Below are 112,275 nucleotides of genomic sequence, written 5' to 3'. Positions count from 1 at the left end.
GCCGAAGACCAGGGACAGGCCGGAGGCGACCAGGAAGTACAGCGCCGCCAGACCCAGGCCGGTCAACGCCAACAGGATCACGGTGCCCATCAGCGTTGGTCCTTCCTCGCGACTGCGGGGCTCGCAAGCTCACTCCTCGCGCTCGGCGAGGCCACCTCCGCCGAGCCGACACCGAGCAGCGACTTGGTCAGCGCCGTCTCCAGCAGCAGCTCACGGGCGTCGCCGGTCCAGGCCACCTTGCCGGCGGCCAGCACCACCGCGTCGCGGGCCAGTCGGCGTACGACCGCCAGGTTCTGCTCCACGAGCAGCACCGGCACCGACTCCGCGACCCGTTCCACCACCTCGGCCACCTCGGTCACCACCTTCGGCGCCAACCCCTTGGTCGGCTCGTCGACCAGCAGCAGCCGGTTGTCGTTGAGCAGCACCCGCCCGATCGCGAGCATCTGCTGCTGCCCACCGGAGAGCGAACCGGCCCGTTGCCGTCCGCGCCGGTCCAGCTCCGGGAAGAGCGCGAAGACCTTGTCGTACGCCGGGCTGGTGCCGCGCCGCTCGGCGAGCCGCAGGTTCTCGGCGACGGTGAGGCCGGCGAACACGCACCGGTCCTCCGGCACGTAGCCGAGCCCGCCGCGGACCAGCCGGTGGGTGGGCCGGGCCAGCAGGCTCTGCGCGCCCATCCGGATGGTGCCGCGGACCTCCCCGGCGGGCGGGGTGAGGCCGACGATCGCGCGCAGCGTGGTGGTCTTGCCGACGCCGTTGCGACCGAGCAGGACGGTCACTCCGGTCGGGGCGACCGTGAAGGACACCCCCTGGAGGATGTGCAGCCCGGAGATCCGGACCGACAGGTCCTCCACACTGAGGATCGGTTCGCTCACAGCGACTCCCCCAGGTAGGCCTCTTGCACCGTGGGGTTGGCCATCACCGTCTCCGGGGTGTCGCAGGCCAGCAGCGCGCCGTGGTGCATGACGGCGATCCGGTCGGCCAGTTCGAGGATGACGTCCATGTGGTGCTCGACCATCAGCACCGCCCGGCCGCTGTCACCGGTCAACGACTTGATGACGGCGACCAGCTCCGGTACGTCCTCGGCGCTGACCCCGGCCATCGGCTCGTCCAGCAGCATCACCCGCGGTTCACCGGCGAGCAGCAGGGCGATCTCCAGCTTGCGCTTCTCGCCGTGCGCCAGGGTGCCGGCGAGCGCCGTACCCCGGTGGGCGAGGCCGACCCGGTCGAGCGCCGTGTCGGCCGCGGCGGCGACCTCCCGGTCGGCCGCCGCCCGCCGCCACAGTGCCATCGAGCCCCCGCGGTGCGCCTGCACGGCGAGCCGGACGTTCTCCCGCACGCTCAGCGAGCCGAAGACCGAGGACGCCTGGAAGCTACGGCCCAACCCGAGGCGGGCCCGCCGGTGCGGCGGAAGCGCCCCGATGTCCTGCCCGTCCAGGGTGATCCGACCCTCGGTGGCCCGGCGCAGGCCGGTGATCAGGTTGAACAGTGAGGTCTTGCCGGCGCCGTTCGGCCCGATCACGCCGAGGAACTCCCCGGGCGCCAGGTCGAGGTAGACGCTGTCGACGATGGCGACCTCACCGATCCGCCAGGTCAGACCGCGGGTGGCGAGCATTTCTCAGCCCTTCATGGCCACGGCCGGTGGCGCGGTCTCGTCACCGGTGAGGCTCTTCTGCGCGGTCGCCGTGAAGGCGGTGCCGCTGCCGGTCAGCTTGGCCTGGAACATCGGCTGGAGCAGCGCGTGGTCCGCAGCCCGGATGGTCATCTTGCCCTTGACCCCGTCGAAGCTCCAGCCCTCCAGGGCGGTGACCATCTTGTCGACGTCGTCCCCACCCTCCTGCACCGCGCGGACCACCATCTGGGCGGCGGCGAAGCCGTCCGGGTGGAACAGGTCGATGGTGCTGACCTTGGCCTTCAACGCCTTGCTGGCCTCGGTGTCGCTGGCACCGTCGAAGTAGTGCGACAGGAACGAGATCTTCGCGCCGGCGGCGCCGAAGGTCGGCCACGAGGCACGGATGTCCAGACCGGTGACGACCGTGGTGGACGAGAGAACACCCTGCTGGTCGAGGGTCTGCCACATCGCCGGGGCGGTCGTGCCGGCCCAGGCCACGAACAGCAGGTCCGGCTTGGCCGACTTGATCTGGCTGGCGAACGGCGTGAACTCGGTGGCGCTGGCCGGGGCCCGCACGCTGCTCACGGTGGCGCCCGCACCACCGATGACGGCCTTGACGGCGGCCTCGTTGGCGTCGCCGAATGCGCCGTCCTGAGCGAAGACCACGACCTTCTTGCCGGCCGGGTCGCCGATGAACGACTTGGCGGTCACCACGTCCTGGTAGGACTGTCGCCCGGAGCGGAACGTGTACTTGTTCGCGCCGGTCACCGCGTCCGTGGCGGCCGGGCCGGAGATGAACAGAACCTTGTTCTGTGCCGCGATCGGCGCGACCTGGAGCGCCACACCCGAGGCGGTGGAACCGGCGATGATCTTGGTGCCCTTGCCGATCAGGTCCTTCGCCGCGGAGACCGCCTTGGCCGGGTCACCCGCGTCGTCGACCTCGGTCAGCTCGATCTTCCGGTCACCGACCTTGCCGGTGCCCTGGGTGGCGAAGTCCAACCCCGCCTTGAACCCCTCGATGTACTGCTTTCCGTAGCTGGCCAGGGCTCCCGACTCGGAGTACACCAGGCCGACCTTGACCGGCGCGGCGCTGTCGCCGCCGCCGGTGGCGGTGTCCTGCGGGCTACCACAGGCCGTGGCGGCCAGTGCCGCCGCCATCATCGTGGCGGCGGAGAGGAACGCCCGCCGCGTGTGCCGGACCGTCATCGCGACTCCAGGTGAGGACAGGATGCTGTGTTGTCGGCTCACGCTAGAAGTGACGTCACCCACGAGCTATGTGGCAGAAACACACAAGTAACAGGAATGAGGTGGCCGGGGTTACAGCGCACCGCGTTACCACCGGAGGGTCCGCGCTCTCGATGGCCCCGAACCCCACGGACCAGCCAAGGCGTGTGTCGCCTCGCGCCATCCGCCCCACTCGCTCGGTCGCAGGGCCCGTCGTGGTCGGCCGGGCGCGGACACCGCCAACGACCGCCGAACAGACGGTCACCGATAACCCGATGCCGTACGCACTGAGCGAAGATCACCACAACATCACTGATGTTGCTGTCTGGTCCCGCCTGCGGCGTGGTCTCGATCGTGCTCGATCGTGGATGTAGTGGTCTCGGACTCGCGGGGATACCACTCGATCCGGGATCGAGCGTGACCTTGGACAGGCACGCGTCGGCGGGCGTGGGTTGGCGGGCGTGGGCAGGCTCGGAGGTGGTGCCCACTCCCGCGAGGCCACCTGGCCGGGCACCTCGGCGGGCACCTCGGCGGACCGGACGTGTCGCTGGCCCGCCGTCCGGGTGGCGGACGACGGGCCAGCGTGTGGGCCGGGCGTGATCGGCCCGGCGCTCGGCCCGGAGCGGATCAGCTCCGGACCGCGGTCAACTCGGCGGGGACACCCGCCGAGGCGCGGAGCGGGTCAGCGCGTGGCGAGGCCGGCGCGGGCGGCGACGGCGGTGTCGGGGTGGTCGCTGAACACGCCGTCCAGTCCCAGGCCGAGGAAGAGTTCGTATTCGGCCGTGATGTCGCCGCGCGCGTTCGGGTCGGTGCCGATCCGGAAGTCCACGGGGAGGAACTGGTTCTCCGCACGGAACGTCCAGGAGTGCACGAGCAGCCGCTCGCGGTGTGCGTCACGCACCACGTTCGTCGGGGCGAGCAGCTTGCCGGCGGCGTCGCGGGGCACGATCAGGTTCTTGTTCGCGCCGATCCCGTCGGCGTAACCCGCGATCCACTTCAGGCCGGCAGCCGTGGCGAGGTCCTGGTAGGTGCGGGTGTCGCCGGCGGCGGTGAAGTCGTACGGGCGGCCGGTGGCGTCGAGGAGCTGGACCAGCTTCACGTCGGTGAGCCGGCTCAGCCGACGCAGGTTGGCGGTCTCGAACGACTGGATGAAGACCGGCGAGTTCTTGTGGTCCAGCTTGTTCTGCCGCAGCACCTTCAGCAGCGGCTCCTCCAACGGCAGGCCGATCGACGTGAAGTAGCTCGGGTGCTTGGTCTCCGGGTAGATGCCGATGGTGCGGCCCCGTGCCCGCCCCTCGGTCCGAGCCAGATCGATCACCTCCTGGAGGGTGGGCACCTCGAAGCGGCCGTCGAAGGCGGTGTTCGCGACGCGGACCTGCGGAAGTCGCTCCTTGGCCCGCAGCGTCTTCAACTCGGCCAGGGTGAAGTCCTCGGTGAACCAGCCGGTCACGGCGACACCGTCGATGGTCTTCGTCGCCCTGCGGGCGGCGAACTCCGGGTGCGTCGACACGTCGGTGGTGCCGGAGATCTCGTTCTCGTGCCGGGCGACGAGGACGCCGTCGGAGGTGGACACCAGGTCCGGCTCGATGTAGTCCGCGCCCATCCGGATCGCCAACCGGTACGCCTCCAGCGTGTGCTCCGGCCGGTAGCCGCTGGCACCTCGGTGACCGATCACGATCGGGCGGTCGTCCGCCCGGGTGCGGTTCGCCTCGGCCGAGGGGCCGGCGGCGGCCATGGTGGGCACGGCCACGGCGGCGGCGAGCAGCGCGCCGGCCACGCCGAAGGTCGAGAGGGTACGTCGCAACGCCGTCTCCTGTCATCGGGGAATGCCGCGGATAGCAGACCGCCCGCGATTGGCCGGGAGTTGGTCGATGTCTGGACGGCAGGTGAATCTCCGGAATGGGCGTTCCCACTCCGACGCCTGCGCGGAAAAGGAAGATTGTCTGGTGCGCCGGTTTTTCCGCAACCCCGTGCGGCTGGTGCCGCTGGGGTTCCTGGTGCCGATACTGCTCGGCACCGCGCTGCTGATGGCGCGCTGGGCCACCGTCCAACATCAGCGACCGCCCCTGGTCACCGCCCTGTTCACCGCCACCTCGGCGGTGTCGGTGACCGGTATGGCCATGACCGACACCCCCAACTACTGGTCCGGCGGGGGTCTCCTGGTGATCACCCTGCTCACCCAGCTCGGCGGTCTCGGCATCCTCACCGCCGCGGCCCTGGTCATCCTCGTGGTCTCGCGCCAGCTCGGCCTGCGCGACCGGCTGCTGGTGCAGGCCGAGACGGCCGAGTTCGGCATCGGGGACGTGGCCCGGCTGCTGCGCCGCATCGCGGTGACCGTCTTCGCCTGCGAGGCGGTGATGACCGCGCTGGTCACCGGCCGGCTGTGGTGGGCGTACGACTACACGTTCGGTGACGCGCTCTGGTCGGGCGTGTTCCACGCCGTCCAGGCGTTCAACAACGGCGGCTTCGCGCTCTACAGCGACGGTCTGCTGGCCTTCGACCGCGATCCGTGGGTGTCGCTGCCGCTGGCATTCGGTGCCATCGTCGGCGGGCTCGGGTTCCCCGCCCTGTTCGAGGCGGTCCGTGAGTGGCGCAAGCCGACCGGCTGGGCGGTGGCCACCAAGCTGACCATCTGGGGCAGCGTCGCCCTGGTGCTGCTCGGCTTCGTCGGCCTGCTCGCCGCCGAGTGGACCAACGCCAGCACCATCGGCTCGTACGACGCCGAAGGCAAGGTGCTCGCGTCGTTCACCCAGATCGCGTTGAGCCGTACCGGTGGCTTCAGCGTCCTGGACATCGCCGAGCTGCAGGAGGAGAGCTACCCGCTGCTGATCGTGCTGATGTTCATCGGCGGTGGCAGCGCCAGCACCGCCGGGGGCATCAAGGTGTCCACGTTCTTCCTGCTGGCGTTCACCATCTGGGCGGAGCTGCGCGGCGAGCCCGACGTCACGGTCGGACACCGCCGGGTGGCCACCGCCAGCCAGCGGCAGGCCGTCACCGTCGCCCTGCTCAGCGTCGCGCTGGTCGCGGCCGGGACCATGCTCCTGCTGCTGCTCACCGAGGGGGTGCGCTTCGTCGCGGCCCTGTTCGAGGTCACCTCCGCGTTCAGCACCACCGGGCTGACCATCGGCCTGGCCGGTGAGCTGCCGGCCAGCGGCCAGGTGGTGCTGACCGTGCTGATGTTCATCGGCCGGGTCGGGCCGCTCACCCTCGGATCGGCGATCGCCCTGAACACCCGGCGCAGGCTCTACCGCTACCCCCAGGAACAACCCATTGTCGGCTAGCTGCGAGGAGGGTCGAGGTGTCGGCGAGACGATCGGACGGCGGCGGCATCGTGGTGATCGGGTTGGGTCGGTTCGGCTGCCACCTGGCCGGGTCACTCACCCGGATGGACCGCGAGGTGCTGGCCATCGACCGCAATCCGGACCAGGTGCAGCGCTGGTCGGCCCAGCTCGACCGGGTGGTGCAGGCCGACGCGACCGAGGAGGGGGCGTTACGGCAGCTCGGCGTCACCGGGTTCGGCCAGGCGGTGGTGGCCATCGGGGCCTCGGTCGAGGCGAGCGTGCTCACCGTGCTGGCGTTGGCCGAGCTGGGTGTGCCGCAGATCTGGGCCCGCGCGACATCGCAGAAGCACGCCAAGATCTTGTCGTCGGTGGGCGCGCACCACGTGATCTTCCCGGAGGCGGAGACCGGCGACCGGGTGGCCCATCTGATCGTCAGTCGGCTGCTCGACTTCATCGAGTTCGACGACGACTTCGCGATCGCCACCGTCCGGGTGCCGGAGTCGCTGGTCGGTCGTACGCTGCTCGACCTGCGCCCGGACGAGCGCTACGGGGTCCGGGTGATCGGCGCGAAGGCGCCGGGTGAGCGTTTCCGGTACGCCTCGGACAACACGGCGCTGGCCCAGGGTGGGGTGCTGGTCGTGGAGGGCGGGATCGACCAGGTGCAGCGGTTCGCGGGACGACGCTGACCGTCAACGCCGACGAGGTCCGTGCCCCTCGGGATGTCTCATCCTTTTCCCGGACCACCCGGCCCCTTGGCATCGTTGGGCTTCGGGGCAGCCTTGGCCGGCTTCGGCGGCTTCGCCTTCGGCGCGCCGCCGCCCGAGCCGCTGCGTACCGTCGTCTTCTTCGGCGGGGCCGGCACGGTCGCCGCCTTGCTCGGCGGGGCGGTGGACGGCGTGCTGCCGGCCACCCCGGAGACGCGTACCCCGCAGGTGGAGTCGCCCACCCGGAACTCCACCGGTAGCGGGTTCGCGCCGCTGTACGTGCCGGCGAGGGTGAGCTTCTCGGCCGCGCCGGGCGCCAGGGTGGTGCGCTGGGCCGCCGGCCGGATCAGCACCGTGCTCCCCTGCTGCTGCACAGCCGCCGGCTCCGCCTTCGTCACCGTCTGCTGACCGGGGAAGGTGAAGCTCATCGTCCAGTCCCGCAGTTCCTGCTCACCGCTGTTGGTCAGGGTCAGTTCGGCGGCGAATTCCTTGCCGGAGTCGGTGCGCAGCGCGTACGCCACCTCGCAGGGCGCCGCCTTCGGCAGGCTCATCCGGGCCTCGGTGGTCGGCCGGTCGTCGCCGCTGGCCGGGCTGCGCGAGGTGAAACCCCACATCGCGCCGGTGACCGCGATCAGGCCGACGGCGGCCACCCCGGCCTCCACCCGCCGGCGGCGTCGGTGCTCCCGACGGGTCCGGTTACGGGTACGCGACAACGGCAACGCGTCGGTCGCCGCGGACCACGGCAGGATCGTGGTGCCCGCGCTGGCCAGTGCCGCGGGGTCCACCGGGCCGGCGGCCGGCGAGACCGGCACCGCCGCCAGCATCCCGGCCGCCTCGGCGAGGGTCCGAGCCAGTTCGGCCGTCGCCGGACGGTCGGCGGGCTGCTTGGCCAGGCAGCGCCGCACCAGGTCGGTCACCTCGTCCGGCAGGCCGGGCACCGGGGGCATCGGGTCCGGGTCGTTGTACATGTGCGCCCGCAGCATCTGCGTGGTCGTGCTGGCCTGCCACGGCAGCCGGCCGGTGAGCATCCGGTAGAGCAGCAGCCCGACGGCGTACACGTCGGTGGCCGGGGAGACCTGGCCGTTGTCCAGCCGCTCCGGGGCGAGGTACGCGGGTGTGCCGAGCAGCGCGCCGTCCGGCCCCTTCTCGCTCTCCCCCACCAGCGCGGAGATACCGAAGTCGACGACCTTGACGCCGGTCGAGGTGAGCATCACGTTGCCCGGGGTGACGTCGCGGTGCACCACACCGCGGGCGTGCGCGGTGGCCAGCGCGGAGCTGACCTCGGCGGCGATCGTCACCGCCTCCCGCCACGGCAGGCGGCCCTCCCGGCCGAGCCGGTTGGCGAGCGAGGCGCCGTCGACCAGCTCCATCACCACGTACGGCACGGTCAGGCCGACCTGCTCGGACTCGCCGTAGTCGTACACGTTGGTGATGTTGGGGTGGCAGAGCCGCGCGGCGGCCTGCGCCTCCACCCGGATCCGGTGCCGGAAGGCCCGGTCGCTGGCCAGCCGGGACGCCAGCACCTTCACCGCGACCTGGCGACCGAGCACCTCGTCGTAGCCTCGCCAGACCACCGACATACCGCCCGCGCCGAGCTGCTCGACGAGCCGGTACCGCTCATCGAGGAGTTGCGCGCCGTTCCGGTCCCCACCACCCATGGTGGCCGTTGTTGCCCGCGATGAGCCGACCTACACCTTGAGGATCGAAATCGGTCAGGGATGTCACCCGATCAGGCGGTCGCCAAGAGTTGGTCCACCGGGGCGTAGTCGTCGGTCAGCACCAGCGCCGAACCGATGAAGTCGGTGAGTTCCGTGCCGGACAGCAGGCTGACCTTCGGGTCGACCTCTCCCAGCCGGGCGCGGATGGCGTCCAGCGGCAGCGGAGCGTCGGAGCCGACGATGAGGAGGTTGGCGCCCTGCTTCTCGGCGAGCGCCTCCGGTGGGGCGATCACCGCGACGTACGTGAACTCGGCGGCCACGGTGGCCAGCTCGGCGCGGATGAACCGCAGCGGCGGGTAGTCGATGACGTTCTGCACGTACACCCCGCCAGGGCGGGTCACCCGCCGGATCTCGGCGGCCATCTCCCGGGTGGACAGGTGCCACGGCACCACCAGGTGGCCGAACGCGTCGCCGACGACCAGGTCGCGGCTGTCCGCCGGCTCGCCGGCGACCAGCATCCGGGCGTCACCCACCACCACCCGCAGGTCCGGTCCGGTGCGTACGCCCAGCTCCTGCTCGCCCAGCTCGACCAGCCCGCCGTCGATCTCGAAGACGACGTTGTCGGTGCCCGGCCGGGTGGCGGTCAGGTAGCGCGGTACGGTGAAACCGCCGCCGCCCAGGTGCAGGGCGTCCAACCGCTGCCCGGCCGGAGCCGCGACGTCGGCGATCGCGCCGATCCACTTGGTGTACGCGTACTCCAGGTGCTTCGGGTCGGCCAGGTCCACGTACGAGTGCTGGGCCGAGTTGAGCAGCAGCATCCGGCCGCTGGGCCGGCCGGGGTCGGTGGTCACCCGGGCGCAGTGGTACGCGGTCTCGATGTCGCAGGGGTTCGGGGCGATGGTGGTCAGTCCCGCGCCGATCAGGCCGAGCACGGCCAGCGCGGCCCGGGTCCGGGCCGGACCGGGCAGGTCGGTGCGCGCCTGCCGCCGCAGATAGACCCCGAGGCCGATGCCGGCCAGCCCGAGGGCCACCGCCAACGCCAGCAGGATCACCGTGCTGGGCAGGGCGGCGACCAGCACGAAGCCGGTGAGCAGGGTCGCCGTGATGCCGCCCAGGGTGCCGATCCCGGACAGCCGGCCGACGACCTGACCGGTACGCCGCAGGTCGGCGAGTTGCAGCTTCACCACCAGCGGGGTGACCGCGGCGAGCAGCGCGGCCGGCACGAACACGGCCAGGGCGACGAGCAGCAGGATGGCGCTGGCCGCACTGCCACGCAGCACCTCGCCGGCGTACCGGACGACGGGCAGGGTGATCGCGGTGGCGATGCCGGCCAGCACCAGCGCCGGCGCCAGCAGACCACGCGGGTCACGCCGGTCGGCCAGCCAGCCGCCGGACCAGGCGCCGTAGGCGATCGCGGCCAGCGCGATGCCGATCACCGAGCTGGTCACCTGGAGGGTCACCCCGACGTACGGGCCGACCAGGCGCAGGGCGACGGTCTCCAGCACCAGCACGGCGCCGCTGGAGAAGAAGACCAGGAACGCGGCGAGACCGTTGGGCAGCGCCCGGCCGGTCACCGGCACGGGTGCGGCCGCGGAGGTGGGCGGTGCCGCTACGTCGGATGGTGGGGTGCTCATCGTCGCGATGGTACGCAGTGAAGCTGGCGCTTCGGGTCAGTACATCGAGAGATGAACGTGGTTCGTGTGGCTGGCGGCCGGACTGCCGCTGCCGCTGTACGCGCGCCAGCCGGTGCCGGGATGCCAGATCTGCTGATACCAGATCACGTAGAGCACACCCAGCCGGTCGGCGTTGCGCACGTGCCAGGCGGCCAGGCTGTCGCCGTACGCCCTGTCGCCGCCGGTCGCGTTGCGGTCCTCGAAGCCGTTCGTGGCGGCCGCGAAGTCGCAGGCACGTCCCTTCGGGTGCTCACCACCACCGCCCGAACGTTGGCAGGAGACGTGCCGCTTGTAGCCGGCCGCCTGGGTCTGCTTGAGGGCGTTGAGCGTGCGGGGGGTGATGCAGCCGGACGTCGTCGGGTCCTTCACCGAGCAGGACTCCGACGGCCACGACCCGTCCGGGTTGCGTGGCGCCGGCTTGGCCGAGGCGGAGCTGCCGCCGCTGAAACCGCTGCTGCTGCCGGAGCTGACCTCGGCGAGGGCCGCCTCGGCCTCCTTCTTCTTCTTCGCCATCACGGCGAGCTGCTTCTGCTGCTCACGCACCTCGGCGTCGATGGCGATCTTGGCCTGCTGCGCCTGCTGCTGGGCGTCGACGAGATCGCGCAGCCGCTTGCTGTCCCGCTGGGCCATCAGGTCGAGGTCGGCGGCGCGTTGCAGGAACGCCTGCGGCGTGGCGGTGTTGAGCAGCATCGACGCCGGCGTGAGCCGACCGGCCCGGTACGACTGCGCGGCCACCTCACCGACCTGGGCGGTCAGCCCGACCAACCGGCCCTCGACCGTCTTCAACTCGCCGATCAGCGCCGTCTGCCGACGCTTGGAGTTGTCGAGTCTGGCCTTGGCCTCGATGTGGCCCTTGGCGGTCAACTCCAACGCGTCCTGGAGCTTCTTCGTGCCACCCTCGTCGGGCTCCGCGTACGCGGGAACGGCTCCACCGACGAGCACCAGCGCGACGGCGGCGAGCACGGCGAGCAGAGCGCGGCGAGCGCGCCGCTGGCTGAGCCTGGTCCTGGGCACGAAAGCGTCCTTCCGTCGACCGCCGGCCTGCTGGCGAAGACCGCCGGTCACGATACCGGAACGCCCGCCGGTGACCAGCCCTGTGACCGTCCTGCCGCCCGGGTGTCGACGCAGCGTGCCACCACGATCGCGCGGTGCGCGGATCAGGAGCTGAGGAGGGCCTCGTGCACCTCGGCCCAGACCTGTTCGTTGGCCGCGACGAGCAGACCACGACCCTCGTCGGCGGGGTGGTAGTCGACGCCGTCGAAGCGGCGGGCCACACCACCGGCGGCACGCACGAGCAGCGCGCCCGGGGCGTGATCCCACGGCAGGGTGCGCCAGAAGATGGTGAACTGCTGCTCACCGGTGAGGATGTCCAGGTACTCCCGGCCGGCGCAGTGCTGGCCGGGCAGCAGCTCGCCGAGTCGCCGGCCGCCGGCGCGGACCCGGTCGCGGGTCTCCGGGGGCAGGAACCGGGTCATCGCCGCGCCGCGCAGCTCGCCCAGCGGCGGCACCCCGGCGCCGCCGTCCACCGGTTGGCCGTTGAGCAGTGCCCCGTCGTCGGCCCAACCCGAGGCCAGGGTCTCGGCCAGCGGGTCGAGGATCCAGCCGGCGGTCGGCCGACCGTCGGTCAGCAGCGCCACCATCAGGGCGAACGGGCGGCGGCCGGCAGCGAAGTTGGCGGTGCCGTCGACCGGGTCGACCAGCCAGACGTCCCCGCCGTCGCGCACGTGCCGCAGCAGCTCGGGATCGTCGGCGACGCCCTCCTCGCCGACCACCATCGAGCCGGGGCGCAGGCGACGCAGCCTCGCGGAGATCAGCTCCTCGGCCCGGCGGTCGGCGACGGTGACCACCTCGCCCGGGGCCTTCTCCGACACGTCGGCGTCGTCGAGCTTGCGGAACAGCGGCAGCACGACCTGCTCGGCGGCCTCCCAGAGGAGATCGCCGACGTCGTCGAGCAGGGTGTCAGCCACGCGGCGGCAGCTTGACCACGCTGACGAAGAACTCGTCGATCTGGCGGACCACCGAGATGAAGCGCTCGAAGTCCACCGGCTTGGTCACGTAGGCGTTGGCGTGCAGCTGGTAGCTGCGCAGGATGTCCTCGTCGGCCTGGGACGTGGTGAGCACCACCACGGGGATGCGGCGCAGATCCTCGTCCTTCTTGATCTCCTCCAGCACCTCCCGGCCGTCGCGGCGGGGCAGGTTGAGGTCGAGCAGGATCAGGTCGGGTGCCACCGCGTCGGCGTACGGGCCCTCCCGCCGCAGGTAGGCGAGCGCCTCGGCGCCGTCGGACACGACGGTCAGCCGGTTGCGGAGCTTGTGCTCCTCGAACGCCTCCTGGGTCATCAACACGTCACCCGGATCGTCCTCCACGAGCAGGACCTCGATCGCGCTCTTGCCGTCCGCTGGCGCGGTCATCCCACCGTCTCCCTCATGTCACCCGTTCTACCGCTTTCCGGGGCTCCGTCGGCCCGGTCCGGCCGGTCCGGGTCGGTGGACTGCTCCGGCGCCTCGGTCGAGACCGACGCGTCGCCCGTCGCGGGAGGCTGCGGCTGCTCCGGCGAGTCGACGGCGGCGGCCGCGGCGGCAGCCGCCTCGACGTCCTCGGGGAGCGCCGGCAGAGTGAACCGGATCGCGGTGCCCTCCGCCACGTCGGTGTCCACCCAGACCCGGCCACCGTGGTATTCCACGATCTTCTTGACGATGGCCAACCCGATGCCGGTGCCCGGGTACGCGTCCTTCGAGTGCAGCCGCTGGAAGATCACGAAGATCTTGTCAGCGAACTCCGGTTCGATCCCGATGCCGTTGTCCTGGCAGGTGATCTCCCACTCGGTGCCGACCAGCCGGGCCGACACGTGCACCTTCGGCGGCACGTCCGCACGGCGGAACTTGATCGAGTTGCTGACCAGGTTCGCCAGCAGGTTCGTGAGCAGCGGCTCCTCGCCGCGGATCACCGGCATCTCGGTCCAGGTCAGCTCCGCGTCGGCGTACTGCCGGGCGGCCTCGGTCTGGCCGGCCACGTCACCCAGCACCTTGTTCAGGTCGACCTCGGTGAAACCGGTGGTGAGGCGGCCGATGCGGGAGAACGCGAGCAGGTCGTTGATCAGGCGCTGCATCCGCTGCGCGCCGTCGACGGCGAACGCGATGTACTGGTCGGCCCGCTCGTCGAGCTGCCCGGCGTAGCGACGCTGGAGCAGCTGGCAGAAGCTGGCCACCTTGCGCAGCGGCTCCTGGAGGTCGTGCGAGGCCACGTACGCGAACTGCTCCAGGTCACGGTTGGACCGGGTCAACTCCTCGGCCTGCTTCTGCAGCTGGCTGTTGACCCACTCGATGCGTTCCCGGGCCTCCCGGACCTCGGCCAGGTCGGAGGCGATCTTCTGGCGCATCGCGTCCACGTCGTCGCCGAGCTGGATGAACTCGGGTGGGCCGACGGTCGCGATGCGGTGCTGGTAGTCGCCCTCGGCGACCTCGCGGACCTGGGTGGCCAGCCCGGTCAGCGGCCGGATCACCATCCGGTCCAGCGAGAGCAGCAGCACCGCGCCGGCCACGACCACCACCAGGGCGGCGACGATCAACAGGACGACCAGGATGTTGCTGCTGCTGCGGACCGCGGCGGCGGCCTTCTCCCGGGCGACCAGGATCTCCTGCTGGAGGTCCCCCACCGCGGAGCGGACCTGGTCGAACTGCTGCCGGGCCTGGTCGGTGACCAGCGCCTGACCCGCCCTGGTGCCGCTGCGCTCGGTGATAGCGATCACCGGCTCGGCCACCGACTGCCGCCACTGGCCGGCACGTTCCTCGACGATCCGCAGCTCCTGGCCGATCTGCGGATAGTCGTCGAGCAGCGCCCGCATCGCGCCGACGACGTTCTGTTCCTGCGCGAGCCCCTCCCGGTACGGACGCAGGTCGGCCGGCTTACCGCTGACCGCGTACCCGCGAACCGCCGTCTCCTGGTCGAGCAGCGCGTTGAGCAGCTCCTGCGACTGCACCCGCAGCGGGCCCGTCTGGTTGAGGATGGCGTCGATCTGGGTGCGGTTGCGGGCGGCCATCGCCGCCTCCGCGGTGGCCAGACCGATCAGCAGCACACCCACAACGGTGAGCAGGGTGATCACCCGGCGGCGCAGACTCCAGCCGCCGACCACCGGCTTCACCGGCCACCACCCCGGCTGACCAGCAGCATGGCCACATCGTCGGCGAGCGGACCGCCGTTGATCTGCTCGGCCCGGCCGACCAGCCACGCCGGCAGCTCGGGCAGCGACACCTCGCGGTTGGCCGGCTCGTCGAGCAGCCCGCTCAGACCCGGCACGTCGAGGCGCTCGTTGCCGTCGCCGACCCGCCCCTCGATCAGGCCGTCGGTGTACATCAGCAGGGACCAGTCATCGGTGTCGAACTCCAGGTCGTAGGCGATCGGCCGGCGGGGTCGTACGCCCAGCAGGAGGCCGCCGGGCGCGGGTACCGGGGCGACCTGGCCGCCGGAGAGCAGCAGCGGCGGCGGATGCCCGGCGAGTCGGACGGTGGCCCGGTTGGCGTCCAGGTCCAGGCGGGTGGTGGCCACCGTCGCGAAGATCTCCTGGAGTCGGCGCTCGCTCATCAGCACCTGCTCCAGCGCGGGCAGCACCTCGTCGTCCGGTACGCCGGCGAGCACCAGCGCCCGCCAGGCCACCCGCAGTTCGACGCCGAGCGCCGCCTCGTCCACCCCGTGCCCGCAGACGTCCCCGACGATCAGGTACAGACGGTCCGGGCGGGTCTGCACCACGTCGAAGAAGTCGCCGCCGATCAGCGCGGCGTGCCGGCCCGGCCGGTAGAAGGTGTGCACCGCCACCTGGTCGGTCGTCATCAGCGGCTGGGGCAGCAGACCGCGTTCGAGGCGGGCCGACTCGGCCTGGCGCAGCTCGACCTCGCGCAGCCGGCGGGCGTTCTCGTCGGCCCGCTTGCGCTCCACCGCGTAGCGCAGCGCCCGGGTCAGCAGCACCCCGTCCACCTGGCCCTTGACCAGGTAGTCCTGTGCGCCCTCGGCGACCGCCACGATGCCCAGGTGCTCGTCGGTCCGGCCGGTCAGCACGCAGACGGCCGCGCCGCTGGACATCTCCAGCACCTGACGCAGCCCGTCCAGCCCCTGCGCGTCGGGCAGGCCAAGATCGAGCAGGACGCAGTCGACGCCGGTGATCCGCTGCCGCGCCTCACTGAGGCTGGTGGCGACCAGCAGGTCGATCATCGAGTTGGTCTCGGCGAGCAGCTCACCAACCAGGAAGGCGTCGCCCTCGTCGTCCTCCACCAGCAGCACCCGCAACCGCTCGCCCGGCGGCAGGTTCGCGTGCCGCGCCAGGCCGCCGTGCGGGTACGGCACGACGGCAGAACCGGCCAGGCCGGCCCCCCGGTGCGGCCGGGTCACCGCCGCGAGACGCGGGAGTTCGCTGGTGATGTCGGGCTCCTTCCGAGTGCCCCGCTGATCCTGTATTAGACAACGGTCGCACACAACACGGTGACCGAGGCGCGGGCGGGGATGGGGCGCGTCACTGCCCGCCGACGAACATACGGGGCGATCGGTGGCCGACCGGCCATCCCGCCCGGGGTCGCCGGACGGCAGGATGGTGCCACCCCAGGCCCCACCACCCCCGAGGAGTCCCCGTGGGCGCACCCCCCACCCAGGCCGCGACGGGCAGGCCCGCCCGCCCAGGTCCGGGCGTACCCCCTGCCAACCGTGCGCTGGCCCGACCCCGCCGGCGGCTCCTGGCCGCCGCGGCGGCGCTGGCCGCGCTGTCCGCCGTGAGCGCCGGCAGCCTGCTCGACCTGCGCACCCCGGCGCCCAGGCCGGCGAGCGCGCCGACGGGCGAGTTCAGCGCCGGCCGGGCGTACGAGGACGTTCAGGTGATCGCGGCCCGGTCGCACGTCGCCGGCAGCCCGGCCAACGAGCAGGTCCGCGCGCACATCGAGCAACGGCTGCGCGGGCTTGGCCTGGAGACCGAGGTGCAGGACACCGTGGCGCCGGAGGCCGGTCAGCTCAGCGGGGCGGCCGGCGGGGCGACGCTGGCCCGGGTCCGCAACGTGGTGGCCCGGCTGCCCGGCACCGACTCGACGGGCCGGGTGTTCCTGGTCGCCCACTACGACTCGGTGCAGACCGGGCCGGGCGGCAACGACGACGCGGCCGGCACCTCCGCGATCCTGGAGGTGGCGCGGGCGCTGACGGTCGGCCCCCGGCCGCGCAACGACATCGTCTTCGTGCTGACCGACGCCGAGGAGGCGTGCCTCTGCGGAGCGTCCGCGTTCGCCGCGAGCCATCCGCTGGCCGCCGACGGCGGGGTGGTGCTCAACCTGGAGGCCCGCGGCTCCACCGGCCCGCTGATTATGTTCGAGACGTCGGTGAACAACGCGAAGCTGGTGGACGTCTTCGGCCGGGCCGCCCCGCATCCGGTCGGCACCTCGTTCGCGGTGGAGATCTACCGGGCGCTGCCGAACGACACCGACTTCACCGCGTTCCTGGACCAGAAGTTCGTCGGGTTGAACTCGGCGTACATCGACGGCGGCGCGATCTACCACACTCCGCTGGACACCCCGGCAGCGATGGACCGGGGCAGCCTCCAGCAGCACGGGGACAACGCGCTGGGCCTCGCCGGGAGTTCGGCCGCACCGACCTGACCGACCTGCGCTCCGGGCACGACGCCACCTACTTCCCCGTCCCCGGTCTGCTGGTCCGCTATCCCGGCTGGCTCACCCTGCCGCTGGCCCTGCTCGCCGTGGCCGCGGTGGCCGCGCTGGCGTGGCTGACCCGCCGCAGTGGCCGGGCCGGCGCCGGCCGGCTGGCCGCCGGCTTCGCGCTGGCCCTGGTGCCGATCCTGGCCGCGCCGGTCGCCGCCCAGCTGCTCTGGTTGGCGATCACCATGATCCGCCCGGGGTACGCGGAGCTGCTCGACCCGTACCGGCCGATCTGGTACCGGCTGGCCGTGTTGGCGCTCGCCGCCGCCATCGTGGTCACCTGGTACGCGCTGCTGCGCCGCCGGATCGGCCCGGCCGCTCTGGCCGTCGGCGGGCTGGCCTGGCTGGCCCTGCTCGGGGTGCTGCTCGCCGTGGCGGTGCCCGGTGGGGCGTACCTCACCACCCTGCCGGCCCTGGCCGGCGCCTTCGGCGGGCTGGTCGCGCTGCGGACCCGGCAGACCGGGCCGTGGCCGGTGGTGGCGGTGACCGCCGCCGCCGCGGTCGGTGTGGTCATCCTGCTGCCCACCGTGGTACTGCTCTTCCCCGCGCTGGGGATGGCGATGGGCGGAGTGGCCGCGCTCGTCGCGGTGCTGCTCGGCCTGACCGCACTCCCAGTGGTCGACCTGCTGCACCCGCAGGCCGGCGGCCAGCGCGGGCTGCTGACGCTGCGGGCCCGCCGGCTCGCGGTGGTGCCGGCCGGGGCCGCCGCCGCGGCGGTGGTGCTCGCCGGGGTCGGGCTGGCGGTCGACCGCTTCGACGCCGCCCATCCCGCGCCCACCCACCTGATGTACGCCCTGGACACCGACACGGGCGAGGCGCAATGGGTCAGCCACGAGGAGGAACTCCAGCCGTGGACGGCCGAACACGTCAGCCCGGTCGAGCGGGCGTCGCTTCGGTGGTGGTTCCCCGCCCTGGGCGACAAGTCGCTGCGGGTCGGCACGGCGCAGAACGCCAACCTGCCGGCCCCGGCCGTGCAGCTCGTTTCGGACAGCACCGTCGGTGGTGAGCGCACACTGCGGGTCCGGGTCGTGCCGCAGCGGACCGTACGCCTCGTCTCGCTGCACGTGGACGCGGAGACCGCCGAGGTGAAGCGGGCGGAGGTCGCCGGTCGGGCCGTTCCGGTCCAGCGGCAGCCCACCATCGAGGAGGCCTCGCTTGACCGGTGGGGGTTCGGGTTGGTCTTCCATGCCCCGCCGCCCGAAGAGGCCGATGCGGTCACGCCCGTACGCCTCGGCCAGGCGCACCCGCGCGGGATGGCACGGCCAGGGTGTGTCAGCCGCGCATATCTGACAGTGCCACTGCGGCCGGCGCGGCAGATGTTCTCCGTCCATCCGGCGGGCCAGCGCTGACACCGACCGTTCAGCCTGGCTAGTCCGTGCCGTCTCCCGCACTCCGGCCATCACACGCCCGCCCGCGCTGAACGCCGTTCGGTAGCTACTTCCAGCGGTATTGGTCTAGGCCGGGTCCGTAGTAGATCAATTCGGACGAGTGCGCCCCTGAGCTGCTGCAACACCTGGCACGGTCGGTCAACAATAGTCAGCCGTGGTTCTCGTTGGACGGCCTGAGCACGGCATGATCTTGATGGTTCGCCGTCAGTTCAGCGAGCCTTGACGAACGTGCCCTTCCCGGGCACCACGTAGACCAGGCCCTCATCGACCAGCACCCGGACCGTGTGCAGGATGGTGCCGCGCGCAAGGCCGTACTCGTACCCCCTGCCCGGCCGGGCTCCTTCGACTCGGCCGGGCAGGGCAACCTTCGAGCGGGAAGGGACCTTCATGCCTACCGAGCAGGAGGGCCGCGCGTGGGCCAGGCCGCAGCCCCGCTCGCCCAAACCCGGCGAGGAACTATGGATCGACCGCGAAGCCTCGGTGCAGTTCCTGAGGCAGCGGTTCCGGTTGCGGGTGATCTCGGTGTGCCCAAAGCCGACCTATCGGGGCTGGGCCTGGGTGACGGGCTACCAACTCGATGACCGGGGCAACGCCGTCGAAAAGCGGGAGATCTTCGTTCAGCTCGCCGGCCTGCGCCCCGTCGGGCGATCGACGTAGCACGCTGTGCGGATGACTGGCGCGGAAAACGCCAGTGCGGCGACCGATGCGTGGGGGAGGTGGTGGCCCTGAACTACGGACGTGTCTATCGATGGCTCCACGCCTGTTTTCACCACCCCGCCCGACTCGCCGCCTTCGTCCGTGTCGCTCCAATAAAACCCTTATGCGTTGCTGAGATTACCTCGGTCCCCGGCCCTGGCCACCTGGCCGATGGCCAGCGAAATTCGTCGCAGCGGTCGACGCTGGAAGAATGGCATTCGGCGAAATCACGTAAGCCCTGCTGAGCCTAAGTTTGACACTGTCAGGCAAAGAGTTAAAAATTCGTGGCCTGCTTCTCGCAATTACTGTTTCCCTCATCTCATGGTACTCAACACCGACACCTGCCGCGAAGGTACGAATGCTCATATCTGAATGTGCGAATTTGATCAGCTGCGTTCTCCACCAGGCGTCACTTCCGCGCTCCTCCGACGCCTGGGGTGTGACCTCCCGCTGCTGCCCGTCGTACTGACTCGAACTACTACTGGCTATCTGTGCCATCTGTGCGGGCGCTTGTGGCAAGTGGCCTGGTGGGGAGTAAACGGCTGCTCGGCGGGCCTCAAGAAATTCATTAAACCGCGAAGGGCGATCGTTTCGAGTGTTGTAGATATAGTCAATCAACATTGCTACATTTACATTGTTTTGCCACTCCGGGCAGGGCTTCTCCAGTTCCTCGGTCTGCTCCCGGTAGGCGGAGTACTTTGGGTCAGTCGCAGTCATTCTCACCAAATTTACCCATGCGGCCATATGTGAGTCTTTGGTCGCGAGAAGGCCCCTCGCGGTGGTTTTGGCGGCCGCTTCAAGTTGAGTGATGTTAAAACGCATGCCGTGCCCTGACGAACCAGTGTGGGCGGGATCCACTTCAAACCGTCCAATCATCTAGGATACTTTGCCACTCATAGAGGTAACGTAGGGCGACTGCCCGCTGGTTCATGGAGTGCCTGAATCCCTTACACCACAACGGTTTCCGTGATTGTGGGTGGTCAGGTTGACCGCCATGCCGGGCGGCGAGACCGACCGGGGACACGGTCAGGTCGGCGGCCAGGGCGAGCAGCCCGAGCGCTACCAGCTGGGTCGCGCCGTAGGTGGCCACGTGCCGAACGCAGGCCAACCGGCCCCGCCACCCGGGCTGCCCCTTGGTGTCGGCCTGGTGCTAGGTCTGGATCCAGTGGTCTGCGAACAGGGCGGCGTACACCGCGGCGACGGTGCCGGGGTCGGTCATCGGGTGTTCAGGGGCCGGCCCTTCAGTCTGTGTCGGCCTACGGCAAGGAGAGATCTTCGCGGTCAGCCCCGGGGATCTCGACCCGACCCGTCCGGTCCTGCACATCACTCGGCAGATCAAACTCGTTCGCGGCTCGCTGATCTTCGCGCCGCCAAAGGGCGGCAAGTCCCGCGAGGTTCCGTTACCGGACTCGGTAGCCCGCAGGCTGAGACAACACGCGAAGGACTGCCCACCCCTCGCGGTCACCCTGCCGTGGGAAACGCTGACCGGTGAACCACGAACCGTAGAGCTGTACCTAACGACGCCTGCCGGCCTGGCGCTGTCCCGCTCGATGTTCAACTCCGGCGTCTGGAAGCCGGCGATCCGGGCGACTGGCGTTCCCGATGACCGACACAACGGAATGCACGTTCTGCGGCACACCTATGCCTCGGTCCTCCTGGACGCCGGGGAGAGCATCAAGGCCCTGTCGGCCTACCTGGGCCACGCGGACCCGGGCTTCACCCTCCGGACCTACACCCACCTACTGCCGGCCAGCGAGGATCGCACCCGCCGGGCCATCGACAAGGCACTCGGTGAGGACCAGGGCGGCGATGTTGCTCCGGAAGCCCTTGACGGCCTGGACACGGCATGATCATGGTTCATCGGCCCTGGCAGCGGACTGCTATGCAGGTCAGAGGCCATGCCGCTTCTACTTCCAGCGGAAGTGGACGAAGAGGCGGCCGAAGTTCTTCGAGTCCTTCTCCACGCGGTGGTAGAGCTGCTTGACGTCCTTCTGGTCGAGGAACCGCAGCACCCGCTTCTTGAGCTGCCCCGACCCCTTGCCGGGGATGATCTCGACGAGGGTGGCCTTCTTCGCCACCGCCTCATCCATGATCCCGCGCAACGCGCGGTCGATGTCCTGCCCCTTGTTGAAGATGTCGTGCAGGTCCAGCTTGAGCTTCATGCCGCAGCCCCCGGCCGGTCAGGTCCCATGTCCGCCATCCTAGGCACGCCCGGCGGCCCGCCTGCCGGACGACGAAGGGGCGGCCCCGAAGGACCGCCCCTGCTCGTCACCGGATGCGCGTCAGCGCGTGCCGCCCACCCGGGCTTCAACCCGCTCCAACGCCGCCCGGTAGTCGTCGTTGGCCGCGTACATGGCGGCGGCGATCCGCAGGTGCCGCAGCGCGTCGGAGTGCCGGTTCAGCCGCTCCAGCGTCCGACCGAGCACGTGGTGCGCGTAGTGGTCGCTCGGGTCGCGGTCGACCAGCTCCCGCAGATGCTGCTCGGCCCGGTTGAGCTGAGCCGACTGGAAGTACGCCCGGGCCAGCAGCTGCCGGACCGCCGCGTTGCCGGGTTCGGCGTCGACGATCGGCTCCAGCAGTCGGGCCGCTCCGCTCGGGTCTCCGGTCTCGAAGAACATGGTCGCCCGCCGGTAGTCCGCCAGAAGATCCATCTGCCCACCTCCTCGGGTCGCACCGTCACCTGTTCCGACGCTGGCACAACAATGGGCGTTTGGCGACTGTTCCCGGGGTCGGGATCGGGTCGCGATCGGGTCAGGTTCGGGCGTCCCGGCGGCCGGCGGCCAGCTCCCAGGCACGGACACCGCCGACGATTCCGGCCGTGTTGGGCACCACCACCACGTCGTCGCCCATCCGGGCCAGTTGCTCCGGCCGGATCAGCCGCGAGTTGCCCCCGCCCAGGTAGAGCCGGTCCCAACGGAACACCGGGCGGAGACCGTCCACCACCTGCCGGATGCGTCGGGACCAGAAGGCGTCGCCGAGCCGGCGGCGCTCCGGCTCACCCACGTACGTGTCGTAGGTGGTGCCCCAGCGCACCGGCGCGTGCGACAGCTCCAGGTGCGGTGCGAGCACCCCGCCGTCGAAGAGCGCGCTGCCCAGCCCGGTCCCCAGGGTCAGCACCAGCTCGCAGCCGGTGCCGGCGACGACACCCGCCCCGTGCACCTCGGCGTCGTTGAGCACCAGCGCCGGCACCCCGAACGCGTCGGCCAACGCTCCCCGCGCGTCCCATCCGGACCACTCGGCGAGCAGCTCCGGGTCGACCCGGCTGCGGGGGCCGCTGCGGGTCACGTAGTGCGGGGTGGCCACCACCACGCCGTGCCGGATCATCCCGGGTACGCCGACCGTCAGCCGGTCCGCCGTCGGCAGACGGCCGCCCAGATCCCGCAGGGTCCGGACGAACAGCGCGGGCGGCAGGGGGTACGGGGTGGGCACCCGGAGCGGCCGGGCCCGCATCGTGCCAGCCTCGTCGAGCACCGACGCCTTGATGCCGCCGCCACCGCAGTCGATCGCCAGTGTGGTCACCACGCCGTTGAGTCTGCCCGCTGCCGTCGGCTCGTATGCGGGCAGCCGGATAGGCTGCCGTCCTGATGAGCGCCACGATGATCGTCAAGGACCTGGCCGCCGGGCACGGCGACCGCCCGCTGTTCGCCGGATTGGACCTGGTGGTGGCCCCCGGCGACGTGGTCGGGCTGGTCGGGCCGAACGGAGCCGGCAAGTCGACGCTGCTGCGTACCCTCGCCGGGTTGCTGCCGGTCGAGGCCGGCAGCGTGCGGCTCAGCCCACCCACGGCGAGCGTCGGGCACCTGCCGCAGGAGCCGGAACGGCGACCGGGCGAGACGGTCCGCGACTTCCTGGCCCGCCGGACCGGGGTGACCGCCGCGCAGGCGGCGCTGGACGCGGCGACCGAGGCGCTGACCGAGGGGAAGGCCGGCGCGGACGACGCGTACGCGGACGCGCTGGAGCGCTGGCTCGCCCTCGGCGGCGCGGACCTGGACGAACGCGCCGAGCAGGTGAGCGCCGACCTGGGTCTCGCGGTCGACCTGGACCACCCGACGACCGGGCTCTCCGGCGGCCAGGCGGCGCGGGCGGGGCTCGCGTCGCTGCTGCTCAGCCGGTACGACGTGTTCCTGCTCGACGAGCCGACCAACGACCTGGACCTGGCCGGGCTGGAGCGGCTGGAGGAGTTCGTCACCGGGTTGCGGGCCGGCACGGTGCTGGTCAGCCACGACCGGGAGTTCCTCACCCGCACGGTGACCCGGGTGCTGGAGCTGGACCTGCCGCAGCAGCAGGTCAACCACTACGGCGGCGGCTACGCGGCCTACCTGGAGGAGCGCGAGGTGGCCCGCCGGCACGCCCGCGCGGACTTCGAGGAGTACGCCGACACGAAGGCCGGCCTGGAGGCGCGGGCGCGCACCCAACGTGGCTGGATGGACAAGGGCGTGAAGAACGCCCGACGCAAGGCCACCGACAACGACAAGATCGGCCGCAAGTTCCGCAGCGAGGCGAGCGAGAAGCAGGCCGCCAAGGCCAAGCAGACCGAGCGGCTGATCGAACGGCTGGACGTGGTGGAGGAGCCCCGCAAGGAGTGGGAGCTGCGGATGGAGATCGCCGCCGCGCCCCGCGCCGGCGCCGTCGTGGCCACGCTCCGCTCCGCGGTGGTACGCCGGGGCGGCTTCACCCTCGGCCCGGTCGACCTCCAGATCGACTGGGCGGACCGGGTCGCGGTGACCGGGGCGAACGGCTCGGGCAAGTCCACGCTGCTGGCCGCGCTGCTGGGGCGGCTGCCGCTGGACGAGGGCACCGCCTCGCTCGGGCCCGGCGTGGTGGTCGGCGAGGTGGACCAGGCCCGCGGCCTGTTCCTCGGCGACGCGCCGCTGATCGACGCGTTCCAGACGGCTGTACCCCACCTGTCGCCGGCCGACGCACGGACCCTGCTGGCCAAGTTCGGCCTGCGTGCGGCGCACGTGCCGCGGCCGGCGGCCACCCTCTCCCCGGGCGAGCGGACCCGCGCGGCGCTGGCCCTGCTCCAGGGGCGCGGGGTCAACCTGCTGGTGCTCGACGAGCCCACCAACCACCTGGACCTGCCCGCCATCGAGCAGCTCGAGTCGGCGCTGGCCAGCTACCCGGGCACGCTGCTGCTGGTGACTCACGACCGGCGGATGCTGGCCGCGATCGAGACGAACCGACGGCTGCGGGTCGACGCCGGGCGGATCGCCGAGGATTGATCCGTGCCGGCGGGCCGCCGGGGGGTGAGAATGACGCCATGCTCAAGTGGGAGTACGCCCTGCTGGTCCGCCGCCGTCAGGCCGCGACCAACGACCTGGGCTGGGAGGTCGTCTTCGTCTGGTATGGCCCGGACGGCTCGATGGTCGACGTGACGCCGTACGGCGACACCGCACTGGCCCACCTGAACCGGGCCGGCGACCAGGGCTGGGAGTTGGTCGCGATGAGCGAGGACCCGTCCCTGCCCGGCAACAACGAGCTGCACCGCTATCACCTCAAGCGGCCGAAGCCAGCCGCCCCGCCGCCCCGGCAGCGGATGCGCGGTGGCCGCCGCACCCTGTCCGGCTGACCCGACCGCGCCGGGCCGACCGCGCCGGGTTGACTGCGGTGGCATGGGAGGAGTTGGTCGTTCGCGACTCGCCTCATGCCCGAGCGGAGCCGATGTCTCCGTTGAACGTGATGCCGGAGAGTCATCTTGATGCCTGTGTGGCATCACGCTGATTCCGGTCCTGCCTCGCATCCTGCGACACCCTCAACGGCGGGCCGCACCCGAGTCGGCATCGAGGCGGACGAGCGGGGCATAACGGGCGCGTATGCGGGTATCGCGCGGCGGGAGGTGGCCCGAATGGTCGCTTTGGCACAGACTCCGCCCTCGGCCGACCGGCTGCGGGCGATCGACGATTTCCTCGCGCAGGCGTGGGCGGACCAGGTCCGGCACGACGAACGGCTGCGTGGTCTGGCCGTGGAGGTGCGGTTCGACCGGGGTGTGGCCCATCTGAGCGGCGAGGTGCCCGAGCCCGCCGACCTGCGGCTGGTCCGTGAGCTGGTGGGGCGACTGGCCGGGGTGTACGGCGTCTGGTGCCGCGTGGGTGTCGGTGGCCGGGAGCCGGTGGTGGTGGACCTCGGTTGCGGGCCGACCAAGCAGTGGCCGAGCAACCTGGGGTTGGACATCTATCCGGCGCCGGGGGTGGACGCCGTGGCGGACCTGTCTGGCTCGCTGCCGCTGGCCGACAACTCGGTGGACGTCCTCTTCGCGGTGCACATCCTGGAGCACCTGATCGATTTCCTGCCGCTGGTCGACGAGTGCCACCGGGTGCTCCGCCCGGGCGGCGTACTGCACGTCATGAGCCCCTGGTGGGGGCATGTGAACGCGGTGGCGGACCCGACCCACGTCCGGCTGATGGACGTGCAGACGTTCAAGGGGATCTGTCAGCTCCGGCCACCGGGCACACCGCGCTGGTATCCCCTGCACGCGGGCTGCGACGGCGCCTCGATCTTCGCCGACCTGACTCCCCTTCCCCCGGACGCCGAACCGGCGTCCAAGTCCCACCTGGCCCGCTTCTTCGACTAGGGGGTCTGCGTGGATTCGCGCAGCTCCAGGCGGTAGGGGGCGGACAGCTCCCGGGCCGGGGCGGTGCGGTCGCCGTCCAGGCGGTTGGCCAGGAGTTCCACGGCCAGGCGGGCGATCTGTGCCTTGTCCGGGGCGACGGTGCTCAGGGTCGGGATCGAGAACCGGCCGTCCTCGATGTCGTCGAAGCCGACCACCGCCACGTCCTCGGGCACCCGCAGGCCGGCCTCGTGCAGGGCCCGCAGGGCGCCGAGGGCGAGCGTGTCGTTGAAGCAGAAGACGGCGTCGGGGCGTACCCCGGAAGTGAGCAGGCCGCGCATCGCGGCCGCGCCGTCGGCGCGGTGCCAGGCCGGCGCGGGCGCCACGAGGGCTTCGTCGTAGTCCAGGCCGGCGGCGCGCAGCGCGTCGGCGTAGCCGGCCAGGCGCAGTCGGGCGCTGGCGCCCTCGTCGGTGCGCTGCGAGCCGATGGCCGCGATCCGACGTCGACCGAGGCCGACGAGGTGGGCGGTGATCTCCCGGGCCGCGCCCACGTTGTCGATCACCACGCGGTCGGCCGGGCCGTGGTCGACCCGTTCGCCGAGCAGCACCATCGGCGTGCCGTCGAGGCCGGCCAGGTCTTCCGCGGTGAGGGCCAGCGGGCTGAAGATCAACCCGTCGATCAGGTGGTCGGTGATGCCGGAGGCGACCACCCGTTCCTGCTCGCGTCCGCCGCCGGTCTGGTCGATCAGCACCGTCCAGCCGAAGTCGGCGGCAGCGGTCACCACGTAGCGGGCCAGCTCGGCGAAGTACGGGATGTCCAGTTCCGGTACGGCCAGGGCGATCACACCGGTGCGGCCCTTACGCAGGTGTCGGGCGGAGAGGTTAGGCCGGTAGTTGAGTTCGGCGATGGCCTCCTCGACACGGGCGCGGGTGTCCGGCCGGACGTGCACGTAGCCGTTCACCACGTTGGAGACCGTCTTCACCGAGACGCCCGCCCGTTCGGCGACGTCCTTGAGCCTGTGCCGCACTCCGCAACCTCCCCGATGTAACCCAGCGCACCATACCTCGTCATCAGCCCTTTACAACGTTGCCTACAACGTTGTAGAAACGAGGGACACCGGGCGGACCGTGACAGCGGTCAACCGGCTCCGGCACTGAGGAAAGGTGGCACCCCTTGCGGACCGGCTACTGCTCTTCTTCGCCGCCAACGCGTACGACAGGGCGGAGTACGCCGAGGGTTACGCGGTCTGCGAGAGCCCGAGCCGCCAGGTGTGGCTCGACGAGGTGACGTGGGTCGACGGCAAGCCGGTCGTCAAGGGCCCGACCGGTACGTCGCAGTCGCGTCCCTGAGCCGATCGTGCGGAGGGGCGCTCGGCCCCTCCGCACGCGTCGACTCAGGCGGTGGGCTCGCGCGGGGCCGGGGCGACGGCCGGTTCGTGGCGGGCCAGCCGGTTGCGGCGGTAGCCGTAGCCGAAGTAGATGATCGCGCCGAGCAGCATCCAGGCCAGGAACCGCAGCCAGGTCTCCACCGACAGGTTCAGCATCAGATAGAGGCAGGCCAGCGCGGAGAAGATCGGCAGCACCGGGGAGAACGGCACCCGGAACGGCCGCTCCAGGTCCGGGCGCTTGCGGCGCAGGATCGGCACCGCGATCGACACGAGCACGAACGCGCAGAGCGCGCCGATGCTGACCAGGTCGGCCAGGGCCGAGAGCGGCAGGAAGCCGGCCAGCAGCGCGACAGCCACCGTCATGATCGCCGAGATCCGGTACGGGGTGCCCCAGCGCGGGTGCACGGCCGCGATCGACGGCGGGATCAGCCCGTCGCGGGCGATGGCGAAGCCGATCCGGCCCATGGCCACCAGGTCGACGAGGATGACGCTGGTCAGACCGGCGACGGCGGCGATGGAGACCAGTACGGCCGCCCAGCCGGCGCCGACCGCCTCGAACGCCGACGCGATCGGGGCGCCCCGGTCGATCTCGGTGTACGGCACCATGCCGACGACCACCAGCGAGACACCGATGTAGAGCACGGTGGAGATCAGCAGCGTGCCGAGCAGGCCCAGGGTGAGGTCCCGCCTGGGCTTGCGCGTCTCCTCGCCCAGGTTGGCGACGGCCTCGAAGCCGGTGTACGCGAAGAACACCACGGCGGCGGCGCTGAGCACCCCGACGAAGCCGAAAACCGACGGTTCCAGCCCGAACAGCGCCTGGGTGACCGGCTGCTTGATGCCGTCGTCGCCGCTACCGGCGGGCTCGGCCGGCGGGATGAACGGGGTGAGGTTGGCGGCCTTGACGAAGAACAGCCCGGCGACCACCACGAACACGCAGATGGCCACCTTGACCAGCACCAGCAGGTTGGTGATCCGGGCGGATTCCCGGATGCCGACGATCGCGACGATGCCGAGGATCAGCACGATGGCGATGGCGCCGATGTTGACCGTGCTGCCCTCCTCGCCGAACCACCGGGTCGGCAGGTCGAGCAGTTCGGCCAGGTAGCCGGACCAGCCGCGGGCGACCACGGCGGCGCCGAGTGCGAATTCCAGCAGCAGGTCCCAGCCGATGATCCACGCGACGATCTCACCCATGGTGGCGTACGCGTAGGTGTAGGCGCTGCCTGCGGTCGGCACACTGGAGGCCAGCTCGGCGTAGCAGAGGGCGGCGAGCAGGGCGACCACGCCGGCGATGGCGAAGGAGATCACGACGCCCGGTCCGGCGCTGTCGCGGGCCTCGATCCCGGTGAGCGTGAAGATGCCGGTGCCGATCACGATCCCAATACCGAAGCCGGTGAGGTCGATCGCACCGAGGCGCCTCTTCAGGCCGAGTTGGCCGTCGGAGCCGTCCGCCTCACCTTGAGCTATCACGTCCTTGATCGGTTTTGTTCGCAGCACGGACATGCGCTCAGCCCTCCCACCGTGCGACCACCACCGTGGCGGCCGGTAGCCGGCGTTGCTACCCAGCGGCGGGAATGGTCAACCACGAACCCTTGCGTCGATGGCCAGACTGTGAAAATTTCCTTCCAGCAACGCGGACATCGACGGCGAATCTTGCCGGACGGTGCCGCGCGGAACATCCGGTAGCCCCAACGAAGGGACACACCGCATGAAGGCCACACGACTCGGAGCCGCCGGGCTGGCCGTAGCCCTGCTCGGCACGCTCGTCACCACCACCCCCGCGAGCGCCGCACCCGGCACCACCAGCACCACCACCGCCACCTGCACCACCGACCCGGCCACCCTCAAGCGGCAGTTCCGGGCCATGTGGATCTCGTCGGTCGTCAACATCGACTGGCCCAGCAAGGCGTCCCAGACCAGCCCGGACCGGATCGCCGCCCAGCAGGCCGAGTATCGCGAGCTGCTCGACCTCGCCGAACGGCTGCACCACAACGCCGTCGTGGTGCAGGTCCGCCCGACCGCCGACGCGCTCTGGCCCTCGCCGTACGAGCCCTGGTCGGAGTACCTGACCGGCGTCCGCGGCCAGGACCCGGGCTGGGATCCGCTGGCCTTCCTGGTCGACGAGTCGCACAAGCGCAACCTGGAATTCCACGCCTGGTTCAACCCGTACCGCGTCTCCATGCCGACCCCCGGCGGCGCCGGCGCCGACCTCACCCAACTCGCCCCCGGCCACCCGGCCCGGCAACACCCCGACTGGACCTTCGCCTACCCGCCAGCCGGCGTCGCCGGCAGCCGGCTCTACTACAACCCCGGCATCCCCGAGGTCCGCGAGTTCGTGCAGACCGCGATGATGGACGCGGTCAAGCGGTACGACATCGACGGCGTCCACTTCGACGACTACTTCTACCCCTACCCCAGCGGCAGCTACCAGGTGCCCGACGACGCCACGTTCGCCGCCCACAACCGGGGCTTCACCGACCGGGCGGACTGGCGGCGGGACAACATCAACCTGCTGATCCAGGAGATGAACGGCAAGATCAAGGCGGCGAAGCCGTGGGTGAAGTTCGGCGTCAGCCCGTTCGGCATCTGGCGCAACCAGACCGCCGACCCGCTTGGCTCGGACACCACCGGCAGCCAGTCGTACGACATCATCTCCGCCGACACCCGCAAGTGGGTCAAGCAGGAGTGGATCGACTACGTGGTGCCACAACTGTACTGGTACATCGGCCAGTACCCGGCCGCCGACTACGCGCGCCTGGTGCCGTGGTGGGCCGAGACGGTGCGCGGCACCCGCGTGCAGCTCTACATCGGCCAGGCCGACTACAAGAGCGGCGATCCGGCGTACGGGCCGTTCTGGCAGAACCCGCGTGAGCTGTCCGACCACCTGACGCTCAACCGGTCGTACCCGGAGGTGCAGGGCAACCTGCACTTCTCCGCCGTGCAGGTGCGGGCCAACCGGCTCGGCGCCACCGACATCTACGCCGCCGAGCACTACTCGCGCCCGGCACTGGTGCCGGCCATGCCGCACCTGCCGGCCAAGCCGCTGCTCTTCCCGGTGGTCACCGGGACCAGCCGACAGGCCGACGGGGTACGCCTCACCTGGCGTCAGCCGGCCGACGGCGTCGGCCCGCTGGGCACCGCCACCTCGTACGCGATCTACCGCTTCGACGGCACCTCGCTGCCCGGTCGGTGCGCCACCGCGGACGCCGCGCACCTGATCGACACCGTCCGGGCCGTACCGGGCGGGTCGCAGTCCTGGGTGGACACGTCGGCCGAGCCCGGCCGGCGCTACACCTACCAGGTGACCTCGCTGGACCGACTGGCCAACGAGAGCCCGGCCAGTCCGCCGGCATTTGCCCTGCGCTGACCCGCTTTTCCGAATGCCCCGGGCGTCTCGCGCGCCCGGGGCATTCGTCTGTTTCGGCGCATGTCACCAATAGTTGGCGAGGCGCATACCGCCTAGTTGATCAGCTGATTGACACTCATCGACATCCGGTAACCCGCCGGTAACTTCCGGCCCACCCGCTCACCCCCGCGGAGGTAACCCGTGCCCCGACGTCTCGCCACCCTGCTCGCCTCGGGCGCGCTCGCGCTGCTCGCCACCCTCGCCATCGCCTCCCCCGCCGCCGCCGCCGTCACCCCCGCACAGAAGCTGTCCGTGCTGTCCAGTTGGACGCAGACCAGCGTGTCCAGCTACAACTCCTGGAACAGCGCCCGGGTCAACCGGGCACCCTGGGCCGAGTACAACTTCGACTGGTCCACCGACTACTGCTCGTCCAGCCCGGACAACCCGCTCGGCTTCACCTTCAACCTGGGCTGCTACCGGCACGACTTCGGCTACCGCAACTACAAGGCGGCCGGCCAGTTCTCCGCCAACAAGTCCCGCCTCGACAGCGCGTTCTACGAGGACCTGAAGCGGGTCTGCGCGACCTACAACTCGGTCGTCCGCCCGGCCTGCTACAGCCTGGCCTGGACCTACTACCAGGCAGTCAAGGTCTTCGGCTCGGTAGCGGCCGTCCAGCAGGCCGACATCGACCGCGCCGCCCGAATGAAGGCCGAAGCCGAAGCCAAGGCCGCAACCCGCTAACCCCCACCCCACCCCAACCCACCCTGACCCACGTCGATCATGGACTTGTGGTGGGGGCTTTGGCCGCGGAAGAGCGGAATGTCTCCCACCACAACTCCATGATCGACCCGAGCTAGGCGCGTTCGGTTCTTGTTGCTGGGTGGCGGTCGGGGTCGGCGGGCTGGCGGGGGGTCGGTTGGGACAGGCCCGTGCTGAAGCGGGTCGAATCCGCCGCCAGATCCGGGTGTTCCACGTCCAGGGCCAGCGCGGCGGCCTCGTCCAGCCCCAACTCCGCACCCTCGCCGTACGCGTCGTCGAAGGCCGCGTCGCCCAGCGCCGCACGCAGCTCCGCCTGCTGATCGGCCCAGTAGCCGCCGTAGATGCCGGGCGTCGACCGCATGCTGGCCCGGGTGGCCTGCGCCGCTCCGAACAGTCGAGCGGCGGTCAGCCGTTCCCCGCCGGCCGCGCAACGCACCGCGATCGCGTTCAACGTGTCGCACGCCCGGCCGTGATAACCGTGGCCCATCCGGGAACGCAACGCCACCAGCAGATGCTCGTGCGCCGCGATCACGTCACCCCGGGCCAGCGCGACCATCCCGAGCAGCATGTCCACCGACCGTCGACCCCGCTCCACCGGCCGGGCCGCCTCCACCGGACGCACCGCCCCCAACAGGTCCGCGGCCTCCTCCAACGCGCCCCGCCGCCACAGCAGCTCGGCCAGGCTGAACACCGCGAACAACGCCTCGCCGACCACGTCCTGCCCGTGCGCCCAGTCGATGACCTCCCGGCACACCCGCTCGGCCTCGGCGAACTGGCCCATGTCGACCAGCGGCGCCGCGCGACCGGCGAGCACCCGTGCCAGCAGCCCGGCGTCGCCGGCCTGCCGGGCGGCGGCCTCCGCCCGCTGGGAGAAGCGCAGCTCCTCGGCGAACTCGCCGTCCGCGCCGGCGTGCAGCGAGTGCATGTGGTACGCCGCCGCCAGCTCCGCCTCCGGAATCCGCTCACCCGTCTCGGCGATCCGCCCGTACAGCCGGAACAGCCACAGCCGCCCCTCCCGGGCCAGCCCGCGCTCCCGCCACCACTGGTCCAGCCCTCCGGCCAGACCCAGGCCGGCGCGGGCACTGCCACCAGTGGCACACCAGCGCAACGCGGCCCGCAGCTCACCGGCGAGCGGGTCGAGGGCGTACAGCGACAGCGTCACCGGCCGCCCGTCGGTGCCCAGATGCGCCCGCTCCAGCGCGTGCGCAGACCAGGCCACGTGCCGGTCCCGGGCAGCCTGCTCCTCGCCGGCCTCGGCCAGCCGCCGTGCCGCGTACGCCCGGATCGGATCGAGCATCCGGTACGTGCTGCCGGCGGCGCGCGGCTCGGCCAGCACCATCGACTTGTCCACCAGCACCGACAGTGGATCCAGCGGGTCGTCACCCAGCAGCCACTCCACCGTCGCCAGATCCACCGGGCCGGCGAAGACCGCCAACCACCGCAGCAGTCGGGCGGCTCGCGGCCCCAACGTCCGGTACGACCAGGTGACGGTGGCCTGCATGGTCAGGTGCCGCTCGGTGGCCGAACGCTGCACCGCCCTGCTCGCCGGCGTCGGCGGCGACGCCCCGGCCGCCGCCGCCACGAGGTCCACCGTGTCCTGCTGGTTGCCGGACCAACCCCGCTCCACCGGCGGCGGATCCGGATCCTCCCGACCGGCGTCCAACGTGCCGAGCACGTCGTCCAGCCGCTCGGCGAGCTGACCGACGGAGAGCACCCGCAGCCGGGCCGCCGCCAGCTCGATGGCGAGCGGCAACCCGTCGAGCCGCTGCACCACCCGGCGCAGGTCGGCCGACTCGGCCGCCTCCGGTCGCCGGCCGCCACGCGCCGCCGTCGTACGGTCCAGCAGAAGCGCCACCGCGTCGCTCTCCGCGCCGTCGGTCTGCGGGTCCACCGAGAGCGGCGGAATCCGCCACACCACCTCACCGGGCAGGCTGAACGACTCTCGGCTCGTCGCCAGCACCCGCACGCCCCCGCCACCGGAGAGCAGCCGCGCGATGACCTCCGCGCACGCCGCCGGCTGCGTGTCGCAGGTATCGAGCACGACCAGCATCCGACGGCTGGCCGCGTACTCGACAAGCGTGTCCAGCATCGGACGGCCCGGCTCGGGTCTCAGCCCGAGCACGGCGGCGATGGCGAACGCCACCAACCCCGGGTCGGTCACCGAGGCGATGTCGACGAACCACACCCCGTCCGGGTACGCCTCGACCACGCCGCAGGCCAGCTCCACCGCGAGTCGGGTCTTGCCCGCGCCACCGGCGCCCAGCACCGTGACGAGGCGGTGCTGCTCCACCAGCAGGCCGAGCTCGACGCGCTCGGTCTGCCGTCCGACGAACGAGGTCACCTGCGTGGGCAGGTTGTGCGCCACCGCGTCGGCCGTGCGCGGTCGGGGGAACTGCCGCTCCAGGCCGGGCGCGAGGAGTTGGAACAGCCGTTCCCGGTCGTCGAAGCCGCGCAGCCGGTGCAGGCCCAGGTCGAGCAGCGTGGCACCGGAGGGCAGCGGGTCGGCCCGCCGCGCCGTGGACGCCGAACAGAGCACCTGCCCGCCGTGCGCCGCGGCGGCCACCCGGGCCGCCCGGTGCACCTCGGGGCTGGCGTACTCCCCGTCGCGCGGCTCGGCGTAGCCGGTGTGCAGGCCCATCCGCACCCGGGGCGCCGCCTCCGGGGTGGGCCAGTCGTGGCTCGCCAACGCCCGCTGGGCGATCAGGCAGGCGGTCATCGCCGCCGTCGCGTCGTCGAAGGCCAGGAAGAACGAGTCGCCCTCGGTCAACAGTTCGGCGCCACCGGTGCCGGCGAGCGTCCGGCGCAGCAGGCGACGGTGCTCGGCGAGCACCGGGCGGTAGTCCGAGCCGAGCAGTTGGGCCAGCCGGGTCGAGCCCTCGATGTCGGTGAACACGAAGGTCACCCAACCGCTCGGGAGCTGGATCCGTGGCGACATGCGTGGAACCTCCGCCCGTGACGTCGGGTTCATGCTGCCTGAGTCCGAGCGGTCACGCATCGTGAGAACGGCCGGGCAGGTGCCGCCTCAAAGTGCCACTCGGACCCGCTCCCGGCAAGGGCAGCCCGCCAGGCGGCAGCGAATCAAACGGATCAGCAACCGCAGGCGCCGCCGCAGCAGCCGCCCCCGGCCGGGGCCGCACCACCGAACGGGCCGCCCGCGCCCCGACCGGTGACCGCGACCGCGGAAAGAAGCTTGACCGTGTCGGCGTGTCCCTGCGGGCAGGTCGCCGGCTCGCCGGCCGCCGCCATCGGACGGTTGACCTCGAAGGTGTCACCGCAGGCGCGGCAACGGAACTCGTACCGGGGCATGGCATCCAGGGTACGTGGACCTGACGCTCGGCGGGGCATGGGTAATACTCGACGGGTGGTGGACGGCGAGGACAAGATGCGTGTGCGACCGCTCCGACCGTCCGCACCATTGGACGGTCCGCTGGACGACTCGGGGGCCGCGCCGGATCCGGCGCCCCGGGCAGTGCCCCGCCCCCGCCGCCCCTGGCTGAGCGACAGCACCCCCGACGCGACAGCCGACGCCCCGACAGCCGACGCGAGCAGCGGTGACGCGAAGGCGGCCGACGCGCCGCAGAGCAAGGACGCGCCGCAGAGCGAGACCGCCACGGTCGACGTCACGAAGGCCGAGACCCCGAAGGCCGCGGCCGACGCCACGGTGGCCGACCTCGCGGTGGCCACTGTGGACGGAAAGCCGGTCCCGCTGGTCGCCGACGCGGGGCGGCGGCGCCGGGTGCCGTTCGCGCACGCCCACGCCGTACGACTGCCGCCGCCCCGCCAGGCGGCGACGACCGCCGCCCGGGCCACCCGGGCCTGGGCCCGCCGGCCCAGTGGTCGACTCACCCTGCCCGGCGTGTTCCTGCTGGCCCTGGTGGCCGCGACCGCCGCGGCGGGCGCGCTGCTCGTGCCGGCGACCATCCGCGCGTCCCGATCGGTCGCCGCCGATTCGTCCGCGACGCCGCCACCGGCCGTTCCGCCGGCCGGTCTGCCCACCGCCGCCCTGCCCAGTGGCGGGGTGCCGACCGGTGGGCTGCCGACGGGCGGGGTTCCGACCGGCGGGTTCCCGACCGGGCCGGCCCTTCCGCCGGCGATCGGTGGCCGACCGTCGGACGCCCTGGCCGGCTGGGCACAGCAGGTCGGCGCCAAGGTCGGTGTACCGCCGGCCGCCATGCAGGCGTACGGCTACGCCGAGCTGGTACTCGCCCAGACCAACCGCAGCTGCGCGTTGAGCTGGACGACCCTCGCCGCGATCGGCCAGGTCGAATCCGGGCACGGCTCGGCCAACGGCGCCCGCCTGGGGCAGGACGGCAAGGCCCTACCGAAGATCATCGGGCTGCCGCTGGACGGCAAGGACAGCCGGATGCGGATCATCGACACCGACCGTGGGCTGCTCGACGGGGACGCCACCCTCGACCGCGCCATCGGGCCGATGCAATTCATCCCGACCACGTGGCAGGAGATCGGCGCGGACGCGGACAACGACGGCGTCAAGGACCCGCACGACCTGGACGACGCCGCCCTGGCGGCCGGGAACTACCTGTGCAAGGGCGGCCGCAACCTGAGCATCCCGGGCGACTGGTGGAACGCGATCCTGTCGTACAACGACGTGCGCCGGTACGCCCAGGACGTCTACGACACCGCAAATCGGTACGGACGGGCCAGCCGCCCGTGAAGTGATCGTCTGCATACATCAGAGAATTGGACACTTCCCCCGGGCAGCTGTTAGCGGCAAGCTAGACGGGTGATGGTGCGCGAGTGGGACCCCAGGACCGCGTCGTCCGCCGAGATCGCGTCGCTGCTGGACACGCTGAACGCGGTTCTTGCGGCCGATCTGCCGCAGGACCCTTCGTGGCGGGAGAACTCCCTGCGGGAGTACCTCGCCGAGGTGATGCCCGGCGAGCGGCGGATCTCCTGGGTCGCCCAGGCCGACCCGAGCGCCGCCGGTGACCCGGGCGCGATCCTCGGCCAGGTCCATGTGCTGCTCCTCGGCGACATCGGCGTGCTCGAGGTGCTGGTGCACCCCTCGGTGCGACGTTCCGGGCTCGGCCGTGACCTGGTGCTACGTGCCGCCCGCCGGGTCTACCAGGAGGGCTTCCGGTCGATCGGGGTCGAGGTCGTCGGCGACACGCCGGCGATGGGCTTCTACGAGTCACTCGGCTTCACCCGGGAGTACGTGGAGACGCGCAGCGTCCTTGACCTGTCCGGGGTCGACTGGGCCGAGCTGGCCGAGATGTCCACCGGCGTCGGGGCGGGTTACCACCTGGAGTTCTTCCCCGGCGGGCCACCGGACGACCTGATCGAGGCGTACGCGCGGGCCAAGGCCGAGGTGCGTGACGTCGACGACGGCGAGTTGCGTCCCAGCTCGTACGACCCGCAGCGGCTGCGGGACAGCCTGGACACCCTGCACCGGCGGGGCATGAAGCCGTACATCGTGCTGGCCCGGCACGAGCAGAGCGGTGAGGTCGCCGGCCTGACCGAGGTGGTGGTGCCGGCGCAGCACCCGACCCGCGCCGACCAGTACGACACGATCGTCGCGCAGGACCACCGAGGCTACGGCATCGACCGGGCGATCAAGGCCCGGATGCTGTTGGAGCTGCGGTCGTCCGAGCCGGAGCTGGTCGAGGTGCAGACCTGGAACGCGCAGGCCAACGAGGCGATGTTGAAGGTCAACGCCGAGCTGGGTTACCGGCCCGACCGGGACTGGTGCGAATACAGCGTCGACGTCGCCGAGTTGGTGCACCGCCTCGATCCGCCGCGCTGAGGGAATTCACGAAACTGTCCGATGGGGGATGGACGATGGACAGTCGGGCACCTTAACGTGCGTTGACCCCCGTCCACCCATCGTGGAGGCCCTATGCGCCCGCGCCGCTCAACAGCCGCGCTCGCGACCGCCACCGTCGCCGTGACCCTCACGGCGCTCGCCGTCGCACCCACCGCGGCCAGCGCCGCGCCCACCGATCTGTTCATCTCGGAGTACGTCGAGGGTTCGTCGAACAACAAGGCGATCGAGCTGTTCAACGGCACCGGCGCCGCCGTCGACCTGACCGGCGGCGGTTACCAGTTGCAGCTCTACTTCAACGGTTCCACCACGGCCACCACGATCGCGTTGACCGGGAGCGTGGCCGCCGGCGACGTGTTCGTGTTCGCCAGCGCGTCGGCCGGTGCCGCCGTCCTCGCCCAGGCCGACCAGACCACCGGCGCGAGCCTGTTCAACGGTGACGACGCGATCGTGCTGCGCCGGGGCACCACCGTGCTCGACTCGATCGGCCAGGTGGGTGTCGACCCGGGCACCGAGTGGGGTGCCGGCGAGACCAGCACCGCGGACAACACCCTGCGCCGGCTGCCGAGCGTGACCACCGGTGACACCGACCCGTCGGACGCGTTCGACCCCGCCCCGCAGTGGGCCGGCTTCCCCGTCGACACCTTCGACGGGCTGGGCGCGCACACCGTGGACGGTGGCGGCCCGGTCGACGTACCGGCCACGCTCACCTGTGGCGGCCCGCTGGTCACCGCGGCGGGCACGGCCGCGTCCCGAGAGGTCACCGCCACCGATCCGGACGACACTATCGCCGACCTGGCGGTGACCGCGGTCAGCCCGACCCCGGCCGCCGGCTCGATCACCCGTACCGCGGTCACTCCCGCCGACGGGGTGGGCGGCACCGCCCGCGCCACGGTCGGCGCGAGCGCCGACCTCGCCGCCGGCGCGTACACCGTGACGGTGACCGCGACCGATGCCGACGGCGGCACCGCGAGCTGCGCGCTGGCCGTGCAGGTGACCCGGGAGCTGACCGTCGGCGAGGTGCAGGGCCCGACCACCGACGCCGAGTCCGGCGCCGCCGACCGGTCGCCGCTCGCACCGGCGAGCGGCAACGGCACGAGCAGCACGCTGTACGACGTTCGTGGCGTGATCACCCAGCTGACGCTGGCCCGTACGGCGGCCGGGGCGGAGCAGAACGGGTTCTTCCTGCAGAGCCGCAGCGGCGACACCGACGAAGACCCGACCAGCTCCGACGGCATCTTCGTCTTCATGGGCGCGTTCACCTCGTTGATCGGCGGCTACGTGCCGACGGTCGGCGACGAGGTCGTGCTGCGGGCCCGGGTGTCGGAGTACTACAACCTCACCCAGCTCTCCGGTGCCTCGCTGGTCCGTCGGATCGCCACCGGCCTGGCCGTGGACACGACCGTCGCGGTGATCGACGCGGTGCCGCCGGTCGAGCTGACCGACGCGCAGCGCTGGTGGGAGCGGCACGAGGGCACCCGCCTGCGGGTTCGCTCGGGTAGCGGCGCGGTGAGCGGCCGGGACGTGTTCTCGTCCACCGCCGACGCGGAGCTGTGGGTCGTCGACCGGGACGACCCGCTGCTGGACCGCGCCGACCCGTACGCCCGGCGGGTCTTCCGGGACTCGCACCCGCTGGACAACGACCCGACCCGGCGCTTCGACGACGGCAACGGGCAGCGCGTGCTGCTCGGCAGCATGGGCGTGAAGGCCACCGCCGGGGACAGCACCGCGCTTCTCCCGCCGGCGCACACCTTCGACACGCTGCGCGCCGACGCGGTGGGCGGCGTCTACTACTCGTTCGAAAAGTACGGCGTGCAGGTCGAGCGGGCCGAGTTCGACGCCGGGGCCGACCCGTCGAAGAACAACCCGCCGAAGCCGGCCGACCGCTCGCAGGAGGTCGCGGTCGCGACGTACAACGTGGAGAACCTGTACGACTACCGCGACGATCCATTCGACGGCTGCGACTTCACCGGCAACGCCGGCTGCCCGGGTGTCGACCCGCCGTTCGACTACGTGCCGTCCAGCGAGGCGGACTACCGCGAGCACCTCACGTCGCTCGCCGACCAGATCGCCAAGGACCTGCACGCTCCGGATCTGATCCTGGTGCAGGAGGCGGAGGACCAGGACATCTGCACGGTCTCCGGTGCGGCGCTGGCCTGCGGCGACACCAACAACGCCGACGGCGCTCCGGACAGCATCCAGGAGTTGGCTCTCGCGGTGGCGGCGGCCGGCGGGCCGGCGTACGCCGCGGCCTATGACCGGACCGGCGCGGACGCCCGCGGGATCACCGCCGCGTTCCTGTACCGCACCGACCGGTTGTCGTTGGCGGCCGCGACGGCGGACGACCCGCTGCTGGGCTCGACGCCGACCGTGCAGTACCGCGCTGCGGGGCTGCCGGGCAACGCCGATGTGCAGAACCCGAAGGCCCTCAACGCGGTGCTGCCATCGGATGTGGACACCTCGACGGGCCGGGACGGCAACAACGTCTTCACCCGCGCTCCGCAGCTGGGCAAGTTCACCGTGGCCGCGGCACCCGGCTCGGCCGAGCGGCTCACCCTGTACGCGCTGAGCAACCACTACTCCTCCGGCCCGGACAGCCGGATCGGGCAGCGACGGGAGCAGGCGGCGTACGGCGCGGCGATCGTCACCGCGATCGAGGCGGCCGACCAGAACGCCCGGGTGGTGTACGGCGGCGACCTGAACGTGTTCCCCCGCCCGGACGATCCGATCGCGACGGGCAGCGCGCCCACTCCGTCGGATCAGCTCGCCCCGCTCTACGAGGCGGGCCTGCACAACCTGTGGGACAACCTGGTGGCGGACGTGCCGGCGTCGGCCTATTCGTACAGCTTCGAGGGGCAGGCGCAGACGCTCGACCACCTGTTCGTCAACGACGCGCTCTACGGCGACCTGGTGCAGGTGCGGGCGGCCCACATCAACGCGGACTGGCCGGCGGAGTTCACCGGTGACGGGTCGCGCGGGTCCAGCGACCACGATCCGCAGGTGGCTCGCTTCCGGTCGCGGGCGTCGTTGACCGTCGCCGACGCGACGGTGGTCGAGGGCGACCAGGGCAACCGGCAGCTCACGTTCACCGCAACCGTGTCCCGGCCGCTGTCCCAGCCGGTGCTGCTGTGCGCCACCACCGTTGGTATCACCGCGCAGGCGGGTTCGGACTTCGAGCCGTACGCCGGTTGCAAGGTGCTGCCCGCCGGGCAGACGTCGGTCGCCTTCCCGGTGACCGTGCGCGGTGACCGGAAGCGGGAGGCGAACGAGAGGCTGACCCTGCTGGTGGCCGGCGTGCCCGGCCTGAGGCTGGCCGACCCCCTGGCCACCGGCACGATCACGAACGACGACTGAGATCCCGCGCGTGAGCGCGTGATCCCTCTCGTGAGCGCATGATCGCGCTCGATCCAGGATGTAGTGGCCTCCGCCGGTCGGGAGGCCACTACATCCATGTTGGGGCACGATCTCGCCGAGGACATCGATGTAACGTCACGGTCCCGCCGGACCAATGAAGGGGTGTAAGGACGGCCAACGAGAGGACGGCCTGTGAGCAACCCGAGCCCCGACGGCGATGATCTCGCCGCCATTGGTAGGGACCCAGCGGCGTTCGAGCAGTTCTACCGGCGGCACGTCGAGACGATCAGCCGGTTCGTCGCCCGCCGCGTCGACGACCCGCACACGGCCGCGGACCTCACCGCCGAGGTGTTCCTCGCGGTGATCGACTCCGCCAACGGTTACCGGGCGGACCGGGGCAGCGAGTTGGCCTGGCTCTTCGGCGTGGCCCGCAACGTCATCGCGGCGGAGCATCGCCGGGCGACCCGACTCCTGCGGGCGACCGGACGGGTCGCGGGACGGCGCCTGCTGGACGCCGACGACATCGCCCGGATCGAGGAGCGCATCGATGCGGAGTCGCTGGCCCGCCGCACCTACCGGGCGCTCGGCGGCCTACCGGAGCGCACGCGCGCCCTGCTGGAACTTGTCGCCGTCGACGGGCTGTCCGTGGCGGACGCGGCCGACGCGCTCGGGATCTCCCCGGTGGCCGCCCGGGTCCGGGTGCACCGGGCCCGCCGGGCGGTACGCCTCGCGCTCGCGCAGTCCGAATCCGCGCTCGTCTGATCGGAGGGAAGATCACCATGAGCCGTACCCCGCAACTGGGCAACTTCGAGGAACGACTTCTCACCGAGCTGAAGGAACACGTCGCCACCCGGGGCGTCGAGGCGGCCCCGACCGCCGTCGGGGCGACCCGGCGAGGCTCACGGTGGCGTACACCGGGCTGGCGGCTGGCCGGGGTCGGCGGGCTGGTCGCCCTGCTGACCGTCGCCGGGTTGGCGGTCCAGACGACGGGCGACGCTCCACCGACGGCGAGCGCGGCCGAGATCCTGACCGAGGCCGCGGACACGGCGCGGCAGCAGCCCGACCTGACGGCGCGCCCGGGCCAGTTCCTCTTCGTCGAGCTGCGGGTCAGCCACCGGGAGCTGCCGATGTCCGGCGCGTACACCGAGGAGCGACTCCAGCGTTGGGTGCCGGTCGGTGACGATCGGACCTGGCAGCAGCGGCGGCGGCTGGAGAGCCGCCCGGACGAGTGGCGGACCGACGATGTGTCCCACCTGGCTCCGCCGCCCGGCTACTTCCAGGGCCTGCCCACCGACCCGGAGCGGATGGTCCGGTACCTCCGGGACCACCCGATCCCCCTGGATCTGCCCGCCGGCGCCGACCTGGAGGCCATCAGGAACGACCCGCAGACGGTCTTCACGGACGGGAGTTGGATGCTTGAGGGCTACGTGCCACCGCAGTCGCTCGGCGCGCTGTTCCAGGCGATGGCCCAGGTGCCCGGGGCCACGGTGGTGCCCGGCGACGTGCGGGACGCTGCCGGCCGGCGAGGGGTGGCGTTGCGGACCCCGGGGAGGATCGGCGGGCACAACGACCTGATCTTCGACCGGGAGACCCACGTCTACCTGGGCACGCGCCGGGTTCTGATCCGCGACGGCAAGCAGTCGCTGTATTCGAGCACCGCCGTCATGCGGTTGGCCGTCGTCGATCGGCTGGGACAAACGCCCTGACCGAGCGGTTGGCCGGTGACGCACGTCGGCTGGGGGCGTGATCAGAGTTCGCAGAGGCGGCGGCCGGAGCGGATGTCGTCCAGTGCCGCGTGCAGTTCGCGAATGCGCCGCTCGGCCTCGGCGGTCAGCCGATCGTGCAGACCCTGCCAATCGGCCGGCTCGGGGTTGGGCGGCAGGGTGGCGAGCAGGTCACGGATGTCGTTGACGGTCAGGCCGACGCGCTGGGCCACTCGCGCCACCCTGATCCGACACGCCGCGTCGGGGTCGAAGCGCCGCTGGTTGCCGCCGGTGCGGGCCGCCGCGATCAGGCCCTGCCGCTCGTAGAACCGTACGGCGGAGCCGCTGACCCCGCTCTCCCTCGCCACCTCGCCGACCGTCAACGTGCCCATCGCCACTCCCCCGCCGCCATTGACTTCACCATTAGTTCAAGTCCTAGCGTCCAGAGCATGACACCGCAAGAGAACAATGCACCGCCGAGCATCGCCGTACTCGTCGGGAGCGTCCGTCAATCTCGGGTGGGCCGCTCGATCGCGGACTGGTTCGTCGCCCACGCGGCCCGGCGCAACGGGCTCGACCTGGACCTCGTCGACCTCGCCGAGGTGGCGCTGCCATTCGCCGACACCCCGCCGGGCGGCAATTCGGCCAGCCCGATCAGTGGTCGGTTGGCCGCCGCCGACGCGTTCGTGGTCGTGACGCCCGAGTACAACCACAGCTTCCCGGCCGCGCTCAAGAACGCCATCGACTGGCACTACCAGGAGTGGGTCCGCAAGCCGGTGGCCTTCGTGTCGTACGGCGCTGGTTCCGGCGGCATCCGGGCGGTCGAGCAGCTCCGGCTGGTCTTCGCCGAGGTGCAGGCCGCCACGACCCGCTCCGGGGTGGTCCTCCGGGCACCGTGGGAGCGGCTCGACGACAACGGTCGGCTGGTCGACGACGAGCCGCTGCGGCGGGCCGCCGACGCCACCCTGAGCGAGCTGACCTGGTGGGCCGAGGCGCTGCGCGTCGCCCGCCAGGTCCGGCCCTGAGCCGGGGACATGGACGCGCTCGCACGGCGGCTCGGCTGGTACCTGACCCTGGGTGGCCTGCTCGCGGTGATCGACACCACGGTCACCGTGGTGGCTCTGCCGAAGCTGGTCGACGACCTCGACACCGACCTCACCACGATCGGCTGGGTCACCAGCGGCTACGCGCTCGCCCTGGTCGCGGTGATGCCCACCGCCGCCTGGGCGATCGGCCACTTCGGCGCCCGCCGCACCTACCTGTCCGCGCTGGTGCTGTTCACCGTCGGGTCCGTGCTGGCCGGGGCCGCCTGGAACGTCGAGTCGCTGATCGCGTTCCGGGTGCTCCAGGGGCTGGGTGGTGGGCTGCTCAACCCGGTCGGGATGGCCGTCGCGCTCGCCGCGGTCCCGGCGGGGCGACGAGGACGGATGATGAGCCTGCTCGGCCTGCCGGTCCTGGTCGGGCCGCTGATCGGGCCGGTGCTGGGTGGGCTGTTGCTCGATCAGGCGTCCTGGCGATGGATCTTCTGGATCAACCTGCCGGTGGGGCTGTTGGCGGTGTTGCTCGGCCGGTCGGTGCTGCCGGCCGCCGACCCGCGACGTCCGTCGGTCCGGCTGGACGTCGTCGGTCTGCTGCTGCTCTGCCCCGGCCTGGCGCTGGCGGTGTACGGGCTCAGCGTCACCGGCGAGCGGGGCGGAGTTGTCAGCGCATCGGTGCTGCTGCCGCTCGCGCTGGGCGCCACGCTGGTCGTGATCTTCGCCTGGCGGGCCGGCCGGATTCGGCAGCCCCTGCTGCGCGTGGCCGTCCTGCGAGCCCCGGGGATGGCCGGAGGTGCCGCGACGGTGGCGCTCTTCGCCGCCGGATACTTCGGCTCGTTCCTGATCATCCCGGCCTACGTGCAGGTGGTACGCGGCGACTCGGCCACCCTGGCCGGCGTGATCGGCATTCCGCAGGCGCTGACCACCGGACTGATGCTCCAGGTCGCGACCCGGCTCGTCGACCGCGTCTCGGCGCAGCGGGTGGTCGGGCTCGGCATCGCCGCCGCGGTGGCCGGCACGGTGGCCCGGGTGCTCGTGCTCGACGCCGACACGTCGTACCCGCTGCTGGCCACGCTGGGTGCGGTCATCGGCCTGGGCATGGGCGCCACCCTGATGCCGACGATGACCGCGGCCAGCCGGTCGCTCCCGCCCGAAGATCTGCCGTCCGGCTCCACGCTGCTCACCACGGTGTCGCACACCTCTGTCGCGGCCGGCACGGCGCTCATCGCCGCCGTCCTGTCCTGGCTGACGGATCGGCTGGCCCCCAGCCTGGGCGGCGGGGGCATTACGGCCGCCAACCGACTCGACCCGGCCAGCCGGCTCGGCCTCGCACCGGAACTGGCGCAAGCCACCCGGCTCACGCTCGCGGTGTCGGCCGTGCTGTTGGCGCTCGCCTGGCTGACCAGCCGGCGACTTCCGGGCGCCGCGCCGGATACGAACGAGGCGGCCACCCCGGCGGCGGCCACAGCTCAGTAGTAGACGTCGACCGGTGGCGGGGGTGGCACGTGGCGATACTGCGCCACCCGCACGATCAGTAGCGCTGGCGCAGCAGGCCGGCGGCCTCGACGGCCCAATAGGTGAGGATGATCTGGGCACCAGCCCGCTTGATCGAGGTGAGCGTCTCCAGCATCACCCGCTCGCGGTCGATCCAGCCGTTCGCGGCGGCCGCCTCGACCATCGCGTACTCCCCGGAGACCTGGTAGGCGGCGACCGGGACGTCCACCGCGGCCCGCACCGCCGACACCACGTCCAGGTACGGCAGCGCCGGCTTGACCATCACCAGGTCGGCGCCCTCGGCGACGTCGAGCGCCACCTCGCGCAGCGATTCGCGCAGGTTGGCCGGGTCCTGCTGGTAGGCGCGCCGGTCGCCCTCGAGCGCCGACTCCACCGCCTCCCGGAACGGGCCGAAGAAGGCCGAGGCGTACTTCACGGCGTACGCCAGCACGGCGACGTCCTGGTGTCCGGCCGCGTCGAGCGCCCGGCGCACCACGCCCACCTGGCCGTCCATCATCCCGGACGGCCCGACCATGTGAACCCCGGCGGCGGCCTGGGCCACCGCCATCTCGGCGTACGCGGCCAGGGTGGCGTCGTTGTCCACCCCGCCGTCGGCGGTGAGCACGCCGCAGTGCCCGTGCGAGGTGAACTCGTCCAGGCACAGGTCGCTCATCACGACCGTGCCGTCGCCCACCTCGGACACCACGTCGCGGATGGCGACGTTCAGGATGCCGTTCGGGTCGATGCCGCCGGACCCGGTCGGGTCGCGCCGCTCGGGAACCCCGAAGAGCATAATCCCGCCCACGCCGGCCTGGACCGCCTCGGCGGCCGCCTTGCGCAGGGAGTCCCGGGAGTGCTGGAGCACTCCCGGGAGCGACGCGATGGCCCGCGGCTCGGTGAGCCCTTCCTTGACGAACATCGGCACGACCAGCTCGGCCGGGTCGACCCGGGTCTCGGACACCAGCCGGCGGATCGCCGGGGTGCGGCGCAGGCGACGGGGCCGGATCTCGGGGTACGACATGGAAGGGCCCTCCTGAAGACGACTACCGGAAGCGGAGGGCGGTCGGCCCCTGCACCTTCGAGCCACGGCGCTGCTTGGCCGGCATGGCGGCCAGCTTCTCCCGCAACTCGACGGCGTAGGCGGCGAGCGCCTCCACCAGGTCGGGCACCGAGGCGTGCGGCGGCTGGACGTCGACCCGAAGGCCGAACTCCGTCGCGGTCTCCGCCGTCTTGGGCCCAATCACGGCAACAACGGTGCGCGCGTGCGGCTTCCCGGCGATACCGACCAGGTTCCGCACGGTCGAAGAAGACGTGAAGAGCACCGCGTCGAACCCGCCGGACTTGATCGCGTCCCGGATCTCGGCGGGCGGCGGCGCCGCCCGCACCGTCCGGTACGCGGTCACGTCGTCGACCTCCCAGCCGCGCTCGGTGAGCCCGGCGGCGAGCGTCTCGGTGGCGATGTCGGCACGCGGCAGCAGCACCCGGCCCACCGGGTCGAGGATCTCGTCGTGCGGCGAGAACTCGGCGAGCAGCCCCTCGGAGGACTGCTCCCCGGCGGGGATCAGCTCCGGCTGGATGCCGAACGCGCGGACCGCGTCCGCCGTCGCCTCGCCGATGCAGGCGATCTTGACGCCACCGAAGTGCCGGGCGTCCAGCCCGTGCTCGGCGAACTTCTCCCAGACCGCGCGGACCGCGTTCACCGAGGTGAAGATCACCCAGGCGTACCGGCCGTCGACCAGGCCCTTGACCGCCCGCTCCATCTGCGCCGGGGTACGCGGCGGCTCGACCGCGATGGTCGGCACCTCACACGGGATCGCCCCGTACGCCCGCAGCCGGGCACTCATCGCACCGGCCTGCTCCTTGGTGCGCGGCACGAGCACCTTCCAGCCGTACAGCGGGCGGTTCTCCCACCAGCTCAGCTTGTCGCGCTGGCCCACGCCGGCGCCGACGGTGAGCACCACCCGGCCGGTGAAGCCGAGCGCGGCGGCCACGAAGCTGTCCACCGTCGACGTGGTCGTGTACTGGGTCTCGCCGGTGCCGTCACCGGTCACCCCGACGCCGGTCGTGCCGTCGACCCCGGCGGCCAGCAGGCCGTCCCGGACGGCGGCGAGGTCACCGGCGTCCACGGCCAGCGCGAGCGAGCCCCGGCCGACGGCCGCGGAGAGCGCCTCGAAGTCCAGTGCGGTGACGTCCTCGACGTCCGCGGCGGTACGCACACCCGGCAGCGGAACACCCGCGTAGGTGGCGACGCCCTCGGCCTGGCCGACACCGGGCACCACCTCGAAGTGGGCGGCGGTGCGGGCCACCGCCTGCACCTCCTTGACCACCGAGTCGTGACCGAAAGGGTCACCGGCGACCAGGTGCACCGCGTTCAGCCCGGAACGGGCCGCGGAGATCAGCACCTTCGCCACGTCCCCCGGCGCGCCTTCGGCCGGGGTGAACTCGGCGTCCTCTCTGGCCTCGGCGCGGACGACGGCGAGCAACGACTCGGGGACTCCCCGGTCGTAGATCACCTGGTCGGCGTCGACCAGGGCGTCGTGCGCCCGACGGGTCAGCAGGCCCGGGTCGCCGGGGCCAGCCCCGACGAACGCGATACGGCCGACGGGCTTACGGGTGCGGGTCATTCTGTGCTCCCAAATTGCTGGGTCCCCGGGCCGTTGTGTCCTTCGTGGCCGAGGATCGAGTCGGCGCCGAGTTCGAGGAGTTCGGCGGCGAGTGCCTTACCGATCTCCGCCGCGTCGGCGGGCGTTCCGGTGCGGGACAGCCGAAGGTCACGAGTGCCATCCGGGCTGATCACCGCCCCGCGCAGGTAGATCTCATCGCCGTCGTCACCTTCGGCGAGTTCCGCATAGGCGGCCACGGGTGCGCTGCACCCGGCCTCCAGGGTTTCCAGCAGCGCGCGTTCCGCGGTGACCGCGGCGCGCGACGGTGCGTGGTCGAGCGTCGCGAGCAGCTCGACCAGATCCTGGTCGTCGACCCGGCACTCCACGGCCAGCGCGCCCTGGGCGGGCGCGGGCAGCATCAGCATCGGGTCCAGCGTCTCGGTGATCGCGTCGGTGCGCCCGAGTCGGGCCAGTCCGGCCCGGGCCAGTACGACGGCGTCCAGGTCGGCGTCGGGGCCGAGCACCCGCGCCAGGCGGGTGTCCACGTTGCCGCGGATCGGGGTGACCTCCAGTTGCAGGCCGAGTGCGTGCAACTGGGCGATGCGGCGCAGCGCGCCGGTGCCCACGGTGGCCCCGGGCGGCAGCTCGGCGAGCGTCCGCCCACCCTGCGCGATCAGCGCGTCGCGGGGGTCCTGCCGGGCCGGCACCGCCGCGATGTGCAGCCCGGCGGCGGCGGCCGTGGGCAGATCCTTGTAGGAGTGCACGGCGAAGTCGATCGTCCGCGCGGTCAGTGCGTCGCGCAGCGCCGAGACGAACACCCCGACGCCGAGCCGGTGCACCGGCGCGTGGGAACGGTCGCCCGCGGTGACCACCTCGACCAGCTCGACCGGGCGGCCGGTGGCGGCGGTCAACGCCTCGGCGATCTGGCCGGACTGCGCCATCGCCAGGGCGCTGCCCCGGGTGCCGAGGCGCAGGGGGGCGGTCATCGCGCTCCTCCGGTGGGCGGGATCTGGTCGGCGTTGTCCGTGCCGAGCACCGGGTCGGTGCCGGCGAACACGGCGCCGAGGTCGGGGGTCAGCACCTCGGGGACGGTGTCCACCGGCGAGGTCTGCGGCACCTGGAGGTCGAACAGCTCGCGCAGCAGGGCAGCGTACTGGTCGCCGCCCGGCTCGGCGGCGAGCTGGCGGACCTTCACGGTGGGCTGGTGCAGCAGCCGCTGCACGACCCGGTGCACCGTACGGGCGACCTCGGCACGCAGGTCGTCGTCGAGGTCGGGGCGGCGCTGGGCCAGCCGCCGCAGCTCGGCGGTGACCACGTCGTCGGCCCGACCGCGCAGCGCGGCCACGGTGGGCGCGACGTCGGCGCCGCGCAGCCAGGTGAGGAAGCCGTCCACCTCGCCGAGCACGATCCGCTCGACGGCGGCGGCGTCCGCCGCCGCCGGGCCGTCGGCGAGCAGCGCCGCCATCCGGTCGATGTCGATCACCTCGACGCCGGGCAGGTCGGCGACGCCCTCCTCGACGTCCCGCGGCACGGCCAGGTCGAGCAGGACCAGCGGGCCCCGGGCCGGGTCCCGTTCGGCCAGCGCCGCGCTGACCACCGACCGGGTGAGGACCGGTTCGGTGGACGCGGTGGCGGCCACTACGATGTCCACTGTGGAGAGGGTGTCGGCGAGCTCGGTCATCGGAGCGGCGCTCGCCCCGTACGACTCGGCGAGCCGGACGGCGCGGTCGGTGCCCCGGTTGGTGACGGTGAGCGGCCCGGCGCCCAGTCGGGACAGCGTGGCCACCCCGAGCGAGCCCATCGCACCCGCGCCGATCACCAGGGCGGGGCGGCCGGCGAGGTCGCCGTCGAGGTGCCCGGCGGCCAGCTCCAGCGCGGCGGTGACGACGCTCTGGCCGGCCCGGTCGATGCCGGTCTCGGCGTGGGCGCGCTTGCCGACCCGCAGCGCCTGCTGCATCAGCTCGTGCAGCAGTCGGCCGGCCGAGTCGGCGCCGGTGGCCCAGTGGTACGCGTCGCGCAGCTGGCCGAGGATCTGCGCCTCGCCGACGACCATCGAGTCCAGGCCGGTGGCGACCCGGAAGACGTGGTCCACGGCGGCGGTGTCGTAGTGCACGTACAGGTGGCTGGCGAGCGCCGCCGGCGGGCTGCCGGCCTGCTCGGCCAGGACGGCGCAGACGTCACCGAGCCCGCCGTGGAAACCGGACACGGCGGCGTAGACCTCCACCCGGTTGCAGGTGGAGACGAGCACCGCCTCGCTCACGTACGGCTGGGCGATCAGGTGGTCCAGGGTGCGGGTGAGGTCGGCAGGGGGCACGGCCAGCTGCTCCAGCGTGGCGACCGGGGCGGTCCGATAGGACGCGCCGACGACGAGCAGTTTCACGTGCCGATCGCCTCCTGGGTTTCGGTGGCCGCGAGCCCGCCGGGCAGGGCCGTGAGAGCGGACCCGCCGGTGGCGGGCAGCGCGGTCAGCGACGCCTTGCGGTGCTCGTGGAAGGACAGGATCTGCAGCTCGATGGCGAGATCGACCTTGCGCACGTCGACCCCCTCCGGAACCGAGAGTACGCACGGCGCGAAGTTGAGGATGCTCGTCACGCCGACCGCGACCAGTTGGTCGGCGACGCTCTGGGCGGCGGCGGCCGGGGTGGCGATCACGCCGATCGCGATGGACTCCTCCACGGCGACCGCCGGCAGCTCGTCGACGTGCCGGACCACCAGGCCGTTGATCTCCTCGCCGACCCGGGAGGGATCGGCGTCGAGCAGGGCGGCGATCCGGAAGCCCCGGCTGGCGAAGCCGTCGTAGCCGGCCAGAGCGTGACCGAGATTACCCACGCCGACCAGGGCAACCGCCCGACGCTGGGTGAGCCCGAGCACGTACTCGATCTGCTCGATCAGCAGGGCGACGTCGTAGCCGACGCCCCGGGTGCCGTACGAGCCGAGGTGGGAGAGGTCCTTACGGAGTTTTGCGGAGTTGACTCCGGCGGCGGCGGACAGGCCCTCGCTGGAGACCGTCTCGTGCCCGGCGTCGGCGAGGTTGTGCAGGGCACGCAGGTATTCGGGGAGCCGAGCGACGGTCGCCTCGGGCAGGTCCGGGAGCGCCGGTACGGCACCGGCGCGGCCGGGCGCGCCTGGGTGACGGTGCTGACTCATGAGACTCCGTGCGGTGCGATCCTCGGCCAACTCCGCTGGTCGGCCGCTTATGGACTCCCGCTGGCGACCGAGATTGCCGGCTGTGCTAGCAGGGCGCGTCGGACTCACAGAGTAGGCGCTTGTGAAGACGTGCACAAATCGCGATCTTGCCGCTGCGCGCCGCGACTCCACCAGCACCTCCATTCCACAAGATCGATTTAGCGACTCGGTCGGCTCTCCGCCGGGGCGATTATTGCTCAATCCTGACTTCTCTGACCAATCCCGCGCCGGGCCTCGCCCAGGTCGTCCGGCGGTGGTAGGGGCAGCACTACGAGGGAGAGGCGGGGCTTCGGGATGGGGACACCGAGCCCAACTGCCTAGCCTTTGGGCATGACCGCCGTTGCCGCCAGCGACCAGCCGACGCTGGCACCGAGCATCCCCCGCCAACTCTTCGTCGACTCCGGCTATGTGCTGCTCGGCCTGCCCCTGGCGGTGGCCAGCTTCGTCGTCCTCGTCGTGGGTCTCGTGGTCGGCGTCGGGCTGGTGGTCACGGTGATCGGCCTGCCGATCCTCAGCGGCACCCTGTACGCCGCCCGCGGGCTGGCCGACATCGAGCGCCTGCGGCTGCCCGCCGTGCTGCGGCAGCCGCGGATCCGGCCGCACTACCGGCTGGCCGAGGCGGGCGCCAACGCCTGGCGGCGGATCTTCGTGCCGATGCGCGACGCCCAGTCCTGGCTCGACCTGGCACACGGTGTGCTGCGGCTGATCGTGGCGGGGCTCACGTTCGTGGTGGCCCTGTCCTGGTGGGCCGCCGCGGTCGCCGGCTCGCTCTACTGGGCGTACGACTGGGCGCTCCCCCGGGCCGACGGCGGGGGCGACAGCGACCTGGCCCAACTGCTCGGCCTCGGTGACTCGACCACCGCCCGGATCGGGCTGAACACCGCGATCGGCGTGTTCTTCCTGATCACGCTGCCGATCGTGATCCGAGGCTGCGCGCTACTCCAGGCCAGCTTCGCCAAGGCCATGCTGACCGGGGTGGCCGAGATGCGGGACCGGATCACCGTGCTGGAGGAGCAGAAACGGGCCGCCGTCTCCGCCGAGGCGTCCGCGCTGCGCCGGCTGGAACGCGACATCCACGACGGCCCGCAGCAGCGCCTGGTCCGGCTGGCGATGGACCTCAGCCGGGCCCGGATGCAGCTCGCCACCGACCCGGCCGCGGCCGGCCGGACCATCGACGAGGCGGTCACCCAGACCAGGGACACCCTCGCTGAACTGCGGGCGCTGTCCCGGGGCATCGCCCCGCCGATCCTGGTGGACCGGGGGCTGCCCAGCGCCCTGGCCGCGCTCGCCGGTCGAGGACTGATCCCCATCGAGCTGCAGGTGGACCCGCAGCTCGGCACACCGGGCGGGCGGCTCGACCCGGCCGTGGAGAACACCGCCTACTTCGTGGTGGCCGAGGCGCTGACCAACATCGCCAAGCACAGCCGGGCCACCGAGGCCGTGGTCGCCGTGGCCCGGCAGGGCGCCCACCTCCAGGTGCGGGTGGGCGACGACGGGCAGGGCGGCGCGGACCTGGCCAAGGGGCACGGGCTGGCCGGCATCGCCGACCGGGTCCGGGCGGCCGGCGGCGAACTGTCCGTGATCAGCCCGACCGGTGGCCCGACCGAGATCCGCGCCGAGTTTCCCCTGTGAGCCGGCGGATGCCGCGCCGGGCCGGCCCGGCGGGCCGGACGTGGTAGACACCACAGCCATGCGCATCGTGATCGCCGACGACGGCGTCCTGCTCCGCGAGGGGCTGGTGCGGCTGCTGACCGAGAGCGGCCACCAGGTGGTGGCCGCCGTCGGGGACGGCGACGCCCTGGTCGAGGCGGTGGTGGAGCACCAGCCGGACGTGTCGATCGTCGACGTCCGGATGCCACCGACACACACCGACGAGGGTCTGCGGGCGGCCGTCGAGGCGCGTCGGCTGGTGCCGCGTACCCCGATCCTGGTGCTCTCCCAGTACGTCGAGGTGTCGTACGCCGATGACCTGCTGGCGACCACCGGCGGTGCCGGCGGCGGCATCGGCTACCTGTTGAAGGACCGGGTGGCGGCGATCGACGAGTTCCTGGACGCCCTGCGCCGGGTGGCGGGCGGCGGCACGGTGCTCGACCCGGAGGTGGTCGGCCAGCTCTTCGCCCGACGGCGCCGCGACGACCCGCTGCGGGAGTTGACCCCGCGCGAGCGGGAGGTGCTCGCCCTGATGGCCGAGGGGCGTTCCAACACGGCCATCGCCCGCGCCCTGGTGGTCAGCGACGGCGCGGTCGAGAAGCACGTGCGCAACATCTTCACCAAGCTCACCCTGCCGCCGGACACCGAGCAGCACCGGCGGGTGCTGGCCGTCCTCACCTACCTGCGGAACTGACCTCCCGGGCCAGGGCCACCGCGTCGGTGAGGGTGTCGGCCACCGGGTGACCGGAGGCGCGCAGCCGGGCCGGGTCGGTGAACCCGCCGGTGTAGAGCACGGCGCGGCCGCCCACCGCGAGCGCGGCGTCCGCGTCGTCGATGGAGTCGCCGATCAGCACCACCGACGTGCCGTCCACGCCCAGCTCGGCCAGGTGCTGCCGAAGCGACTCGGCCTTGCGGTCGCCACCGACCGCGGCCCGCAGCCCGTCGACCCGGGTGAAGTGGCCGGTCAGCCCGAAGGTGTGCACGGTGGGCACCAGCTCCTCGTGGAACCACATGGAGAGCAGGCTCTGGCTGCCCGGCCAGGACGCCATCGCGTCGCGCGCGTCGGCGGCCAGCTCGCAGGTGGTCAAACCGGTGCGGTACGCGTCGTGGAAGATCCGGTCCAGTCGGCCGAACTCGTCGTCGTCCACGGCCTGCCCGAGCACCTCGGCGTAGTACTCGGCGATCGGCCGGCGAAACCGCACCCGGTGCTCGTCGAGAGTGACGACCGGCCCGCCCAGGCTCGCGAACACGACGTTGGTGGCGGACACCACCAGGCTGAGGTCGTTGAGCAGGGTGCCGTTCCAGTCCCAGACCAGGTGGGGATGCGCGGAGGTCATCAGAGCACCCTAGCTAGGCAGCGCTCAGAGCTGTGGCGTGGTCAGGTCCCGCAGCAGCCGGTCCTCCTCGACCCGCCAGTAGCCGTGCTCCTTGCCGTCGAGCATCACCACCGGCAGCCGGTCCCCGTACTCCCGCTCCAGCTCCACGTTGTCGGTGACGTCCCACTCGACCCACTTGTCGCCGGTGACCGCCACGACCCGATCGAGGGCCGCCTTCGCGTCGTCGCACAGGTGGCAACCGGGCCGGGTGATCAGGGCGAGCCGGGCGTCAGTGGACATCGGTTACCTCCGTGCGGGTGTCGGCGTCAGCCGGCGGGCCGGCCGGCGTCGCCGACCGGAGTTGGGTCTTGCGTACCTTGCCGATCGCCGAGTGGGGCAGGGCGTCGACGAACTCGACGACGGTCGGGCACTTGAACCGGGCCAGGTTGCGTGCGCAGTGGGTGAGCAGTTCCTCGCCGGTCACCGGCCGACCCGGCGCCGGCACCACGTACGCCCGCACAGTCTCGCCGGTCCGCGGGTGCGGCACACCCAGTACCGCCGACTCGGCCACCCCGGGGTGCCCGGCGAGCACCAGCTCGACCTCGCGCGGATAGACGTTGAACCCGTTGACCAGGATCAGCTCGCCGAGCCGGTCGACGAGGAAGAGGTCGCCGTCGGAGTCCGCGTACGCGATGTCGCCGGTGCCCCACCAGCCGTCGGCGTCCGGGCCGTCGCGCCCGTCGGGCCAGTAGCCGGCGAAGAGGTTGGGGCCGGCGACCACGATCTGACCCGGGTCGGTACCGGGCGCGATGTCGGAGATGTCCAGCTCATCCGGGTCGTCGTCGGGAACGGTCAGGCCGTCGCGCCACAGGTCCGCGCCGGCGGCGTCGACCAGGCGCAGTCGCACGCCGGGCAGCGGCCGGCCGATCGAGCCGGCCTTGGCGGCCCCGCCGACCAGGGTGGAGGTGAGCACCGGAGCGGTCTCGGTGAGGCCGTACCCGACGTGCACGGGGTGGCCGGTGGTCGCGGTGAAGCGCGCCGCGACGGCGGGGTCCAGCGGAGCCGCGCCGCAGACCGCGATCCGCACGGACGCGGTGGCCGTGCGGGCCGTGGCCGCGCCGGCCCAGGCCAGGAACATCGACGGTACGCCGATGAGGACGCTGACCCGGTGCCGGGCGATCTCGTCGAGCCCGGCGGTCGGCCCCGGCTCGTCGAGCAGCACACCGGTCGCGCCATGGTGGACGACCGCGCCGAGCCCCGAGTTGAGCCCGTACGCGTGGAACAGCGGCAGCGCGAGCAGAACGGTGTCCGTCGGACCGACGACGGGTGGCTCGATGCGGTCGACCTGCTCGTGGTTGGCCAGCAGCGCCCGGTGCGAGAGCATCGCGCCCTTGGGGTGCCCCTCGGTGCCGGAGGTGTAGAGGAGTACGGCCAGGTCGTCCCCGCCCCGGCGCGGGTGCGGTGTCGGCTCGGGGGCCTCGGCGGCCGGCCGCGGCGGTGCGCCGTGCACGGCGGTGAGCGCGGGCAACCCGGCGGACACCTCGGCGGCGAGGCCCCGGATCCGGTCGGCGCCGAGGAGCACCGACGCGCCGGAGTCGGCCAGCACGTGGCGTAGCTCCGGGGCGGTGAAGCCGGGGTTGACCGGCACCGCGACCAGCCCGGCACGCAGCGCGCCGAGCAGGCCGATGACGAAGTCGGGGGTGTTGGGCAGCGCGATCGCGACGCGCGGCGGCGGATCGCCCGGACGGGTGTGCGGCGCGACGGCGGCGAGACCGCGTGCGGCGGCGTCCACCGCCGCGTCCATCTCGGACCAGGTGATGCTCTGCTCGCGCCAGTGCAGCGCGGGCCGGTCGCCGTACTCGAGAGCCGCCCGGTGGACCCGGTCGGCGAGGTTCGGCGCGGGGTTCTCCGCTGCGTCCTGCACGGTGACCGAGTCTGGCACAGCGGGCGGCGACTGGCCACGCCCGACGGTCGGGGTGAGCGCCGGACAGACCCGGTGGCCGGCGTCCCGTGTACGGGACGGTCACCGTGCCACCGGCGGTCCGATCGAGTCCTGCCGGTGGGACGAGTGACGCCCCCGACCGACGGTTCGGCCGGGGCGCGGCGGCCACCGGCCGGGGAGGGTCACCCGAACGGGCAATGCACCCCCGACCAGGGAATCCATCCTGGATCACCGGGCCGGGGAAATGTCAATCGCACACGACGGACAACCGGTCCGCCGACGGTGCGGCAGAGCGGGAAATACTTCCGCCCTGTGTAACGGACTTGCCACGCGCGGGTGACGTTGGCCCTATTATCACTCGGGTCGGCTCACCCCATTTGCCGTGAGTCGACACCCCTCAGCCCGAGGAGGCCCCCGTGCCTGTGAGCGCATTGGACCAGCACCTCAAGGGGTACTGCCGCCCGTCGGCAAACCCCGGAACCGTCCTGCCCGACCGGAAGCCCGGTCGGTCGACCCCGACGATCCACAGACCGGCCCGCCCGGCGACCACCGGGACGGGGGCGACACGGTGACCACCTTCGGTTACGCGGAACGTCCGGCCGGCCTGACCGGTCAGCCGACCCGCGCCCAGATCAACGAGCGGCCGGCCGCCCGCGCTCCGCTGGACGAACCGCACGGCGCCGCCACCCACGGCGACGGTGCGGCGCAGCGGACCCGCAACCGCCCGCACACCAACGAGCCGCCACCGCGTCCGGCGGTGCCCGGCGGGAACGCCCGGCCGACCGGTGGCCGGGTCGCGGTACCGTCCCGGCCGACCATGCCGACGCAGGGCCGGCGGACCGGCGACACGCCGACGACGACCGCCGACCCGGCGGCGGGTGAGACGGCGGTGATCCCGGCGGTGCCGGCCGCCGCCACGACGCCCACCACCACGACGCCGACGGGCTTCCCGAGCCGCCCGGACCCGTCCGACCCGGCCACCGAGGTCTGGACGCTGGTCGAGCGGGCCCAGGCTGGCGAGTCCGAGGCGTTCGGCCTGATCTACGACCGGTACGTCGACACGGTGTTCCGGTTCGTCTACTTCCGGGTCGGCAACCGGCAGCTCGCCGAGGACCTCACGTCGGACACGTTCCTGCGCGCCCTCAAGCGGATCGGCAGCTTCACGTGGCAGGGGCGCGACCTGGGCGCCTGGCTGGTGACCATCGCCCGCAACCTGGTCGCGGACCACTTCAAGTCCGGCCGGTACCGGCTGGAGGTCACCACCGGCGACGTGCTCGACGCCGACCGGGAGGACCGGGGCCCGGAGGGCAGCCCGGAGGCGGCGGTGGTCGAGCACATCACCAACGTCGCCCTGCTGACCGCCGTGAAGCAGCTCAATCCGGAGCAGCAGGAGTGCATCGTGCTCCGCTTCCTCCAGGGCTTCTCGGTGGCCGAGACCGCCCGGTCCATGGGCAAGAACGAGGGTGCCATCAAGGCCCTCCAGTACCGGGCCGTCCGGGCGCTGGCCCGGCTCCTCCCCGACGGCTTCCAGCCGTAATTTCCTTCGGCGGGACCGATGGATGTCGATCGACATCCGTGCAGCTCAGGGTCGGTCCCGCCGGGTGACGACGATCACTTTCTGTGATTTTCGCCCCGCCAGGCCCGTAACCCGTGCCCGGTCCGCCGCGTTTCTCCGGGTGCGACCGGTGGTTGCCCGGCAGGCCCGGGTCACCGAGGTCCGACCGGTACGCCGGGCGGCACCTCACCTCCGTGGTGTCACACTGCCGCGCGGTCGCTGGCAACGACGGCGGCCGACCGGCCGTGACCAGCGAGAGGAGGTGCCTGCGGTGGACAACATCCTCTTCTCCCGCCGGCGCGCCGAGCGCTTCGCGCAGCTTCTCGAGGAGGCCAACGGCGGCCGGCGGCACCACGTCCGGTCCCGCGTGGACGGTCAACTCGCGCCGCTCGTCGCGGTGGGCCAGCGGCTCAGCGTCGATCCCCCGGCGATCGAGGCGGACCCCGAGTTCCGCACCGGCCTGCGGGCGATGCTGCTCGCCACCGCCGAGCGGGAGGGGTTGGGCAACGCCCCGACGGCCGGCGAGACGGCCACCACCCGTCCCGCCACCACCGCCCGCGGGCCGCTGCTGCCGGCGGTCACCGCCCGGCGCGCGAGGGCCCGAGCCGCGATCCTGGTCGGCGTCGCCGCCGGTGCCATCGCCGTCTCCGGCATCTCCGCCGCCAGCGAGGACGCCGTTCCCGGCGACGCGCTGTACGGCATGAAGCGCTCGACGGAACGCGCCCAGCTCGCCCTGGCCAGCTCGGACATCAGCCGTGGCCAGCTCTTCCTGGACTTCGCCCGGACCCGGCTCGGTGAGGCCGCCAAGCTCCGCGGTGACCGGATCGGCTACAGCACGGTCCTCGACGACATGGACGCCGACACCCGGCAGGGTGTACGTCTGCTGACCTCGGCGGCGGTGCAGCGGGCCGAGCCGGCCAGCCTGGACACCGTCAACACCTTCGTCACCAGTCAGCGCCGGGCGGTGAGCAAGCTGCTCGACGGGGCCAACCGGGCCGACCGGGAGCGGACCCGCCAGTCGCTGGCGCTGCTGGACAGCATCCGGGAGCGCTCCGACGAGCTGCGCGCGTCGATCGCCTGCGGCCTCCCGGCACCGGCGGGCAGCGACGCCCTCGGCCCCGCCCCCACCGCCTGCCCCGGCACCCGCTGACCCCCAATACCCCAGGTCCGGCCAGCTCCGCCGCAGTTCACCGCGTGCCCGACTCCACGACCAGGTGGCCGGATACCCTCGCTGAGGGGCATCCGTCGTACCCGGCGAGGAGGGGAGTCGCGTGGCGCGTAGCCGCAAGGTGACGGTCAGCACCGACGCCCACGGTCACACCGCAGGCTGGGCGGAGACCGAGCTGGCGCCGGTGATCGCACCCGTGCCGGATCCGGGCGCCGCGGCCTTCTTCGACGTGGACAACACGATGATGCAGGGCGCCTCGATCTACTGGTTCGCCCGCGGGCTCGCCGCCCGCAACTACTTCACGACGACCGACCTGGCCCGCTTCGCCTGGCAGCAGCTCCGGTTCCGGGTGCTGGCCCGGGAGCACGCCGGTGACATGTCGCTGGCGAAGGAGGCCGCGCTGGCCTTCGTCCAGGGCTGGCGGGTGGACGACGTGGAACGCCTCACCGAGGAGATCTTCGACGAGCTGATGGCCCCCCGGATCTGGGCCGGCACCCACCGGCTCGCCCAGGGGCACCTGGACGCCGGCCAGCGGGTCTGGCTGGTGAGCGCCGCGCCGGTGGAGATCGGCCGGGTGATCGCCACCCGCCTCGGCCTGACCGGCGCGATCGGCACGGTGGCCGAGGTGCTCGACGGGGCGTACACCGGGCGGTTGGTGGGTGATCTGATGCACGGCCCGGCGAAGGCCGAGGCGGTGACCCAGCTCGCGGCCGTGGAGGGGCTGGATCTCAGCCGCTGCGCGGCGTACAGCGACTCGGCCAACGACCTGCCGCTGCTGTCCGCCGTGGGCCGGGCGGTGGCCGTCAACCCGGACGGCACCCTGTTGCGGCAGGCCCGGCAGCACGGCTGGGAGGTACGGGACTTCCGCACCGGCCGCCGCGCGGTCAAGATCGCCGTACCGTCGACCGCGGCGGCCGGGCTGGTCGCCGGAGCGGTCACCGCCGGGCTGGCGCTGCAACGCCGCCGCCGCGCCGGCTGACCGGCCGCCACGGGCGGCTAGGGGCCGAACGGGTCCGGACGTCGCTCCAGCAGCGTGTGCAGGGTCTGCTGGATCGTCTCGCGTACCTGGTCGGCGAGGTTGAAGACGACCAGCGGATCGTCCGCCGAGTCGGTCAGGTGGGCGGTGGGGATCGGCGGGCAGAACTCGATCAGCCACTTGCTGGGCAGCGGCACCATGCCCAGCGGCCCGAGCAACGGGAAGGTCGGCGTGACCGGGAAATACGGAAGTTTGAGCAGTCGGGCGAGGGGCTTGATGTCGGCGAGCATCGGGTAGATCTCCTCGCCGCCGACGATGGCGACCGGCACGATCGGGGTGCCCGTCCGCAGCGCCGCCGAGACGAATCCGCCCCGGCCGAACCGTTGCAGCTTGTACCGGTCGGCGTAGAGCTTGCCGATGCCCTTGAAACCCTCGGGGAACACGCCGACCAGGTCACCGCCGCCGAGCAGCCGTTCGGCGTCCGGGTTGCAGGCCACCGTGCCGCCGGTCTTGCGGGCGATCTCCGACACCACCGGCATCCGGAACACCAGGTCGGCGCCGAGCAGGCGCAGGTAGCGGCGGGCGGGGTGCTTGTCGTGCAGCGCCGCCGAGAGGATCAGCGCGTCCAACGCCACCGTGCCGGAGTGGTTGCCGACCACCAGGGCGGGCCCGTCGACGGGCACGTGCTCCACCCCGCTGACCTCGGTGCGGAACCAGTCCCGGTAGAGCAGGCGCAGCAACGGGTGGAAGACCGCGTCGGTCAGATCCGGGTCGAAGCCGAACTCGTCGACCTCGTACTCGCCGGACAGCCGCCGACGCAGGAACGCCAGGCCGCCGGCGACCCTGCGGTCCCACTGGTCCCGGGGCCGGTCCGGCACGGCCGGCGCGGTGCCGCCGGGCGTCCCGTCGGCGGCCCGGTCGCCGTCCAGGCTCACCGGCTCGCCACTGGCCGTGGTGTCGACCTCGTCGCTGGCCGTGGTGTCGACCTCGTCGCTGGTCGCGGTGTCGACCTCGTCGGCCGGCGTCGGGGTCGGTGCCAAATCGGCCGCCGGCCGGTGTCCGTTGCGCCGCGCCGGCTCCGCGTCCAACGCGGGCGACTGCTGCGGTACGTCGAACCGGCCGATCCCCTGCGGGTCGCGCCCCTGCCCCGACCCGGTCATGACGCCACCTCGGTCCGCGGCTGCGGGGCCCGCACAACCGGCTGACTTCTCGCGCTCACGACGTCCGCTCCCGCACCGCGGCGCGGACCTGACGGATGCCGTCCAGGACCAGCTGCTCGGCAGCGGCCAACTGACTCCGGGTGACCACCACTCCGCCGTGGTGGGCGCGGATGAAGTCGTCGAAGGCCTCGGCGGTGGAACGGGGTGTGAAGCCGTACTCCTGCTCAAGGCGGGTGGTGTCGACGACGCGCCCGTGCACGAAGAGGTCGACCTGGTCCAGGCCGTACCTCCCGAAGCCCATGCTGCGGGCCAGCGCGGCGGCACCCGACAGCCCCGGCTCCAGCACCGGCACGGCCACCCGACCGGCGCGCCGGATCGCCTGGGACAGCGACAACACGCCCGGACCGGCGACGTTGTAGGTGCCGGGGTGATCCTCCACGATCGACCGGTGCAGCACCTCCAACGCGTCGTCGAAGTGCAGGAACTGCAACCGGGGGTCACGGCCGAAGACGGTCGGCACGAACGGCTGCGCGAAGTAGCGGGTCAACGTGGTGTCGGCCGTCGAGCCGATGAACGGGGCGAACCGCAGCACCGTCGCCGTGACGTCGGACCGTCGGCGGCGGAAGCCGCGAACGTACCCCTCGACGTCCAGGATGTCGCGGCCGAACCCGCCGCGCGGCACCTCGCGCGGCTCGGTCTCCTCGGTGAACACGGCCGGGTCCCGGAACGACACGCCGTACGCGGCGGTGGACGACCGGACCACGAGTTTGCGCAGCCGGGGTGCCCGTTGGCAGGCGGCGAGCAGCTGCATCGTGCCGATGACGTTCTGCTCCTTCATGCCGGACCGGCCGCCGTGCTGCGGGTCGGGGGCGCTGACCAGCGCGAGGTGCACCACCGCGTCGACGTCCAGGTCGGCGAGGAGACCGCCGAGTGAGCCGGCGTCGACGCGGATCCGTTCGACCCGGTCCAGCAGGTCGCTGAACTCGGCACCGGCCTCCGGGGCGTCCACCCCGATGACCCGCTCGATACGCGGGTCGGCGGCCAGCCGGGCCGCCACGTGAGCGCCCAGGTAACGGCTCACCCCGGTGACGACGACGACCCCCGGAGCACCTGAGGTGCTACCGGGGGTCATCTGACGCACCTACCCCGACAGGAGGGATCGAGCCGGGACGACCACGGCCTGATCACCTGAGCCTCCGGAGGTCGACAGTTTGGCAAGTGACGCCGGACGCCGGGCGCGAAGCCCGGCGGCGATCACTTGCCGAGACGGCGACGCTGGACGCGGGTCTTGCGCAGCAGCTTGCGGTGCTTCTTCTTAGCCATGCGCTTACGGCGCTTCTTGACCACCGAGCCCATACGACAGCCTTTCGATACAACGTGCGGGGCGGACCGGGTGACACCACGCAGGTGGCGACGGCGACCGCTTGCGGACAACGGACCGGACCAGTCTGGGCGGCGGGGCGCACCGGTGGGGTCTCGGTCGGGCTCCAGGGTAGCCGCAGAGCGTCAGCAGGACCAACGCGCCCCCGTCGATGCCGCTTTCGGTACGCGAGCGCGGGGCTCGCGAACGCGCTCCTCCTGCTCACCGATGCCCGTTACGTCGCACTCGATCCGGGAGCCGGTGGCTCAGGCGGTTTCCTGAAACGCGCCCCGGAGATACTCGTGTACGGCGTGCTCGGGCACCCGGAACGACCGGCCGACCCGGACGGCGGTCAGCTCGCCGCTGTGCACGAGGCGATAGACAGTCATCTTCGACACCCGCATGACCGTTGCCACCTCGGCGACGGTCAGGAACTTGACATCCGACAGCCGTCCGTCGGACTGCGACCCGGCCATGGCTCACCGACCCATCCCATGCCCGGCGCGTGCCAACCCGACGGATGCTCCGGGCCGGGCGGCGACGCGCGTGTTACCAGTACGGTAGCGGGGCCGCTGTGACCGGCGCGATCCCTTCGTACAACTGATCATGTTTTGGGTCGCCGGTTCACCCGATCCGTGCTCCCGGTACGTCCCCGCCCGCTCCGGTCGTCCGGTTGCCGCTCACTCGGCGCGCAGCGCGACCACCGGGTCGAGCCGGCCGGCGCGCTGCGCGGGGACCACGCCGAAAACGATGCCCACCGCCGCCGACACGCCGAACGCGAGCGCCAACGACCACCAGGTGATCGCCGCGGGGATCGGTGACAGCGCGTCCACCAGCAGCGCGGTGCCCACACCCAACGCCATTCCGGTCAGCCCGCCGATCGTGGTGAGCAGCACCGCCTCCAACAGGAACTGCACGCCGATGTCGCGGGGTCGGGCGCCGACGGCCTTGCGCAGACCGATCTCCCGGGTCCGTTCCCGGACGCTGACCAGCATGATGTTGGAGACGCCGACCCCACCGACGAGCAGCGAGATGCCGGCGATGGCCGCCAGCACGCCGGTGAGTACGCCGAGGATGTCGCCGAGCACACCGAGGATCTGCTGCTGGGTGACGGCGCTGAACTCGGTGTCCGGGTGTCGGCGGTTCAGCTCGGCGACGATCCGCTCGCCCAGTTCGTCGATCCGCTCCCGGTCCGGTGCCTTCACGGCGATGCCGTCCACCCGTTGGGTGCCCCAGAGCCGCTGCGCGGCCGTCACCGGCACGTGCACCTCGTCGTCGCGGTCGACGCCGAGGCTCTGCCCGAGCGGCGCGAAGACGCCGATGACCCGGAACCGTACGCCGGCCAGCGTCACCTGCTGGCCGAGCGGATCCCGGTCCGGGAACAGCGCCCGGGCCACCGAGTCGCCGAGCACCGCCACCCGCCGGCTGGTGTCCACGTCCGTGCCGGTGAGGTAGCGGCCCCGGGCCAGCGAGCGGGTGAACACCGTCGGGGTCGTCTCCAGCACGCCCTGCACGGTGGTGAAGTCGGAGCGGGCACCGGCGCGCGCGGTCGCCCCGGAGGCGACAGTGACCGCGACCCGCTCCGGATCGCCGACCACCCGGGTCACCGCGTCCACGTCCTTGAGGGTCAACGGCGAGACCACCGGCGCGGTGCCCACCTCGATCTTGCCGGGGACGACCAGCAGCAGGTTGGAGCCGAGCCCCTCGACCTGCTGTTCCACCTGCTGCTTGGTGCCGGTGCCGATGGCCACCAGCAGCACCACCGAGGCCACCCCGATGATCACGCCGAGCATGGTGAGCGCGCTGCGCAGTCGGTTGGCCCGGAGCGCGTCCAGCGCCACCCGCCACGCCTCGGCGACCCTCACGCCACACCTCCGGGCCGACCGACCTCGGCGCCACCCGGAGCGGGCTCCTGCGGAAGGCGCCCGGTGGCTCCGGCGGCGCCACCGGAGCCACCGGACGGGTGCCCCGGGCCGCTTCCGGAAACGGATCGGGGCTCCGCGCTGGGAGCGGGCACCAGTGTCTCAGGTCGATCGTGGTCGACGGACAGCGGTCGATCATGGGGGTCGTCGCTGTCCGTCACGACCACCCCGTCCCGCATGGTGATCCGGCGGGCGGCCCGGCCCGCCACCTCCTGGTCGTGGGTGACCATCACCAACGCGACACCGGACTCGGCGTTCAGCTGCTCCAGCAACTCCAGCACGGCGGCGCCGGTGACGCTGTCCAGGTTGCCGGTCGGCTCGTCGGCGAGCAGCACCGTCGGCTCGGTGACCAACGCTCGGGCGATGGCCACCCGCTGCTGCTCACCGCCGGACATCTGGTTGGGACGGTGGTCCAGCCGGTGCCCGAGGCCCACCCGGCCGAGCATCGCCGCCGCCCGTTCCCGGCGCTGCCGGGCCGGCACACCCCGGTAGACCAGCGGCAACGCCACGTTCTCCACCGCCGAGGTACGCGGCAGCAGGTGGAACGCCTGGAAGACGAAACCGATCGTCTCGTTGCGCAGGGTGGCCATCTCCGGCGGGGACAGGGCGTTGACGTCCCGTCCACCGATCACCAGCCGACCGCCGGTGGGCCGGTCCAGCCCGCCCAGCAGGTGCATGAGGGTGGACTTGCCGGAGCCGGACGGCCCGACCAGCGCCACGTAGTCACCCGGGTGCACGATCAGCGACACCCCGCGCAGCGCCTCCACCGACACACCGTCGAGCTGGTACGTCCGGGAGACGTCCACCGCCTCGACGGCCGGGACGCGTTCCGCCGTCGACCCGGCTTCCGGCCGGTCGCCGACCGGTCCCGTCACCGGACTTCCTGGCCGTCGCGGACCTGGTCGGTGCCGCGCACCACGATGCGGTCGCCGGGCTGCACGCCGTTGAGGATCTGCACCAGGTCCGATCCCTGGACACCCACGGTCACCGGTGCCCGGTCCGCCCTACCGTCGCGGACCACCCAGACGGCGTCCCGGCCGTCGGCGGAGAACACCGCCGAGGCGGGGACGGTGACCGCGTCGGCGGCCTCGCGTACCCGCAGGTGCACGATCGCGTTCATGCCGGGCCGGGGCGTCGGTGCCGGCTCGCCCTCGGCCAGCTGTCCCGCGCCGAGCGTGAGGCGTACCCGGTAGGTGACCCCGCCCTGCGCGGAGCTGGTGGGGAGCACGTCGACCGAGCGGACGGTGGCGTCGTAGCTGGCGGCGGTGACGGCGTCCAACTCGACCGTGGCGGTCACACCGGTTCGGACCAGCAGCACGTCGGTCTCGTCCACCTCGGCGAGCAGCCCCAGCTGCCCGGTGTCCACCACGGTCAGCACCGGCGTGCCGGCGGTGACCTGACCGCCGACCGCGACCGCGTCGTCGACCCCGGCCGGTGGCGCGCCCTGGCTGGGTGCCAGCACGGACGGGTCGATCCCGGCCCCACCCGCCTGCTCCAGCAGCCCGGCGAGGCCACCGTTCGCGCCCCCGCCGGCCCGGGTGCCGCCCGGCTGCACCACGCCGGCGATCGGGGCGCGCAGGGTCAACGCGTCGACGGTCGCCTTCGCCAGGTCGTACGCCTGCTGGGCCTGGAGCCGCTGCGCCGCGGAGAGCGCGCCGACGGCGGAGCTCAACCCGTTGATCCCCCGTTGCACCGCGCGGACGGCCGCGTCGGCGCTGCGCGCGGCGGCGGCGTACTGGCGCTGCGCCGACGTCACCTGGGTCAGCAGCGCGTCGCGCAGCTGCGGGTCGGCGATCTTCTCGGCGGCCGTGCGGGCGGCGTCGAACGCCTCGTCGGCGGCCTTGTCGGTGCCGCGCCGGCTGCCGGTCAGGTCTCCGGTGGAGGCGCCGCGACCGGCACGCTTCGCCGCGTCCAGCGCCTCCTTCGCCTGGCGCAGTCGCTGCTGCGCGGACGGCGAATCGACCACGGCCAGCACCTGACCCCGCTTCACCCGCTGTCCGGGTTGGACGCGCAGGCTGGCCAGGGTGCCGTCGGAGGAAGCGGTGAGGGTGGCGGCGGCCCGCGCGGTCACCGTTGCCGGGGCGTCGATCACCTCGGTCACCGGGTTGCGGGCCGCCGAGGCCAGCGCGACGGGCGGCTGATCGTCGCCGCAGGAGGCGGCCGTGGTGGCGGTGAGGACGGCGACGGCGGTCAGGGCGATGAGCAGGCGGGGCCGGATGGTGCTGGCCGGCCGGGGTGACTGAGGGCGGCGCACCCATCGATCGTACGGCGCACCGTCACCGCGGCCCCGCAGGCGTCAGGCGGCGGTGGCGCGGACGTACGCCACGCACTCGTCGTGCAGCGTCGACCACTGCTCGCCGAACGCCTGCCTGGCGGCGACGTCGAGCGTTCTGCGCTCGTGCACCACGGTCTTGAAGAAGGCGAGCACCCGCTGCGACCCGTACCGGTCGACGAGGTGCCGGACGGCGAGGTACCCGATGCCGTAGCTGCCCCCGACCCGCTCGGCGGAGGCGTCGTCGGCGGGGGTGACTCCGTCCAGTTGGCCGTCCCACCCGCCGCGGACCAGCTTCCGTACCTCGGCCAGCCCCTCGTACCGTTCCACCGGCCGGCCGCCCGCGCCCGCGAACTCGGCCAGCCCTTCGACGAGCCACCAGGTCAGCTTGCCCGGGTATCCGCGCTCCGGCAGGGACGCCGCATGGGTCAACTCGTGCCGGAGCAGCTCGTCGGCACCGCTGCTGGTCAGCCCTTCGGCGTTGAGCACGACCTCGTGGTGGCCGCCGCCCACGGTCACCGCGTAACCGCCGGTCCACTGTGGTCGACCGCCGCCGTACCAGCGCTGCCACTCGGTGCGACCCGCGTAGAAGATCCGGTAGCGATCGGGTGGTGAGCCGGCGGCCACGTACCCGTCGGCGACCCTGGCCGCCGCCTCCGCCTGGGTGAGCAGGCCGGGCAGTTTGGCACGCAGCGCCGGTGTGGTGGCGACGATGGTGCGCGGGCCGACCGCCACGGCCAGGTCGCTGATCTCCCACGGCCGGGTGCCGGTCTCGGCGGACTTGGACTCCTCCAAGGCGACCAGCAGCGGCTGGTCGCCGTTCTCCCGCCAGCGGGTGCCGATCAGCACCGGGCTGGGCTGGCAGCCCGGGGCCACGAAGCAGTACTGGAAGCGCACCAGCAGCCGCCACTCGCCCGCCTTGCCGACGACCGGCACGGGCAGGCCACTCGGTTCGGCCCGCCAGACGGTCACCTTGAGGGCGCGCAGCGCGGCGAAGCGGCGACGCAGGTCGGTGTGCGCGGCCGGTTCGGCGACGGCGAGGTAACCGGCCCGATCACCGCCGAGCAACGCGGAGGACTGGCGCCGGAGCTGGGCGGTCATCCGGTCGGACAGCCCACGGGCGACCGCGGTGGCCGGATCGTCTGTCGCCGGGGCCCCGATCCGACTGATCGTGGGGCGGCCACCGGCCTCGCGGACCACCCCCACCACCAGCAACGCCGGCAGGCCGCAGCCCAGGACCAGGACGATCACCACGAACGCCGTCCACAGCGGCCAGAGCCGCCGCGGTGCCGGGCGCTGCACCCCGTCAATCACTCGCCGAAGGGTACGACCATTCGTCCCATCGAGCGAGGCCGACCCCGTCCGGACGGGTACGGCTCACCCGGCGGCGGACGGCCACGATCGGAATGCCACATCCAGGCCGGCGACCAGTTGCTGGTACGAGCGGTCCACCTCGCGGGGCAGACCGAAACCCCCGGCGGCCTCCAGCGCGACGAATCCGTGCAGGGCGCTGCGCAGTGCCCGGGTCGCGTCGACCGCGTCGTCGTCGGTGAGCCCGTACCCGCGCAGCACCGCATAGATGGCGGCGACCGCCCGCGTCCCCGCCTCGACGTGCTCGGGGTCGGCCGGGTCGGGCACCCGCTGGGTCGCCGGGTAGCGGCCGGGGTGCCGGTGGGCGTAGTCGCGGTAGGCGTCGGCCATCGCCCGTAGCGCGTCCCCGCCGGCCCGACCGGCGGCGGCCGTGGTCAGCTCGGTGGCCAGCTCGGCGGTGGCCAGCGCGGAGAGCTTCTGGGCCAGTGCGTCGGCACCACGGATGTGCTTGTAGAGGCTGGGCAGCGCGACACCGAGCCGACTGGCGAGCGCCGCCAGGGTGAGCTGCTGGTAGCCGACCTCGTCGGCCAGCCGGGCCGCCTCCCGGACCAGGGTCTGCTGGTTGAGACCGACCCTAGGCATCGGCGCACACCGCCAGGAAACCGATCAGTTCCTCGGCCGTCCGCTGTGGCCGGTCGGCGTGCGGGTAGTGACCGGACTCCCCGATCATCCGGGCCTCGGCGGTGCGGTAGAGCCGGCGCGCGGCCCGCACCTCGGCACGCGGATCGGGGAAGTCCGGGTCCTTGTCGCCCATCAGCACCAGCACCGGTTGCCGCACCTGCGGGGCGCGGGCGGTCCAGTGCGGCTCGACCGGCCCGATCACACCGCGCGTCGCGGCCATCCGGCCAGCTTCGCGCAGGTTGGCCACCATCGACCGGCGGTACGCGTCGTCGTCGTCGGGCCGGTGCACCGGGAAGAGCGTCTTGTGGAACATCCCGAACAGTCGCGGGCTGCGCAGCACGGCACCCATCGCCAACCGCAGCAGCGGGTTGAGCTTCGGCTGACCGACGAAGGCGCCGATCTGCACGATGCCGGAGACCAGCTCGGGAGCGTCGGTGGCGGCGAAGACCACCGCCGCCGCGGCCGACGAGCTGCCGACCAGCACGGCCCGCCCGGCGTCCAGGTCGCGGACGACGGCCAGCAGGTCGGCGCCGACCTCCGCCGGGGCGTACGTGGGCCAGCCGACGCTGGACTCTCCGTGCCCCCGGACGTCCACCGAGGCGACCCGGTGACCGGCGGCCACCAGCAGGGGCACGAGGTGGCGGAAGCTCGCCCTGTTCTCCCCCATGCCGTGCGCGAGGACGACGAGCGGCCCGTCGCCGTGCACCTCGTAGGCGATGTGTCCACCGTCCCGCCGGACCAAGCTAGTTGTCATAGCCATAAAGCTATTCCACTTAGCCAACGCCGTCAAGCCCCGGACCTACGCGACGGGCCGGCGGCGGCCCGAGGGGTCGCCGCCGGCCCGTCAGCCGATCGGTCGGGGTTACTTCTTGGAGATCAGGGCGCGGCCGAAGAAGACCAGGTTGGCCGGGCGCTCGGCGAGGCGGCGCATCAGGTAGCCGTACCACTCGTCGCCGTACGGGACGTAGGTGCGCACGGTGTAACCCTCGCCGGCCAGCCGGGCCTGCTCCTCCGGGCGGATGCCGTAGAGCATCTGGAACTCGAAGCGCTCCGGCCCCCGGTCGAACCAGCGCGCCCGGTCCTCACCGATGGCGATCATCCGGGGATCGTGGGTCGCCAGCATCGGATAGCCGTCGCCGGACATCAGGATGTTCATGCAGCGCACGTACGACTTGTCCACCTCACGGGTCGACTGGTACGCCACCGACTCCGGCTCCTTGTAGGCGCCCTTGCACAGCCGGACCCGCGAACCGGCGGAGGACAACTCCCGGCAGTCCGACTCGGTCCGGCGCAGGTACGCCTGGAGCACCGCGCCGGTCGACGGGAAGTCCTTGCGCAGCTTGCCCAGCACCTCCAGCGTCGAATCGGTGGTGGTGTGGTCCTCCATGTCCAGGGTGACGGTGGTGCCCGCCGCGTCGGCGGCCGCGCAGATCGCCCGCGCGTTGTCGTACGCCAACTGCTCGTCGAACAGCTGACCGAGGGCGGACAGCTTGACGCTCACCTCGGCCGCCGGGGTGAGACCCGCGCCGGCGAGCATCTTGAGCAACCGCAGGTACTCGTCCCGGGTGGCGGTGGCCTGCTCGGGGGTGACGGTGTCCTCGCCCAGGTGGTCGAGGGTGACCGCCAGACCGTCGTCGACGAGCCCGCGGGTCGCGCGCAACGCGTCGTCGGTGGCGGCGCCGGCGACGAACCGGCGTACGACGTCCCGGGTGAACGGGGCGGTCGCGACGAGCCGCTCGACCTGGGATGACCGGGAGGCGGCGAGGATGACGGAACGGAGCATGAACCGAGCGTATCGCCCCTGCCAGGGGCCCCGCCGAGGGGCAGCCGAGGCACCTCGGCAGCGGGGCGGGGCGGCGGCGGTGGCGTCGATCGGCTACAACGATGCCGTGGACCAACGCCCCCGCCGCCGGCTCCGGTCGGCCTCCGTGCAGCTCGGCGCGCTCACCGCTCTCGCGCTCGCCCTCTCCGGCTGCAATATGACCTCGGACGACGACGATGACGACGACTGCGCCCTCGGGCCGGTCGGTGGCGGTGAGACGGTCGCGCTGGCGATGCTGGTCGCCGCGCCGGCCGGGGGCAGAGCCGCCCCGGAGCCGACCACCGCGGCCCTGCCCGAGCGCGGCGGGTTCGGCACCCACCTCGCCTCCTGCGGCGGCTGAGGTGCGCCGCGAGACGGTCACTCCGCGACCCGACTGGGACGCCACCATCCGGTCCCAGGGGCTCGTCTACGTCGACACCGAGCTGCCCGACGGCGGGATCATGTCGTACTGGGACGAGACCGCCGCGTACGCCTTCGACCTGGACGAGGTGCTGCGGCTGGAGGAGGCCACCGAGGAACTGCACCGGATGTCGGTGGCCGCCGCCGAGCACGTCGTGGCGCAGCGCCGGTACGCCGAATTCGGTATCCCGGAGTGGGCGGCCGAGGCGGTGGCCCGGTCGCTGCGCGAGGCGCCACCCACCCTCTACGGGCGCTTCGACCTGGCGTACGACGGCACCTGGCCGCCGAAGATGCTGGAGTACAACGCGGACACCCCCACCGCACTGGTCGAGGCGAGCATCATCCAGTGGTACTGGCTGGAGCAGACCCGACCCGAGCTGGACCAGTGGAACAGCCTGCACGAGCGGCTGGTCGGCGCCTGGGCCAAGATCGGGGCCGGGCTGCACGACCCCCGGGTGCACGTGCTCTGGTCGAACGAGGAGGAGTCCGGCGAGGACCACATGACCGCCGGCTACCTCGCCGAGACCGCCCGGCAGGCCGGACTGAGCGTCGAGCTCCAGCCCATCCAGGAGATCGGCTGGGACGGCCGGCGCTTCGTCGACGCCGACGACCGCCCGGTGACCACCTGCTTCAAGCTCTACCCGTGGGAGTGGATGCTGGCCGAGCCGTACGGGCCGGCGGCGCTGGCCCCGGGCACGCCGACCACCTGGATCGAGCCCGCCTGGAAGCTGCTGCTGTCCAACAAGGCGCTGCTCGCGGTCCTCTGGGAGCTGTACCCCGGCCACGAGTACCTGCTCCCGGCGTACCTCGACTCGCCGCGCGGCATGACGGAGTACGTGGCCAAGCCGCTGCTCGGCCGGGAGGGCGGCTCGGTACGCATCGTCACCGCCGACGAAGAGATCACCAACCCGGGGATCTACGGCGACGAGGGCTGGTGCTACCAGGAGTTCCGGGCGTTGCCGCAGTTCGCCGGCAATCGGATGGTGCTGGGCAGCTGGATCGTCGACGGCGAGTCGGCCGGCGTGGGGGTACGGGAGAGCGCCAGCCTGATCACCGACGGCTACGCGCGGTTCCTGCCGCACTACATCGACGCGCCACGCGCCCCGTGAGTCGTCTACCGTTGGGGGCGTGAACTTCGACGCGTACGCCCGGACCGGCGTTGACCTGGTCAACGCCCGCCTGGACGACCTCGACGACCTGCGGGCCCTCTTCCCCGACGACAACGCCTGGATGCGCGACGAGGTCGCGGAACGGGACGTCGTGATTTTCCGGCGGGCACAGAAGCGGCTGCGTGACGTCTTCGAGTACGGCACCTCGGGGCGCGACGCCCAGGCGGTCACCGAGCTGAACGCGTTGCTCGAGGCGTTCCCGGTCCAGCCGCGCATCTCCGGGCACGACTCCAGCGACTGGCACATGCACGTGACCAGCCGAGGCGCGTCGGTCAGCGCCGAATACCTGGCCGGCGCCGTGTGGGGGCTGTCGGTGTGGCTCTGCGAGTACGGCAGCGCCCGTTTCGGGGTGTGCGCCGACGAGCGGTGCGGCAACGTCTACCTGGACACGTCGTCCAACTGCTGCCGGCGGTTCTGCTCGGAGCGCTGCGCGACCCGTTCGCACGTGGCGGCGCACCGGGCCCGCAAGCGGGCCGCCGTGGGCGAGCAGGTGACGGTGGCCGCTCAGCCGACCGCCGGCGCCGACTCGCTCACCACGGTCAGCTGACGCCGCCGCCCGGCCCGTTCCGGGCGGTCAGGCGTCGACCGGGGACGGTGCCGTGAGGTGCTGTCGGGCGAACTCCAGCGCGGCGCGCAGGTCCGCCTCGCGTACCGCGCGGCTCTTCGCGCCCCGCGTCGCGACCTCCACCGCCACCGCCCCGGTGAATCCGCGCCCGGCCAGCGACGAGAGCAGCTCACCGCAGGGCTGCGTGCCGCGCCCGGGCACCAGGTGCTCGTCGCGGCCCTCGCCGGTGCCGTCGCCGAGGTGCACGTGGGCCAGCCCCGCGCCCATCCGGTCGGCCATCTCGAGGGGGTCGCTGTGCGAGGCCGCGCAGTGCGACAGATCCAGGGTGTACGACGGGTAGCCGGTGTCGGTGGGATCCCAACCGGGGACGTACGGCACGAACTGCCGGCCCGCCATCCGCACCGGGTACATGTTCTCCACCGCGAAGCGCAGCCCGGGAAACCGGTCCGCGACCGTGGCGAGACCCTCGGTGAAGCCCCGCGCGTAGTCGCGCTGCCAAGTGAACGGCGGGTGCACCACCACCGTCGGCGCTCCCAGCGTCTCGGCCAGCTCGGCGGCCCTGCGCAGCCGCTCCCACGGGTCGGGGCTCCACACCCGCTGGGTGACCAGCAGGCAGGGCGCGTGCACCGAGAGCACCGGCACGCCGTAGTGCGCGGACAGGCCGCGCAGGGCACCCGCGTCCTGGCTGACCACGTCGGTCCAGACCATCACCTCGACACCGTCGTACCCGAGCGCCGCGGCCAGTTGGAACGCCGCCGCGGTCGGCTCGGGGAAGACCGACGAGCTGGACAGAAGCACCGGAACGCGGGAAGTCACATCAGCCAGGGTAGCCCGGAGACGCGATCAGATCGGTTCGAGTTGATCGAGTCGACGGAGGATGACGCCCTCACGCAGCGCCCACGGGCAGATGTCCAGCGAGTCCAGATCCAGGCGACGCATCACCGCCTCGGCGACCACGGCACCGGCCAGCAGCTGGTGCGCCCGGCCGGTGCTGACCCCCTCCAGCTCCATCAACTGGGCCGGCGGGATGTGCCGGATGAAGCCGATGACCTGCCGCAAGCCGGCTCGGGTCAGGCTCCGCCGCACCCACAGGCCCGCGCCGGACGGTGCCGCCCCGGCCAGTCGGGCCAGGGTGCGGAACGTCTTCGAGGTGGCCACCGCCCGATCCCAGCCCACCTCGGTCATCTGGTCGACCACCTTGTCCAGCCGGCCGTCGACGTACTCCCGCAGCTTGTCGACGGCCTCGGCGGACGGCGGCGCCGAGCTGGCCGGGTCGACCCGCAGCCGCTCCCGGGTCAGGCGCCCGGCACCGAGCGGCAGCGAGACCGCGACGTCCGGGTCCTCGTCGATCCCGGCGGCGATCTCCAGGGAGCCACCGCCGATGTCCAGCACCAGCAGCCGCCCCGCCGACCACCCGAACCAGCGCCGCACGGCCAGGAAGGTCATCCGCGCCTCGTCCGCGCCGGAGAGCACCGCGAGACGTACGCCGGTCTCGTCACGGACCCGGGCGAGCACGTCGGCCGCGTTGGTGGCGTCGCGCACCGCCGAGGTGGCGAACGCGATCAGGTCGTCGGCGTCCAGTCCGGCGGCGGCCGTCTTCGCCATGCCCACGGCCTTGACCAGGCCGTCCGCACCCGCCTCGGTGAGCGCTCCGTCGGGGCCGATCTGCTCGGCCAGCCGGAGCACCACCTTTTCCGAGTGCGCCGGCCACGGGTGTGCGCCGTGGTGCGCGTCCACCACCAGTAGGTGCACCGTGTTGGATCCGACGTCGAGTACTCCCAGCCGCATGGTGAAGACCCTAGGTGCAACTCGTTTGCGCGGCTCGCCGGCCCGCGGACGTCACCGCGCGTACGCTGGGCCGGGTGACGATGGAGCTCCGCGTGCTGGTGGACGATCCGGGCGACCCGCGCAGCCGTGAGGTGCCACTGGACTTTCCCCGGGAGTGGATCGAGTTCGCCGACCCGGCGGACGAGACTCACCTGATCCGGGCCGACCTGACCTGGCTGCTCTCCCGCTGGACGTGCATCTTCGGCAAGGGCTGCCACGGCATCATCGCCGGTCGGTCCGCCGACGGGTGCTGCTCGCACGGGGCGTTCTTCACCGACTCGGACGACGAGAAGCGGGTCCGCAACGCCGTCAAGCTGCTCACCCCGTCGACCTGGCAGCACTTCCGGCGCGGGTTCAAGAGCTGGACCGACGAGGACACCATCGACGGCAAGAACCCGGCCCGTCGCACCGCCACCCAGGGCACCGAGGGGCCGTGCGTGTTCCTCAACGACGCCGACTTCGCCGGCGGGGGCGGCTGCGCGCTGCACGCCCAGGCGCTGCGTGACGGCGTGCACCCACTGGAGTACAAGCCGGACGTCTGCTGGCAGCTGCCGATCCGGCGGGACCAGGAGTGGGTCAAGCGACCGGACAACACCAAGGTGCTGGTCTCCACGCTGTCGGAGTTCGATCGGCGCGGCTGGGGTTCCGGCGGGCACGACCTGGACTGGTGGTGCACCTCCTCGACGGACGCGCATGTCGGCACCGAGCCGATGTACCTGTCGTACGGGCCGGAGCTGACCGCCCTGATCGGCGCGGCGGCGTACGAGCGGCTGGCCGAGCTGTGCGCGGCCCGGGTCAAGCAGGGCATGGTAGCCCCGCACCCCGCCGACGACGTCTAACCGATCTTGGTAGCAAGGTTGCTATCATTCGCCGTATGGCCATGACGCTCCGCCTCGACGACGATCGTGAACGGCAACTCCGCCTCGTCGCGGACGAGGAGGCCCGGTCGATGCACGCCGTCGTTGTCACCGCGATCGACGACTACCTGGCCCGGCGCAACGCCAAAGAGTTCGGCGACCTCACGGACGAGATCATCGAGCGCCACTCGACACTGCTCGCCCGCCTGGCCGAATGATGACCGAGGTCCGTTACCCCACACTCGCCGACGTGGCGGGCATCGCCCGCAAGCTCGGCGTCGGGATCAGGGACGTCGGCCTCGTGGAGTCCGCGGTGGCTCGACCGAAGACGAGTGTGTTCGGAGATGACGCCTACCCCGATCTGTGGACCAAGTCGGCGGCGCTGCTGCACTCACTGGTCAACAACCACCCGTTCATCGATGGCAACAAGCGCATCGGTTGGATCGTGGCCATCGCCTTTCTGCTCCAGAATCGCGCGATCACCGTCGCCCAACTCGGTCAGACCGACCAGGACGTGGCGTATGACCTGGTCATCAGCGTGGCGGAGAGTCGCGTGACGGAGGTCGCCGAGATCGCCGTCGCGGTGCGCAAGCTGTTCTGAGCGCGGTGGGTCAGCGCAGGGCGGCGTCGACCAGCGTGCGGGCGCTGCGCCGGGCCACCTCGGCGATCACCGGGTCGCCGTCCAGCACGCCGCTGGCGAGCCCGCCGTCGAGCAGCAGGGTGAGCTGTCGGGCGAGCAGTTCCGGTTCGGCAGCGCCGGCCTGCCGGGCCAGCTCGGTCACCCAGGCGCGGACCACGGTCTTGTGCTCGACCGTCCGGGCGTGCACCGGCCCGCCCGCAGGTGACTCGGCGGCGGTGTTGATGAACGCGCAGCCGTGGTATCCGTCCCGGCGACAGGCGCCGACCAACGCGTCGAACATCCCGACCAACTGGTCGCGCGGTTCGTCGCCGGCGTCCCGGGCCGCCGCCCGCAACGCGCCGAACCACGTCTGGTCGACCCGATCGAGGTACGCCAGCACGAGATCGTCCTTACGCGGGAAGTGCTTGTAGAGCGTCGCTTTCGCCACGCCCGACTCGGCGATCACCGTGTCCACGCCGACGCCGCGCGGCCCGTGCGCGTAGAACAGCCGGAACGCGGTGTGCAGGATCCGGTCCCGGGCCGAGCCGGCCGGGGTGCGGGGCGCGGGCATCGGTTCTCCCTCGATCTGCTGGTATCGGGCCGATCCTATAGACAGCTCCGTCTGTAAATCCCACCGCGTCAACGGCCGACCACGCCCGGGCGTGGCTCGCCTGGCTTTCCACCGCCCTTGGCGCGTCCACTGTCCGGCCCTGGGTGCACTCCCCGCAGCCTGTAGAGCTGCCCCGGATATGGGGCGGACCCTTCGACGTGGACAGCACGGACAGCACGGACAGCACGGGCTCCAGTTCTCCTGGAGCAGCCACACACGTGACCCGCCCCACTTCTGGGGCAGCTCTACAGGCCGCGGAGGGCACCACCCCAGCCGTCGGCCATAACCCCACCCGGCACGGCACGGCACGGCACGGCACGGCACGGCACGTGGCCTTGATGCGCACGATGCTGCTCACGAGGCAGCAGTAGACAGACCCGTCTGTTAGCCTGCTGGCACTCGACACGAGTCCACTCGGCACACCGACGGAGGATCGATCGACATGCGTATCGCAGTTCTCGGAACCGGCTCGGTCGGGCAGGCGATCGCCGCTCGCACGGCGGAGCTGGGCCACCAGGTCACCATCGGCACCCGCGACGTCGCGGCCCTGCGGACCGGCGCACAGGCCGCCTGGGTGGCGCAGCACCCCGAGGTCGACCTAGCCACCCTGGCCGACGCCGCCAGCGCCGCCGAGCTGGTGGTGAACGCCACAAACGGCAACGGCTCGCTCCCCGCCCTGACCGCGGCCGGCGCACCGAACCTGGCCGGCAAGGTCCTGCTCGACATCGCCAACCGCGAGTTTCCGCAGGCCAAGGTGGTCAAGTCGCTCAACACGATGACCGCCGAGCTGATGGTGCACCCGCGGCAGCTCGCCGACGGCGCGCACAGCGTCTTCGTGTCCGGCGACGACGCCGAGGCCAAGCGGATCGTCACCGGGCTGCTCATCAGCTTCGGGCACACCGACGTGATCGACCTCGGCGACCTCTCCACCGCACGAGGCACCGAGATGCTGCTGCCGCTCTGGCTCCGGCTCTACGGCCGGCTCGACACCGCGATCTTCAACATCAAGGTCGTCCGCTGAGAGGTACGCGGATCACGGTTCGAACTTGTAGCCCAGACCCCGCACGGTGACGATGAAACGCGGTGCGGACGGCTCCGGCTCGATCTTGGAACGCAGGCGCTTGACGTGCACGTCCAGCGTCTTGGTGTCACCGACGTAGTCGGCGCCCCAGACCCGGTCGATGAGCTGACCACGGGTCAGCACCCGGCCGGCGTTGCGCAGCAGCAGCTCCAGCAGCTCGAACTCCTTCAACGGCAACTGCACGGCACCGCCGTCCACGGTCACCACGTGCCGCTCGATGTCCATCCGGACGGGCCCGGCCGCGAGCGTCGGTGCGCCCGCGTCGGCCACCTCCGGGCTCTGCCGGCGCAGCACCGCCCGGATCCGGGCGACCAGCTCACGGGGCGAGTACGGCTTGGTGACGTAGTCGTCGGCGCCGATCTCCAGGCCGACCACCTTGTCGATCTCGCTGTCCCGGGCGGTGACCATGATGATCGGAACGGCCGACCGCTGCCGGAGCTGCCGGCAGACCTCGGTCCCCGACATCTCGGGCAACATCAGGTCGAGCAGCACGATGTCGGCACCGGTCCGGTCGAACTCGGTGAGGGCATCGGTGCCGGTCGCAGCGACCGAAACCTCAAAGCCCTCCTTGCGGAGCATGTACGACAAGGCGTCGGAGAACGACTCCTCGTCCTCGACCACGAGAACGCGGCTCAAGGGGGATTTCCTTTCCATGTGCTGTCAGACCTGCCGTAGCTCGGCCGGACCGGGCTCGATCCCAACCGGCGGCAGTGTCGCCAGCAGGTCGTCCGGTGGACTTGCGGGCAACCGGAGGGTGAACGTCGATCCACCACCAAGAGTGCTCGACACCTCGACCCGTCCGCCATGGTTGCTCGCGATGTGTTTGACGATGGCCAGGCCGAGCCCGGTGCCACCGGTGGAACGCGAGCGGGCCTGGTCGGCCCGGTAGAACCGTTCGAAGATCCGGTCCACGTCGGTCGGGGCGATACCGATGCCCTGGTCGGCGACCGCGATCTCGACGTGTTCGTCGCCCTGTCGCAGGGTGACCCGTACCACCGTGTCCTCGCCCGAGTAGTTGATGGCGTTCTCCACCAGGTTCGCCACCGCCGTGGCGAGTTGGGTCTCGCTGCCGTACACGGTGAGGCCGCGCTCGCCGTCCACCGTCACCTCGACGCCCCGGGCGGAGGCCGTGGTGCGGGTCCGGTCGACCACCTCGGCGATCACCCAGTCCAGCGCGACCGGCTCCGCCGGCGGCTGCGGCTCGGCGCCCTGCAACCGGGTCAGCTCCAGCAACTCCTGCACAAGCCGGCCCAGGCGGGTCGACTCGTGCTGGATACGTTCGGCGAACCGGCGGGCGGCCACCAGGTCCTCGGAGAGGTCGGGTGCCGCCGCCTCGGCCGGCTCGGTGGCGTCCAGCAACGCCTCGGCGAGCAGTTGGAGCGCACCGATCGGGGTCTTGAGCTCGTGGCTCACGTTGGCCACGAAGTCACGTCGCACCCGGGCCAGTCGGTGCGACTCGGTCACGTCGACCGCCTCCACCGCGATGAACCCGTTGCCGATGCCCATCGCCCGCAGGTGCACGCCGAGCGGGTTCTCCCCCGCGCTGTCGCGGCCCCGGGGCAGGTCCAGCTCGATCTCGCGCCGGACGCCGGTGCGTCGCACCTGGCCGGCGAGGGTACGGATCAACGGGTGCGCGGCGATCGTGCCCGGGGCGCTGCCGGTGCGCAGCAGACCCATCGCGCGGGCGGCCGGGTTGATGAGCACGGGCACGTCATCGTTGTCCAGCACCACGACACCGGCCCGGAGTGAGTCGATCGTCCGGCGGCCGAGCCCGGCCTGCTGCTCGTCGGCTATCGCGAGCCTCCCCCTGCTCCAGCGAGAGCTTGCGCTCCCCGTCGACGTGGAACGCTCCCGCGCCGGCAGGAACCGGGGCAGCACGAGCCCGGCGGCCAACCCGGCCACCAACGCCACAGCCACCACGACCGCCACCGCCCACTCCACCCGGCGATCGTAGGGTCATTGTTAACCTGGCTACCACACAGACCGGGACGAACCACCCGCACTTCGAGGAATGTTCACCCCCACGTCTGGCGTCGTTCACCGTGGTTCATCCGTGGTCCGTCCGCGCCACCTACCGTTGGCGTCGCACCTGCTCACCACTGCGCCGGCACCTCGTCGGCGGTGACCGACCACAGGACGTGATGATGCGCGACGAGTTCCGGGCCGACCTCCAGATCGTCAGCCAACTGCTGGTGGACATGGCGGAGGGCGTCCGCGCCGCCATGCGCCAGGCCACCCGGGCCCTGCTCACCGCCGACCGGCAGGCCGCCGAGACGGTCATCGAGCGGGACGCCGAGATCGACGACCTCTACCGACACGTCGAGGAGCGGGTCTGCGACCTGCTCGCCCGGCAGGCACCGGTCGCCTCCGACCTGCGTGCCATGATCACCGCACTGCACGTCGCCGCCGACCTGGAGCGGATGGGTGACCTCGCCGACCATGTGGCGAAGACGGCTCTGCGCCGGCACCCCTCCCCCGCCGTACCGGCGGAGCTGCGGACGGTCTTCACCGAGATGTCCGAGATCGCCGACCGGATGGCGGCGAAGATCGGCTCGGTGCTGGCGAAGCCCGACGCCGACCTCGCCGGCGAGCTGGACCGCGACGACGACGCGATGGACGAGCTGCACAAGAGCCTGTTCTCGGTGCTGCTCGGCGACGACTGGCCGTACGGGGTGGAGACGGCGATCGACGCCACCCTGCTGGGCCGCTTCTACGAGCGCTTCGCCGACCACGCGGTCAACGCCGGCGAGCACGTGATCTTCCTGATCACCGGTGAGAACAAGCCCGCCAGCATCTGACCCGAACAGCAGAAAGGGCCTCGGCGGTTGCCGAGGCCCTTTCTGCTGCGCTCAGCGGCCCTGGTTGGCGACCGCGGCGGCCGCTTCCTTTGCCGCCGTCGGGTCGAGGTAGGTGCCGCCCAGGGTGAGCGGACGCAGCTGCGGGTCGAGGTCGTAGCGCAGCGGGATGCCGGTCGGGATGTTCAGCTTGGCGATCGCCTCGTCGGAGATCTGGTCGAGGTGCTTGACCAGGGCTCGCAGCGAGTTGCCGTGCGCGGCCACCAGCACCGTCCGGCCGGCCAGGATGTCCGGCACGATCGAGTCGTACCAGTAGGGCAGCATCCGCTCGACGACGTCCTTGAGGCATTCGGTACGCGGCATCAGCTCGGTCGGCAGCAGCGCGTACCGCGGGTCGCCGACCTGCGACCACTCGTCGTCGTCGGCGATCGGCGGCGGCGGGGTGTCGTACGAGCGACGCCAGAGCATGAACTGCTCCTCGCCGTACTCGTCCAGGGTCTGCTTCTTGTTCTTGCCCTGCAGGGCGCCGTAGTGCCGCTCGTTGAGCCGCCACGACCGGCGTACCGCGATCCAGTGCCGGTCGGCGGCGTTCAGCGCCAACTCGGCGGTGCGGATCGCCCGGCGCATCACGCTGGTGTGCACGACGTCCGGCAGCAGGCTGTGCTCGCGCAGCAGCTCGCCGCCGCGCCGTGCCTCACCCTCGCCCTTTTCGGTCAGGTCGACGTCCACCCAGCCGGTGAAGAGGTTCTTGGCGTTCCAGTCGCTCTCACCGTGCCGCAGCAGGACCAGCGTCCCGACGGTGGGCCCCTCGCTCGCAGTCATGCGGATCATCCTGCACCAACCGCGCGCGGGACACGCGGGCACCCGTCGTGACGACCACCACGTGAAAAAGCTGATGACCTGCGAATCCGGCCAGCACTAGGGTTGTAAGGCGCTGTAGTCACATCGGTCATTACTTGCAAGCGGGGGCACCACATGCGGACGATGCGGAGTTGGTTCCGGGACACCACCGGCGGCCTGCCGACCACCTTCTGGTACCTGTGGACCGGCACCCTGATCAACCGGCTCGGCTCGTTCGTGCTCGTCTTCCTCGCCATCTACCTGACCCAGGAACGCGGCTTCTCGGCCTCCCAGGCCGGCCTGGTGCTCGGGCTGTGGGGCGTCGGCGGCGCGGTCGGCACCACCGCTGGCGGCACCCTCGCCGACCGGTGGGGCCGCCGGCCCACGCTGCTCACCGCGCACGTCGGCGCTGCCGCCATGCTGCTCGCGCTCGGGCTGGCCCGGAGCCTCTGGGCAATCGCGCTGGGCGCCCTACTGCTCGGCATGTTCGCTGAGGCGGCCCGGCCCGCGTACAGCGCCATGATGATCGACGTGGTGCCGGCGAAGGACCGATTGCGCGCGTTCTCGCTCAACTACTGGGCGATCAACCTCGGCTTCGCCTGCGCCGCCGTCCTCGCCGGCCTCGCCGCGCAGGCGGACTACCTGCTGCTGTTCGTGGTCGACGCCGGCACCATGCTGATCACCGCGCTGATCCTCTTCACCCGGGTGCCGGAGACCCGGCAGACCGGGCCGGCCGCCGCGGCGACGACGCAGGCCCCGCGCGGCGCCCTGCGGACGATCCTCACCGACCGGGTCTACCTCGGTTTCGTGGCGCTGAACCTGTTCGCCTCGCTGGTCTTCCTCCAGCACATCTCGATGCTGCCGATCGCCATGGCGGACGACGGTCTCAGCCCCACCACCTACGGCTCGGTGATCGCGCTCAACGGCGTCCTGATCGTGGCGGGCCAACTCTTCGTGCCTCGACTGATCCGGGGCCGGAGCCGCTCGCACGTGCTGGCGCTGGCCGCCGTGGTGATGGGCGTCGGCTTCGGGTTGACCGCGTTCGCCGGCACCCCCTGGCTCTACGGCCTGACCGTGCTGATCTGGACGGTCGGCGAGATGCTGAACTCGCCGTCCAACTCGACCCTGATCGCCGAGCTGTCACCGGCCGAACTGCGGGGTCGCTACCAGGGCGTCATCTCCCTCTCCTGGCAGATCGCGGGCGCCGGCGCGCCGATCCTCGGCGGCCTGGTGCGCGAGCACGCCGGCAACGACACGCTCTGGTTCGCCTGCGCCGTGATCGGCGCCCTGACGGCGGTGGCGCACCTGGTGTCGGGGCCGGCCCGGGAGCGGCGCGCCGCCGAACTTCGCCGCTCGGGCGAGGCATTGGCACCGGTCCGCACCCGGGCGGCGCAGCCCGCCGAAGCGGTCGCCTGACCGCGGTCCGGCTACTGTTAGGAAGCTGAACTGTCAGGAGGTCGGGTGCGGGCCCTACGCCGTTGGTGGGACGACACTGCCGGTGGACTCCCCGCCACCTTCTGGTACCTGTGGTCCGGCCTGCTCATCAACCGTGCCGGCGCGTTCGCGATGCTCTTCCTGTCGCTCTACCTCACCGACGCGCGCGGAGCCAGCGAGGCGGTGGCCGGCACGGTCGTCGGCGCGTACGGGGCCGGCGGGGCGGTCGGTGTGCTGCTCGGCGGGGTGTTGGCCGACCGGTGGGGCCGTCGGGCCACCCTGCTCGCCGCGCACCTCGTCACCGCCGGCCTGATGGTGGCGCTGGCGTTCAGCCGGCCCCTCGTGCTGATCGCGGTGCTCTCCGCACTGGTCGGTGTCGTGCACTCGATGCCCAGCCCGGCCTTCGTCGCGGCGATCGTCGACGTGGTGCCCGCGCAGCGCCGCTCCCGCGCGTTCAACCTCCAGTTCTGGGCGTTCAACCTGGGCATGGCGGTCGCCTCGCTGCTCGCGGGGGTGCTGGCCGAGGCCAGCTTCACCGCGCTGTTCCTCGTCGACGCGGGCGCCACCCTGACCGCCGCCGCCGTGATCGGCTGGAAGGTGCCGGAGACCCTGCGCCGCGCCGCGCCGACCGTCGACCTGGGGCCACCTGCCGAGTCCGGCCGGTGGCGGCGTCCCGGCCTGCACACCGCGCTCACCGACCGGACGTTCCTGGTCTTCGTCGGGCTCACCTTCGTGCTGGCCGTACTCACCCTGCAGACCTCGACGATCATGCCGCTGGCCATGCGGTCGGACGGCCTGGGCCCGTCGGCGTACGGAATGGTGGTCGCACTCGGCGGCGCGCTGATCGTGCTCGGGCAACTGTTCGTGCCCCGGCTGATCGACCGGCACCGCAAGGACGTCGTGCTGGCGGTCTCCACCGCTCTGCTCGCGCTCGGTTTCGGCGTCCTCGCTGTCGCGGACGACCTCGCGGTCTACCTCGGCGCCGCCGTCGTCTGGACGGTCGGGTCGATGCTGGCCGCCCCACCCAACGCCCAGATCAACGCCGACCTGGCACCGCCGCACCTACGGGCTCGCTACCAGTCGGTCTTCTACCTGACGTTTCCGGCGGCCGCGTTCGTCGCACCCACGCTCGGCGGCGTCAGCCTGCAGCACCTCGGCGACCGGCACTGGCTGATCGTGGGCGGCCTGGGCCTGCTGGCCGCACTGGGCCACCTGCTCGCCGGACCACCCCGGGAGCGACACGTCGCCGCGCTGCGCCGGGCCGCCGGCCGGGAGCCGAGCGCACCCGCCGACCGCGTCCCGGCCGGATGAACCGACCAGACAGGCCATTGGGGTACGCACAGCGCAAAGCGCCCACCACGTCCCGAAGGTCATGGTGGGCGCCCGCCGGTGGGGCCGGCGGCGGCGGGCAACACTCACCCCCGTAAGCATCGCCCGCTCACGCCGCCGGTCCAAACAGGTGGGCACCGTCCCCCAACGGTTTGTCCACCCGTCCCCTCGCACCTCGCCTGGTGCGCGGATCTGTTCGATCCGCCGCTCCCCCGAACGTTTCCAAGCGTGGCGCGGTGCAATAAAGTTAGTTCGCCCGGATTCTGGATTCAACCCAGAATGGCTGTCTCGCCCATCACAACTGGCGGGTATCCCCAGTTCGAGCCTCGGTCTCCGGCAACAGCCGCATACCCCTGCGGCATTCCCACAAACACCTCAGCCGTCCTCCCGATCGGGTGACTCGGTACGGAAGAAGTTGCTCTGCCGACCGTCACGCATCTGCTCCTGATAGATCAGGTTCAGCCGTCGCAGGTCGAACGTGTAAAACCACTCATCCCAGGTGATTTCGCGGATCCGGCTGCTTTCCCGGTACCCGGGGATGTTGAACGTCAGCACCCCGGCCCGGCCATCCCGCTCGGTGCCGGCAATCGTCGCCGGTTTCGCCCCGCGCTCCCGCGCCCAACGCTGGATCACCTCGTGGTTCGCGGTGATCAGGCTACGCCCCGGCCGCTCCGGTCGATCCGCGATCGACGCCATCACCTGCGAACTACGGACCGACCGGCCGGTACCCCGCCCGGTCCGGATCCCACCGGCTGCCGTTGCGCCGGTCGACCGGGTCGGCGCCGCCCGCTTCGCCGCCGGCCGCGCCGGGGCCTTCTTCGCCGGCGCCTTCCGCGCGGGCGCGGTGTGGGCCGTCGCTGTCGTGCGCGCGGCAGCCGTCTTCCGGGCGGCCGTCGACCTGCGCGCAGCCGCCGACGTCGTGCTCTTCCGCGCCGCCGTCGTCTTCCTGGCCGGCGTGGTCTTGGACGCCGTCGTGGTCTTCCTGGCCGCCGTGGTCTTCCTGGCCGGCGTGGTCTTGGCCGCCGTGGTCTTCTTCGCCGCCGTGGTCTTCCTGGCCGGCGTGGTCTTGGCCGCCGTGGTTCTCTTGGCGGCAGCCGTCTTCTTGGCCGCGGCCCGCTTCGCGGGGGCGCTCTTGTTCGCCGGCGCGGCCTTCGCGCGACTCGGCGCCGGTCGTGCCGCCGCCTTCTTCGTCGCGGCGGCACGACCGGCCGACGCCCTGCTGCCGGTGGCCCGACCCGCCGGGCCGGTGCTGCGCCGGCCCGCACCGGAACGCAACGAGCGCACCAACTGCTTCACCAGGTCGGGCTTACGCAGGGCCGAGATCCCGGTTACCCCGCGTTTGCGTAGCTGCCCGCGGATGTCGTCCACCCGCATCCGGGAGATCTCCGTCTCGGAGACGCCGGGAGTACCCGGCGTCTGGTTGCCCGTCTGTCGCTTCGTCCTGGTCGCCGTTGCGCCGCGACCTGAGCTGTTCCGCTGAGCCATGGGACGCTCCGCTCCTTGACACTCCGCCATCGGCACGCGGGGGTCCCTTGCCGCACCGCGCGGTGCGGCATACCCGTCAGGGGCACTCCGAACCACCAGCCGCAGGCCAGATGCGGTCAGGACGGGTCGGGGCCGGCACCGGAAGGCTCGAACAGGTGGGCGAACGCGGCCAGATTCGCGGTCGACTCACCGCGCTTGACCCGCCACTCGTACTCGCGCCGGATGGAACTGCCGAAGCCGATCTCCAACATGGTGTCGAAGGACTCGTCGGCGTACGTGAGCACCGCCCCGAGCAGCCGGTCCAACTCGTCGGCGTCCACCCCCGCCGGGTTGACCCGCCCGGTCAGGTACACGTCGCCGACCGCGTCGGTGGAGAACGAGACGCCGTACATCCGGGCGTTGCGCTGCAACAGCCAGGCCCACAGCTCCTCACGCCGCTCGTCCGGCTGGCGCATCACGAACGCCTCGACCCGCAGCGCGTGCTCACCGACGATCAGGTTGCAGATGGTCTTGAGCTTGTGGGTGCCCGGCAGGGTCACCGCGTACGAGCCGGGACCGGTCGACTCCCAGGCCAGGTCCCGCTCGTCGCAGACCGACTCGATAAGACTCGCAAGATCGCTCTTCGGGCTCACCGGGCCACTCTACGACCGACCTGGCCCACGCACCCGGCGACGACCGACGGCAGCGGTCACCAGGAGCAGGAGAGCGCGGGATCGCCCGCCAGGTTAGCGGCGAGCCGCGTGCGGTGCGCGGAGATCGCCTCGCCGTAGACGTCGAGCAGGCCGGCCACCGTGCGATCCCAGGAGAAGTTGCGGGCGTGCTGCTCGGCCCCCCGGGCCAGGGCAGCGCGACGGGCCCGGTCGGGCAGCAGGCGGCGCAGCGCCAGAGCCCAGTCCACCGGGTCGTGCCCGTCGATCAGCACCCCGCTCACCTGGTCCCGCACGGCCGTGACCAGCCCACCCACGGCGGCCGCCAGCACCGGCGTACCGCAGGCCTGCGCCTCCAGCGCGACCAGCCCGAACGATTCGTTGTGCGACGGCACCGCGACCAGATCGGCGGCCCGGTACAACGCCGGCAGGTCGTCGCCGGTACGCGGCGGCAGGAACCGCACCCGGTCGGTGACCCCGAGCGTGGCGGCCAGCTCGATCAGCGCGGTCGGCCGGTCCAGCCCACTGCCGCTGGGGCCACCGCAGATCACCACGGTCACCTGAGCGGCCAGCACCGGATCGCGCTGCCGCAGCGCGGCGACCGCCCGGATCAGCACGTCGGGAGCCTTGAGCGGCTGCACCCGACCGACGAACGCCACCACGTACCCCTCGACCGGCAGGCCCAGCCGGCGACGAGCGTCGCGGGTCGCCGCGGACCGCTCACCCGGCGCGGGCCGGAAGCGGTCCAGGTCCACACCCGGCTGCACCACCGTGACGCGGCCGGGGTCGGCGTCGTACCGGTCGACCAGGTCGGCGGCCTCCACGCGGGTGTTGGCGACCAGCCGGTCCGCCTCCGCGACCACCTGCTCCTCGCCGATCACGCGGGCCTTGGGCTCCGGCCGGTCGCCGGCCGCGAGCTGAGCGTTCTTGACCTTCGCGAGGGTGTGCGCGGTGTGCACCAGCGGCACCCCCCAGCGCTCCTTGGCCAGCCAGCCAACCTGCCCGGAGAGCCAGTAGTGCGAGTGGATCAGATCGTAGTGGCCGGGCGGACGGGACGCCTCGGCCCGCAGCACCCCGGCCGTGAAGGCGCAGAGCTGACCCGGCAGCTCCTCCTTGGTCAGCCCTTCCAGCGGCCCGGAGGTGATGTGCCGGACCTGCACGCCGGGCGCCATCTCGACCACCGGGGGCAAATCGCCGGAGGTGGCCCGGGTGAAGATCTCCACCTCGACGTTGGCCTCGGCCAGCCGCCGGGCGACCTCCAGGATGTAGACGTTCATCCCACCGGCATCACCCGTGCCGGGCTGGTGCAGCGGGGACGTGTGCACCGACAGGGTGGCGATGCGGCGTGGCTGGGGCCACGGTCGGGCACCTCGCTGACGACCGACGCCGGTGTGCATTTCCGCCACGTCCGCTCCTTTGTCACGGTTGATGTCGTCTCGCACGACCGGCGCTTCTCGGTCAACCTGTACGCCGGATGTCATCTTCCCCATCGGGCTACGGAAATGCGTCAGCGCGGCCGGCCGGGGTGACCGACCTCATCACCGCGCCCGCACCGACGCGGCCCGCACGCCCGGTCGGGATCGGCCGCCCGGTGCGGGTGACAATGACCCGATGACCTCTGTCGCCATCGTCACCGGAGCGTCCAGCGGGATCGGCGCGGCAACCGCCCGCCGACTCGCCGCCGAGGGTTTCCACGTACTCGCCGCCGCCCGCCGCGCCGACCGGCTCGCCGACCTCGTCACCGAGATCACCGCCGCCGGCGGCCAGGCCACCGCGGTGACCTGCGACGTCACCTCGGACGAGTCGGTCGCCGCCCTCGCCGAGGCCGCCGCGCAGGCACCCGGACCGGTCACCCTGCTGGTCAACAACGCCGGCGGGGCACGCGGACTGGACCCGGTGGAGTCCGGCTCGATCGGCGACTGGCAGTGGATGTACGACGTGAACGTGCTCGGCACGCTGCGGGTCACCCAGGCGCTGCTACCAGCGCTGGAGGCGTCCGGCGCCGGCACCATCGTGGTGGTCTCCTCCACCGCCGGCCTGACCGTCTACGAGGGCGGAGGCGGGTACACCGCCGCGAAGCACGCGCAGACCGCCATCGCCGGCACGCTCCGGCTGGAGCTGTGCGGGCGACCGCTGCGGGTCATCGAGATCGACCCGGGCATGGTGAAGACCGACGAGTTCGGGCTGGTCCGCTTCGACGGCGACGCCGACCGGGCCGCCGCCGTCTACGCCGGGGTGCCCGACCCGCTGGTCGCCGACGACGTGGCCGACTGCATCGCCTGGTGCGCCACCCGTCCCCAGCACGTCAACGTGGATCGGCTGGTGGTGCGGCCACGGGCGCAGGCAGCCCAGCACAAGGTGCACCGAATCGGCCAGTGACGCCAGCATGAGCGGGGCAGCCCGGCACCGGCCGCTCGGCGTCGTCACGCGGGGCACCACCAACCCGAACCGGCTCCGTCGGGTGGACAACTGGATCGTCGCCACCTGCGCCGACCGGCTGGTGGCGGCGGCCGACCCGCTGGTGGTCGACCTCGGCTACGGCGCGACCCCGGTGACCGCGGTGGAGCTGCGGGCCCGGCTGGCCGCGGCGGTACGCCCCGACGTACGGCTGGTCGGGCTGGAGATCGACCCGGCGCGGGTGGCGGCCGCGGCACCGGCCGCCGACCCACCCGGGCTGACCTTCGCCCGCGGCGGGTTCGAACTGGCCGGGCTCCGGCCGGTCCTGGTCCGCGCGTTCAACGTGCTACGCCAGTACGACGAGAGCGAGGTCGCCGACGCCTGGCGGACGATGACCGCCGCGCTCGCCCCCGGCGGCGTGCTGGTCGAGGGCACCTGCGACGAGCTGGGTCGGCTCGCCAGCTGGCTGCTGATCGACGCGGACGGCCCCCGGACGCTGACCCTGGCCGCGAAACTCACCACGCTGGGCAGCCCCGCCGAGCTGGCCGAGCGGCTGCCCAAGGCGCTGATCCACCGCAACGTCCCCGGTGAACCGGTCCACGACCTGATCCGGGCCCTCGACGGCGCCTGGCAGACCGCCGCCCCGTACGCCACCTTCGGTCCCCGCCAACGCTGGCTCAGGGCGGTCACCCACCTGAAGAACACCGGCTGGCCCGTCCTGGCAACCCCCACCCGCTGGCGCCAGGGCGAGCTAACCCTCCCCTGGCCCCTCCCCTGGCCCCTCCCCTAACCCCACCCCGACCCACCCCACCCCTGACCCACCCTGACCCACCCTGACCCACCCCTCCCGCCCCTGACCCACGTCGATCATGGAGTTGTGGTGGGCGCTTTGGCCACGGAAGAGCGGAATGTCTCCCACCATAACTCCATGATCGACCCGGCCAGGGGCGGGAGGGTGGGGTGGGGTGGGGTGGGGTTAGAGGGTGCAGTTGATGAGGACTGGTTCGGGGTGCAGGGTTACGCCGAAGCGGGTGTGCACCGTGTCGCGGATGGTGGCGGCCAGGGTGAGCAGGTCGGTGGTGCTGGCGTTGCCGCTGTGGTTGGTGAGGGCGAGGGTGTGTTTGCCGGAGATGGCCACGCCGTCCGGGCCGGGATGCCCCTTCGCGAAGCCGGCCTTGTCGATCAGCCAGGCCGCGCTCACCTTGACCATGCCGTCGGCACCGGGCCAGTTCGGCGGCTCGCCCAGGTCGGCGGCGTGTTCCCGGAGCGACTCGTAGGTCGCCGGGTCGAGGACCGGATTGGTGAAGAAGGAGCCGACCGAGCGAGTGTCCGGGTCGTTGGCGTCGAGCACCATGCCCTTGCCGGCACGCAGCCGCAGCACCGCCGCGCGGGCGTCGGCCAGCGGAACCTGGTCGCCGACGTCGACACCGAGCGCGCGGGCCAGTTCGGCGTAACGCACCGGGCCGGAGAGCGGGGATCTGGTGAGCCGGAAGTCGACGGACAGCACCACCCAGCGGTCCCGGTACTTGAAGATGCTGCCCCGGTAGGCGAAGCCGCAGTCGGCGGCGGGGATGGCGTAACGGGTGTCCTCGGTCCGGTCGTACACCTCGACTCCGGTGATCGTCTCGGCGACCTCCTGGCCGTACGCACCGACGTTCTGGATCGGGGTCGCGCCGGTCGAGCCGGGGACGCCGGAGAGACACTCCAGCCCGGACCAGCCGTTGGCCACCGTGGCGGCGACCAGGTCGTCCCATGGTTCGCCGGCCTCGACCCGTACCGTGACGGACGCGGCGTCCTCGGCGACGACGCGCAGGCCGCGGGAGCGCACCAGGACGACCGTGCCCGCGAAGCCTGTGTCGCTGATCACCACGTTGCTGCCGCCGGCCAGGATGAGGATCGGCTCGTCGGCCCCCCGAACTGCCTGGACGATGGCGTCGGGGCTGGTCGCGGCCACGATCCGCCCGGCCGGGCCGCCCATCCGCAGCGTGGTGTAGCCGGCCAGTGGACCGGGGATGGCACGATCGGTTTCGGTTGTCGGCTGGGCGTAGGCGTCTGACACGTCTTTCACCTTAGGCTGAGGAGTAGCCGTGGCACCCAATGGTGGCTCGGCACCCCCGGGAGGATGGCGATGAGCAGACTGCAGGGCAGCAAGGATTTCTGGATCGGCGCGCTCCGTGCGGAGGGGCCGGCCTTCGCCGCCGCGGTGGCCGAGGCCCCGCCGGAGACACCGGTACTGTCCTGTCCGGGCTGGACAGTCAACGATCTCACTTTGCACCTCGCCGGTATCTACCATTGGGTTTCTTCGTTCGCGGGCTCCGGCCTGACGACCGTACCGGCCCGCCCGGATCGGACCGACGCGGAGCCCGGTGTGAGCCCGTTGCAGCTCTGGCAGCAGGGCTACGACAAGCTGATGACCCTCTTCGACGGGCTCGACCCGGAGGCGCCGGCGTGGAACTGGGCTCCGCAGCCGAAGCGGGCGGGTTTCTGGCCGCGGCGGATGGCGCACGAGACGGCGGTGCACCGCTGGGACGCTCAGCTCGCCATCGCCGCCGGTGAGCCGGTCGAGGCGAAGCTCGCGGCCGACGGGGTGAGCGAGGTGCTGGACACCTGGCTGCCCGCCGGGCGGCGGCGGGTGCCGGGCGACTGGCACGGCGTGGTGCAGCTCGCGGCGACCGACGCGGATCAGGAGTGGTATCTGCGACTGCGCGGCGAGGGGGTGGCGTTGCTGGACACGGCGACGATCCTCGACCACGACGACCACCACGCCCGGGCGCACGTCACCGGCACGGCGAGCGATCTGTTGCTGGCGCTGTGGGGTCGGGTGAGCTTCGAGACGCTGGACGTGACCGGCGACCGCAGCCTGCTCGAAGGTCTGCGCACCGGCCGCTGACCGGTCCTTCGCGGCGAGGGCGTCACCCCCTGGGGTGACGCCCTCGTTGGCGTCCGGGTCCGGTCGGCAACGTCGAGAGAGCGCTCTCTTGACAGCACCGGACGCACCCCCCACCCTCATGTGAGAGCGCTCTCTCAGCACCGCCGCCATCGACCACCTCGAGAGGGGTCCCCATCCCATGGCTGTCTTCCCGCGCCGCCGCCTCGCCGCGGTGGCCCTCGCCGCCACCACCGCCCTGCTCGTCACCGCCGGCTGCGGCGGCGGCGACGGGCAGGGCGGCGACGGGCAGGTCACACTGACCGTCGACGTCTTCGGCCAGTTCGGCTACGAGCAGCTCTACCAGGAGTACATGTCCGCGCACCCCGGCGTGAAGATCGTCGAACGCGGCACCGGCACCAACCTCGACGAGTACTCACCGAAGCTCACCCAGTGGCTGGCCGCCGGCCGGGGCGCCGGCGACGTGGTGGCCATCGAGGAGGGTCTGCTGGTCGAGTACAAGGCGAACCCCGGCAACTTCGTCAACCTGCTCGACCACGGTGCCGCCGACCTCAAGGGCAACTTCCTCGACTGGAAGTGGGACGCCGGGCTGACCGCCGACGGCAAGCAGCTCATCGGCCTCGGCACCGACGTCGGCGGCATCGCCATGTGCTACCGCAAGGACCTCTTCGAGAAGGCCGGCCTGCCCACCGAGCGGGACGCGGTGTCCCAACTCTGGCCGACCTGGCAGGACTACATCGCCACCGGGGAACGCTTCGTCGCCGCGAAGACCGGCGCGTCCTTCCTCGACGCGGCCACCAACACCTTCAACACCATCCTGCTGCAGACCGCCGGCAACACCACCGGGTACAGCTACTACGACACCAGCGGCACCCTCGTCGTCGACAGCAACCCGGCCGTACGCCAGGCGTGGGACACCACCATGGACATCATCGACTCGGGGCTGTCCGGCAAGTACGGATCCTGGTCCGAGGAGTGGGTCTCCGCCTTCAAGCAGTCCAAGTTCGCCACCATCGCCTGCCCCGCGTGGATGACCGGGGTCATCGAGGGCAACGCCGGCCCGGCCGCCCAGGGCAAGTGGGACATCGCCCGGGTGCCCGGCAACGGCGGCAACTGGGGCGGATCGCACCTCGCCGTGCCCAAGCAGAGCAAGCACCAGGCCGAGGCGATCGAGCTGGCCAAGTTCCTCACCAGCGCCAAGGGGCAGATCGGCGCGTTCAAGGCCAAGGGCCCGCTGCCCTCCTCCCCGCAGGCACTCGACGACCCGGCGATCACCGGCGCTTCCAACGCGTACTTCTCCGGAGCGCCGGTCGGCACCATCTTCGGCAGTGGCGCGAGGAGCCTCAAGCCGGTCTACATGGGCCCGAAGAACCAGGCCGTCCGCACCGAGGTGGAGAACGCCGTACGGACGGTGGAACTCGGCCAGCGCAACCCGGGGCAGGGCTGGACCGACGCGGTGACCAACGCGAAGAAGGCCGCCGCCAAGTAGTCCGAGCCAGCGTGCGGGCGGGCTCCGGGAGCCGGAGTTCCGCCCGCACGACGGAAAGGAGTCCCCGGGCATGACCGTCCAGCTCGACGCCCGCCCGCCGGTCGCACCGGCATCCGGCAACCACCGCCCATCCTCGGGTCGGCTCAGCCGGCTCGACACCCGCTTCTCGCCGTACCTCTACATCGCCCCGTTCTTCCTGCTCTTCGCGGTCTTCGGGGTCTACCCGCTGGCGTACACCTTCTGGGTCTCCCTGCACGACTGGGACCTGCTCGGCACCGACCATCCGTTCGTCGGCGCGGAGAACTACACCCGGTTGCTCGCCGACGTCGACTTCTGGCACGCGCTGGTGAACACGCTGGGCATCTTCGTGATCTCCACCGTGCCGCAGCTGCTCGCCGCGCTGTGGCTGGCCAACCTCCTGAACCGGGGGCTGCGGGCCCGCACCGGCTGGCGGATGGCCGTGCTCGTCCCGAACGTCACCTCCACCGCCGCCGTGGCGATCGTCTTCGGGGTGCTCTTCGGCCGCGAGTTCGGCATGGTCAACTGGCTGCTCGACCTCGTGGGGCTGGACGCGATCGACTGGAAATCCAACCGGATCGCCTCCTGGGTGGCCATCTCCGCCATGGTCGACTGGCGGTGGACCGGCTACAACGCGCTGATCCTCCTGGCCGCGATGCAGGCCATCCCCCGCGACCTGTACGAGGCCGCGGCGATCGACGGCGCCAACCGCGTCCGGCAGTTCTGGTCGGTGACCGTGCCGCTGCTCAAGCCGACGATCATCTTCTGCGCCATCATCGCCACCATCGGCGGGTTGCAGCTGTTCACCGAGCCCCGGATGTTCCACTCCGGCACCAACCCGATCCGGGGCGGCCCGCTGCGCGAGTCGCAGACCCTGACCATGTACATGTTCGAGAACGCCTTCGCACCGCACTACAACTTCGGGTACGGATCAGCGGTCGCCTGGCTGCTCTTCGCGCTCATCGCCATCGTCGCGACCGTCAACGTGCTGGTCCTGCGTCGCCTCGGCGGCGGGTCCGGCCCTCGGAAGGGAGCGGCACGATGAGCCGGCTCTGGCGGGCCAGCCCGCTCACCTACCTGGCCCTGGTGGCCGCCGCGGCCCTGTCGATCTTTCCGATCTGGTGGATGTTCGTGGTCGCCAGCCGGTCCAGCGACGCGATGGGACAACTGCCGCCCCCGATCACGCCCGGCGGCAACCTGGGCGCCAACATCGCCCGGCTGTTCGACAACACCGACGCGTACTTTTTGACCGGTCTGATCAACTCGGTGATCGTCGCGACCACGGTCACCGTGTCCGTGGTGTTCTTCTCCAGCCTGGCCGGGTTCGCCTTCGCGAAGCTGCGGTTCCGTGGACGCAACGCGCTGCTGCTGGTGATCATCGCGACCATGATGGTGCCGACGCAGCTCGGCGTGATCCCGCTCTACCTGCTGATGACCCGACTGCACTGGAACGACCGGCTGCCCGCGGTCATCGTGCCGGTGCTGGTCACCGGGTTCGGGGTGTTCATGATGCGGCAGTACGCCGGCCAGGCCATCAGCGACGAACTGATCGAGGCCGCCCGGATGGACGGCTGCGGCACCGCCCGGACCTGGTGGCACGTCGTGCTGCCCGCGCTGCGTCCGGCCGCCGCCGTACTCGGCCTGCTCACGTTCATGACCACCTGGAACGACTTCCTGTGGCCGTACGCTGTGCTGAACGACCCAGCAAATCCGACCGTGCAGCTCTCCCTGCGGGCGCTGTCGGACGGGTACTACCAGGACATGTCGCAGGTGTTCACCGGGACAGCCATCGCGACGCTGCCCCTGCTACTGGTCTTCGTGCTGTTCGGCCGTCAGATCATCGGCGGGATCATGGAAGGTGCGGTAAAGGCGTGAGTGAACTCCGTTTTCCCGAGCATTTCCTGTGGGGGGCGGCAACCGCCGCGTACCAGATCGAGGGCGCGGCCCGCGACGACGGCCGCGGTCCGTCCATCTGGGACACCTTCAGCCGTACGCCGGGCAAGGTGTACCAGGGCCACACCGGCGACGTCGCCTGCGACCACTACCACCGGTACGCCGACGACGTGGCGCTGATGGCCGAGCTGGGGTTGCGGGCGTACCGCTTCTCGGTGTCCTGGCCGCGGATCCAGCCGGACGGCACCGGCCCGGCCAACCCGCGCGGACTGGACTTCTACGACCGGCTCACCGACACGCTCCTCGACCGGGGGATCGACCCGATCGTCACCCTGTACCACTGGGACCTGCCGCAGAGCCTGGGCGACCGGGGCGGCTGGACCAACCGGGACACCGCCGAGCACTTCGCCACGTACGCCACCGCGGTGTACGCGCGCCTCGGCGACCGGATCGACGTCTGGACCACGCTCAACGAGCCGTGGTGCTCGGCGTACCTCGGTTACGGCAACGGGATCCACGCACCGGGCGAGCAGGATCCGGCGGCGGCCTTCGCCGCCGTACACCATCTGCTGCTCGGGCACGGCCTGGCGGCGCGGGCGTTGCGTGCGGCCGGCGCGCGCAGCGTGGGCATCACCGTCAACCCGGCGGACGTACGGCCGGCCGACCCGGACAGCGCGGCGGACGCCGCCGCGGTGCGCCTGGTCGACGGCCTGCACAATCGGATCTTCCTCGACCCGTTGCTGGCCGGCGGCTACCCCGACGACGTCCGCGAGCACGTGGCGCGCATCGTGGAGCCGACGTTCATCCGCGACGGTGACGAGAAGCTGATCGCCGCCCCCATCGACCTGCTCGGCATCAACTACTACGCGCCCAGCTACGTCGCGGGTCGGCCCGACGGCGCCGGCAACGGCGCGTACCCGGGCACCGAGGGCGCGGTGCACTTCCTGCCGCCGGCCGGGCCGCTCACCGACATGGGCTGGATGATCGAACCGGCCGGTCTGACCCGGCTGCTGGAGCGGATCGCCACCGACTACCCGGGCGTGCCGTTGCTGATCACCGAGAACGGTGCGGCGTTCCCCGACAAGCCGGGCACCGACTCGCCCGACAGCCCGACGCAGGTGATCGATTCGGATCGGATCGCCTACCTCGACGGGCACCTGCGTGCCGCGCACGAGGCGATCTCCCGGGGCGTGGACCTGCGCGGTTATCTCGTATGGTCATTCCTGGACAACTTCGAGTGGGCGGAGGGTTACCGCAAGCGGTTCGGGATCGTGCACGTCGACTACCTGACCCAGCGGCGCACACCGAAGGCCAGCGCCCGGTGGTACCAGGAGGTGATCTCCCGGAACGGGCTGTGACGAGCGGGGGGAGTCGCGATGACGACGGCGCACCGGCCGACGCTCGAGGCGGTGGCGGCACGGGCCGGGGTTTCCCGGGCCACCGTCTCCCGCGTGGTCAACGGCTCCACCACCGTCGCCGAGCCGATCCGCGAGGCCGTCAACCGGGCGGTCGCCGAGCTGGGGTACGTCCCCAACCTGGCCGCCCGCAGCCTGGTCACCCAGCGCACCGACTCGATCGCCCTGGTCATGCCGGAGGCGGCCACAAGAGTCTTCTCCGACGACCAGGTCTTCCCCGGCATCATTCGCGGCGTCAGCCAGGAGTTGGAGGCGGCCGACAAACAACTCGTGCTGATGCTGGCCGGCTCGCCGGCCGGGCATCACCGCGTCGAGCGATACACCACCGGCCGGCACGTGGACGGGGTGCTGTTCGCGTCGTTGCACGGCGCCGACCCGCTGCCCGGCACGCTGGCCCGGCTCGGCATACCGGTGGTGGTCAGTGGTCGACCGCTCGGCGACGTGCCCGTGCCGTACGTCGACGTCGACCACGTCGGCGGGGTGACCGCGGCCGTCCGGCACCTGATCGACAGCGGTCGCCGACGGATCGCCACCATCGCCGGGCCACAGGACATGGTCGCCGGGATCGAACGGCTCACCGGCTACCGCACCGCCGTGGCCGCCGCCGGGCTGCCCGAACTGATCGCCGTCGGTGACTTCACCCGGGAGTCCGGGGGCGCGGCGATGCGGCGACTGCTCGCCGAACACCCCGACCTGGACGGCGTCTTCGCCGCCTCCGACCTGATGGCGCACGCCGCCCTGCGGACGCTGCGCGAGGCCGGCCGGCGGGTGCCGGAGGACGTGGCGGTGGTCGGCTTCGACGACATCGAGACCGCCGCCTACACCGAACCACCGCTGACCACCGTCCGGCAGCCCATCGTGGAACTCGGCCGGCGGATGACCCGGCAACTGCTCCGGCTGGCCGCCGGGGAGACCGTCGAGCCGGCGGTCATGCTCGACACCGAGCTGATCATCCGCGCCTCCGCCTGACCGCCGTCGCAAGGTTCACTTCCAAGATCCGCACAACTTCGGTGTTATTGCTGCTTCCCGGCGTCGGGAGGCAGCAATAACCCTGAAATTGCTGCCTGCGGCCGCGCAGGCGTCGCGTTATTGCGTCGCTTCGGTGGGGGATCGTGGTTAGCCTCGCCGGCATGCCGGATCCTGTCGCGCTGCTGCAAGTACCCGCTCTCACCGACGTCGTCAAGACCACCATGTACGTGGCGTCGTCGCGGCAGGCGGTGGCCTGAGATGCGCATCCGGGTGGCGCAGCCGGACGACGCTGCGGACGTGGTCGCCCTGCGGGCGGTCGTCCACCCGTACCTCGTACGCGGGGTCGAGTCGACCCGCAAGATGATCGCCGAACCACCGCCGCACGACGGCTGGACCGCGTTCGTGGCCGAGGTCGACGGTCAGCTGGTCGGCTGGACGTCCGCCGAGCCCAACGCCTCGACATCGGTGCAGGGTTTCGGCGACGTCAACATGCTGCACGTGCACCCCGAGCGCCGCCGCAGCGGGATCGGAGCGGCGCTGTTGACCGCCGCGATCGACCACCTCCGCCTCCTCGGAGTTCGGCGCGTACGCACCATGGCCACGGCGGACTCCCTGCCCTTCGCGCGCCGGCACGGTTTCACGCCCAGCCGGGAGGTGCGCTACTCGGCGCTGGACCTGAACCCGCCACCCGCGCTGCCCGAGCCACCCCCGGGCGTACGGCTGCGGCCGGTCGCGGAGCTGGACCCCCGCCTGCTCTACGAGGCCGACGTGGCCTCGGCCCTCGACGAACCCGGCGACGTACCCGTCGACGCGGTCACCTTCGAGAACTGGCGGTACGACGTGTGGGACAACCTCGGACTGGACAAGGCCGCCAGCACCGCCACGGAGGTCGACGGCGACGTGGCCGCGTTCAGCCTGGTCAAGCGGGACGGTGCACGGATGTGGTCGGACTACACCTGCTCCGTCCCGGCGTACCGGGGTCGAGGACTGGCCCGGATGGCCAAGACGGCGGCGCTGCACCGGGCCGCCGAGGACGGCGTACGGATCGCGTACACCTCGAACGACGAGTCGAACGCGCCGATGCTGGCGATCAACGCCCGGCTGGGTTACCGGCCGGTGGCGTCGCAGTGGACCTGCCTGGCCGATGTGAGCTGATCAGTCGGCGTGGTTGTCGCCGCGCGGGAGGGTCCACTCCAGGAACCGCCCGACGTACACCGCAGGGTCCGGCCGCAGGCCCAGCCTCAGCGCGTCGGCGAACGCCTCCCGCGCGAGCGCGTTGACCCAGTTCCGCAGCGTCTCATGATTGACGCCGAGTTCCTGACCGGCCTCACGCAGTGACCGGCCCGACGAGCGGACCAGATCAACAGCGTCCCTACGGAACTGCTCGGGGTACTTCGATGGACGTGGCACCAGGCCATCCTTCCCCAGAACACTGTCTGGGCTCAGGGTGTCCGGTCCGCAGGGGGAACCTCAGGGCAACTCCACTACGCAATAGCCCTGACCCGCCGGCCCTCGTCCACGATCAGGCGCGTAAGCCGAAGACGTGCACGAGGAGTCGAAGCAGCGTTAGCGCGGGACACGAAGGCCTCCTGGTTGGCAGAGCGGTTCCTAGACAGCTCCACCCCACAACCGGAGGCCTTCGTCATTACGTCTATCTACGTCGTGTCGTCACACAACCTCGACCAACATCCCCGGGCAGTACAACTAGCTCGGTGACACGCCTCGAACTAGTACGAGTAGGTCGCGTACGGACGGCTGGTGTTGCCCTTGCTGAAGAACTTGATGCCCGTATTGCTCGCAGCCGACACGTCAACGGACTTGAGGATTTTCAGCTCTGGGAATGGATTCCACCCCACGACTTCAATCCGTGACGTGGACGAAGGAATATTACCCTTTCTGCACGTGCCCGGCTCGACCGGGATCGAGGCAATCGAAGACCAGTTGAAGTTCGTGGGAGTTTTATAGAATCTGACGTACGACCAATAGTTTGCCTGCGAGCAAAGCAGATACCGGCCCTTGCCCATGGACGCCTCTGCAGGGGCGGCAGTTGCCGTGAGTGCCGCCGTCGACAGCATGGCCGCCACGGCGGCACCTGCCGTGACACTCTTGAGTAAGGTCTTGATCGTCATACGGTCCTTCCTCTGGTGGCTGTGATCCCCCGCGTGATCCCTGCGAGCGGCGTGATCCCTACAAGGCATACTCACTCAGGCCCTTGCGGTCACACAGGGGAAGGGAATGCTCCAAAGTGGAGCGTATCTCCTGGCTCTTTCTTTTCTCTGAAGGATTTGCAGATTGGGTTCGCACGCTCGGCTGTGGCGAGTCGGACATGGTGCGACCTGCCGCTCCGACATTGTCAAACTCGGCTGCCTAGCACTCCAGCCGCACCTGGCGGAGATGGAGTCTTCACTGATAGTAGGCGATTTCGGCGCGGTGCTGGTGTCGGCGTTGCCATCGTAACCATCGATGGATGTGGTCGAAGTGCCCGATGGTGATCAGGTGTGCCAGCAGGGCCAGGGCCCCAGGGTCATTGCGTTGTCGGGCAACTGCTGGTCACGGCGGTGATCAGGTCGTGTGAGCGACGGTTGGCTTGGCGGGTGGCTCGGGCGATGTTGGTCGCGCCGGTGATGCGGTGCCAGCCGATCGCGGTGTTACGCAGGGTTGCGATGACGGCGGGTCCGGTGCCTGTTCGGGCCTGGTGGAGGTCTTCACGAAACGTCACGTCGCGTACGTGATGGAGGCAGTTCTCGATGTGCCAGTGGCGGCGGATCCAGGTTTGCAGATCGACCGGCTGGGCCTGGCCGGCGGGTAGCCTTGCCGTCGATCGCGATGACCGTGCGGTACCGCCTCGGCCTGCTCACCGCGCGGCCTCACCCGCCTCCTGCACCTCGACAGAGGCCGAACTCGTCCCGAACTCCTGGTCAACGGCCCGTCGGCCGACTATGCAATCGCACTGTCTCTAACGTCTTCTCTGGACGACGACTAAACCGCAGAGATCTCGCAGGCCGCAGCGTGGGTGTCCGCGCCGAAGAGCACCAGGCGGGCCTCGCTGACCGTCGCCGGCGTGGCCCGACGGAGCACCGACAGCGCCTGGCGGACCGCATCGTCGACCGGCCAGCCGTAGATCCCGGCGGAGATCAGCGGGAACGCCACCGTGGACGCACCCAGCTCGTCGGCCACCCGGAGGCTGTTGGCGTAGCAGTCGCGTAGCAGTGTCGACCGGTCCTCGGTGGCCGACCAGACCGGCCCGACGGTGTGGATCACCCAGCGGGCCGGCAGGTCCCCGGCCGTGGTCGCCACCGCCTGACCGGTCGGCAGCCCTCTGCCGTAACGGGACGCCCGCAGCGCCCGGCACTCGGCCAGGATCGCCGGACCGCCGCGCCGGTGGATCGCACCGTCGACCCCACCGCCGCCGAGCAGCGACGAGTTCGCGGCGTTCACGACCGCGTCCACCGCCTGGGCGGTGATGTCCCCCTCGACCAGGGTGATCTCCATGTCAGCGCTCCTCGGCCGACTGGCCCAACGATCGGCGGGCCAGCAGGGTCGCACCGGCGACCGCGGCCGGCATGATCAGCACCGCGCCCAGCGGAATGAGGAAGCAGAGGAAGACCGCCACCCCGAAACCGAGCGCGGCCGGCCGGTCCGCCTTGAGGATCGTCCGGCGCTGCGGCAGCCGCATCCCGCGCCGGTAGAACGGCGCACCGACCAGCTCCACGGCGAGGAACCAGCCGCCCACCGCCGCCCCGATCACCGGGACGACCGTCTGGCCGACCACCGGGATGAAGCCGGCGAGGAACAGCGGGATGCCGACCAACGCGGTGAGCGCCACCAGTCGTACGGAGTCGGCGATGCTGCGGCGCAGCGACGACCAGAAGGGCACCTCCACCGCACCCGGAGTGCCGCCGAGGCGATCCTCCACCCGCTCGGAGATCTTCTCGTAGAAGGGGTCGCCGATGACCAGCGTCACCGCCGTGAAGGTGAGCACGCCGAGCAGCCCGCCGAGCCCCAGGAAGGCCAGCCCGGCGATCACCCGGACCAGACTGCGGGCCGACGTCGACCAGTCGTCGGCGAACGGGGTGACCAGGGCGGCGAGGTCGTCCACGAAGTACACGAGGGTGGCCAGCGCGGCCACGAAGAGCGCGCCGGAGATCAGCGCCGGCACGATGCCGAGCAGCATCAGCCCCGGGCTGCGGACGTAGAGGCCGAGCCCACGCAGGAGCAGCCCCGCGCCGGCGAAGAAGCGTCCGACGACCCCGGTCACCGGGCTGGCGATTCTGCTGACGTCCACGATCGAGCAGCCTAACGACCGGTGATCGAATCCGCCGGGCGGCGAGCGGCACGGGGCAGGATGGGCGGGTGCGCGCCTCCCGACTGTTCTCGCTGCTGTTGCTGTTGCAGGCGCGCGGGTCGATGACGGCCGGCGAGCTGGCCCGGGAGTTGGAGGTCTCCGAGCGGACCGTGTACCGGGACGTGCTGGCGCTCTCCGCCGCCGGGGTGCCGGTCTACGCCGACCGGGGCCGGGCCGGCGGGTACCGCCTGCTCGGCGGGTATCGGACCCGCCTGACCGGGCTGACCCGGGACGAGGCCGAGGCGCTCTTCCTCGCCGGTCTGCCCGGCCCGGCCGGCGACATGGGGCTCGCCGATGCGGTCGCGTCCGCCGAGTTGAGGGTGCTGGCCGCGCTGCCGCCCGCCCTGCGGGACGCGCCGGCCCGCACCGGCCAACGGTTCCACCTGGACGTGCCGGGCTGGTTCCGGGAGACCGGGTCGCCGGGGTGGAGGTGGGCGACGAGAGCTTCGACCGCGACGAGGGCTTCGACCTGGCCGGGCACTGGCGCGAGCAGGCCGGGTCGTTCCTGCGGACCATGCTGCGGGCCGAGGTCACCGTCCGGCTCAGCCCCGCCGGCCTGCGCCAGCTCCGACACCTGGTCGATGCCCCGTTCGTGTACGACGAGGTGCTCGCCGCCGCCGGCGAACCCGACGGGCAGGGCTGGGTGGTGGCCCGGCTGCCCGTCGAGTCGGTCGAGGTGGCGTACCACCAGTTGCTGGGCCTCGGCCCCGAGGTGGAGGCGGTCGATCCACCCGAGCTACGGACGCGGTTCGCCGACGCGGCCGACCGGCTGCGCGACCTCTACCGGTAGCCGGTGACGTCGGCCGGTCTGCCGGCGTCGACGACCTCGACGATGTAGCGGAACGCCTCCGGCTGGCTGCCGTCGACGTCGGTGAACCCGTACACCTTGGACAGCGTGCCGGCGTCGACGGACTGGCCGTTCCACCGGCCCTTCTCCTCGTCGGCGGCGAGCGCGGCCACCGCGCGGCCGACGAACGCCGGAGTCTCCGAGATGAGGAAGTTCGGGTCGGTGGCGGCGCCGTCGCGCCAGTTCTCCTCGGTGACGCCGAAGTGCTCCAGCATCGACTCGGAGCGGATCCAGCCGGGGGTGAGCGCCACGGCCGTGCAGCCGTGCGGCTTCAGCTCGTGCGCCTGGGTGAAGGCGAGCCGGTTGACCGACACCTTGGCCAGGTCGTAGAAGACCGAGAGCCGGTAGTTCTCGTCGTTGTACGCCTTCGTGCCGTCGCCGATCTCCACGACCAGGCCACCGGGCTTGCGGATCAGCAGCGGCAGGGCGAAGTGGCTGGTGATGATGTGCGTGTCGACGGCCAGCCGCAGGGTGCGGAAACCGGCGTCGAGTGGCTGCTCCCAGACCGGCTTGTCCCAGGTGACCAGCGGGTCGCCGCCCCAGATGTCGTTGACCAGCACGTCGAGGTGGCCCTGCTCGGCGTCGATCCGGGCGACCAGGTCGCGGACCTGCTCCGGCACCAGGTGGTCGACCCGGACGGCGATGCCGGTGCCGCCGGCCGCGGTGACCAGCTCGGCGGTTTCCTCGATGGTCTCCGGTCGGTCCATCTCCGAACGGCCGGCGCGGCTGCTGCGACCGGTGGCGTACACGGTGGCACCGGCCGCGCCGAGCTGAACGGCGATCTGCCGGCCGGCTCCCCGGGTCGCCCCGGCGACGAGCGCGATCTTTCCTGCGAGCGGTTGTGTCATACCTGCGAGGTTGTCAGCGATACCTGACAACCGGGGTCCGAATTTGTCAGTCCACCAGTCTGACGCGTACCCGGCGGTTGGCGCGGCCCTTGCTCTCCACCTTGACCACCTGCACCTTGCCGATCTGGGCGGTGGACGCGACGTGGGTGCCGCCATCGGCCTGCACGTCCAGCCCGACGATGTCGACGATCCGGACCTCCTGCTCGTCCGGCGGGATCAGGTTGGACTGGGTGCGGATGATGTCCGGCAGGGCCAGCGCCTCGGTGCGCGGCAGCACCCGGGTGGCGACCGACCGGTCGGCGGCCACCTCGGCGTTGACCAACTCCTCGATCCGGCTCTTGAAGTCGGGAGGCACCTCGGGAAGGTTGAAGTCCATCCTGGCCTCGCCGGGTTCCATCGAGTTGCCTGTGACGAGCGCGCCGAAGTCGCGGAACACCACACCGCAGAGCACGTGCAGGCCGGAGTGGGTGCGCATCAGCCGGGTACGGCGCTCGTCCTCCACCGCCCCGACGACCTCGGTGCCGACCGGCGGCAACGGGTCACCCTCGGCGGGGATCAGGTACGGGTCGTCGCCCTTGCGGGTGCCGACGATCCGGGTCTGCACGCCCTGCCACAGCAGGACGCCGTGGTCCGGTGGCTGGCCACCGCCGCCCGGGTAGAACGCCGAACGGTCCAGCACGATGCCCTGCTCCGGATCGGCGTGCAGAACCGTGCACGTCCACTCGCGCAGGGTCGGGTCCGCCAGGTCCAGCCGGTGCGTCCGGCCGTGTTGTGTGACGCCCATGACAGGGCAGGCTACTCGTTGAGGAAGCCGGAGATGCGCTCCCGCAGGTCGGCGCGTTCCGACCAGAGCACGCCGGGCCGGTCATACACGTGCAGGGTGGCCCGGGGCAACGCGGCGGCGAGCCGCTCGGCGACCTCGACCGGGTGCAGGTCGTCGCCGGCACACGCGATCACCAGCGCCGGCGCGTTGACCGCCGCCAGGGCGGCGACGTCGTGCAGCGGCGCCTGCTCCGGCAGGGTGGCCAGACCGTCGGCGAGGCCGTCGCGGAGCAACTGGTCGAGCCGCTGCCGCAGGTACGCCCAGCCGGCCGGGGTGTTACGCACCGGCGGCGGCAGTTCCAGCGAGACGACGTCGGCCACCGCCGAGGCGTCGCCGCTCTCCACCGCCTCCAGCAGGTCGGTGAGGCGTTGCCGGGCCACCGGCCCACGCGGCTCGTCGAGCACGGCGGGCAGGAAGAAGACCAGCTTGTCGAAGCGCTCCGGGCTCTCGGTCAGCAGCCGGCAGAGGGCACCCGCGCCGAGGCTCGCCCCGAACGCGCGGCTGGCGCCGCCGAGATCCGCGACGGCGCGCAGATCCCGTGCCAGGTCGAGGTACGTCCACGACCCGTCCGGCGCGTCGGATCGGCCGTGCCCCCGGAACTGGAAGAACACCTTGCGGCCGGTAACCCCGCTGCCGAACGGGCGGGTGGTGGCGATGCCGTTGCCCAGCCCGTGCGCGAACACGGTGACCGGATCACCGGTGCCGGTGACCAGCCTCTCCAGTCGTACGCCGTGCGGGGTGGTGACCAGCTCGGTCTCCGGCTCGGGCAGTGCGGGTCGACCGGTTCGCGGCCCGCCCGGGCCGGGCCCCGAGGTGCGGGGCCCGCTGTCCGGTGGGGGCGGCCATCGGAAACCTCTCACCAGAACCCTTTGCCGTCGCTCAGGTCGCGCAGGCCGACCCGGACGTCAAGCAGGTAGATGAGCGCGGCGGCGATGCCGATCAGTCCGAAGAGACTGATCGGACCGAAGCCGAGCAGGGTGAGCACGAGGCAGACCGCGAGGATGGCGATCCAACCACCCTTGGGCAGCGTCCCGATGGCGGGGAAGCCGTCGGCGCGCTGCGTCACGGCGTGCACCAGCGCGACACCCTGGATGATCAGCGCGAAGACGAGCAGGATCAGCTCGATCACGTAGCGGACTTCAAAGGCGAAGATCGGCGCGGCGTTGGCCATGCCGGCAAGCTTATGTCGACGACCCCGACTACGTCCGACAAGGACGCCGTCGGGGTCGTCGACGCGGCGAACTACTCGGCCGCCGGGCGGGTCCGCTTGGTGGCCCGGGGCAGCTTCGCCGACGGGGTGGCGGCGGGCGTGGCGGCCTTCGGGGCGCGGGCGGCCTTCTTGACGGCGGCCGGCTTCGCCTCGGCGATCTCGGCCACCTCCGCCGGGGTCGACACCTCGGTCGGGGTCGACACCTCGCCGGCAGCCGGGGCGGTGGTCTCGGCCGGGCTGGTGGTCGACGTCACGGCCTGGGTGGCCTCGATGTCGGCGTTGACCGTCTCGGCGGCCTCCAGCACACCGGCGCCGACGACCCGCTCACCGCGGGCGACCAGGGCACCGTACGCGGCGAACGCCCGCTCCTGTGCGGCCTGGGCGCTCGCGACCACCACGGCGGCGTTGCGGGTCGCGGCCGCGCGCAGCTTGTCGAGGTCGGCGACCTCGCGCAGCTTGGCCAGATCGGCCGACTCGCGGAGCTTGGCGAGGTCCAGTTCGGCCTGTGCCCGGCCGCGCAGGGTGCCGGCGGTCTCGTTGGCGGTGCGCAGCGTCTCGGTGGCCTTCTGGCGCAGCTCGAAGCCGGTCAGCACGGCCCGCCCGCCCAGGTCGGCGACGACCCGGGTGCCGAGGACACCGACCACGGTCGGCAGCTTGCGCAGCTGCTCGAGGGCCAGCTCTCCGGCGCCGGCGGCGGCGTAGATCGGGGCGGGGATGCGGTTCGTCTTCGGCTCGGTCATGACGTCTCCTCTTCGGCCGCCTCGGCGGCCTTCCGGACCGCCGGACCGGCGGCCTTCTTCTCGGGGGTGTTCGTGCTGCCCGGGGCGGGAGCGGTGCCCGCCTCGGTGACGGCGACCGACTCGAGCACGGCCTCGGTCGGAGTGCCGCCTGCGGTGGTGGGGCCGGTGGCGGCGAGGTTGGCCACGTCGGCCGGCTGGTCGGCGACATCGGTCGGGGTCGTCGTCCCGGCCGTGTTGCCGGTGGCGGTCGCGCCGGGGGTCTCGGCGGCGGCCTGAGCCTCGGTCAGCCGGGCGTTCTCCCGGCGGAACGTCTCGTAGATCTGGCTGAGGGACTGCTTCTGGGCCATCGTCAGGTCGGTGTCCACGGCGATGGCGGCGAGCACACCGTGGCCCTCCTTGTCGTCGAGCAGCCCGGCCCGCAGGTACATCGCCGGGGTGGAGACCCGCAGCGCGCTGGCCAGCTGCTGGAGCACCTCGGCGCTGGGCTTGCGCAGGCCGCGCTCGATCTGGCTGAGGTACGGGTTGCTGACTCCCGCCTGCTCGGCGAGCTGCCGCAGCGAGATCTTGGCGTTGCGCCGTAGATCGCGGATGAACCCGCCGACGTCGGGAAGGTCCTTCGGTGTGGCCATGAGACTGACGCTAGACGGCCCTGCTAGCTCCTGCAAGCAAAACGCTAACCAGAGTTAGCAAGGTCTCAACGTCCCATTTGCGTGCCGCCCCTCCGGTCCGTACGGTCCCTCCGTGCACAAGATCACAGTCAATGGATCAGCCATCGCGTACGACGAGGTCGGCACCGGTTCGCCGGTCGTCCTGCTGCACGCCGGCATCACCGACCGCCGGATGTGGCGCGGACAGGTCCCGGCGCTCGCCGCCCGGCACCGGGTGATCGTTCCGGACCTGCGCGGTTACGGCGACTCCGAGCTGCCCCCGACGCCGTTCGCGCACCACGACGACGTGGCCGGCCTGCTGGACGCGCTCGACCTGCCCCGGGCCGCCCTGGTCGGCTGCTCGTTCGGTGGATCGGTGGCCATCGACACCGCGCTGGCCCACCCGGACCGGGTGAGCGCGCTCGCGCTGTTCGACACGGCGGTCTCCGGCAACGAGTGGTCCGACGAGGCGAACGACCTCTGGGACAGCCTGGTCGGCGAGGTCGACCCGGACGATTTCGTCGCCGGGGCCGCCGGTGAGGTGCGGTTCTGGGTGGTCGGTCCGGGCCGCCAGCCGGCCGACGTCGACCCCGAGCTGATCGCGTTCGCGCAGGAGATGGACCAGCGGGCGCTCGCCGCCGAGCTGGCGCTCGGCGCGGTCGAGGTGGGCGAACTGTCGCCGCCGGCGATCGGCCGCCTCGGCGAACTGCGGATGCCCGTCCTGGTCACCGCCGGCGCCGCCGACGTGCCGGACATCAGCCGGCTCGCCGACCGGATCGCCGCCGAGGCGCCCAACGCGGTACGACTGCCCGACGTGCCGGACGCCGCGCACCTGCTGCCGCTGGAGCGCCCCGAGCCGGTCAACGCCGCCCTGCTCGACTTCCTGGCCTGATCGACCCCCGGTCGGCGGTCGGCGGTCGGCGGTCGGCGGTCGGCGGTCGGCGGTCGGCGGTCGGACGAGCCTGATGCCTCAGAGTCATATTGATGACTCTGAGGCATCACCGTCATGACGAGTGGGCCACCCGGCAGGCCGCCGGGCCCCATCCAGCCGGCTCCGCCACCAGCCAGCGGCCTCAGGCCGCCGGGCCAGCCACGCCGCGACACGGTTTACCAGAGCGGACGGACCGCGCCCACCGGCACCCCGCCGCCGAAGAGCGGCACCTCGGCGTACTCGGTCAGCACCGGGGCGTCCACGCCGAGCCGGCGTAGCGCGGAGACCAACACCGGCATCCGGGCGCGGTCGGCGCCGTCGTCGATCTTCAGTGCGACGGCGCCGACACCCGGCAGCCCGACCGCGATCACACCCTCGGCGCCGATCTTCGCCAGCAGGCCCGGGACGCCGCGCATCAACCTGGTGTCATCGGCACGGGTGCCGCCGACGATCTCCGGGTGCGCACGCATCGCGTCGGCGACCGCGCGAGGCGTCGAGCCGGGCTCGGCCTCGACCAGCCGCAGGTACGCCCCGGCCAGGCCGGTCAGCGACACCGCGAGCACCGGGGCGCCACAGCCGTCCACCCCCACCGCCGCCGCCTGCTCGCCGGTGAACTCCTCGATGGCGGCCCGCAACCCCTGCTGCAACGGGTGCTCCGGTCGCCAGTAGCCGTCCAGCGGCCACCCGGCGGCCTGGCAGGTCAGCAGCATCCCGCTGTGCTTGCCGGAACAGTTCATCTGCACCCTGCTCGGGCCGCCACCGGCGCGCAGGACCGCCTCCCGGGCCGCCGCGCCCACCGGCAGATCGGGCGGACAGTGCAGGGCCGCGGCATCGAGCCCGGCCCGGTCCAGCAGCGCGCCGACCCGGGCCAGATGGAAGTCCTCGCCCGCGTGGCTCGCCGACACCAGCGCCAGATCGGCCGGGTCGGTCAGCGGCAGGCCGGCACGGAGCATCCCGATCGTCTGCATCGGCTTGCTGGCCGAACGGGGAAAGACCGGAGAGGCCACGTCCCCGGCGACGGCCACCGGCACACCGGCGGCGTCCAGCACCACCGCCGAGCCGCGATGCACGCCCTCCACGAACCCGGACCGGACCACCTCGGCGAGCGGCGCGCCGCCCTCGTACGTCTTTACCACGTGCTGGACGGTACCGACGCTTCTGGGGGCACCGGCGGCGGGGTGACCAGGACGTCCACCGCCCGGGTGACAGGGGCGCGGGACGGCCGCGTCCTTACAGTCCGAGCAGCTCGCGGGCCTCGGTGGTGGTCAGCGGTGGGCGCTGGGCGAGCTGCGCGAAGCCGACCGCGCGGGCGACCAGTTGCATGTTGGACTCCACCGGGCGCCCCTTCGCGTACGTCACCGTGTCCTCCATGCCGACGCGCAGGTGCCCACCGGTCGACAGTGCGGCCAGCATGACCGGGATGGTGCTGCGACCGATTCCGGTGGCCGAGAAAGTGGTGCCCTCCGGCAGGTCCCGCAGCATCCGGTGAGCCGCGACCAACGTCTCGGTGGTGCCCGGCATGCCGCCCGGCACACCCATCACGAAGTCGACGTGCACGTGCCCGCCGGCCGGCAGCCCGTACCTGCCGAGCAGCCGCTGCAACGCGGAAAGGTGGCCGAGGTCGAAGATCTCGTACTCCGGCACGATCCCCCGGTCCTGCATACGGCCGTGCAGGTCGACGATGAACTCCCACCGGTTGAGGAAGACGTCCTCACCGAAGTTGACCGTGCCCATCGTGCACGAGGCCATGTCCGGTCGGGCGTCGAGCACCGCGAGTCGGGCGGACTCCGGGTCGGTCACCGCGCCGCCGCTGGACAGCTGCACGATCAGGTCGGTGGTCTCCCGCAACGCCGCCACCGTCTCGGCCAGGCGTGCCGGGTCGAGGGTGGGCCGTGCCGCGTCGTCACGGATGTGGACGTGGATCACGGCGGCACCGAGCGCCTCGCACTCCTTGGCGGTGCGCAGCAGCTCGTCGAGGGTCACCGGCAGGGCCGGCACCTCCGCCTTGGCCGACTCCGCCCCGGTCGGGGCCACCGTGATCAACGTCCCTGTCGTCATGCCGGCGATCCTAGACGGCCGGGTCAGGACGGGTCGATCGCCGCCGCCGTCTCGCCGATCCGCAGGGCGGCGTCGTCCGGAACGTTCCGCTTCAGCACGGCGAGGGCAACCTGGCCCAACTCGTGGTGCAGCACGGCGGTGCCGACGAAGCCCACCGTCCGGCCGTCGAGGGTCACCGGCGTACCGGCGGTCGGCGGCTGGTCGGTGGTCACCCCGTCCAGATGCAGCAGTACGAGGCGACGCGGCGGCCGGCCCATGTTGTGCACCCGGGCCACCGTCTCCTGACCCCGGTAGCAGCCCTTGTCCAGGTGCACGGCAGGGCCGATCAGATCCACCTCGGCCGGGATGGTCCGGTGGTCGGTGTCCACCCCGACCCGGGGCCGGCGGGCGGCCACCCGGATCGCCTCGTACGCCCACAGGCCCGCCACCGGCACGCCCGCGCCTCGCAGCTCCGCCACCACCTGGTCCATCGCCGAGCGGGGCACCAGCAGGTCCACGCCGAGCGGCCCGCGCCGGGCCCAGCCGCCGACGGGCAGCGGTCGTACGTCGTACCGAACGCTCGCCCGCGGTGGGACGGCGCCGGCGGCGAACTTCGGACCGGGCACCGCGACCAGGTCCGGTTCGGCCAGCCCGGTCACCCCGAGCGTGCCCAGCGCCTCCGTGGCCGCGGGGCCGACCAGCGACAGCAGCGCCCGCTCGGCGGTGGCGTCGCGCGGGTCGACCTTGCTGAAGAACCGCATCTTCTCCAGGTAGGTCAACAGGCCCTCGGTCGCGCCGGGCTCGGTGTCCAGCCAGGCGGTCTCGCCGTCCTCGGCGACCAGGGCGTGCTGCTCGACGTGCCCGTGCGGGGACAGCACCAGCAACTCGGTGCCGTCACCGGCGGCCAGCGCCGTCAGGTGCTGCGAAGTGATCGTGTGCAGCCAGCCGGCGCGGTCCTCCCCGGGCACCGCGATGACGCCCCGGTGCGACCGGTCGACGAGTCCGACCTCGGTGTCCAGGGTGCGCTGCTCGCGCAGCGGGTCGCCATAGTGCGCGGCGACCCCCCGCACCCCGGCCGCGACGTGCGCCGGATCGGGCTGGTCGCGGCTGGCCTCGTCGATGCTCTCGACGGCCACCGCACCCGCGATGTCGATCATTTGTGGTCCCCGTTCTCGCAGCGTGCGCAGACGCCGAAGAGTGACACGTGCCCGATGTCCACCCGGAAACCCCGCTGGGCGGCCAACTCGTCGCTGAGCGGACGGAACAGCTCCGGATCGACCTCGTCGATCGCGCCGCACTCCCGGCAGACCAGGTGGACGTGTTGGTGCTCACCCGCCGCGTGATAGGTCGGCGAGCCGTGGGAGAGATGGGTGTGGGTCACCAGGCCGAGCCGTTCCAGCAGCTCCAGCGTGCGGTAGATGGTGGTGATGTTGACGCCGGCGGCGACCTCCCGGACAGCGGTGTGCACCTGCTCCGGTGTGGCGTGGCCCAGATCGAGCACCGCCTGGAGGACGAGCTGCCGCTGGGCTGTCAGCCGCAGCCCACGGGCCCGGAGCATTTCCGCGAGGGAGGATTCGGACACCGTCCGATCATAGTTCGCCGATCGCGCCACCCCCCTGCGCGCCGCTACGCTGCACGGTCATGGTGACCTCCTCCGCTGGCACGGTCCCGGCCGCACGGATCGCCGTGCTCGGGCGGGGCCTGATCCCGGTCGACGAGCCGGTGCTCCGCGGCGACGACCTGGGCGTCCTGCGCGGCGACGGGCTCTTCGAGTCCATGCACCTGCGTCAGGGCCGGCCGTGGCTGCGCGACGAGCACCTGGCCCGGCTGACCACGGCGGCCGCGGCCGTCGACCTGGAGCTACCCCCCACCGACACGCTGATCGACCTGCTCGACACGGTCCGCGCGGGCTGGCCCGCCCAGATCGAGGGTGCGCTGCGGCTGGTCTGCACCCGGGGCTCGGAGGCCGGTGGGGCACCGACCGTCTACGCCACGCTGACCGAGGTGCCGGCGTCGTCCCGGGCGGCGCGGCGGAACGGGATCACCGTGGCCGTCCTGCCGCTGGGGGTGCCCGCCGACGCGCGTACCGGACTGGACTGGTTGCCGGCCGGCATCAAGTCCACCTCGTACGCGGTCAACAGCGCCGCCCGCCGCTGGGCACAGCGGGCCGGGGTGGACGACGTGCTCTGGGTCTCCTCCGACGGGTACGCCCTGGAAGGGCCCACCGCCAACGTGGTGTGGCTCACCGGGGACACGCTCTGCACGGTGCCGGCCGCCACCACCGGCATCCTGCCCGGCACGACCGTGGCCTGGCTGCTCGCCCACGCCGACGAGCTGGGCCTGAGCGCCGCCGAACGGATGGTCACGCCGGCGGAGCTGCACGCCGCGGACGGGGTCTGGTTCAGTTCGTCGGTCCGTGGGCTCACCGAGGTCCGGATGCTGGACGGGGTGCGTCGGGACCACTGCCCGCGCACCCCCGCCCTGCACGCCGTGCTGGGCTTTCCCGTCGGCTGACGGTCAGCCGCCGACCCGGATGAGCCGGGCGGACAGGTGCGGGCTGAGCCCGTGCCCCATCGCCGCCATCTCCTGGGCGTACAGCAACGCACCCTCGACGATGCCGAACAGTCGGTGCCCGGCGGTGACCTCCTTGGCGGTCGGCGTCCGGACGACCGCGTCGGTGGCGAACTCGACCTGGGTGCCGGTGCGCTTGCCAAGGTGCAGCTCCATCACGCCGGTCGGCGTGGTCAGCAGGGCCTCCAGCTCGTCGGTGGCCCGGCCGTCCACCAGGACCGGCCGCCACCAGCCGACCTCCCGCCCGGCGGGGCGGACCGGCCGGCTCTGCTCGTCGAGAATCCAGGCACGGGACTCGTAGTGCAGGAACGGTCGGCCGTCGTGGCTGATCCGGATCTCCTGCGCGTAGTCGAAGTCCTCGATGGTGGGGAAACCACCCTTGCCCCGGCCACGCCACAGACCGATGTAGGGCAGCAGGCCGTCCAACGCGGGGTGCAGCTTCGGCCCGACCCGCAGGTCGTAGCTCTCCTCGTACGGGTACTCCTCGACGGGCGGCGCGTTCAGCCACGGCGGCTGCAGCGGGTTGTCCTCGCTCACAGGGCAACCTTCGTTCGCGACTGCGGGGCTCGCAACCCCGGCTCACTCCTCGCGCTCACCAACGTCCTCTCGATATGCGTACGGCAAGGTAGACCAGGCCACCGGCGAGCCCGCCCAGGCCGGCGACCAGCAGGCTGACGAACCCGATCTCGGTAACCATCCCGACCATCCTATGCTGGGCCACATGGCCCGCAATCTCGTCGTCAAGGCCACCGCGGGGGCGGACGCCCCGGAGCGGTGCGCGCAGGCGTTCACGGTCGCCGCGACGGCGGTCGCGGCCGGCGCCGACGTGTCGCTCTGGCTGACCGGGGAGTCGACCTGGTTCGCACTGCCCGGCCGCGCCCAGGAGTTCGAGCTGCCGCACTCCGCGCCGCTGGCCGAACTGCTGCACATCGTCCTGACCAGCGGTCGGGTGACCGCCTGCACCCAGTGCGCGGCCCGCCGGGACATCGGCCCGGACGACGTCCTGCCGGGGGTACGGATCGCGGGCGCCGCGGCCTTCGTCGAGGAGGCGTTGGCCGAGGGCACGCAGGCACTCGTCTACTGACCTCCGCGGCGGCACGGCCGGCCGCCACGGGCGGAGTGCGGATACCGACCCGACAACCCGGACAGCTGCCTACGATTCGGATGTGACCGAGGCGACGGAGAGGTTCTTCGAATCACTGCCGGTCCGCGCCCCCGGCGTCCTGCGCGGCCTGGCCGACGGAACCCTCCAGATCGACCTGGGCACCGAGAACCAGACCGAGCACTGGCGAATCCGGAT

At 71.9% G+C, this 112,275-nt stretch carries 111 protein-coding genes and 3 pseudogenes (1 of these 114 cut by a window edge); 47 read left to right on the top strand and 67 right to left on the bottom strand.

Annotated elements, in window-relative coordinates:
* From AB0H52_RS11800 to AB0H52_RS11780, 5 genes are all read right to left on the bottom strand, one after another.
* Positions 1-90, bottom strand: partial view of a branched-chain amino acid ABC transporter permease gene (locus AB0H52_RS11800; protein WP_151492455.1) — the start only. 801 nt of this gene lie to the left of the window's left edge; 90 of the gene's 891 nt are visible here — the first part of the coding sequence; its start codon is at positions 88-90; its stop codon lies beyond the left edge, outside the window.
* Entirely contained in the window at positions 90-872 is a 783-nt protein-coding gene (locus tag AB0H52_RS11795; RefSeq protein WP_151492454.1) for an ATP-binding cassette domain-containing protein, read from the bottom strand. Before AB0H52_RS11795 ends, AB0H52_RS11800 begins: the two co-directional genes overlap by 1 nt.
* On the bottom strand, positions 869-1,612 hold the full coding sequence (locus tag AB0H52_RS11790) for an ABC transporter ATP-binding protein (RefSeq protein WP_357946815.1): 744 nt from the start codon (positions 1,610-1,612) through the stop codon (positions 869-871). The genes AB0H52_RS11795 and AB0H52_RS11790 overlap by 4 nt, the downstream gene beginning before the upstream one ends.
* A 3-nt stretch (positions 1,613-1,615) precedes the next feature.
* Complete coding sequence (locus AB0H52_RS11785; RefSeq protein WP_357946812.1) at positions 1,616-2,815, bottom strand: substrate-binding domain-containing protein; 1,200 nt, start codon at positions 2,813-2,815, stop codon at positions 1,616-1,618.
* 700 nt (positions 2,816-3,515) lie between these two features.
* On the bottom strand, positions 3,516-4,637 hold the full coding sequence (locus AB0H52_RS11780; protein WP_357946809.1) for a glycerophosphodiester phosphodiesterase: 1,122 nt from the start codon (positions 4,635-4,637) through the stop codon (positions 3,516-3,518).
* Positions 4,638-4,779: 142 nt separating this feature from the next.
* Between AB0H52_RS11780 and AB0H52_RS11775 the strand changes: the two genes are divergently transcribed.
* Both AB0H52_RS11775 and AB0H52_RS11770 read left to right on the top strand, forming a co-directional pair.
* Positions 4,780-6,114: a potassium transporter TrkG gene (locus AB0H52_RS11775; protein WP_357946806.1), complete on the top strand. Its 1,335-nt coding sequence runs from the start codon at positions 4,780-4,782 to the stop codon at positions 6,112-6,114.
* A 17-nt stretch (positions 6,115-6,131) separates the two neighbouring features.
* Positions 6,132-6,800 carry a TrkA family potassium uptake protein gene (locus AB0H52_RS11770; protein WP_151492702.1) on the top strand — a complete coding sequence of 223 codons (669 nt, stop codon included), beginning with the start codon at positions 6,132-6,134 and terminating at the stop codon, positions 6,798-6,800.
* Positions 6,801-6,838: 38 nt separating this feature from the next.
* Here the strand turns inward: AB0H52_RS11770 and AB0H52_RS11765 are convergent, their stop codons facing one another.
* The 7 genes from AB0H52_RS11765 to AB0H52_RS11735 all read right to left on the bottom strand — a co-directional run bounded on the left by AB0H52_RS11765 (position 6,839) and on the right by AB0H52_RS11735 (position 15,532).
* A complete protein-coding gene (locus tag AB0H52_RS11765) occupies positions 6,839-8,476 on the bottom strand; it encodes a serine/threonine-protein kinase (protein ID WP_357946803.1) in 1,638 nt (545 codons plus the stop codon).
* 71 nt (positions 8,477-8,547) lie between these two features.
* Positions 8,548-10,110, bottom strand: a complete 1,563-nt coding sequence (locus tag AB0H52_RS11760; protein ID WP_225854791.1) for a fused MFS/spermidine synthase — start codon at positions 10,108-10,110, stop codon at positions 8,548-8,550.
* Between the two features lie 36 nt (positions 10,111-10,146).
* A complete protein-coding gene (locus AB0H52_RS11755; protein ID WP_151492700.1) occupies positions 10,147-11,163 on the bottom strand; it encodes a hypothetical protein in 1,017 nt (338 codons plus the stop codon).
* 143 nt (positions 11,164-11,306) lie between these two features.
* A complete protein-coding gene (locus AB0H52_RS11750) occupies positions 11,307-12,116 on the bottom strand; it encodes an inositol monophosphatase family protein (protein WP_151492699.1) in 810 nt (269 codons plus the stop codon).
* Complete coding sequence (locus AB0H52_RS11745; protein WP_151492698.1) at positions 12,109-12,561, bottom strand: response regulator; 453 nt, start codon at positions 12,559-12,561, stop codon at positions 12,109-12,111. The genes AB0H52_RS11750 and AB0H52_RS11745 overlap by 8 nt, the downstream gene beginning before the upstream one ends.
* The gene (locus tag AB0H52_RS11740) at positions 12,558-14,291 is read right to left on the bottom strand and encodes a sensor histidine kinase (protein WP_151492697.1); all 1,734 of its coding nucleotides are present in this window, start codon (positions 14,289-14,291) and stop codon (positions 12,558-12,560) included. Before AB0H52_RS11740 ends, AB0H52_RS11745 begins: the two co-directional genes overlap by 4 nt.
* Positions 14,288-15,532, bottom strand: coding sequence for a fused response regulator/phosphatase (locus tag AB0H52_RS11735; RefSeq protein WP_225854790.1), 1,245 nt, complete (start codon positions 15,530-15,532; stop codon positions 14,288-14,290). The genes AB0H52_RS11740 and AB0H52_RS11735 overlap by 4 nt, the downstream gene beginning before the upstream one ends.
* 236 nt (positions 15,533-15,768) lie before the next feature.
* Between AB0H52_RS11735 and AB0H52_RS11730 the strand changes: the two genes are divergently transcribed.
* Both AB0H52_RS11730 and AB0H52_RS11725 read left to right on the top strand, forming a co-directional pair.
* The gene (locus tag AB0H52_RS11730; protein ID WP_357946796.1) at positions 15,769-16,776 is read left to right on the top strand and encodes a M28 family peptidase; all 1,008 of its coding nucleotides are present in this window, start codon (positions 15,769-15,771) and stop codon (positions 16,774-16,776) included.
* A 98-nt stretch (positions 16,777-16,874) separates the two neighbouring features.
* A complete protein-coding gene (locus AB0H52_RS11725; RefSeq protein WP_357946793.1) occupies positions 16,875-18,182 on the top strand; it encodes a hypothetical protein in 1,308 nt (435 codons plus the stop codon).
* A 248-nt stretch (positions 18,183-18,430) separates the two neighbouring features.
* Here the strand turns inward: AB0H52_RS11725 and AB0H52_RS11720 are convergent, their stop codons facing one another.
* Positions 18,431-18,610, bottom strand: a complete 180-nt coding sequence (locus tag AB0H52_RS11720; protein WP_357946790.1) for a hypothetical protein — start codon at positions 18,608-18,610, stop codon at positions 18,431-18,433.
* Here AB0H52_RS11720 and AB0H52_RS11715 point away from each other — a divergent pair.
* On the top strand, positions 18,609-18,878 hold the full coding sequence (locus tag AB0H52_RS11715) for a hypothetical protein (protein ID WP_357946787.1): 270 nt from the start codon (positions 18,609-18,611) through the stop codon (positions 18,876-18,878). The genes AB0H52_RS11720 and AB0H52_RS11715 overlap by 2 nt on opposite strands.
* A 1,093-nt stretch (positions 18,879-19,971) precedes the next feature.
* Here the strand turns inward: AB0H52_RS11715 and AB0H52_RS11710 are convergent.
* Positions 19,972-20,136, bottom strand: a pseudogene (locus AB0H52_RS11710) (transcriptional regulator); the annotation flags it as partial.
* On the opposite strand from AB0H52_RS11710, the gene AB0H52_RS11705 reads away from it, so the two are divergent.
* Positions 20,120-20,767 (top strand): site-specific integrase, encoded by a 648-nt coding sequence (locus AB0H52_RS11705; RefSeq protein ID WP_225854853.1) that lies wholly within the window; start codon positions 20,120-20,122, stop codon positions 20,765-20,767. The pseudogene AB0H52_RS11710 and the gene AB0H52_RS11705 overlap by 17 nt on opposite strands.
* A gap of 57 nt (positions 20,768-20,824) precedes the next feature.
* Here AB0H52_RS11705 and AB0H52_RS11700 read toward each other — a convergent pair whose 3' ends face one another.
* The 3 genes from AB0H52_RS11700 to AB0H52_RS11690 form a co-directional block, all read right to left on the bottom strand.
* Positions 20,825-21,079, bottom strand: a complete 255-nt coding sequence (locus AB0H52_RS11700) for a Smr/MutS family protein (RefSeq protein WP_088987488.1) — start codon at positions 21,077-21,079, stop codon at positions 20,825-20,827.
* Positions 21,080-21,199: 120 nt separating this feature from the next.
* A complete protein-coding gene (locus AB0H52_RS11695; protein ID WP_151492195.1) occupies positions 21,200-21,568 on the bottom strand; it encodes a tetratricopeptide repeat protein in 369 nt (122 codons plus the stop codon).
* A gap of 100 nt (positions 21,569-21,668) precedes the next feature.
* Complete coding sequence (locus AB0H52_RS11690) at positions 21,669-22,439, bottom strand: ROK family protein (RefSeq protein ID WP_151492196.1); 771 nt, start codon at positions 22,437-22,439, stop codon at positions 21,669-21,671.
* Between the two features lie 62 nt (positions 22,440-22,501).
* On the opposite strand from AB0H52_RS11690, the gene AB0H52_RS11685 reads away from it, so the two are divergent.
* The 3 genes from AB0H52_RS11685 (at position 22,502) to AB0H52_RS11675 (ending at position 25,488) form a co-directional block, all read left to right on the top strand.
* Positions 22,502-24,139, top strand: a complete 1,638-nt coding sequence (locus tag AB0H52_RS11685; protein WP_357946782.1) for an ABC-F family ATP-binding cassette domain-containing protein — start codon at positions 22,502-22,504, stop codon at positions 24,137-24,139.
* Positions 24,140-24,177: 38 nt separating this feature from the next.
* Entirely contained in the window at positions 24,178-24,486 is a 309-nt protein-coding gene (locus tag AB0H52_RS11680; protein ID WP_151492198.1) for a hypothetical protein, read from the top strand.
* A gap of 276 nt (positions 24,487-24,762) precedes the next feature.
* A complete protein-coding gene (locus AB0H52_RS11675) occupies positions 24,763-25,488 on the top strand; it encodes a methyltransferase domain-containing protein (protein WP_151492199.1) in 726 nt (241 codons plus the stop codon).
* On the opposite strand, the gene AB0H52_RS11670 is transcribed toward AB0H52_RS11675, so the two are convergent.
* Positions 25,485-26,492 (bottom strand): LacI family DNA-binding transcriptional regulator, encoded by a 1,008-nt coding sequence (locus tag AB0H52_RS11670; protein ID WP_151492200.1) that lies wholly within the window; start codon positions 26,490-26,492, stop codon positions 25,485-25,487. The genes AB0H52_RS11675 and AB0H52_RS11670 overlap by 4 nt on opposite strands.
* A gap of 136 nt (positions 26,493-26,628) precedes the next feature.
* Between AB0H52_RS11670 and AB0H52_RS11665 the strand changes: the two genes are divergently transcribed.
* Positions 26,629-26,814 carry a hypothetical protein gene (locus tag AB0H52_RS11665; protein WP_192580440.1) on the top strand — a complete coding sequence of 62 codons (186 nt, stop codon included), beginning with the start codon at positions 26,629-26,631 and terminating at the stop codon, positions 26,812-26,814.
* A gap of 44 nt (positions 26,815-26,858) precedes the next feature.
* On the opposite strand, the gene AB0H52_RS11660 is transcribed toward AB0H52_RS11665, so the two are convergent.
* A complete protein-coding gene (locus AB0H52_RS11660) occupies positions 26,859-28,355 on the bottom strand; it encodes an amino acid permease (protein WP_151492201.1) in 1,497 nt (498 codons plus the stop codon).
* A 205-nt stretch (positions 28,356-28,560) separates the two neighbouring features.
* Between AB0H52_RS11660 and AB0H52_RS11655 the strand changes: the two genes are divergently transcribed.
* Positions 28,561-30,219 (top strand): family 10 glycosylhydrolase, encoded by a 1,659-nt coding sequence (locus tag AB0H52_RS11655; protein WP_357946777.1) that lies wholly within the window; start codon positions 28,561-28,563, stop codon positions 30,217-30,219.
* Positions 30,220-30,399: 180 nt separating this feature from the next.
* Entirely contained in the window at positions 30,400-30,939 is a 540-nt protein-coding gene (locus tag AB0H52_RS11650) for a phospholipase (protein ID WP_151492203.1), read from the top strand.
* A 112-nt stretch (positions 30,940-31,051) separates the two neighbouring features.
* Here AB0H52_RS11650 and AB0H52_RS11645 read toward each other — a convergent pair whose 3' ends face one another.
* Positions 31,052-33,892 carry an adenylate/guanylate cyclase domain-containing protein gene (locus AB0H52_RS11645; protein ID WP_151492204.1) on the bottom strand — a complete coding sequence of 947 codons (2,841 nt, stop codon included), beginning with the start codon at positions 33,890-33,892 and terminating at the stop codon, positions 31,052-31,054.
* Positions 33,893-34,044: 152 nt separating this feature from the next.
* On the bottom strand, positions 34,045-34,263 hold the full coding sequence (locus AB0H52_RS11640) for a zinc ribbon domain-containing protein (RefSeq protein ID WP_151492205.1): 219 nt from the start codon (positions 34,261-34,263) through the stop codon (positions 34,045-34,047).
* A gap of 55 nt (positions 34,264-34,318) precedes the next feature.
* Here AB0H52_RS11640 and AB0H52_RS11635 point away from each other — a divergent pair, with 55 nt between their 5' ends.
* The 5 genes from AB0H52_RS11635 to AB0H52_RS11615 all read left to right on the top strand — a co-directional run bounded on the left by AB0H52_RS11635 (position 34,319) and on the right by AB0H52_RS11615 (position 41,799).
* On the top strand, positions 34,319-35,632 hold the full coding sequence (locus AB0H52_RS11635) for a lytic transglycosylase domain-containing protein (RefSeq protein ID WP_357946831.1): 1,314 nt from the start codon (positions 34,319-34,321) through the stop codon (positions 35,630-35,632).
* A 72-nt stretch (positions 35,633-35,704) separates the two neighbouring features.
* A complete protein-coding gene (locus AB0H52_RS11630; RefSeq protein ID WP_357946829.1) occupies positions 35,705-36,721 on the top strand; it encodes a GNAT family N-acetyltransferase in 1,017 nt (338 codons plus the stop codon).
* A 93-nt stretch (positions 36,722-36,814) separates the two neighbouring features.
* Entirely contained in the window at positions 36,815-40,093 is a 3,279-nt protein-coding gene (locus AB0H52_RS11625; protein WP_151490886.1) for a lamin tail domain-containing protein, read from the top strand.
* 192 nt (positions 40,094-40,285) lie between these two features.
* The gene (locus tag AB0H52_RS11620) at positions 40,286-40,855 is read left to right on the top strand and encodes a sigma-70 family RNA polymerase sigma factor (RefSeq protein ID WP_151490885.1); all 570 of its coding nucleotides are present in this window, start codon (positions 40,286-40,288) and stop codon (positions 40,853-40,855) included.
* A gap of 17 nt (positions 40,856-40,872) precedes the next feature.
* Complete coding sequence (locus AB0H52_RS11615) at positions 40,873-41,799, top strand: CU044_5270 family protein (protein WP_192580338.1); 927 nt, start codon at positions 40,873-40,875, stop codon at positions 41,797-41,799.
* Between the two features lie 41 nt (positions 41,800-41,840).
* Here the strand turns inward: AB0H52_RS11615 and AB0H52_RS11610 are convergent, their stop codons facing one another.
* Positions 41,841-42,188: a MerR family transcriptional regulator gene (locus tag AB0H52_RS11610; RefSeq protein WP_151490882.1), complete on the bottom strand. Its 348-nt coding sequence runs from the start codon at positions 42,186-42,188 to the stop codon at positions 41,841-41,843.
* Positions 42,189-42,245: 57 nt separating this feature from the next.
* Between AB0H52_RS11610 and AB0H52_RS11605 the strand changes: the two genes are divergently transcribed.
* Both AB0H52_RS11605 and AB0H52_RS11600 read left to right on the top strand, forming a co-directional pair.
* Positions 42,246-42,821, top strand: a complete 576-nt coding sequence (locus AB0H52_RS11605) for an NAD(P)H-dependent oxidoreductase (protein ID WP_151490881.1) — start codon at positions 42,246-42,248, stop codon at positions 42,819-42,821.
* Positions 42,822-42,830: 9 nt separating this feature from the next.
* The gene (locus tag AB0H52_RS11600; RefSeq protein WP_357946771.1) at positions 42,831-44,309 is read left to right on the top strand and encodes a DHA2 family efflux MFS transporter permease subunit; all 1,479 of its coding nucleotides are present in this window, start codon (positions 42,831-42,833) and stop codon (positions 44,307-44,309) included.
* 55 nt (positions 44,310-44,364) lie between these two features.
* On the opposite strand, the gene hemB is transcribed toward AB0H52_RS11600, so the two are convergent.
* The 5 genes from hemB to AB0H52_RS11575 are packed head-to-tail and all read right to left on the bottom strand — an operon-like array spanning position 44,365 to position 50,077.
* Entirely contained in the window at positions 44,365-45,348 is a 984-nt protein-coding gene (gene hemB, locus AB0H52_RS11595; RefSeq protein ID WP_151490879.1) for a porphobilinogen synthase, read from the bottom strand.
* A 22-nt stretch (positions 45,349-45,370) separates the two neighbouring features.
* Positions 45,371-46,951, bottom strand: a complete 1,581-nt coding sequence (locus tag AB0H52_RS11590; RefSeq protein WP_151490878.1) for a uroporphyrinogen-III synthase — start codon at positions 46,949-46,951, stop codon at positions 45,371-45,373.
* Complete coding sequence (hemC, locus tag AB0H52_RS11585; RefSeq protein WP_151490877.1) at positions 46,948-47,916, bottom strand: hydroxymethylbilane synthase; 969 nt, start codon at positions 47,914-47,916, stop codon at positions 46,948-46,950. Before hemC ends, AB0H52_RS11590 begins: the two co-directional genes overlap by 4 nt.
* Entirely contained in the window at positions 47,913-49,310 is a 1,398-nt protein-coding gene (locus AB0H52_RS11580) for a glutamyl-tRNA reductase (protein WP_357946768.1), read from the bottom strand. Before AB0H52_RS11580 ends, hemC begins: the two co-directional genes overlap by 4 nt.
* Positions 49,307-50,077 carry a redox-sensing transcriptional repressor Rex gene (locus tag AB0H52_RS11575; protein WP_151490875.1) on the bottom strand — a complete coding sequence of 257 codons (771 nt, stop codon included), beginning with the start codon at positions 50,075-50,077 and terminating at the stop codon, positions 49,307-49,309. Before AB0H52_RS11575 ends, AB0H52_RS11580 begins: the two co-directional genes overlap by 4 nt.
* 369 nt (positions 50,078-50,446) lie before the next feature.
* Between AB0H52_RS11575 and AB0H52_RS11570 the strand changes: the two genes are divergently transcribed.
* Both AB0H52_RS11570 and AB0H52_RS11565 read left to right on the top strand, forming a co-directional pair.
* On the top strand, positions 50,447-51,748 hold the full coding sequence (locus tag AB0H52_RS11570) for a sensor histidine kinase (RefSeq protein WP_357946765.1): 1,302 nt from the start codon (positions 50,447-50,449) through the stop codon (positions 51,746-51,748).
* Positions 51,749-51,806: 58 nt separating this feature from the next.
* Complete coding sequence (locus tag AB0H52_RS11565) at positions 51,807-52,460, top strand: response regulator transcription factor (protein WP_151490873.1); 654 nt, start codon at positions 51,807-51,809, stop codon at positions 52,458-52,460.
* On the opposite strand, the gene AB0H52_RS11560 is transcribed toward AB0H52_RS11565, so the two are convergent.
* The 3 genes from AB0H52_RS11560 to AB0H52_RS11550 are packed head-to-tail and all read right to left on the bottom strand — an operon-like array spanning position 52,441 to position 55,006.
* Positions 52,441-53,103 carry an HAD hydrolase-like protein gene (locus AB0H52_RS11560; protein ID WP_151490872.1) on the bottom strand — a complete coding sequence of 221 codons (663 nt, stop codon included), beginning with the start codon at positions 53,101-53,103 and terminating at the stop codon, positions 52,441-52,443. The two genes, AB0H52_RS11565 and AB0H52_RS11560, sit on opposite strands and share 20 nt — an antisense overlap.
* A 24-nt stretch (positions 53,104-53,127) precedes the next feature.
* Complete coding sequence (locus AB0H52_RS11555; RefSeq protein WP_151490871.1) at positions 53,128-53,382, bottom strand: glutaredoxin family protein; 255 nt, start codon at positions 53,380-53,382, stop codon at positions 53,128-53,130.
* Positions 53,372-55,006, bottom strand: coding sequence for an AMP-binding protein (locus AB0H52_RS11550; protein WP_151490870.1), 1,635 nt, complete (start codon positions 55,004-55,006; stop codon positions 53,372-53,374). Before AB0H52_RS11550 ends, AB0H52_RS11555 begins: the two co-directional genes overlap by 11 nt.
* A gap of 586 nt (positions 55,007-55,592) precedes the next feature.
* Here AB0H52_RS11550 and AB0H52_RS11545 point away from each other — a divergent pair.
* From AB0H52_RS11545 to AB0H52_RS11535, 3 genes are all read left to right on the top strand, one after another.
* Positions 55,593-56,561, top strand: a complete 969-nt coding sequence (locus AB0H52_RS11545; RefSeq protein WP_151490869.1) for an ECF subfamily RNA polymerase sigma factor, BldN family — start codon at positions 55,593-55,595, stop codon at positions 56,559-56,561.
* Positions 56,562-56,850: 289 nt separating this feature from the next.
* Positions 56,851-57,729, top strand: a complete 879-nt coding sequence (locus AB0H52_RS11540) for a DUF5667 domain-containing protein (RefSeq protein ID WP_357946760.1) — start codon at positions 56,851-56,853, stop codon at positions 57,727-57,729.
* Positions 57,730-57,850: 121 nt separating this feature from the next.
* Positions 57,851-58,726 (top strand): HAD-IB family hydrolase, encoded by an 876-nt coding sequence (locus AB0H52_RS11535; RefSeq protein ID WP_151489924.1) that lies wholly within the window; start codon positions 57,851-57,853, stop codon positions 58,724-58,726.
* 17 nt (positions 58,727-58,743) lie between these two features.
* On the opposite strand, the gene AB0H52_RS11530 is transcribed toward AB0H52_RS11535, so the two are convergent.
* From AB0H52_RS11530 to AB0H52_RS11480, 11 genes are all read right to left on the bottom strand, one after another.
* Positions 58,744-59,652 carry a lysophospholipid acyltransferase family protein gene (locus AB0H52_RS11530; protein ID WP_151489928.1) on the bottom strand — a complete coding sequence of 303 codons (909 nt, stop codon included), beginning with the start codon at positions 59,650-59,652 and terminating at the stop codon, positions 58,744-58,746.
* A gap of 286 nt (positions 59,653-59,938) precedes the next feature.
* Positions 59,939-61,015 carry an NAD-dependent epimerase/dehydratase family protein gene (locus AB0H52_RS11525; protein ID WP_151489923.1) on the bottom strand — a complete coding sequence of 359 codons (1,077 nt, stop codon included), beginning with the start codon at positions 61,013-61,015 and terminating at the stop codon, positions 59,939-59,941.
* Between the two features lie 122 nt (positions 61,016-61,137).
* Entirely contained in the window at positions 61,138-61,239 is a 102-nt protein-coding gene (locus AB0H52_RS11520) for an AURKAIP1/COX24 domain-containing protein (RefSeq protein ID WP_007465623.1), read from the bottom strand.
* A 270-nt stretch (positions 61,240-61,509) separates the two neighbouring features.
* Positions 61,510-61,719: a helix-turn-helix domain-containing protein gene (locus tag AB0H52_RS11515; RefSeq protein ID WP_091079691.1), complete on the bottom strand. Its 210-nt coding sequence runs from the start codon at positions 61,717-61,719 to the stop codon at positions 61,510-61,512.
* A 204-nt stretch (positions 61,720-61,923) separates the two neighbouring features.
* Positions 61,924-63,108, bottom strand: a complete 1,185-nt coding sequence (locus AB0H52_RS11510; RefSeq protein WP_151489922.1) for an ABC transporter permease — start codon at positions 63,106-63,108, stop codon at positions 61,924-61,926.
* Positions 63,105-64,040, bottom strand: coding sequence for an ABC transporter ATP-binding protein (locus tag AB0H52_RS11505; RefSeq protein ID WP_357946756.1), 936 nt, complete (start codon positions 64,038-64,040; stop codon positions 63,105-63,107). Before AB0H52_RS11505 ends, AB0H52_RS11510 begins: the two co-directional genes overlap by 4 nt.
* Positions 64,037-65,419, bottom strand: coding sequence for an efflux RND transporter periplasmic adaptor subunit (locus AB0H52_RS11500; RefSeq protein ID WP_151489920.1), 1,383 nt, complete (start codon positions 65,417-65,419; stop codon positions 64,037-64,039). Before AB0H52_RS11500 ends, AB0H52_RS11505 begins: the two co-directional genes overlap by 4 nt.
* A 42-nt stretch (positions 65,420-65,461) precedes the next feature.
* Positions 65,462-66,751, bottom strand: a complete 1,290-nt coding sequence (locus tag AB0H52_RS11495; RefSeq protein WP_151489919.1) for a hypothetical protein — start codon at positions 66,749-66,751, stop codon at positions 65,462-65,464.
* A gap of 63 nt (positions 66,752-66,814) precedes the next feature.
* Positions 66,815-67,390 carry a TetR/AcrR family transcriptional regulator gene (locus tag AB0H52_RS11490; RefSeq protein WP_151489918.1) on the bottom strand — a complete coding sequence of 192 codons (576 nt, stop codon included), beginning with the start codon at positions 67,388-67,390 and terminating at the stop codon, positions 66,815-66,817.
* Positions 67,383-68,183 (bottom strand): alpha/beta hydrolase, encoded by an 801-nt coding sequence (locus AB0H52_RS11485; RefSeq protein WP_225854488.1) that lies wholly within the window; start codon positions 68,181-68,183, stop codon positions 67,383-67,385. Before AB0H52_RS11485 ends, AB0H52_RS11490 begins: the two co-directional genes overlap by 8 nt.
* Before the next feature lie 108 nt (positions 68,184-68,291).
* Positions 68,292-69,212, bottom strand: a complete 921-nt coding sequence (locus AB0H52_RS11480) for a proline dehydrogenase family protein (protein WP_151489916.1) — start codon at positions 69,210-69,212, stop codon at positions 68,292-68,294.
* Between AB0H52_RS11480 and AB0H52_RS11475 the strand changes: the two genes are divergently transcribed.
* The 3 genes from AB0H52_RS11475 to AB0H52_RS11465 are packed head-to-tail and all read left to right on the top strand — an operon-like array spanning position 69,211 to position 71,366.
* Positions 69,211-69,591 carry a hypothetical protein gene (locus tag AB0H52_RS11475; protein ID WP_357946751.1) on the top strand — a complete coding sequence of 127 codons (381 nt, stop codon included), beginning with the start codon at positions 69,211-69,213 and terminating at the stop codon, positions 69,589-69,591. The two genes, AB0H52_RS11480 and AB0H52_RS11475, sit on opposite strands and share 2 nt — an antisense overlap.
* A gap of 1 nt (position 69,592) precedes the next feature.
* Complete coding sequence (locus tag AB0H52_RS11470; protein ID WP_151489915.1) at positions 69,593-70,759, top strand: glutathionylspermidine synthase family protein; 1,167 nt, start codon at positions 69,593-69,595, stop codon at positions 70,757-70,759.
* A gap of 19 nt (positions 70,760-70,778) precedes the next feature.
* Positions 70,779-71,366: a CGNR zinc finger domain-containing protein gene (locus AB0H52_RS11465; protein ID WP_151489914.1), complete on the top strand. Its 588-nt coding sequence runs from the start codon at positions 70,779-70,781 to the stop codon at positions 71,364-71,366.
* Positions 71,367-71,393: 27 nt separating this feature from the next.
* On the opposite strand, the gene AB0H52_RS11460 is transcribed toward AB0H52_RS11465, so the two are convergent.
* Together AB0H52_RS11460 and AB0H52_RS11455 are read right to left on the bottom strand one after the other, a co-directional pair.
* On the bottom strand, positions 71,394-72,200 hold the full coding sequence (locus AB0H52_RS11460; RefSeq protein ID WP_151489913.1) for a sugar phosphate isomerase/epimerase: 807 nt from the start codon (positions 72,198-72,200) through the stop codon (positions 71,394-71,396).
* A gap of 27 nt (positions 72,201-72,227) precedes the next feature.
* Entirely contained in the window at positions 72,228-73,172 is a 945-nt protein-coding gene (locus AB0H52_RS11455; protein WP_151489912.1) for a Ppx/GppA phosphatase family protein, read from the bottom strand.
* An 80-nt stretch (positions 73,173-73,252) separates the two neighbouring features.
* Here AB0H52_RS11455 and AB0H52_RS11450 point away from each other — a divergent pair, with 80 nt between their 5' ends.
* Genes AB0H52_RS11450 through AB0H52_RS11440 form a run of 3 tightly spaced genes read left to right on the top strand, consistent with a single transcriptional unit; the run spans position 73,253 to position 74,669 of the window.
* Positions 73,253-74,050, top strand: coding sequence for a hypothetical protein (locus tag AB0H52_RS11450; RefSeq protein WP_151489926.1), 798 nt, complete (start codon positions 73,253-73,255; stop codon positions 74,048-74,050).
* 35 nt (positions 74,051-74,085) lie between these two features.
* Entirely contained in the window at positions 74,086-74,286 is a 201-nt protein-coding gene (locus AB0H52_RS11445; RefSeq protein WP_151489911.1) for a CopG family transcriptional regulator, read from the top strand.
* On the top strand, positions 74,283-74,669 hold the full coding sequence (locus tag AB0H52_RS11440; protein ID WP_225854486.1) for a Fic family protein: 387 nt from the start codon (positions 74,283-74,285) through the stop codon (positions 74,667-74,669). The genes AB0H52_RS11445 and AB0H52_RS11440 overlap by 4 nt, the downstream gene beginning before the upstream one ends.
* 10 nt (positions 74,670-74,679) lie before the next feature.
* On the opposite strand, the gene AB0H52_RS11435 is transcribed toward AB0H52_RS11440, so the two are convergent.
* Positions 74,680-75,258 (bottom strand): TetR/AcrR family transcriptional regulator, encoded by a 579-nt coding sequence (locus tag AB0H52_RS11435; protein ID WP_151489909.1) that lies wholly within the window; start codon positions 75,256-75,258, stop codon positions 74,680-74,682.
* A 481-nt stretch (positions 75,259-75,739) separates the two neighbouring features.
* Here AB0H52_RS11435 and AB0H52_RS11430 point away from each other — a divergent pair, with 481 nt between their 5' ends.
* The gene (locus AB0H52_RS11430) at positions 75,740-76,318 is read left to right on the top strand and encodes an NAD(P)-binding domain-containing protein (RefSeq protein ID WP_151489908.1); all 579 of its coding nucleotides are present in this window, start codon (positions 75,740-75,742) and stop codon (positions 76,316-76,318) included.
* Between the two features lie 12 nt (positions 76,319-76,330).
* Here AB0H52_RS11430 and AB0H52_RS11425 read toward each other — a convergent pair whose 3' ends face one another.
* A complete protein-coding gene (locus AB0H52_RS11425; RefSeq protein ID WP_151489907.1) occupies positions 76,331-77,014 on the bottom strand; it encodes a response regulator transcription factor in 684 nt (227 codons plus the stop codon).
* Between the two features lie 24 nt (positions 77,015-77,038).
* Positions 77,039-78,319, bottom strand: a complete 1,281-nt coding sequence (locus AB0H52_RS11420) for an ATP-binding protein (RefSeq protein WP_151489906.1) — start codon at positions 78,317-78,319, stop codon at positions 77,039-77,041.
* A 203-nt stretch (positions 78,320-78,522) separates the two neighbouring features.
* On the opposite strand from AB0H52_RS11420, the gene phoU reads away from it, so the two are divergent.
* The gene (gene phoU, locus AB0H52_RS11415; RefSeq protein WP_151489925.1) at positions 78,523-79,176 is read left to right on the top strand and encodes a phosphate signaling complex protein PhoU; all 654 of its coding nucleotides are present in this window, start codon (positions 78,523-78,525) and stop codon (positions 79,174-79,176) included.
* 51 nt (positions 79,177-79,227) lie between these two features.
* Here phoU and AB0H52_RS11410 read toward each other — a convergent pair whose 3' ends face one another.
* Entirely contained in the window at positions 79,228-79,995 is a 768-nt protein-coding gene (locus tag AB0H52_RS11410; RefSeq protein ID WP_007465667.1) for a phosphoglyceromutase, read from the bottom strand.
* A 153-nt stretch (positions 79,996-80,148) separates the two neighbouring features.
* Here AB0H52_RS11410 and AB0H52_RS11405 point away from each other — a divergent pair, with 153 nt between their 5' ends.
* Positions 80,149-81,429, top strand: a complete 1,281-nt coding sequence (locus tag AB0H52_RS11405) for an MFS transporter (protein WP_151489905.1) — start codon at positions 80,149-80,151, stop codon at positions 81,427-81,429.
* A gap of 45 nt (positions 81,430-81,474) precedes the next feature.
* Positions 81,475-82,758: an MFS transporter gene (locus tag AB0H52_RS11400; protein ID WP_357946742.1), complete on the top strand. Its 1,284-nt coding sequence runs from the start codon at positions 81,475-81,477 to the stop codon at positions 82,756-82,758.
* A gap of 393 nt (positions 82,759-83,151) precedes the next feature.
* On the opposite strand, the gene AB0H52_RS11395 is transcribed toward AB0H52_RS11400, so the two are convergent.
* The 3 genes from AB0H52_RS11395 to mshA all read right to left on the bottom strand — a co-directional run bounded on the left by AB0H52_RS11395 (position 83,152) and on the right by mshA (position 86,419).
* Positions 83,152-84,051 carry a hypothetical protein gene (locus AB0H52_RS11395; protein ID WP_357946826.1) on the bottom strand — a complete coding sequence of 300 codons (900 nt, stop codon included), beginning with the start codon at positions 84,049-84,051 and terminating at the stop codon, positions 83,152-83,154.
* 326 nt (positions 84,052-84,377) lie between these two features.
* Positions 84,378-84,893, bottom strand: coding sequence for a YbjN domain-containing protein (locus AB0H52_RS11390; RefSeq protein WP_151489902.1), 516 nt, complete (start codon positions 84,891-84,893; stop codon positions 84,378-84,380).
* 56 nt (positions 84,894-84,949) lie between these two features.
* Complete coding sequence (gene mshA / locus AB0H52_RS11385; protein WP_357946823.1) at positions 84,950-86,419, bottom strand: D-inositol-3-phosphate glycosyltransferase; 1,470 nt, start codon at positions 86,417-86,419, stop codon at positions 84,950-84,952.
* Positions 86,420-86,519: 100 nt separating this feature from the next.
* Between mshA and AB0H52_RS11380 the strand changes: the two genes are divergently transcribed.
* Together AB0H52_RS11380 and AB0H52_RS11375 are read left to right on the top strand one after the other, a co-directional pair.
* The gene (locus tag AB0H52_RS11380; RefSeq protein WP_151489900.1) at positions 86,520-87,287 is read left to right on the top strand and encodes an SDR family NAD(P)-dependent oxidoreductase; all 768 of its coding nucleotides are present in this window, start codon (positions 86,520-86,522) and stop codon (positions 87,285-87,287) included.
* Positions 87,288-87,294: 7 nt separating this feature from the next.
* A complete protein-coding gene (locus AB0H52_RS11375) occupies positions 87,295-88,095 on the top strand; it encodes a class I SAM-dependent methyltransferase (protein ID WP_357946739.1) in 801 nt (266 codons plus the stop codon).
* A gap of 186 nt (positions 88,096-88,281) precedes the next feature.
* Here AB0H52_RS11375 and AB0H52_RS11370 read toward each other — a convergent pair whose 3' ends face one another.
* Positions 88,282-89,319, bottom strand: a complete 1,038-nt coding sequence (locus tag AB0H52_RS11370) for a UDP-N-acetylmuramate dehydrogenase (protein ID WP_255473643.1) — start codon at positions 89,317-89,319, stop codon at positions 88,282-88,284.
* 114 nt (positions 89,320-89,433) lie between these two features.
* Between AB0H52_RS11370 and AB0H52_RS11365 the strand changes: the two genes are divergently transcribed.
* From AB0H52_RS11365 to AB0H52_RS11335, 7 genes are all read left to right on the top strand, one after another.
* A complete protein-coding gene (locus AB0H52_RS11365) occupies positions 89,434-90,195 on the top strand; it encodes a maleylpyruvate isomerase family mycothiol-dependent enzyme (RefSeq protein WP_151488492.1) in 762 nt (253 codons plus the stop codon).
* Positions 90,196-90,373: 178 nt separating this feature from the next.
* Entirely contained in the window at positions 90,374-91,681 is a 1,308-nt protein-coding gene (locus AB0H52_RS11360; RefSeq protein WP_151488493.1) for an extracellular solute-binding protein, read from the top strand.
* A 70-nt stretch (positions 91,682-91,751) separates the two neighbouring features.
* Positions 91,752-92,744, top strand: a complete 993-nt coding sequence (locus tag AB0H52_RS11355) for a sugar ABC transporter permease (protein WP_151488494.1) — start codon at positions 91,752-91,754, stop codon at positions 92,742-92,744.
* Entirely contained in the window at positions 92,741-93,574 is an 834-nt protein-coding gene (locus AB0H52_RS11350; protein ID WP_151488495.1) for a carbohydrate ABC transporter permease, read from the top strand. The genes AB0H52_RS11355 and AB0H52_RS11350 overlap by 4 nt, the downstream gene beginning before the upstream one ends.
* Entirely contained in the window at positions 93,571-94,950 is a 1,380-nt protein-coding gene (locus AB0H52_RS11345; protein WP_151488496.1) for a GH1 family beta-glucosidase, read from the top strand. Before AB0H52_RS11350 ends, AB0H52_RS11345 begins: the two co-directional genes overlap by 4 nt.
* An 18-nt stretch (positions 94,951-94,968) precedes the next feature.
* Positions 94,969-95,976, top strand: a complete 1,008-nt coding sequence (locus AB0H52_RS11340) for a LacI family DNA-binding transcriptional regulator (RefSeq protein ID WP_151488497.1) — start codon at positions 94,969-94,971, stop codon at positions 95,974-95,976.
* Between the two features lie 258 nt (positions 95,977-96,234).
* Complete coding sequence (locus AB0H52_RS11335; RefSeq protein WP_151488498.1) at positions 96,235-97,131, top strand: GNAT family N-acetyltransferase; 897 nt, start codon at positions 96,235-96,237, stop codon at positions 97,129-97,131.
* Here AB0H52_RS11335 and AB0H52_RS11330 read toward each other — a convergent pair whose 3' ends face one another.
* The 4 genes from AB0H52_RS11330 to AB0H52_RS11315 all read right to left on the bottom strand — a co-directional run bounded on the left by AB0H52_RS11330 (position 97,132) and on the right by AB0H52_RS11315 (position 100,261).
* A complete protein-coding gene (locus tag AB0H52_RS11330) occupies positions 97,132-97,386 on the bottom strand; it encodes a transposase (RefSeq protein WP_192580147.1) in 255 nt (84 codons plus the stop codon).
* 317 nt (positions 97,387-97,703) lie between these two features.
* Positions 97,704-98,105: a hypothetical protein gene (locus AB0H52_RS11325; RefSeq protein ID WP_151488500.1), complete on the bottom strand. Its 402-nt coding sequence runs from the start codon at positions 98,103-98,105 to the stop codon at positions 97,704-97,706.
* Between the two features lie 850 nt (positions 98,106-98,955).
* Positions 98,956-99,468 carry an O-acetyl-ADP-ribose deacetylase gene (locus tag AB0H52_RS11320; protein ID WP_151488502.1) on the bottom strand — a complete coding sequence of 171 codons (513 nt, stop codon included), beginning with the start codon at positions 99,466-99,468 and terminating at the stop codon, positions 98,956-98,958.
* Between the two features lies 1 nt (position 99,469).
* Positions 99,470-100,261 (bottom strand): EI24 domain-containing protein, encoded by a 792-nt coding sequence (locus AB0H52_RS11315; protein ID WP_151488503.1) that lies wholly within the window; start codon positions 100,259-100,261, stop codon positions 99,470-99,472.
* A gap of 68 nt (positions 100,262-100,329) precedes the next feature.
* Between AB0H52_RS11315 and AB0H52_RS11310 the strand changes: the two are divergent.
* A pseudogene (locus AB0H52_RS11310) lies at positions 100,330-101,111 on the top strand (WYL domain-containing protein).
* On the opposite strand, the gene AB0H52_RS11305 reads toward AB0H52_RS11310, so the two are convergent.
* The 6 genes and pseudogenes from AB0H52_RS11305 to AB0H52_RS11280 all read right to left on the bottom strand — a co-directional run.
* Positions 101,102-102,016, bottom strand: a complete 915-nt coding sequence (locus tag AB0H52_RS11305; protein WP_151488504.1) for an SDR family oxidoreductase — start codon at positions 102,014-102,016, stop codon at positions 101,102-101,104. The pseudogene AB0H52_RS11310 and the gene AB0H52_RS11305 sit on opposite strands and share 10 nt — an antisense overlap.
* Positions 102,017-102,062: 46 nt before the next feature.
* A complete protein-coding gene (locus AB0H52_RS11300) occupies positions 102,063-102,800 on the bottom strand; it encodes an alanyl-tRNA editing protein (protein ID WP_151488505.1) in 738 nt (245 codons plus the stop codon).
* Positions 102,801-102,811: 11 nt separating this feature from the next.
* On the bottom strand, positions 102,812-103,699 hold the full coding sequence (locus AB0H52_RS11295) for an alpha/beta hydrolase (RefSeq protein ID WP_151488506.1): 888 nt from the start codon (positions 103,697-103,699) through the stop codon (positions 102,812-102,814).
* Complete coding sequence (locus tag AB0H52_RS11290; protein ID WP_151488507.1) at positions 103,696-104,010, bottom strand: DUF2516 family protein; 315 nt, start codon at positions 104,008-104,010, stop codon at positions 103,696-103,698. Before AB0H52_RS11290 ends, AB0H52_RS11295 begins: the two co-directional genes overlap by 4 nt.
* Before the next feature lie 71 nt (positions 104,011-104,081).
* Entirely contained in the window at positions 104,082-104,789 is a 708-nt protein-coding gene (locus AB0H52_RS11285) for a hypothetical protein (RefSeq protein WP_151488508.1), read from the bottom strand.
* A gap of 134 nt (positions 104,790-104,923) precedes the next feature.
* Positions 104,924-105,418 (bottom strand): annotated as a pseudogene (locus AB0H52_RS11280) (helix-turn-helix domain-containing protein); the annotation flags it as partial.
* Positions 105,419-105,530: 112 nt separating this feature from the next.
* Here AB0H52_RS11280 and AB0H52_RS11275 point away from each other — a divergent pair.
* Positions 105,531-106,328: an alpha/beta hydrolase gene (locus AB0H52_RS11275; protein ID WP_151488510.1), complete on the top strand. Its 798-nt coding sequence runs from the start codon at positions 105,531-105,533 to the stop codon at positions 106,326-106,328.
* Between the two features lie 215 nt (positions 106,329-106,543).
* On the opposite strand, the gene AB0H52_RS11270 is transcribed toward AB0H52_RS11275, so the two are convergent.
* From AB0H52_RS11270 to AB0H52_RS11255, 4 genes are all read right to left on the bottom strand, one after another.
* Positions 106,544-107,503 (bottom strand): asparaginase, encoded by a 960-nt coding sequence (locus AB0H52_RS11270; RefSeq protein WP_151488511.1) that lies wholly within the window; start codon positions 107,501-107,503, stop codon positions 106,544-106,546.
* A gap of 94 nt (positions 107,504-107,597) precedes the next feature.
* On the bottom strand, positions 107,598-108,425 hold the full coding sequence (locus AB0H52_RS11265; protein WP_151488512.1) for a 3-keto-5-aminohexanoate cleavage protein: 828 nt from the start codon (positions 108,423-108,425) through the stop codon (positions 107,598-107,600).
* Between the two features lie 23 nt (positions 108,426-108,448).
* Entirely contained in the window at positions 108,449-109,561 is a 1,113-nt protein-coding gene (locus AB0H52_RS11260; RefSeq protein ID WP_357946728.1) for a folate-binding protein, read from the bottom strand.
* The gene (locus AB0H52_RS11255; protein WP_151488543.1) at positions 109,558-109,962 is read right to left on the bottom strand and encodes a Fur family transcriptional regulator; all 405 of its coding nucleotides are present in this window, start codon (positions 109,960-109,962) and stop codon (positions 109,558-109,560) included. The genes AB0H52_RS11260 and AB0H52_RS11255 overlap by 4 nt, the downstream gene beginning before the upstream one ends.
* Before the next feature lie 83 nt (positions 109,963-110,045).
* Here AB0H52_RS11255 and AB0H52_RS11250 point away from each other — a divergent pair, with 83 nt between their 5' ends.
* Entirely contained in the window at positions 110,046-110,918 is an 873-nt protein-coding gene (locus AB0H52_RS11250; RefSeq protein WP_151488514.1) for an aminotransferase class IV, read from the top strand.
* 3 nt (positions 110,919-110,921) lie between these two features.
* On the opposite strand, the gene AB0H52_RS11245 is transcribed toward AB0H52_RS11250, so the two are convergent.
* Together AB0H52_RS11245 and mtfM are read right to left on the bottom strand one after the other, a co-directional pair.
* Positions 110,922-111,512, bottom strand: coding sequence for an FABP family protein (locus tag AB0H52_RS11245; RefSeq protein WP_151488515.1), 591 nt, complete (start codon positions 111,510-111,512; stop codon positions 110,922-110,924).
* A gap of 55 nt (positions 111,513-111,567) precedes the next feature.
* A complete protein-coding gene (mtfM, locus tag AB0H52_RS11240) occupies positions 111,568-111,672 on the bottom strand; it encodes a small membrane protein MtfM (RefSeq protein WP_030327764.1) in 105 nt (34 codons plus the stop codon).
* 12 nt (positions 111,673-111,684) lie between these two features.
* Here mtfM and AB0H52_RS11235 point away from each other — a divergent pair, with 12 nt between their 5' ends.
* A complete protein-coding gene (locus tag AB0H52_RS11235) occupies positions 111,685-112,059 on the top strand; it encodes a DsrE family protein (RefSeq protein WP_151488516.1) in 375 nt (124 codons plus the stop codon).
* Positions 112,060-112,275 lie beyond the last annotated feature (216 nt).

Source organism: Micromonospora sp. NPDC050695 (assembly GCF_040654415.1).
Taxonomy (GTDB): Bacteria; Actinomycetota; Actinomycetes; order Mycobacteriales; family Micromonosporaceae; genus Micromonospora.
Note: the sequence above shows the minus strand (reverse complement) of the source record. Positions and strands in the feature narration are given on the sequence as shown.

Excerpts from the sequence above, each read along its gene's own strand:
- AB0H52_RS11440 (WP_225854486.1), top strand. The coding sequence starts at position 74,283 with ATGATGACCGAGGTCCGTTACCCCACACTCGCCGACGTGGCGGGCATC.
- AB0H52_RS11455 (WP_151489912.1), bottom strand. The coding sequence starts at position 73,172 with ATGCGGCTGGGAGTACTCGACGTCGGATCCAACACGGTGCACCTACTG.
- AB0H52_RS11355 (WP_151488494.1), top strand. The coding sequence starts at position 91,752 with ATGACCGTCCAGCTCGACGCCCGCCCGCCGGTCGCACCGGCATCCGGC.
- AB0H52_RS11380 (WP_151489900.1), top strand. The coding sequence starts at position 86,520 with ATGACCTCTGTCGCCATCGTCACCGGAGCGTCCAGCGGGATCGGCGCG.
- AB0H52_RS11490 (WP_151489918.1), bottom strand. The coding sequence starts at position 67,390 with ATGCCTAGGGTCGGTCTCAACCAGCAGACCCTGGTCCGGGAGGCGGCC.
- AB0H52_RS11645 (WP_151492204.1), bottom strand. The coding sequence starts at position 33,892 with ATGTCGCCACGGATCCAGCTCCCGAGCGGTTGGGTGACCTTCGTGTTC.
- AB0H52_RS11565 (WP_151490873.1), top strand. The coding sequence starts at position 51,807 with ATGCGCATCGTGATCGCCGACGACGGCGTCCTGCTCCGCGAGGGGCTG.
- AB0H52_RS11640 (WP_151492205.1), bottom strand. The coding sequence starts at position 34,263 with ATGCCCCGGTACGAGTTCCGTTGCCGCGCCTGCGGTGACACCTTCGAG.
- AB0H52_RS11285 (WP_151488508.1), bottom strand. The coding sequence starts at position 104,789 with ATGACCGAGCCGAAGACGAACCGCATCCCCGCCCCGATCTACGCCGCC.
- AB0H52_RS11305 (WP_151488504.1), bottom strand. The coding sequence starts at position 102,016 with ATGACACAACCGCTCGCAGGAAAGATCGCGCTCGTCGCCGGGGCGACC.
- AB0H52_RS11525 (WP_151489923.1), bottom strand. The coding sequence starts at position 61,015 with ATGACCCCCGGTAGCACCTCAGGTGCTCCGGGGGTCGTCGTCGTCACC.
- AB0H52_RS11745 (WP_151492698.1), bottom strand. The coding sequence starts at position 12,561 with ATGACCGCGCCAGCGGACGGCAAGAGCGCGATCGAGGTCCTGCTCGTG.
- AB0H52_RS11630 (WP_357946829.1), top strand. The coding sequence starts at position 35,705 with ATGGTGCGCGAGTGGGACCCCAGGACCGCGTCGTCCGCCGAGATCGCG.
- AB0H52_RS11320 (WP_151488502.1), bottom strand. The coding sequence starts at position 99,468 with ATGGAGATCACCCTGGTCGAGGGGGACATCACCGCCCAGGCGGTGGAC.
- AB0H52_RS11720 (WP_357946790.1), bottom strand. The coding sequence starts at position 18,610 with ATGAAGGTCCCTTCCCGCTCGAAGGTTGCCCTGCCCGGCCGAGTCGAA.
- AB0H52_RS11480 (WP_151489916.1), bottom strand. The coding sequence starts at position 69,212 with ATGCTCCGTTCCGTCATCCTCGCCGCCTCCCGGTCATCCCAGGTCGAG.
- AB0H52_RS11675 (WP_151492199.1), top strand. The coding sequence starts at position 24,763 with ATGGTCGCTTTGGCACAGACTCCGCCCTCGGCCGACCGGCTGCGGGCG.
- AB0H52_RS11680 (WP_151492198.1), top strand. The coding sequence starts at position 24,178 with ATGCTCAAGTGGGAGTACGCCCTGCTGGTCCGCCGCCGTCAGGCCGCG.
- AB0H52_RS11570 (WP_357946765.1), top strand. The coding sequence starts at position 50,447 with ATGACCGCCGTTGCCGCCAGCGACCAGCCGACGCTGGCACCGAGCATC.
- AB0H52_RS11260 (WP_357946728.1), bottom strand. The coding sequence starts at position 109,561 with ATGATCGACATCGCGGGTGCGGTGGCCGTCGAGAGCATCGACGAGGCC.
- AB0H52_RS11435 (WP_151489909.1), bottom strand. The coding sequence starts at position 75,258 with ATGCCCGCGCCCCGCACCCCGGCCGGCTCGGCCCGGGACCGGATCCTG.
- AB0H52_RS11445 (WP_151489911.1), top strand. The coding sequence starts at position 74,086 with ATGGCCATGACGCTCCGCCTCGACGACGATCGTGAACGGCAACTCCGC.
- AB0H52_RS11340 (WP_151488497.1), top strand. The coding sequence starts at position 94,969 with ATGACGACGGCGCACCGGCCGACGCTCGAGGCGGTGGCGGCACGGGCC.
- AB0H52_RS11430 (WP_151489908.1), top strand. The coding sequence starts at position 75,740 with ATGCGTATCGCAGTTCTCGGAACCGGCTCGGTCGGGCAGGCGATCGCC.
- AB0H52_RS11410 (WP_007465667.1), bottom strand. The coding sequence starts at position 79,995 with ATGACTGCGAGCGAGGGGCCCACCGTCGGGACGCTGGTCCTGCTGCGG.
- AB0H52_RS11695 (WP_151492195.1), bottom strand. The coding sequence starts at position 21,568 with ATGGATCTTCTGGCGGACTACCGGCGGGCGACCATGTTCTTCGAGACC.
- AB0H52_RS11575 (WP_151490875.1), bottom strand. The coding sequence starts at position 50,077 with ATGAGTCAGCACCGTCACCCAGGCGCGCCCGGCCGCGCCGGTGCCGTA.
- hemC (WP_151490877.1), bottom strand. The coding sequence starts at position 47,916 with ATGACCGCCCCCCTGCGCCTCGGCACCCGGGGCAGCGCCCTGGCGATG.
- AB0H52_RS11265 (WP_151488512.1), bottom strand. The coding sequence starts at position 108,425 with ATGACGACAGGGACGTTGATCACGGTGGCCCCGACCGGGGCGGAGTCG.
- AB0H52_RS11600 (WP_357946771.1), top strand. The coding sequence starts at position 42,831 with ATGGACGCGCTCGCACGGCGGCTCGGCTGGTACCTGACCCTGGGTGGC.
- AB0H52_RS11325 (WP_151488500.1), bottom strand. The coding sequence starts at position 98,105 with ATGACGATCAAGACCTTACTCAAGAGTGTCACGGCAGGTGCCGCCGTG.
- AB0H52_RS11515 (WP_091079691.1), bottom strand. The coding sequence starts at position 61,719 with ATGGCCGGGTCGCAGTCCGACGGACGGCTGTCGGATGTCAAGTTCCTG.
- AB0H52_RS11715 (WP_357946787.1), top strand. The coding sequence starts at position 18,609 with ATGCCTACCGAGCAGGAGGGCCGCGCGTGGGCCAGGCCGCAGCCCCGC.
- AB0H52_RS11255 (WP_151488543.1), bottom strand. The coding sequence starts at position 109,962 with ATGCTCCGGGCCCGTGGGCTGCGGCTGACAGCCCAGCGGCAGCTCGTC.
- AB0H52_RS11405 (WP_151489905.1), top strand. The coding sequence starts at position 80,149 with ATGCGGACGATGCGGAGTTGGTTCCGGGACACCACCGGCGGCCTGCCG.
- AB0H52_RS11590 (WP_151490878.1), bottom strand. The coding sequence starts at position 46,951 with ATGACCCGCACCCGTAAGCCCGTCGGCCGTATCGCGTTCGTCGGGGCT.
- hemB (WP_151490879.1), bottom strand. The coding sequence starts at position 45,348 with ATGTCGTACCCCGAGATCCGGCCCCGTCGCCTGCGCCGCACCCCGGCG.
- AB0H52_RS11375 (WP_357946739.1), top strand. The coding sequence starts at position 87,295 with ATGAGCGGGGCAGCCCGGCACCGGCCGCTCGGCGTCGTCACGCGGGGC.
- AB0H52_RS11365 (WP_151488492.1), top strand. The coding sequence starts at position 89,434 with ATGAGCAGACTGCAGGGCAGCAAGGATTTCTGGATCGGCGCGCTCCGT.
- AB0H52_RS11785 (WP_357946812.1), bottom strand. The coding sequence starts at position 2,815 with ATGACGGTCCGGCACACGCGGCGGGCGTTCCTCTCCGCCGCCACGATG.
- AB0H52_RS11655 (WP_357946777.1), top strand. The coding sequence starts at position 28,561 with ATGAAGGCCACACGACTCGGAGCCGCCGGGCTGGCCGTAGCCCTGCTC.
- AB0H52_RS11560 (WP_151490872.1), bottom strand. The coding sequence starts at position 53,103 with ATGACCTCCGCGCATCCCCACCTGGTCTGGGACTGGAACGGCACCCTG.
- AB0H52_RS11335 (WP_151488498.1), top strand. The coding sequence starts at position 96,235 with ATGCGCATCCGGGTGGCGCAGCCGGACGACGCTGCGGACGTGGTCGCC.
- AB0H52_RS11485 (WP_225854488.1), bottom strand. The coding sequence starts at position 68,183 with ATGACAACTAGCTTGGTCCGGCGGGACGGTGGACACATCGCCTACGAG.
- AB0H52_RS11625 (WP_151490886.1), top strand. The coding sequence starts at position 36,815 with ATGCGCCCGCGCCGCTCAACAGCCGCGCTCGCGACCGCCACCGTCGCC.
- AB0H52_RS11235 (WP_151488516.1), top strand. The coding sequence starts at position 111,685 with ATGCTGGGCCACATGGCCCGCAATCTCGTCGTCAAGGCCACCGCGGGG.
- AB0H52_RS11300 (WP_151488505.1), bottom strand. The coding sequence starts at position 102,800 with ATGGGCGTCACACAACACGGCCGGACGCACCGGCTGGACCTGGCGGAC.
- AB0H52_RS11520 (WP_007465623.1), bottom strand. The coding sequence starts at position 61,239 with ATGGGCTCGGTGGTCAAGAAGCGCCGTAAGCGCATGGCTAAGAAGAAG.
- AB0H52_RS11250 (WP_151488514.1), top strand. The coding sequence starts at position 110,046 with ATGGTGACCTCCTCCGCTGGCACGGTCCCGGCCGCACGGATCGCCGTG.
- AB0H52_RS11685 (WP_357946782.1), top strand. The coding sequence starts at position 22,502 with ATGAGCGCCACGATGATCGTCAAGGACCTGGCCGCCGGGCACGGCGAC.
- AB0H52_RS11790 (WP_357946815.1), bottom strand. The coding sequence starts at position 1,612 with ATGCTCGCCACCCGCGGTCTGACCTGGCGGATCGGTGAGGTCGCCATC.
- AB0H52_RS11290 (WP_151488507.1), bottom strand. The coding sequence starts at position 104,010 with ATGGCCAACGCCGCGCCGATCTTCGCCTTTGAAGTCCGCTACGTGATC.
- AB0H52_RS11610 (WP_151490882.1), bottom strand. The coding sequence starts at position 42,188 with ATGGGCACGTTGACGGTCGGCGAGGTGGCGAGGGAGAGCGGGGTCAGC.
- mtfM (WP_030327764.1), bottom strand. The coding sequence starts at position 111,672 with ATGGTTACCGAGATCGGGTTCGTCAGCCTGCTGGTCGCCGGCCTGGGC.
- AB0H52_RS11700 (WP_088987488.1), bottom strand. The coding sequence starts at position 21,079 with ATGAAGCTCAAGCTGGACCTGCACGACATCTTCAACAAGGGGCAGGAC.
- AB0H52_RS11350 (WP_151488495.1), top strand. The coding sequence starts at position 92,741 with ATGAGCCGGCTCTGGCGGGCCAGCCCGCTCACCTACCTGGCCCTGGTG.
- AB0H52_RS11360 (WP_151488493.1), top strand. The coding sequence starts at position 90,374 with ATGGCTGTCTTCCCGCGCCGCCGCCTCGCCGCGGTGGCCCTCGCCGCC.
- AB0H52_RS11475 (WP_357946751.1), top strand. The coding sequence starts at position 69,211 with ATGAACCGAGCGTATCGCCCCTGCCAGGGGCCCCGCCGAGGGGCAGCC.
- AB0H52_RS11555 (WP_151490871.1), bottom strand. The coding sequence starts at position 53,382 with ATGTCCACTGACGCCCGGCTCGCCCTGATCACCCGGCCCGGTTGCCAC.
- AB0H52_RS11660 (WP_151492201.1), bottom strand. The coding sequence starts at position 28,355 with ATGTCCGTGCTGCGAACAAAACCGATCAAGGACGTGATAGCTCAAGGT.
- AB0H52_RS11760 (WP_225854791.1), bottom strand. The coding sequence starts at position 10,110 with ATGAGCACCCCACCATCCGACGTAGCGGCACCGCCCACCTCCGCGGCC.
- AB0H52_RS11605 (WP_151490881.1), top strand. The coding sequence starts at position 42,246 with ATGACACCGCAAGAGAACAATGCACCGCCGAGCATCGCCGTACTCGTC.
- AB0H52_RS11450 (WP_151489926.1), top strand. The coding sequence starts at position 73,253 with ATGGAGCTCCGCGTGCTGGTGGACGATCCGGGCGACCCGCGCAGCCGT.
- AB0H52_RS11615 (WP_192580338.1), top strand. The coding sequence starts at position 40,873 with ATGAGCCGTACCCCGCAACTGGGCAACTTCGAGGAACGACTTCTCACC.
- phoU (WP_151489925.1), top strand. The coding sequence starts at position 78,523 with ATGCGCGACGAGTTCCGGGCCGACCTCCAGATCGTCAGCCAACTGCTG.
- AB0H52_RS11765 (WP_357946803.1), bottom strand. The coding sequence starts at position 8,476 with ATGGGTGGTGGGGACCGGAACGGCGCGCAACTCCTCGATGAGCGGTAC.